Genomic DNA, 115,343 nt, shown 5'->3' with positions numbered 1-115,343 from the left:
CGAAGCAGGCCAGGCCCTCCACGGTGTGTCCGGCCCGGTCCGCCAGCTCGAGGGTCCGGCGCAACCGGGCGATGAGCCTGTCGTCGGCCAGGACTTTCTCGCTCAGGTGCCGCTCGCTGTCGTCGTCCAGTTCCACGAGGGCATGCCGGGCCCGGCGGTCGGCCGGGGAGGTCGCCCCTGCGGGGACCAGTCGCAGCAGGTAGTCCTCCACGTCCGGTCCCACCGCCGGGGCCTGCACCATGACCAGGGCGAGGCGGTGGTCGCCGGACAGCCCGAGGGTCTCCCACAGCCCTCGGGAGGAGGAGAGCCAGCGACCCACACCGAAGGACATCTCCTCGGCGCTGAACTCCTGGGACGGGCACACGATCCGCAGACGCAGGCCGCGGCGGTCCGCGAGCGTGGTGTCGAGCCGGTCGAGCGGCGCGAGGACGACCTCCTGCGAGGTCACGTGCGCAGCGCCCAATCCAGCGCCGACTGGGCGTGGATCAGCGTGGTGTCGAAGACCGGCAGGGGGCTGGTGTGTTCGTCGATCAGCAGGCCGATCTCGGTGCAGCCGAGGATGACCGCCTGGGCGCCCCGCTCGGCGAGCGACTCGATGATCCTGACGTAGGTGTCACGGGAGGAGTCCAGGACCTGGCCGAGGCACAGCTCATGGTAGATGATCTTGTGTACCCGGGCCCGTTCCTCCGGTTCGGGCACCAGCACCTCGAAACCGCGCTCGGTCAGCCGGTCGCGGTAGAAGGCCTGTTCCATCGTGTAGCGGGTGCCGAGCAGGGCGACCTTGTCGATGCCCGCCCGCTCCAGCGCGTCTCCGGTCCCGTCGGCGATGTGCAGCACGGGAATGTCGACGCTTTCCTGGACCGCCGAGTACACGCGGTGCATGGTGTTGGTGCAGATCAGGACACATTCGGCACCGGCCATTTCGAGCTGCCTGGCGCGTTGGCCGAGGTATTTTCCCGCCTCCTCCCAGGCACCGCTCGCCTGCAGTTCCTCGATCTCGGCGAAATCGACGGAACGCAGTACGCATTCCACCGAGTGGAGCCCTCCGAGACGCTCCCGGACTTCACGGTTGAGCTGCTGGTAGTAATAAAGCGTGGATTCCCAGCTCATACCACCCAGCAGACCGATGACCTTCATTCTTCCGGTCCTTTCCTGTTACATGTTTCGAGAGCATCGTAAAATCTTTCGAGTATGACCCTCAGGCGTCGTCCGGACGTCCCGAAGTTGAGGCGGACGAAGCCTTCCAGGGAGGGCCCGAAAACCGTACCAGGCTGCAATGAGATCTTTCCTTCGTTCAGGAGAAGCGTGTGCACATCGGGGAGGGCCCGGACGTCTCGTAGATCAATCCAGGCGAGATATGTGGCGGCCGGCGGAAGAAAACGCACGCGGCCGACATGCGATAGAAAATCACTCACTATCGTGCGATTGACACTCAACCGTGCACGGAGTTGATCGAGCCATTCGTCACAGGATTCCCAGGCGGTGATCGTCGCCGTCACCCCGAGCGCTCCGGCCCCGCTGCGCAGGTGCCAGGGCATTGCGCGGAACAGGTCGTGCAGCGCGGCACTGCCGAAGTGGCCCACGGCGCAGCGCAGCCCGGCGATGTTGAAGGTCTTGGCGGCGGAGGTGAACACGACGGACCGTTCGGCGGCGTCGGGCACCGAGGCGATCGACGGGCAGTCGGCCCCCTCGTAGACGATCTCCGCGTGGATCTCGTCCGAGAAGATCACCGCGTCCCGGCGCACCGCCAGCCGGGCGATCACCTCCAGGGTGGCGGTGTCGAACACGTGCCCCGTCGGATTGTGCGGCTGACAGAGCACGATCAGCCGGATGCGCCGCTCCCGCTCGACGGCCGCCCAGGACTCGGCCGCACGCGCGTCACCGTGGTTCGCCACGGGCAGCAGGACGGGTCGACGCCCCAGCGAGCGGATCGCCTCCAGGAAGGGCGGATAGGTGGGGGTGTGCACGAGCACCTGGTCACCGGCGCGGGTATAGGCGAGCACGGCGCAGCACAGCGCCTGGGTGATCTGCGCGCAGATCTCCACGGCGCCGGGGTCCGGCTGCCAGCCGTGTTTGGCGCGCATGCGCCGGGCGAAGAGTTCGGCGAGCCGCACCGGCGTCCCGGCGGTGTAGTCGGGATAGCCGAGGTGGGAGCGGGTCACCGCGTCGCGCAGGACGGCGCGGATCGGCGGTGCCACGGCGAAGTCGAGTTCCGCGATGTCCGCGGGGATCACGTCGGGGCGGGCCCGGCCCCACTTCAGTCCCGGTCCGGCCCGTAACTGCCGGTCAGTGAGGGCTACCAGGCGCATACCGCTCCGCCCCCCGCGCGTCTCGGACCACAGCCGCGGCCCCGAGGGTCCCGGGCGTTCGGCTCGGATCGTTCCTGCTGGTCGTCTGGTGCACCGACACGACCCGGACGCGCGACCCCGCCGGCACGTCCTCGGTGATCCTGGCGCCGGCCTCGATCCGGCAGTCGTCCCCGATGGTGACCGGCCCGTAGACCCCGACATTGCCGGCGATCTCCACCCGGTCGCCGACCACCGGGTGCCTGCGTCCGGTCCACTGGCTCGGCCCGCTCCGGATCGACCTGCTGCCGAGGACGACGTTGTGCAGCAGGTAGCAGTCGGTGCCGATGCGCACCTGTTCGCCGATGACGGTGCCGAAGCCGTGATCGATGACCGTACGGCTGCCGATCACCGCGGCCGGATGGATTTCGATGCCCGTGGTGACCTTCGCGGTCTCCGCGATGCGGCGAGCGGCGATCGCCACTGCGTGGTCCGGGCGCCCGCCGTCGGGCATCGCCACGCCGACGCGGTACAGCCGGTGCGCCACCCGGTGCGCCAGCAGCGCCCGGAACCCCAGGTAACTCTCGTACACATAGACGACACTCGACCGGGCGGCCGGGTCGCGGGCGGCCAAGGCGTACAGGTCGTCGAGGACGGCCAGCGGCACGTCCCGCATCAGCTCCTGGGTGTACGACGGGGCGAGTCCGGCCTGGGCCAATCGTTTCCGCACGGGGCGCAGAATGCGCCGGACATCCGAATGGATTCGCTGGATCGACACCGCGTCGTTCATTCGTAGTCCTCTCCACGGTCGTAGAGAAAAGAGACACAGAGGGTGCCGGGCGGCTGGTGTCCCGGGTCCGGGGGCGGCATTTTCCAAACCGCCGCCGCATTGGCGCAGCTGCTCGGTCCGACGAACATCCGGTGTTCCTCGAAAAGTCTCCGGCCCGCTTCGGCGACCTCCTGGTCGGTGACCGGGACCACGGCGTCCAGTTCGGCACCGGGAAAGAACGGGGCCGCTTGCCCGACGGAGAATCCCTGGAGCGCGTGCGCGCCATGCACATCGGCGCGCAGATCGCAGTGGGGCGGCTCCACCCCGACCACCTCGACGGTGCGGAACCACTGCCGCAGGGCCCTGGAGACACCCCGCGCGGTCGCTCCCGTGCCGAGTCCGGTGACCAGGACCACCTTCGTGCCCCTGCCGTGTCCGCGGCCGATCAGTTGGGCGAGGATCTCGGCGCCGGTGCCCTGCTCGTGCGCGGCCGGATTGGCCTGGTTGCCGAACTGGTTGAGGTAGACGTACCGGTCGGGCTGCTCCCGCAGCATGAGCCGCACCGCCTCTTCGTTGTCGGCGCACTGCGGGAAGGCGGCCCCGCGGTCCAGCACGGTGGCACCCAGGCGGGCCGCCAGTTCCTTCTTCGTCTTCGAGTAGCCGGGGTCGGTGACGAGGACCAGCTCATGCCCCCGAATGGTGGCCTCGATCGCGAGGCCGATTCCCAGATTTCCACCGGTCCGCTCCAGAAGGACTTTTCCCCCTCCGCGTACCAACTCCCCCCGCTGTTCCGCGTCATCCACCAGTGCACGCGCCACTCTGGCCTTGTGACTGCGCCCTGGATGCAGAAATTCACACTTGAAGAAGGCGCCCGGGAATATCTCGATCAACGGCGTCGGCGGCATGGGTTCCCACATGATGAGAGAGTAGTGGCTGCCCATGGGGGCAGCAACCACCTCCCTTCCTCTTTCGGACAGGCAGCAATCGGAACGCCCACTTCTCGATCATTCGGAAATTCCGTGATTCTTTTTGGGACGGAGAAGTTCTCCTGGGGCGGAACGGGAAAGAGCCGCATCCCCTCACCGGGGAGGCGGACGACCGCGTCGTACTCGACACCGGTGTCACTGGTGACCTTCACGGTGCGTGAGGCGGTGCCGTCGTCGAGGTCGGTGACGTCGGCGCCCAGAACGGTGAGGCGTCCACGGGCCGGGTGCCGCAGTGCTCGTCGGAAGGGGCGTCAGGGGCGGGTCCGGATCCGCCCTTTCCACGGTTTTCCCCTGGCCAACGGCTACCTCTCCCGTCCCCGGTGCACCAGAATGGGAGCGGTTCCCGGGCTCTCCGGGCGGCGCGTCCAAGGGCGGGGGGAGGAGCGCGGACGACGGACTCCGGGGCCTTCGACGCGGCCCGGCTGCCGTCCGCCGCGTTCCGGGCGGTCGGCAGCCGGCGTGTGCTGTTACGCGCCGGTGCGGGGCCGCTGGTGGACACGGTCCACCACGAACTGGCCGACGCCTGCGAGCGGTTCGGTGGCCGGGTGGTGCGGGACGGCGCCGGCGGGGACCCCGGGCTGGTCCTCGAACTGACCGGGGGCGCTCCCGACGACGAGGGGTTCACGCTCGCGCGCCGGGCCGGGACCACGACCGTCACCGCGTCCGGCGGACGCGGGCTGCTGTACGGCCTGTTCCACGTCGTACGGCTCGGGGAGGACGCCTTCCGCGGTGAGCGCGCCCGCGAGGTGCACCGTCCGGCGCTCGCCTCGCGCGTGCTGGACCACTGGGACAACGTGGCCGTGCAACCCGGTCATGGGCCAGGTGGAGCGCGGCTACGCGGGCGGATCGCTGTTCTGGGCGGACGGGCGGGCGCGCGGCGACCTGGAGCGGGTGCGGGCGTACGGCAGGCTGCTCGCGGCGTGCGGGATCAACGCCGTCGCCGTCAACAACGTCAACGTGCACGAGACCGAGGCGCGCCTGCTGACCGACCGGATCGGCGACGTGGCCGCGATCGCCGGCGCGCTGCGTCCGTACGGCGTCCGCACGCACCTCTCGGTCACCTTCGCCGCGCCGATGGTGCTGGGCGGGCTGCCCACCACCGACCCGCTGGACGAGGCGGTGCGCGCCTGGTGGGCTCGGGCGACGCGCCGGGTGTACGAGGAGATCGGCGACTTCGGCGGATACGTCGTGAAGGCCGACTCGGAGGGCCGGCCCGGCCCGTTCGCCTACGGCCGCTCGCACGCCGACGGCGCGAACCTGCTGGCCGCCGCGCTGGAGCCGTACGGCGGCACGGTGCACTGGCGGGCGTTCGTCTACGACCACCGGCAGGACTGGCGGGACCGGACGACCGACCGGGCGCGGGCGGCGTACGACCACTTCACCCCGCTGGACGGGGAGTTCGCCCGCAACGCCGTGCTCCAGGTCAAGCACGGGCCGATGGACTTCCAGGTGCGCGAGCCGGTCTCCCCGCTGATCGGCGCGATGCCGCGCACCCGGCTCGCGGTGGAGGTGCAGGCCACCCAGGAGTACACCGGGCAGCAGCGGCACGTGTGCTGGCTGGGCCCGATGTGGAGCGAGGTGCTGCGCTTCCGGCCGGAGGGCGGGAGGGGCGCCCGGGTGGGCGAGCTGGCGCGAGGCGGGCCGGTGGCGGTGTCCAACGCCGGCGACGACCCGTTCTGGACCGGCCACCCCCTCGCCCAGGCCCACCTCTACACCTTCGGCCGGCTGGCCTGGGACCCGGCGGCGGATCCGCGGGCGGTCCTCGACGAGTGGATCGCGCTGACCCACCCGGGGGCCCCGGCCCGGCTGGCCGCCGGGCTGCACGCCGTGCTCGACGGCTCCTGGCGGACGTACGAGAAGTACACCGCGCCGCTCGGGGTGGGCTTCATGGTGCAGCCGGGGCACCACTACGGCCCGAGCGTGGACGGCTACGAGTACAGCCCCTGGGGCACCCACCACTTCGCCGACCGGGACGGTGTCGGCGTCGACCGCAGCACGGCCACCGGGACCGGGTACGCGGGCCAGTACGCGAAGCCGTGGGCCAAGGTGTACGAGTCGCCGGAGACCTGCCCCGACGAGCTGCTGCTGTTCTTCCACCACGTGCCGTACGGGCACGTGCTGCACAGCGGGAAGACGGTGATCCAGCACGTCCACGACACGCACTTCGAGGGGGTGGAGGAGGCGGAGGAGGCCCGCCGGGTGTGGGCGGGTCTCGCGGACCTGGTGGAGCCGGCCCGGCACGCGCGCGTGGCCGAGCGGTTCGAGGAGCAGCTGCGCGGCGCCCGCGAGTGGCGCGACCAGGTCAACAGCTGCTTCCTGCGCAAGTCCGGGGTGCCGGACGCGCGGGGGCGCACCGTCCACTGAGGCTCGAAGGAGCCGGGCGCCGTCCCCGGCGTCTCCCCCGCGGGGATCCGCGCGCTCGGCGAACCGGCGACGGCCGTCCCCGGGACCCGGCGGCTCCCGTGCGGACCGCGGCGCGGCACCACCCGCGTCAGCGGCTCGTCCGGACGGCCCCCGGGCGTGGCCCGCCGTGCGGGGTCACTTCCGGTCCTCGCCCCGGTGGGGGGCGGTGGGATCGCCGGTGTTCCAGGTGCGGTCGAGGAAGTCGGCGATCAGCGGGGCGATCTCGGGCAGGTGTGTCTCCAGGGCGAAGTGGCCGGTGTCGAAGAGGTGGAGTTCGGCGTCGGGGAGGTCACGCAGGTAGGCCCGGGCGCCGGCCTCGGTGAAGAACGGGTCGCCGACGCCCCAGGTGATGAGGGTGGGCGGGACCCGCACACGCAGCCAGGACTGCCACCGGTCGTAGCGTTCGAGGTTGGACCGGTAGTCGAAGGCCAGCGCCACCTGAGCGTCCTTGCGGCCGGGAAGGTCCAGGAAGTGCTGGTCGAGGGTCCAGCCGTCGGGGGCCAGCAGTTCCGGGTCGAGGACACCGGTCTCGTACTGGCCGCGGGTGCCGGGCAGGGTGAGCAGGTCGCGGACGGTCTTCTCGGCGCCCGGGGTCTCGGGGCGCAGCGCGATGAAGGCGCGGGCCGCGTCCGACAGGCCCTCCTGGTACGCATTGCCGTTCTGCACGACCAGGCCGGCGATCCGTCCGGGGTGCCGCTCGGCGAGGCGGAAGCCGATCGGGGCGCCGAAATCGAACATGTACAGGGCAAAGCGGGTCAGGCCGAGCCGCCGCACGAAGCCCTCGGTGATGTCGGCGAGACGGTCGAAGGTGTGGACGAAACCGTGCGGGGTCCGGGTGTGGCCGAAACCGGGGTGGTCGGGGGCGACCAGCCGGTAGCGGGAGCCGAGGACGTCGATCAGACGGCGGAACTGATGCGAGGCCGAGGGGAAGCCGTGCAGCAGCAGGAGCACGGGGGCGTCCGGACGCTCGGGAACCGACTCGCGGTAAAAGACACGGACGCCCTCGACATCGAGATGGCGGTGAACGGTGCGGGCCACCGGTAAATCCCTCATGACTAATCCCTTCTCTTGCTCTTGACGCATTAGATGTATCGCACGGCCGACTAACACGTCAAGGGCCTGTTGTACCGTTAGAAGCATGAGTGGTCCCGTCCCTCTGACCGGGGAGCCGCTGGCTCTGGACCTGGTCAACACCCATCCGTCCGCCGGTGACCTGCTGACCGGCCCCGACGGCCTGCGCGCCTGGCTGCTCCTGCAGGCCGACCGGTTTCCCGAAGCACGGGAGTTCGCCGCCGCCGAACTCACCGACGCCGTCCTGGAGGCCGCGCGTGATGTCCGCGCGCACACGGCCCGCGCGCTCGACCGCGCCCGCCACGGCGAACGGCCCCCGTCGGGAGCGCTGGACGCGCTCACCCGGGCCCAGGGTGCCGCGCCCGCCGTTCGGGAGTTGGGCTGGAACGGCACAGCCGTCACCGCCACCCGCCGCCGCACCGGACCGATCGCCGCGCAGTTGGCGGCCTGGCTGGCCGAAGCCGCCGCCGACCTGCTCGCCGACCCGGCGGTCGCCGCGGTCCGCCAGTGCGAGGCAGAGGACTGCGTCCTGCTGTTCCTGCCCGCCCATCCACGCCGTCGCTGGTGCTCGGCCGCCCGCTGCGGCAACCGCGTCCGCGTCGCCCGCCACTACCAGCGCCACCGCGCCACCTGACCCCCTCGGTCAGGTGGGAAACGGCTCCGTGTGTCGCACGCCGCTCCCCGCGCCGGCGGGGAGGACTCCTGCGCTGCCGGCCGGCGACCGTCGGCCCCCACGGGACACCCCCGCGTCGGCGGGGGTGTCCCGGCCGCTTCCGTCCTCGCCCACGGAGACGGCGTCCGGATCCGCAGGACCGCCACGCCGAGCGGGTCGGGGGTGAAGGGGCCCGCCCTGTTCGGTGCGCTTGCCGGTGAGCAGGTCGGTGGCGGGGGCGTGCGCGGTGCGGCGGGCCGGTCCGGGGGCGTGGTCGAGGAGGAGGAGCAGGCGGGTGCCGTCGGGGGCGATCCGGGTGGCCGTCTCCAGGGCGGGGTGGCCGGCGCACCGTCCGGCGAGGCGGGCGGCCGGCGCGGTGGGGAGCCGGCGGTACGCCGGTGGGCCGGGGCAGAAGGTGTGGCGCCGGCCGTAGCGGTGCCGGCGGCCCTCGAAGTCGGTGTGGTTGACCTCGGGGTACCGCTTCGCCGGCCAGGGCGGGAGGGCGGCGGTGCCGGTGGCGAGGCAGACCCGGCGGCCCGCTGCGGCAGCGCGGTCGAGGACGCGGTCCAGGACGGTGAAGTCGTGGGTTTCCTCGGCGGGTTGGGTGAGGGACCAGGAGAAGACCCCGACGGTGAGGGTGTCGATGCCGGCCCGGGTGAACAGGCGGTGGTCCTCGTCCCACACCTCCCGCGGCCGCTGTTCGGGGTTGTAGTCGCCGCCGTACGGGATCTTCGGGGTGGGGGCGGGGTCATGCCGTGAACTCCTCCTCGGTCTCGGCGATCACCGGGCGGCTGCCGTGCAGCAGGGAGAGCGGCAGCGGGGCGGCGAGCAGGGCGGGCAGGGCCTCGGTGAGCAGGGCGGTCCCGGCGGCCGTCAGGAGCAGCAGCGAGCCGGCGCCGAGGGTGGCGCGGCCTGCCGCACGAACGGCTGACCCGGGTGAACGCCGGGTACGCGCATCTGCTGATGGACAACCGGGGCCAGGGCGACCAGTACGGCTGCGGCGGCGACACCCCCGACCCGCACGCCGCCGCACCGGGCGGCCCCGGCCCGGCGGTCCGCGGCCTGCTCGCCCCGCGGGACCACCACTACCGCCGGCTGATCACCGACGCGGTGCGCGCGGTCGCCGCCGTGCGCACCCTGCCGGGCGTGGACCCCTCACGCGTCGCGGCGGCCGGCAACAGCCAGGGCGGGGGACTCGCGCCGGCGGTGGCGGGCCTGGTGCCGGACCTGGCGGCCGTGCTGGTCACCACCCCGCTGCTGTGCGGCATCCCCCGCGCCCTGGACCTCACCGACACGGGCCCGTACGGCGAGATCGCCGCCTATCTCGCGGTCCACCGGGGCGCCGAGGAGGCCGCACGCCGCACGCCCTCCTACGTCGAGGGCGTCTCCTTCGCCCGCCGCGCCCATGCCCCGGACCACTTCGGGGTCGGCCTGCGGGACACGGTCTGCCCGCCGAGCGGGGCGTACGCGGCGTTCAACCGCTACGCGGAACTGACGGCCGGGGAGCCGGACAAGGTGCTCCACGCCTATCCGTTCAACGGGCACGAGGGCGGGGACGCGGTGCGCGTGCGGCGTCAACTGGATTGGTTCGCTTCACTGTTGGGCGACTGAGGGAGGCGGGCGGCCCCGACGACGACCGGACGCGCCGCCGGGGCCGCCCGCGGGGGCGGTCCGGCCGGCCCGGCAGGGCGGGGCCGGCCGGACCGCGCGCGGGGAGACCGGACCGGGGCAGGGGGTCCCGCGCGGGCGGGGAGGACCGGCCCGGGGGCGGCACCACCTCGGATTACTGTCGTGGCCATGACATATCTGTCGGCCGCCGCGGGCTTGACGGGTCGTGCGCATGGACGCCCGGAGCCGGATGAGGTGGGGCGTCCCGACGGCGGGTTCCGGTCCACCGGAGCATGGGAGCGCTCCCACCTCACCCGTGAGGGGAAGGTAGCGCCGGACGGCGCGGTTGTAAACGGTTGCCGCGCGGGAGGCTCGCCCCGCCGGCCGGCCGGGGACGCCGGCCGGCCGGCGGGGAGGACGGCGCGGGCCGCATCCCCGGAGCCGGGGATGCGGCCCTGAACCGCCCTGCCGTACCGCTTACTTGCGGATCAGGTTGCGCAGCACGTACTGCATGATGCCGCCGTTGCGGTAGTAGTCCGCCTCGCCGGGGGTGTCGATGCGGACGACCGCGTCGAACTCGACGCCGGTGTCGGTGGTGACCTTCACCGTGCGCGGGGTGGTGCCGTCGTTCAGCTCGGTGACGCCGGAGACGGAGAAGGTCTCCTCACCGGTCAGGCCGAGGGAGTCGGCGGACTGCCCCTCCGGGAACTGCAGCGGCAGGACGCCCATGCCGATGAGGTTCGAGCGGTGGATGCGCTCGTAGGACTCGGCGATGACGGCCCTGACGCCGAGGAGCGCGGTGCCCTTGGCCGCCCAGTCGCGGGACGAGCCGGAGCCGTACTCCTTGCCGGCCAGGACGACCAGCGGGACGCCGGCGGCCTGGTAGTTCTGCGAGGCGTCGTAGATGAAGGAGACCGGGCCGCCCTCCTGCGTGAAGTCGCGCGTGTAGCCGCCCTCGGTGCCCGGCGCGATCTGGTTGCGCAGGCGGATGTTGGCGAACGTACCGCGGATCATGACCTCGTGGTTGCCGCGGCGGGAGCCGTAGCTGTTGAAGTCGCGGCGCTCGACGCCGTGCTCCGTGAGGTACTTGCCGGCCGGGGTGTCGGCCTTGATGGCGCCGGCCGGGGAGATGTGGTCGGTGGTGACCGAGTCGCCGAGCTTGGCGAGCACGCGGGCGCCGGCGATGTCCTCGACCGGGGCCGGCTCCATCTGCATGCCCTCGAAGTACGGGGGCTTGCGGACGTAGGTGGACTCGGCGTCCCACTCGAAGGTGTTGCCGGTGGGGATCGGCAGCGCCTGCCACTGGGCGTCGCCGGCGAAGACGTCGGAGTAGGACTTGGAGAACATGTCCTCGCCGATGGCGTTGGCCACGACGTCGTTGACCTCGGCCTCGGACGGCCAGATGTCCTTCAGGTAGACCGGGTTGCCGTCGGTGTCGGTGCCCAGGGCGTCCTTGGTGATGTCCACCTTCATGGAGCCCGCGATCGCGTAGGCGACGACCAGCGGCGGGGACGCCAGGTAGTTCATCTTGACGTCGGGGTTGATCCGGCCCTCGAAGTTGCGGTTGCCGGAGAGGACCGAGGTGACGGCGAGGTCGTGGTCGTTGACGGCCTTGGAGACCTCCTCCGGCAGCGGGCCGGAGTTGCCGATGCAGGTGGTGCAGCCGTAGCCGACGAGGTTGAAGCCGACCTTGTCGAGGTACGGGGTCAGGCCCGACTTCTCGAAGTAGTCGGTGACGACCTTCGAACCCGGGGCGAGGGTGGTCTTGACCCACGGCTTGCGGGTCAGGCCCTTCTCGACCGCCTTCTTGGCCACCAGGGCGGCGGCGACCATGACGTACGGGTTGGAGGTGTTGGTGCAGGAGGTGATGGCCGCGACCGTCACCGCGCCGTGGTCCAGCTGGTAGGTCGAGCCGTCGGGGGCGGTGACGGTGACCGGGTTGGACGGGCCGGGGCCGGGCACGACGGCGGAGTGCTGCGGGGCGCCGGCGCCGTTGTCGTCGTGGCCGTAGGCGGGGGCGTCGGAGGCCGGGAAGGACTCGGCGGACGCCTCGTCGACCGGGGACTCGACGCCGTGCGGCTGCTCCTGCTGCGGGACGCCCGGCTTGCGGTCGTCGCCGCCGGTGACGCCGGCCTCCACGTAGTTGAGGACGTCGGCGTTGAACTGCTCGGCGGCGCGGGACAGCTCGATGCGGTCCTGCGGGCGCTTCGGGCCGGCGATGGACGGGACGACGGTGGACAGGTCCAGCTCGAGCTTCTCGGAGAAGTCCGGCTCGGCCTTCGGGTCCAGCCAGAGGCCCTGCTCCTTGGCGTACGCCTCGACCAGCGCGACCTGCTGCTCGGAGCGGCCGGTCAGGCGCAGGTAGCTCAGCGTCTCGTCGTCGATCGGGAAGATCGCGGCGGTGGAGCCGAACTCCGGCGACATGTTGCCGATGGTGGCGCGGTTGGCCAGCGAGGTGGCGGCGACGCCCTCGCCGTAGAACTCGACGAACTTGCCGACGACACCGTGCTTGCGCAGCATCTCGGTGATGGTGAGCACGAGGTCCGTGGCGGTCGTGCCGGGCTGGAGCTCACCGGTGAGCTTGAAGCCGACGACGCGCGGGATCAGCATGGAGACCGGCTGGCCGAGCATGGCGGCCTCGGCCTCGATGCCGCCGACGCCCCAGCCGAGGACGCCGAGGCCGTTGACCATCGTGGTGTGCGAGTCGGTGCCGACCAGGGTGTCGGGGTAGGCCTTGCCGTCGCGGACCATGACGACACGGGCCAGGTGCTCGATGTTCACCTGGTGGACGATGCCGGTGCCGGGCGGGACGACCTTGAACTCGTCGAACGCGGTCTGGCCCCAGCGCAGGAACTGGTAGCGCTCGCGGTTGCGGCCGTACTCCAGGTCGACGTTCTGCTTGAAGGCGTCGTTGGTGCCGAACTTGTCGGCGATGACGGAGTGGTCGATGACCAGCTCGGCCGGGGCCAGCGGGTTGATCTTCGCCGGGTCGCCGCCCAGCTCCTTCACGGCCTCGCGCATCGTGGCGAGGTCCACGACGCAGGGCACGCCGGTGAAGTCCTGCATGATCACGCGGGCCGGCGTGAACTGGATCTCCTGCGACGGCTGGGCCTGCGCGTCCCAGCCGCCGAGGGCGCGGATGTGGTCGGCGGTGATGTTCGCGCCGTCCTCGGTGCGGAGCAGGTTCTCCAGCAGCACCTTCAGGCTGTAGGGAAGGCGCGCGGAGCCCTCGACCTTGTCCAGCCGGAAGATCTCGTACGACTCGTCGCCCACCTGCAGCGTGCTGCGGGCGTCGAAGCTGTTCGCCGACACGACAGTCTCCTTCATTGATGTGCGCGTACCACCACGATCCTGCCGCCACGGCATCTCGACCGATCCGCTAAGGTAAGGCTAACTTAGGTAACCCTTAGCAGGGTGGCGGCTGCGGTGCTCCTCGGCAGATATCTCGATGTCGAGATAACTCTAGTACACCGGGGCCGAATGGTCATGCCCGGGCCCGGTTGTCCGCTGCCGTCCGATCGAGCCGTTCGCCGTCCGGTCGAGCCGTTCGACGGCGAACCCCGTCGTCCCGGCCTCCTCGCCGGTGAACCCGGTCGCACGAGGGGACGCACCGGGGACTGGCACCAGGGGCCGTACCGGGGGCCGGGTGGCCGTACCGGTCGGGGTGGGTCTCACGGATCCGTACGTCGAGCTGTCGCACGTGGTGCTGTGCGCGCGCCGGCGGCGACCCCTGCCGGACCGCGTGACGGCCCGGTTCGAGGACGTGCCCGCGGTACGGCCGTTCCGCCGGTCGCGCGGTGAGCGTCACCTCCCGGGCCGGCACACGGCCCGCGACCGGGGCGGCATCACCCCATCGACTCCAGGATGCGGCCGAGTGTCCGGCGCCCCATGGTGCTCATCGCCGGATTGCTCTCGGCGTAGTACCAGACGACCCCCATCGCCTGCTCGAACGCCCACGCCTTGCCGCGCTCCCACTCCAGATCGTCACAGCCCAGTGTCCGCCGGAGCACTTCCCGCGGACCCGCCTGCAACAGGTGCCAGGCGCCGACCAGGTCCAGCGCGGGGTCGGCCGGGCCGAAGCCGCCGGTGTCGAGCACACCGCCGAGCCGGTCCCCCGCGACCAGTACGTTGCCGGGAATCAAGTCACCGTGGCTCATCACGTCGGCACCCGTGCGCGGCAACTCCCGGAAGCGGCTCCACACCCGGCGCAGCCGGGGCACGTCGAGCAGCCCCTCGCTCTCCTCGAAGCACTTCGCCATCCAGTCGTCGTGGTGAGCGAGAACGCCGCCACGGCCTCCGCCGCTGAAGAGCCGCCCCCGCGTGTCGGCGTCCCGCAGGGCCGCGATGAAGGCCGCGAGGTCCTCGGCGAAGGCGTCCGACCCGCTCGGGTCGGCGTCAAGGGCGACCGTTCCCGGCACCCACGTCTGGACCGACCACGGCATGGGGTAGCCCGCTCCGGGCTTTCCCAGGGCGACGGGTTCCGGGGCGGGGAACCGGGACACCCGTGCCAGTTCCGCGCTCGCCCGGGCCTCCTGTTCCAGAACCGCCAGCACCTCGGCGGGATCGGCCGGACGCAGGGGGAAACGCGCGGAGAGGTCGTTCCCGATGCGGAAGATGGCGTGGTCCGTCCCGGTCGACGACACGAGTCGGACCGCCTTGCCGCTCCACCGGGGGAACTGCTCCTGGATCAAGGCCGCAACGGTTTCGGTGGTCACGTCCACCTGGTCGTCGTGCATGGTCAATCTCGCGGGCCCTCCACTGGTCCGGTCCGGAACGCCGGGAGCGGACCGGATCGACTGGGACGACAGCCAGTATCCAGACGCCGGGATCCAGATCAACCGGGTTGTGCGGCCGCGTCGAAGGACACCGGCCCCACCCGGCCCACGCCCCGGGTGTCCGCGCGCCCGCGGCCGGCTCACAGCCCCGTCGCGCCGTCGATCCGCTCCCTCAGCAGGTCGGCGTGACCGTTGTGGCGGGCGTACTCCTCGACCATGTGCAGGAGGACCCAGCGCAGGGAGACGGTGCCGCGCCAGGAGTCGTGGCCGGTGACGTCGAGACCGGGCGCCCCGGCGCAGAACCGCTCGGCGAAGGCCACCTCCGCCCGCCAGGCCCTCCAGGCCGCCCCGACGGTGGCCGGGTCGCCGGCGGCGCCGTCGAAGTCCCCGTCGGGCTCGGCGGGGGACGTGAAGAGGGCCGGCGCGTCCTGCCCGGCCAGCACCCGCCGGAACCACCGCCGCTCCACCTCGGCCAGGTGCCGCACCAGCCCGAGCAGCGACAGCCCGGACGGTTCGACCGAGCGCAGCGCCAGTTCCCCCTCCCCGAGACCGGAGCACTTCACCTCCAGCGTGGCGCGCTGGGCGCCCAGGACGTCCAGGAGCATCGACCGCTCGTCACCGGTCGCCGGGCCGCCGAAGCGGCGGTCGCCCTCCGGGGCGTCGAACAGTTCGACTCGTCTGCGGGGTTCGCTCACGCGTCCATCATGACCCCGCCCCGACGGGGTAACCGTGCTGAGACAGGGTCACTTCCCGTGACATGGAGGGAGGCAGGGATGCCGCTCACATTTCGCAAGAGCTTTCGAATCCTTCCGGGGGTGCGGCTGAACATCAACAAGCGGTCGTGGTCCATCACCACCGGCGGCAAGAACGGGCCCCGCCACACCCACAGCAGCACCGGACGTCACACGACATCGATGGATTTGCCCGGTCCTTTCGGCTGGCGCCGCACCCGCCGCGCCAGGGGACACTGACGACATGTCACCCGAATGGACCCCCCAGGAGGTGCCATCTCATATCTGAGATAGCCTCAACCCCATGGCAGACGACTACCTCGTACGCATCGGCAAGCTCATCCGTGACGCCCGGCAGCACCGTGGCTGGACACAGTCGCAGCTCGCCGAGGCTCTCGGTACCAGCCAGAGCGCCGTCAACCGCATCGAGCGCGGCAACCAGAACATCAGCCTTGAGATGATCGCTCGCATAGGAGAGGCCCTCGACAGCGAAATCGTCTCCCTGGGCTACGCCGGGCCGATGCATCTGCGCGTGGTGGGCGGCCGCCGGCTCTCCGGCGCCATCGACGTGAAGACGAGCAAGAACGCGTGCGTGGCACTGCTGTGCGCCTCGCTGCTCAACAAGGGGCGCACGGTGCTGCGCCGCGTGGCCCGCATCGAGGAGGTCTACCGCCTCCTGGAGGTGCTGCACTCCATCGGCGTGCGCACCCGGTGGATCAACGACGGCGTCGACCTGGAGATCGTGCCCCCGGCCGAGCTGGACCTCGCGTCCATCGACGCGGACGCCGCCCGCCGCACCCGCTCCATCATCATGTTCCTCGGTCCGCTGCTGCACCGCCTGGACCGCTTCATGCTGCCCTACGCCGGCGGCTGCGACCTCGGTACGCGCACCGTCGAGCCGCACATGATCGCGCTGCGCCGGTTCGGCCTGGACATCGCCGCGACCGAGGGCCAGTACCACGCGGTGGTGGACCGTACCGTCAGCCCCGACCGCCCGATCGTGCTGACCGAGCGCGGGGACACCGTCACCGAGAACGCGCTGCTCGCCGCCGCCCGGCACGACGGCACCACCGTCATCCGCAACGCCTCCTCCAACTACATGGTCCAGGACCTGTGCTTCTTCCTGGAGGCCCTGGGCGTCAAGGTCGACGGCATCGGCACCACCACGCTCACCGTGCACGGCGTGCCCACCATCGACGTCGACGTGGACTACTCCCCCTCCGAGGACCCGGTCGAGGCGATGAGCCTGGTGGCCGCCGCCGTCGTCACCGAGTCGGAGCTGACGGTGCGCCGGGTGCCGATCGAGTTCCTGGAGATCGAGCTCGCGGTCCTGGAGGAGATGGGCCTCGACCACGACCGCACGCCGGAGTACTTCGCCGACAACGGCCGCACGCGCCTGGTGGACCTGACCGTCCGCCCCTCCAAGCTGGAGGCGCCGATCGACAAGATCCACCCGATGCCGTTCCCCGGCCTGAACATCGACAACGTCCCGTTCTTCGCGGCGATCGCGGCGGTGGCCCAGGGCAAGACCCTCATCCACGACTGGGTCTACGACAACCGCGCGATCTACTTGACCGACCTCAACCGCCTCGGCGGCCGCCTGCAGTTGCTGGACCCGCACCGCGTCCTGGTCGAGGGCCCGACCCGCTGGCGCGCCGCCGAGATGATGTGCCCGCCGGCCCTGCGGCCCGCGGTGGTCGTCCTGCTGGCGATGATGGCGGCGGAGGGCACGTCCGTCCTGCGCAACGTGTACGTCATCAACCGCGGTTACGAGGACCTGGCGGAGCGGCTGAACTCGATCGGGGCGCAGATCGAGATCTTCCGGGACATCTGACCGCTTGTCGGGAGGAAGCCGCCACACCTGGCCTGTTGCGACAAAGAACAGAGGGATGTGGCGGCATCCGGGAAACACGCCCGGGGCGGCTGCATTTCTTCCTGCTGCTCCACGGGGGACGTCTGCCTCCCGTTTCCACGATGCCGTCGCGCCCGGTCACGGACCGAGGTGCACATACGCCGCCCACACCTCCACGGCTTCCGGGCGTTCGCGGCGGCGTTCCCGCACCGCTGCGTGCAGGGCGTGGGCCGCGTCGCGGGCCGTCGGGGCGGGGCGCGGGTGGCCGGCGGTGGTGAGGGCTTCCAGCAGGTTCTCGTAGAAGCGGGTGGTGACATGCCTGGCGCGGAGGCTGTTCAGCTGCCACTGGGCGGCGACGACGTGCCGGAAGCCGGCGAGCAGGAGTGCTCCGGCCAGGCTGACGGGCTCGTCGGAGTGGGCCCGAGGGGCCAGGTGGGTCTGGCAGGCCGAGAGAAATGCGAGCTCGGCCTTGTCGAGGCGGAGACCGGCGATGTCCCGGATGCGCAGGGAGTTGCTCGTCGTGTGGTCCCACAGGTAGAGGAGTCCGTCGGGTTCCTCCGGATGCTGCTCGCCGTGCCCCGCGAAGTGGAACCATCCCCCGGCCCTGAGCTGCCTCAGAACGGTCGCCCGCAGCGCGTCCTCGTCGCGCAGCGGCCTGGCCGTGGGGAACAGTCGCGCCACGGCGTCGATCTCAGCGGCGACGTGGTGCAGCTCGGCCAGGTCCGTTCCCGGCGGGGTCCCACCGACACCGACGAGCAGCATGGGGCGCTTGACCCCGGATGCGGCCCGGTCGGCCTCGCGGGCGGTCTTGAGGGCGCGGAGCGTCGGTGTGTGACTGGAGACGAACCGGTCGGTGAGACTGTCGCCGTCCGGGCCGGACGGGTCTTTGATCCGGGTGGCCGCATGGACCGGAAGGTGGTTGAACACACCGGTGGGACACCACCAGATCCCGGGTGGCGACGCGGCGCCGCTCCCCGCCGGAGAAAAGGGAAGAACCCTCAGTACGGGCTCCGCGACCGCCCTCCACAGCCAGTCCAGCAGGTCGATGAGGTATGAGCGGAGCTCGGCGAGCTGTCCCTCCTGATCGTCGCCCTCCTCCTCTCGCGGGTGCACGAGCCGTGACAGGGCCTGGGCACGGAGCACCGCCTTGCGGTGCCGGAATCCGGGCAGCGGAACGACCGTGAGAGCGTTGTCGTGCAACTGCCCCTGGGGTGGCCCCACCCGGTGGCCACCCCGGGGCCTGCCCACCGCTCAACCAAGGAACAACGCACGTGGTACGCGTAAACCAGACCAGCAACCCCCGGTCGGTCGTCGTCCTAAGCTCGGGTACCGATTGGCGTACCCGAGCCGCCGGGCAGAAGCGCAGCAGCGGGGCCGAGTCCGAGATACCTCGGAAGCAGCCCGCGAAGATCAGAGCCTTGCAGCAGGCCATCAGCTTGGCGAACATGGCCATCAACAAGAAGAACTGGAGTGCGGCGCGCTACGCGCTCAGCCGGGCCCGCGTCCTCACCGACGCTCTTCCCGCCAACGTGGCGGTTTCGGAACGCGAAAGACTCGCCGCGGCCCGCAAGAGGTTCGCCGCGCGCAACACGCCGGCCGCGAAGAAGGTCAGGCAGACGAAGGCGGCAGCGGCCAAGCGAGCGGGCGGCAAGAAGCCAGCCCCGAAGAAAGCCACAGCGAAGAAAACTGCCACGCAACCGAAGCCCGCGCCCGTGCGCGACCTCGGCGACCGTTTCATCAACCGCGCGGCCCTCGGCTACGGCCCCACGAACGAGAAGCGGTGAGGGCGTGCCGCCCGCTACTCCAGCGGACGGCACGCCCTCAAGTCGCTCATCGCTCCGACGCGAACCGTACGAACTGCCCCCAGCCTTCACGGCCGATGGCGAAGGCCGGCCGGGTGACGTCCTTGGAGTCCCGTACGTGGACGGCCTGTTCGGCGATCGCGACCTCCACGCAGCTGTCACCCTGGGTGCCGCTGTAGCTGGACTTGAACCAGGCGAGTTCCGACATACCACTGCTCATAGCTCTCCTCGCAGTCGCTCCAGCAGGTCCCGGGATTCCTTGGGGTTCAGGGCCTGCGAGCGCAGTGTGTCATAGCGTTGGCAGAGCAAGCTCACTTCTTTCGCGTCGGAGATCAGCCGTCCGTTCTGCTGCCCTTCCGAGTACCCGAGCCGCCGCCCCTCCGCGGTCTCCACCAACTGGACCGGCCCGTCCAGGCATCCGTGAAAGTCCAGCTTCAACGGCACCACCTGAAGCGTCACGTTGCGCGGCGCCGTCAGCTCAAGCACATGGTCCAGCATGTTCGCCTGAACCTCGTGCCCACCCAGCCCACGCCGGAACACCGACTCCTCCACGATGAAGCCGAACGGCACGGTCGGCCGCTCCCGCATCATCGCCTGCCGTTCCATTCGGGCCGCGACCTGCGCCTCCGTCTGCTCGTCGGTCAGCAACGGGATGCTGTTGTCGAACACCGCCCGCGCATACGCCTCCGACTGCAACAACCCCGGCACCAACCGGCACTCATACGTACACAGACTCACCGCCTCCCGCTCCAACCGCGCCCACCGCCGGAACCAAGCCGCCAGCCCCGCCTCCCCCCGCGCCAGATGCCGCGCGGCCTTCCGCAACGCCCCCGTGTTGCCCAGCGCCTCCTCCGCGCGCTCCACGAACGCCTCGTCCGGCATCCTGCGCCCCAACTCCACCGACTCGACCGTGTGTTTGGAGTACTGCACCCTCGCCGCGAGGTCCGCCCGGCTCAGCCCCGCGTGCTCCCGAAGCCCCTGCACGACCGCCCCGAACGTCCGCAGGCTGTCCGACGGATGCGGCTCCCGCTCCCACTCCCCCGCCGGAACCGCCCGCGCGCCGGCGCCCCCGGCCGCCGTCTCCCCCTCGACCCCGACCACGTCCATCCGCCGCCCCTTTCCTCTCCTCCGTACCGCGCGCCACGGCGGCTCCTCACACCGCCCGCGTCCACGCCCAGACTGACGGATCATCAGACGTACCGTCCACTCTTCGTGTCCGTACGCTGACTCAGCGTACGGGGTGCCACACTCGTCTCCGCCCCCGTCCGACCGCCACGCTGAGGTCACGGAGATTCCGGGCCGAGCCGTCCGTGTCCGCCGCTCACCTGCGGAAACACCCGGCGAACGCCCCTCTGTGCACTCCCGCCCACTCCGGGCGGCGGCGGCCGGACCCGGCCGCTTCGGACGAGCTGGAAGGTGCAGTCATTCAGAACGGAACCGACCTCTACGCACTGGACATCGGCGGGGCCTCGTTCACGAAGGCGTGCGGCGGCCCCTGCACGGAAGGGTGCGTGACCCTGGCCCGGATCGGTGCGGACGCCTGGGCGCTCGGCGACAGCAAGCGGCCGGACGTGGCGCCGCTGCGGTTCACCACGGAGGAGTTGGACGCCGCCGGTATCGACCCGGCCCGCTTCGGCCTGGGCACCTGACACCTCCCTCCCCTTCCCCCAGCCGCCGGCCGGACCGCGTTCCTCCCGCGCGTCCGGCCGGCACTCCTCGTCATGGAAACGGGAACAGCACGTGCACCACCACGCCTACCTCTGGACCGGCCCGAAGGCCCGCTTCGACGACGAGGCCCTGCGGCGGCCCCCGCACCCCGATCCGCCCCCGGCCGGCAGCAGGCGGGAACTGATCGAGCGTTACCGCCTGGTGGCCGCGGAGTTCCGCACGGCGGACCTCCCGCCGCTGGAGACCGCGTACTGGCTCGTCAAGCCCCGCTCACTCGTGCGGGGCACCTGGGAGGAGGCGAAGGAGGCCGCGGCCTGGTTCGGTGAGCGGCTGACCGAGTACGCCCCGAGGTTCGCCGTGGAGCACGGGCGCGACACCGTACGCCTCGCCCGGCTGGTGGACTCCGCCGCCGAGCGTCTGCACGCGGGCGGCGACGTGTCGTACGGCGTCTACCTCGAACGTCCCTCGTACCTCTCCCTCGCCGTGGTCACCTGCTCCCCGAACCGCGCGGCCCCCGACCTGCCCTGCCCGTGCACATAGACCGCTTTCACTGGATCAAGTCGGTGTGCGGGTGCTCGGGGGACTCCGGGCAGACGTAGAGCTGCATGTTGTCAGCGCTGCCCACTTCCACCCGCGTCGGCTGTGCGGGGGACAGGCCGGCGATGTGACCGCGGGCGTAGGCGGCGGCCCGCTCCTCCTGCGGCGCCCAGTTGTACGTTTCGCCGTCCCATTCGAAGGAGGCGATGGTCAGCAGCGGGACCATCCGGGCCTCGCACACGGCGCAGTACCGGGGGATCGGGTCGGTACGACCCCACGGTGGCCAGCCGCCGACCTTCCAGCCGGGAGCGTCGGCCAGGTGGGCGTCGTAGTACTCCGCCGGGTACTCCTCGTACGAGCCGTGCACCACCGCACGGGCCGCCTGCCATCGGCTCCAGTCCTGCACCACCTGCCTCACCTCGGGGCTCAGATCGAGGCTGCCGGGGTACTCGGTGATCGCTTCCGGGGCCAACAGACACGGCTCCGGCACATAGCCGTCGTAGTTGGCCTCGTACGGTTCCGGTGGCGTGGCCAGGACGTCGGTGACCGAGGCGGCCGAGCGCCAGAACACCCTGGTCGCGGGCTTCCAGTCCGGCTCGTGGTCGTAGGGGCACCAGAGGATCTGGAGCAGATCGGCCTCTCCGGGCGGCCGCAGCAGGGGCACGTCGCGCAGATACAGCTGGGCCACGGGCAGCAGCGGGACCGGGCAGTCCGCGGGCAGCGGGGGGCCCGCGTCGAGCCGCTCCGCGAGCCTCGCGGCCTTCTGCTCCAGGGCCGCCACCTCCTCGGGCGTGAACGAGGGGCCGTAGGGGTCGTCATGCTGCTGGGCCCGCCGGTACCTGCCGAGCCGTATCGCTGCCGGTGACTCGCGGAAGCCGCTGTCACCGTGCAGGTGCGCGTCCTCGCAGTGCGGCCAGGGTTCGTCGGCCGGCCACAGCAACGGTCCCCCGACGGAACTGTCCTTGACCGACGGCGATCCCGGGCGGGGGTGCAGCCGGATCGCGGGACGCGCCAGCGGGGCCAGTTCGGGAAACAGCTCGGTCACCTCGACCGGCCGCGGCGGAGTCGTACGTACGAAAACCATGCCGGTGATCCTGTCACCCGCCACCGACAGTCCCCCGCCTCCGCGGAGGCCCCGGGACGACATCGGGAACTCCGTTCCGGCTTCCCACGTTCCTCACACAGCGCTCAGTGTGGCGGGAGTCCGGCGTACCGCGCCCCTCCCTCCTCCGTACGCTTGCTCCCCGTACGGGGCGCGGCACTCGCCCCCGCCCGCACCCGGCCGCCACGCTGAGGGCATGAACCACGCAACACCCCACGTGGGCACCTCCGTCGGCACCTTCACCCAGCTGCTGTCGTCCACGCGGCGCGGCGCCCGTCTCGCCCGGCTCCTCGCGGTGACCGAGCTGCGGTCCAGGGGCGTCTCGCAGGACCTGACGGACCGTGCCGCACTCGTCGTCGCCGAGCTGGCCGCCAACGCCGTCCTGCACGGCCGCGTACCCGGCCGCTGCTTCCGGCTGACCCTCGTGCTCGGCCCGGCCGCCGGGCGCCTCCGGGTCGAGGTGAGCGATGCCCGTGGGGACCTGCACCCGCTCCCCTGCCCCACGGCCACCGCTCTGGACCCGCTCTCCACCGGCGGACGCGGCCTGACCCTCGTCACCGCGCTCGCCGACCACTGGGACTGCGTCCCCTACCCGCCCACCGGCAAGACCGTCCGGGCCGACCTGCTCGACACCACGGCGTGAGCGGACGCAGTGCGCCCACGTGGTGCTATGCCTCCGCGGGCAGCGCGGGGAACACGACGACCGAGCCGTCCTTCTCGCGGGCGATCTCGATCGCCACGTCCTGCGGGCGACCGCCGACCGTGACACCACGGCCCAGCTGGTGAATGCGGTGGGCCGCGTTCATGAGGCGATCGACCTCACTGGGCTTGAAGACGGGCAGCCGTCCGTTCGGGCGGGTCAGTTCCAGAGCTGACAGGCGCAGGAGGACATCGGCGAGGCCCGACTCCAGCTCGTCGAGGCGCTGCTGGTCGCTCTTGAGCTCCCGGACGAAGTTCTCGAAGGGGTTGCCGGGGTCGTTCTGGGCGTGTTCGACGGCCTGAAGGACGACGACTCGGCGCTTCAACGCCACGGCGAGTGAGGCGATTTCGAGGTGGGCGCGGAACGTGCCGCCCTGGTCGTCGATGCCGGGGAACGCCTCGGTCAGGGTGTTGAGTTCGACGGGCTTGTCCTCGGGCAGTGCGTCGAGCGCGCTCTGCCACCGGGCGAGACGGCGGTCGGCTTTGCTCAGGGCCGTGTCGATGGCGTAGACCGCCGAGTCGAGTCCCAGCGAGACTCCGAGCTTGCCCTGGTCGAGCAGGATGGCCGTGGCCTTGTCGATGGCGGCCCGGCAGCCGTCGAGGGCGCTGCGCTCGTCGTCGAGCTTGTCCTCATGGAGTTGCTCCAGCAGTTCCGTGATGTGCTCGATGGCCTGCTGGCGCTTCTGGTCGGCGTGCGCGCTCACCCCGACCGCGACGGCCATGAGCACGAGGGGGGCGGCCACGGTGAGGGCCGCACCGCCGGCGGCGACGGCCCCGGCGGTGGCACCGGCCCCACCGGCCGTACCGGCCGCGGCGGCACCTCCGACCGGCACGAACTTCGCACCGGCGGCGATCTTGCCCGCCGAGTCCACGAGCGGGCCGCGGATGGCACCGGCCGCCCCCTTCGCCACCATCGGGCGCACGAGCCCCTTCCCGACCTGGGCGGCGACCTTCGCCGGGACCACCATCCGGTACAGCACCTCGCCGGAGGCGGTCGCTCTCGCCGCCGTGAGGGAGGTGCGTGTGGACTGGTTGATGAACTGCGACAGGTGCTGTGCCAACGGGCTCGCCGCGTCGAGCGAGAGGCCACGGCTGCGGTCGATCCTGGCGGGAAGGGGATGCGCCTCCAGCGTGACGATCGGCTGGTCCGCCAGGGCGGCCAGCGCTCCGCGCAGTTCGGTCAGGCGCTCGGCCGTCATCGACTCGCCGGCGGTCAGCGCCGGCACCCGGACGTCGGCGGTCGCGAGCGTCCACACGGGCACGGTCGTCTTGTGGTCGTCGGTCATCGTCTCCCCTTGTTCTTCCTGCATGTTCGTGGCCTCGGTCATCCCGCCGTCACCTCATGTGCACCCACGCGTCCAGCCCCTCCAGATGCCGTGGCATCCGGCTCCCCTGCCAGCCCAGCACCAGCCGCTCCCGCGCCCGCGTGATCATCACGTAGTAGGCCATGCGCAGGGTCGCCGACGTCGGGTCGGTGGCGGAGTCGGTCTCCGCGTCGGCGATGACGACCGTGTCGAAGTCGAGGCCCTTGGCGCTGGCGCGGTGGACGACGACCACTCCGGGGCGGACCAGGTCGAGGTCACGGTACCGGCCGGAGGAGGCCGCCGAGCTGTAGAGCTGGGGCTCCTGGGCCAGACCGGCGCGCTCCAGGCGTCGCATCAGGTCGGCGGCCGTACGCAGGGAGTTGACGATGACGCCGATACGGTCGCGCGGGTGGCGGGCCGCCAGGCCGGCGATGTCGTCGGCGAGGTCGTGGGTGCCGGAGTAGTGGCGGACCACGGGCCGGCTTCCGCTGCGGAAGGGCAGGTCGGGGCGGGCGCCGCCCGTGCGGAAGTGCTCCGCGAGGGAGACGATCTCGCGGCTGTTCCGGTGGTTCCCGGTGATCGCCACGCGCTGGGTGGAGCGGCCGAGGGCGTCGGCGATCTCGGCGAGGGTGGAGTTGGTGTCCGTGAGACGCTGGCACTCGTCGGCGAACACGGTCACGGAGGCGGCTGCCAGGCGGGCCATGCGGTAGAAGCCCGGGGACAGGTCCTGGCCCTCGTCGATGACGAGGTGGGGGGTGTCCTCCTCGTTCTCACCGAGGGCGGCGGCAGCGTCCTGGGTGAGGGCCGCCCAGTCGAACCAGCCGTCCTGGGTGCGCGACGCGCCATGACCGAAGTGGCGCAGCACCCAGGCGTGGACGGTGGTGGCTTCGACGGGGGCGCCCGTGACCGTGAGGCCCTGGAGGGTGTCCCGCAGGAGCTGGCGGAGCAGGTTCGAGCGGGAGAGCAGCAGGGTGGGGCGGCCGGTGAGAGCGAGGTGGATCGCGCGGTGCGCGGCGAGCAGGCTCTTGCCGCTGCCGGGCGGGCCGCTGACGACGTGGCTGCCCGTGAGCGGCAGGGCGTCCAGACAGTCGCGCTGGGCCGGGGTGAGGTCGGGGTGCAGGACGGGGGTGTTCGTGGTGGCCATACGGGTCATCCCTGGACGGTGGCGGCGGCGGACTCGCGGCTCGCCGTGAGGACGTCGGTGAAGTAGCCGGGTACGCGGGCGGAGCCGACGACCAGGGCGCGGTCGAGCAGGGTGTTGCCGGTCTCGCAGCTGGTCTCCGGCAGCAGGGTGCAGGCGTGGCAGGCGGCCCGGTTGAGGTTGCCGAAGCCCTGACCGGTGTGTTCGGCGCACAGCGGGTCGGCGGAGCACCAGGCGGCGGCCTCGAGCATGCGGATGAGGGTTTCGGCGAAGTGCGGTGCCTCGCCCTGCCGGACCAGTCCGCCGAGCGTGCCCTCCGCGTCTCCGGCGGCCGTGTAGACGAGCAGTCCGTGCTGGCCGTACTCGGGACGGCCGTAGACGCGTTCGCGCAGGCTGGCCGTGGTGTAGCCGGAGTCGAAGGAGAGCTGGCGGATCAGGAGGTGGGCGAGGGTGTGCAGGAGGAGGAAGCGGGGTGAGAGTTCGCTGCCGGTCGTCTCGGCGAGCTGTTCGGCACGGAACGACGCGTCGAGGTCCGTCCGCACACCGTGGACGTGGGCCCGTACGCGGGGGTCGTTCTCCCAGGCGGTCAGGCGCTGTTCGTCGAGGGTGAGGACGATGCCCTCGCCGTACACCTCGGTGGCGGGGAGCCAGCGCAGCCGGCCGCTGGTGTCGGCGGGCACGAGGGTGCCGTTCGGGGAGTAGCGGCGGAAGCCGGTCAGTGCCCGTACCTCGCGCAGGCGGTCGGCCAGGACGATGCCGCCGACATGGGCGTCGAGACTGGCCCAGGGCTCCTCCTTCTCGTCGTCGAGACCGAGTCCGCCGCGCCGGACGGAGAACTCCGCGGACGGCTCGGGGAGTTGTGCGGCGTCGAAGGCGTACCACTCGTCACGGCTCAGATCGACCTTCCCCGACTTCCCGGACTCCTGCCGGTCGGCGGGCGCCGGTGTGGGGGCGCCCGTGGCCTCCGCCACGAGGTGGTCGATGAGGTCGTCCGGGGCGTCGGTGTCCTCCTTGATCATGCCGCGGAAGACGTCCGCCCTGGACGTGCCCAGCGCGTCGAGCAGGTTCGACCAGTAGCCGTGCTCCAGGACGGCGTCCGCCATGCTCCGCTCGGCACGGGGGGCTTCTTCGGTCTGCGGGATGTCGAGGGCCGAGTAGACGACGGGGTAGTAGACGTTGCCCGCGGTGCGCTGCACGTGGTGGACCTGCTGGCCGCAGGTCACTCTCGCGTCCCCGGGCTGCCAGGGGTTGCGGCCGGAGCAGCGTCCGCTCTGGGGGCCGAGGACGTCGAGCAGGTCGCGTTCGGCGCCGCAGGACCTGCCACCCGCCCCGATCGCTCCGCACCGGACCGACAGCGCTTCGAGCCCGGAGGCCCGGTCGGCGACACGGAAGGTGAGCCGGCGTGCCTTCCAGGCGTGCTGCGACTCCGAGCAGGCCTCCCGCAGTTCGGGCGGGAGCTTGGAGTGGGCCCAGTACCACCAGTCGATGTCGTCGAGGTGCCCGTCCGCGCAGATACGGACGAACCGCATCGGGGTGAGGCGGGGTGCGGCGGCACACGACGTGCACACCGGCGGCTCTCCCGGCTTCTCGTGCTCGCGCAGGAAGCGGACCATGGCCCGGCACGAGCCGCAGAACAGCCAGCCGGGGAACCGCACATAGGGGACGCCGGGGCGATCGGCGTCGTCGTAGCGGTCGTTGAGGGTGTGGGGAGCGGCGTAGAAGCCCTTGACCCCGAGGCGGGTGGCGAGCCGTTCCGAGGGGACGGCCGTCTTCAGCCGCGGCCACCGCTCGATACCGGCGGCGACGAAGGACTCGCCCTGGACGTCGAGTACCGCTCCCACGCCGAACGGCAGCACGGTCTGCGCCTGGCGGACCCGGAGTTTGCGCTTCACTTTCCTGCTCCCGTCACGGCGATCTGGCACTCCCGGTCGACGCTGCGCATCGAGTTGAGGGTCTCCCACAGTCCGTACCGCTGCTCGAACCCCTTGAGCAGATTGCGCTGCCCCTTGCCCTGACTGCGGTAGTACAGGTCCTTGCCCTCGGCGGCGGCCGCGTCGGCCTGGCCGTACCAGTCGTCGAGGAGGTAGCCGAGTTCCGCTCTTACGTCGGCGCGTACGGTGCCGGCGTCGGCTCCGGTGGCCCCGCCCTCGGCGGTCGCGGCGCGCTCGGCGAGGGCGTCGGCGATCCGTCTCGCCTCGTCCTTGCGGCCGGTGATCCGTCCGGCCTGGTTCTCGGCGGCCAGGCCCAGCCGGTGGCGGACCAGGATGACGAGCGCGGCGTGCAGGGCGCGGCGTCGCGCCGGCATGGACCAGGGGGTGACGCTCGCGGGTTCGACGTAGCGGTAGAGCGCCCGGTGGTAGTCCATGAAGGTCTCGTAATGCGACCGGTCACGCGGACGCGTGGCGTTGAAGTACGTCACGACGAGTCCGGGTACGTGGTGGCGGCCCACGCGGCTGGTGGCCTGGATGTACTCGGCGGTGGTCTTCGGCTGGCCCTGCATGAGCATGTAGGCGAGCCGCTTCACGTCGACGCCGACGGACAGCATGTTGGTGCAGGGCAGGAACGACACCGAGCGCGGGTCCGTCCAGGGCTTCTCGAGCCGGTCGAGGAGGATGGGCTGGTCGGCGCGCGGCACGCTGCTGTCGAGTTGCTGCACCTGGTCGCTGCCCAGCGCGCGGACCCCCGCGCCCTCGTCGAGCGAGCGGAGCTGGGCGGGGATGTCGTCGCCGGCGGCGGTGACCGTACGGCCCAGTTCGCGCAGGCTGTGGTGGTAGGCGACGAGGGTCCAGTAGTCGTCGCGGTGTTCCTCGGGGAGCTGGTGGACGCCCTGGAGCATGGCCGCCGTCGTCGCGACGGCGCCACGGCCCGCGGTGTGGCCCTGCGCCATGACCCCGAGGTAGAGACGGCCCGGGCGGCCGGTGTCGGGGACGGCGAAGAAGCTGTCGCGGGCGTCGAGTCCGGACGGTGGGAAGAGCTGGACGCCCTGGTGGTGCAGGGCGCGGACCTGTTCGGCGGAGCGCCGGATGGTGGCCGTCGCGGCGACGATCTTGGGCGGGCGGCCGTCCTGATCGGTGCACAGTTCCAGGATGGCGGCCTCGTAGAGGCCGACCGTGGTGCCGAGCGGGCCGGTGAGCAGGTGCAGCTCGTCCTGGATGATCAGGGACGGGGGCGGGTTGGCGGTGCCCGCGCCGAAGAGACGGCCGGAGTCGGCCTGCCAGGCGAGCTGGGCGAACTTGTCGACGGTGCCCAGGACGAACGTGGGCGGATTCTGGTAGAGGTGCTGGTCCACGACGGCGACGGGCAGCACGTCGTGGAAGGCGCACGCGTCACGGGTGCAGTGGAAGGCGAACTCGTCGGCCTCGGCCCGCACTCCGTAGTCGGCGCGGACGCTGGACCAGGTGGGCGGCAGGATGCGGGTGCCGCACCAGGGGCAACGGTCGAGGATGAAGACGTCCTCGGGGTGGCTGGCCGCGCGCTGCTCGTCGAAGACGGTCTGGGCCGTCGCGAACGTGTTGGGGGTGGTGGAGTCACCGACCCACAGGCCGATGGTGATCGGCTCGCCACCGAGACCGAGTCCGGGTTCGGTGCGGCGGAGCAGTTCCAGGGCGCAGACGGTGGTGGCGGCGCGCTGGAACTGCTGGGTGGTGAGCAGGCTGAGGGTGTAGCGGCTGAGCACGGTGGTCCCGCCGCCTTCGCCGCGGATCCGGCGCAGGGCGAGGGTGAAGGCGGCCAGGAGCAGATACGCCTCGGTCTTGCCACCGCCGGTGGGGAACCAGATCAGGTCGGTGGTCCCGCGGTCGGGGTGCCCGGGGTCGGCGACCCCGTCGAGGGCGAGGAGGAAGAAGGCGAGCTGGAACGGGCGCCAGGCGGCCCCGAGGTCGACGGGCGGGTCGAGGGCCACGGCGTCGGAGCGCTGCCATCTCTGCCCGGCCTGGTCGGGGGCGGAGTGCCGCATCTGGAGCAGCATGGCGCGCTGGGCGATACGGAAGGCGTCGAGGAGTTCCGGGCGGTCGGGGTCGCACAGCGTCCGCACGCCCGCCTCGATCCGGACGACCGCCTGCCGGACCCGGTCGAGGATCCGGTCCGCGGCCTCACGGCCCCAGGGCGGCACCTCGACGGATCTCTGACCCACGTACCAGGCGTGATAGGAGGCCGCGAACTCGGCCAGCTCCTCACGGAGTTGGTCCCTGCCGACGGCCGGGTCGGCCAGGTGGGCGAGGGTGAGGACGGGTGCGTCGAGCGGGCCACCCGCCCGTACGGCCGGCACCTCGGCGCGGGGCAGTGATTCGCAGGCCAGCAGGGCGACGCCGCCGTCCTCGCCGCGCTCCTCGCGGACGGCGCAACCGTGGCCGACGGCGTGGGTGACGACGTGCCGGTACTGGAGGCGCAGTTCGCGTTCCTCGGGGTCCCGGCTCGCGAGCCGGACGCTCGGGTACGGCAGCACGGCGCCGTCGACGGGCCGGACGCTGAGCCGGCACTGGAACAGCATGTCGTCCCAGTCGGGCGTCTTGTCGTCGGCGCCGCCGTGGCGCTTCTCGTTGACGAGCGCCACGGTGATGAGCGTGCCCGCCCCGTAGGAGCGGCGGGTCACCTGGATCTTCGCGCGGCCGCCGAAGACGGGCTCCTCGTGCCGCTCAGGACCGAAGGTGAGTCTTTCCGGCGTGAGGGGGACGCGCTGCCAGCGCCGGCCCCTGCCGGTCTCGTTCCGCTGCGTCTCGTAGCAGGCGGCGGCACAGCGCACCTCGACGTCCACGGCGTCCGTGTAGAAGCTGAGCCCGAGCGAGGCGGGGAGCCAGCTGTTGGCGTCCGGCACGGGGTCGGCGGCCGGGCTCACGTCGGGGGCGTCCTGCTCGGCGCCGGGTGCCTCCGGGTCGTCGGCGGCCTTGTCCAGCCGGCGTCGGAGGTCGGTCTGCTGCGGGTAGAGCGTGCCCATCAGGTACTGCCGGTCGGGTGGAGCGTCGAGGACCTCGTCGTCACCGCCGACGGGACCGACGAGCTGACGGGTGAGGTAGTCGACCAGCTCCTGGCGCGGGTCCATGTGCGGGTTCCTTCGGATCAGGCGGGATGCGGCAGGTTCACTGGTGGGACGCGACCATCCGGTGGCGGATCAGCTGGCCGAGCAACTTGGCCTTGGCCTTCCGTTCGAGCTGGCGGATGCGTTCGCGGGTGACGCCGAAGACGACTCCGATGTCCTCGAGCGTGTCCGGCTCCTCACCGTCGAGTCCGGTGCGCCGGATGACGATGTGCCGCTCGCGCTCGGGAAGGTGCTCCAGGACATGCCGCAGCCGTGCCTGATGCTCCTTGCGGATGACGACGACCGGGGGTTCGGGCAGTCGGCACGGCCCGATGACCAGATCGCCGAGCGCGGTGTCCTCCCCGATGATGCGGTCCAGGGAGTCGGTGGGCCGGCTGATCCGCCGCACCTCCTCGACCTGGGCGAAGGTGAGGCCGGTCGCGTAGGCCACGGCGTCGACGGTCCTCGGGCGGCCTTCGTTCATGAGCTTGCGCTCGGCCACGGCGACCTTGCTCACCCTTTCGTGTATGTACGCGGGCAGCCGGATGGTGGTGCCCTCGTCGGCGATGGCCCGGGTGATGGACTGCTTGATCCACCAGGTCGCGTAGGTCGACAGCTTGAAGCCCTTGGTGACGTCGAACTTGCGGACCGCGCGCATGAGTCCGAGCGTTCCGTGCTGCACGAGGTCCTCGATGTCCAGCCCGTGTCCCTGGAACCCCTGCGCGATCTTCCAGACGAGCCGCTGGTTGTGCAGGACGAGGCATTCGTAGGCACGCCACCGCTCGCCGGTGCGGGGCAGCGCTTTGATCTCCTCCTTCGGCACATCGCGGTCGAGATCGCCGACGCCGTCCCGCAGCAGCATGGCGAGACCGACTTCCTCGTCCGCCGTGAGAATCGCCTTGCCCGGGTTCCGGCGCCACCGATCGTCCTCCAGGACGGCCCGGGCCGCCCGGACGGCGTCCCGCACACCGTCGTCGGTGGCCGGTACGATCGAAAGGGCGCCGCGCTTCTTGCCGACCGGCGGCTTCGGAGAGGCCGGGAGTGTGGCCCCGGGACGCGCGGGTCGACCCATTCCGTCGGGGGCGAGCGTCCGGCTGGAGGCGCGGGGCGGGCGGGGACGCGTGATCGGGAAGTCCGTCGTCAGCTCACGCGCTTCGGCGGGGCTGAGACCGTGGAGCCGCACGACGCCGTCGTGGGCGAGCTTGCCGACCGTGCCGTCGGTGTCGGCGTAGCGGGCCAGCATGCGCCTGGCCTGGGCCAGCCGCACAGCCGCGGGCGACGGGGCGGCGGTCCTCACCGGGGACGTCTCACCCGCCGGGGCCACGGCCCGTCGCGGGAGCTTCACATGGATGCCGAACTCGGCGAGCCCCTTGCTGAGTCCTTGCCGTTGTTCTTCGGTCCACAGACCGAGCCGGTCCGCCTCGGCCGCGAAGGCCCGCTGACTGACCACCCCCGCACGGGAGGCGCAGCTTCTCAGTCTTGCGATGACGGACGGCAACTCCGCCTCGATCGTGCTTCGCTCAACCTCGGCCACCCGCTCCCCCTCACACCCCCGCTCCGGCCCCGCCGGAGTTGTCCACACTTTACGACCGGAGTAGTTACACTCTCAACAGATTCTGTGCATGTGTTTACTTGTATATCGGACCGCTTGACAGTGTCAACGGGTAAGCTGAGAGTCGCGATGCAGCCGCCCGTCCGGAAAGGTCACTGATGACTCGACCCGAACTCCTCCCCGGCACACCCGAGTTCCTCATCCGACTACCCAAGGGCGGCGAGGCGCGCGGGCATCTGCTCTCCCAGTTCGGCGGCAACGGGACGAACAAATTCCTGCTGCGGGAGGGGTCCCTCGTGACCGCCGAGGAGTGGCCGGGGCTCGGCCGCCACGCACGTCGGATCCGGGCGGAACTCCGCGCGGACGGTGCACTCGTGGACGCCCCGGCCGCCCCCGGCCGGCTCCAGGACGCGCCCGCGCGCTGGGTGGTGACCCGGGACATCGAGTGCAACTCCTCGTCGGCCGCCGCCGCGTTGGTGTGCGGCTACGACGCCTCCGGCCCGGAGTCCTGGCGCACCGACGAGGGCCATCCGCTCTCCGACTACCTGTCCACCGGCTGGCGCCCCCCGCACAAGGCGTGGCTGGTGCGCGGCTCGAACGTCTCGGGTCACAACCTGGTGCGGCAACTGTGGCTGAAGGAGGGGTTCGTATCGCTGTCGGGCGCGCACCTACCGCCGCTGGAGGAATCCGACCCGACCAAGAGCGCGCTGCGCCGCTTCGTCGAGGAGGGCTACGAGGGAGCGGCCTCGTACCACCAGAAGCAGGGGCTGGTGGACGAGTTGCACGCGTTCCTGACGCAGATGCGTGTCGGGGACACCGTGGCGACCTACGACGACGACCGGCTGTACCTCGGCCGGATCACCGGGGACGCCGCGCAGACCACGTCACCGGGCGGGCTGTCCAACCTGCGCCGGACGGTCACCTGGCGGGCGGACGGTCACGCGTACGACGAACTGCCGGGAGAACTGCGGCAGAAGTTGTCCGTGCAGCACGACGTGGTCGATCTGACCGGCGTCCTGGACGCCCTGGACGGGCTGGACGGTGAGGCGGCAGGCACCGACGAGACCGAGGTGGTGAAAACCCTTGAGCGGTCCGGGCCGAAGGAACTGACCCTGCCCGGGATCAGCGACGCGCTCGCCGGCGAGCTTCTGGTCCACGACCGGGCATGGCTGGAGGAGCTGCGCGAGCTCCTGCTCGACGAGAAGCAACTGGTGTTCTACGGTCCACCGGGCACGGGAAAGACGTACCTGGCGATGAAGCTGGCCGAACACTTCGGCGGCGGCCCCGAGCAGGTCAAGATCGTGCAGTTCCACCCGTCGTACGCCTACGAAGACTTCTTCGAGGGGTTCCGGCCGGTGGAGGATCCCGAGACGCGTGAGGTGGCGTTCCGGCTGACCGCGGGCCCGCTGCGGGAGCTCGCCGACCTCGCCTCCCGCGAGGGCAACCGGCACGTCCCGCACTTCCTGATCATCGACGAGATCAACCGCGCCAACCTCGCCAAGGTCTTCGGCGAGTTGTACTTCCTCCTGGAGTACCGGGACCGGTCCGTCCGGCTCACCTACTCCGGGGACGATTTCCCGCTGCCGCCCAACCTCTTCGTGATCGGCACGATGAACACCGCCGACCGGTCGATCGCACTGGTCGACGCGGCCATGCGGCGCCGGTTCGCCTTCGTGGAGCTGTCTCCGCGCACCGAGCCGACCGCCGGGCTGCTCGCTCGCTGGCTCGCACGCGAAGGGCGCGACCCGGAGCCGGCCCGCCTCCTCAACGCCCTCAACTCCCGCATCGACGACGCCGCCTTCGCCATCGGCCCCTCGTACCTGATGAAGCCGGGCGTGTATCGGGCCGGCGGTCTCGAACGGACCTGGCGCACGAAGATCCTGCCGCTGCTCGAGGAGCATCACTACGGCGAGGGCATCGACGTCGCCGCCCGGTACGGTCTCGACTCGCTGCGCGAGCGGCCGGCATGACCGCACCCGTGCCGGACGTGGTGCTGCGCGAGTACGGTCCCCCCGTCTCCGTGCCGCTCGGCGCCGCGGCCGGCCGGGCCCTCGCCGCCTCCGGAATATTCCTGAGCGCCACGCCGGACCCGGCCCGGGACGGCCACTGGCTGCTGCGGGCGGGGAGCCGGGTCGGGGCGCTCCGTACGCCCGGTGGTCCGGTCGTACGGATCATGCCCAAGACCCCGGTGAGCCGGATCTTCTTCCTGCTCGGATTCAGCCTCGACCCGGAACGGGCCTGGCGCGACGACCGTGAGGGCACCGTCGACACCGGCGCGTACGACGACGTGGTGCCCGCGCTCGCCCACGCCGTGGAGCGACGGGTCGACGCGGCACTGCGCCAAGGGGTACTCCAGGGCTACCGGGAGGTGGAGGAGTCCTCACTGGTGGTGCGTGGGCGGATACGCGAGGCCGAGCAGATCCGGCGGCACTTCGGCCGCACGCCTCCCGTGGAGATCGCGTACGACGCCTTTACCGCAGACACCGCCGAGAACCGCATCCTGCGCGCGGCCGTCGAGCGGCTGCTGCGGCTGCCGGGTGTTCCCGGGCCCGTGCGGCGGCGCCTGGCCCACCAGCGGGTCCGACTCGCCGACGTACTGCCCCTGGTCAGAGGGCAGGAACTGCCTCGCTGGCAGCCCTCCCGTCTCAACTCCCGCTATCAGCCCGCCCTGCGGCTTTGCGAGGCCGTCCTGCGAGGCTCCTCGCCGGAGCACCTGCTCCCAGGAGCCGATCCGCTCACCGTGGACGGCTTCCTCTTCGACATGAACCAGTTGTTCGAGGACTTCGTCACCGTCGCGCTGAGCACGGCACTGAAGGAGCAGGGGCTGGCCCCTCGCCCTCAGGACTCCCACCACCTGGACACCTCCGGCCCCGTACGGATCCGTCCCGACCTCGTGGTGCGCACCCGCGACGGCCGGACACCGGTGGCCGTCGTCGACGCCAAGTACAAGGTGGAGAAGACCGACGGCCGTCTCCACGCCGACCTGTACCAGGCCCTGGCGTACGCCACGGTGCTCGGCCTGCGCGAGGCGCACCTGGTGTACGCGGCCGGGCGGCAGCCCACACGCTTCCACGAGGTACGCGGGACGGCGGTGGGTACGGACGGACGCGGACTGCGGCTGTACCAGCACAGCGTCGACCTCGCCCGTGAACCGAGGCAGCTCCTGTCGGCCTTGCGCGACATCGCCGCCCTCCTGGCCCGCGCCTGCTCCCCCGCGTGATCACGACCATCGGCCCGACGGAAGGGAAGACACCGTATGCCCCAGCTCGCCTTCGCCCAGAGTTTCTGGGACGGCTACGAGTCCCTGGAGAAGCCGGTCAGAGCCGGAGTGCGCAAGGCCATGGCCAAGTTCCAGGCCATGAGCGCCGCCGAACTCAACGCCGACAAGGGACTGCATCTGGAGTCCGTAGAGAACGCCCGTGACAAGCGCATGCGCACCATTCGCATCACGGACTTCTGGCGCGGTGTCGTCCTGGCACCCGACGACGGCAGCGACGTCTTCCTCCTTGTCAACGTGCTGCCCCACGACGACGCCTACACCTGGGCGGCGAAACGCCTCTACAGCGCGAACTCCGCGACCCGGGCCCTGGAGGTGCGCAACGCCGTCGCCCTGGACGAGCTGACCCCGGTGTACGAGACCGCGGCCCGCTCCGCCTCCCGGCTGCTCTTCGAGCACGTCTCGGACGGCACGCTGCGTGAGCTCGGCATCGACGACCAGGTGCTGCGCGCCGCGCGCTCCTTGGCGAGCAAGGCCCAGCTGGAGGCGTTCTCCACGCTCCTTCCGGAGGACCAGCTGGAGGTGCTGCAGTACCTCGCCGAAGGCTTCAGCCCGGAAGAGGTGTACCGGGACGTCGTGGCCGTCCGCCGGCCCGCCGACGCGCCCGCCGAGCCGGTCGAGGACCTGGCCACGGTGATCGCCAACACCCCCGCGCGCATCCGCCTGGTCACCGGCCCGCGGGAGCTGGAGGAGGCGCTGGACAAGCCGTTCGCCGCCTGGCGGGTCTTCCTCCACCCCTCCCAGCGACGCGTCGCCTACCGCACCTCGTACGGGGGCCCCGTCCAGGTCACCGGCGGCCCCGGAACGGGCAAGACGGTGGCGGCCCTGCACCGCGTCAAGCACCTGCTGGGCCGCTCCGAGGACAGCCGCGTCCTGCTCACCACGTACACGAACGCGCTCGCCGCCGGCCTGCGCGACATGCTCGGCCTGCTGCTCGACGAGGACGAGAGCCTGCTGGCGCGGGTCGACGTGACCACCGTGGACGCCTTCGCCAACGGTGTGGTGCGGGCAGGGTCGGCGAACGCACCCAAGCCGGTCGGGGACCGGGAGCAGCGGCAGCTGTGGGAGAAGGTCGTCAAGCAGCTCGACCTGCCGTTCACCGCCCGGTTCCTGGCGCAGGAATATCGTCACGTCGTCCTCGGTCAGGACCTCCGCGACCTCGACGCCTACCTCGGCGCGAGCCGCCGGGGACGCGGCACCGGTCTCGGGCCGGCGCGCCGCCGGGAGGTGTGGAAGGGCGTGGAACGGTTCGAGCAGTTGCTGCGCGACCGCGGCGAGACCACGCACCTGCGGGTCTGCGCCCGCGCGGCGGAACTTCTCGCCGACGAGCCGACCCCGTACGCCCACGTCGTCATCGACGAGGCACAGGACCTGCACCCCGCGCAGTGGCGTGTGCTGCGCGCCGCGGTGTCCCCCGGCCCCGACGACCTGTTCGTCACCGGCGACCCGCACCAGCGGATCTACGACTCCCGGGTGTCCCTCGGTTCCCTGGGCATCGCCACGGCCGGCCGCAGTTTCCGGTTGCGCGTCAACTACCGCTCCACCGAGGAGATCCTCGCATGGTCGGCGCGGCTCCTCGCGCCCGTCACCGTCGACGCGCTCGAAGGCGAGGGGACGGACTCGCTGGCCGGGTACCGCTCCCTGCTGCACGGACGCCGCCCCCACGCGCAGGGGTACGCGACCCGGCAGGAGGAGACCGCGGCACTGGTGGACCGGGTCCGGGGACTGCTCGACGAGGGCCTGGCACCGCACGAGATCGGTGTGTGCGCACGTTTCAACCTCTCCCTGGACGCGGCCGAGGAGAAACTGAAGACCGCCGGAATACCGGTGCTCCGGGTCAAGGGGCAGACCGTGCAGGGCGCCGAGGGGGTGCGGCTGGCGACGATGCACGCGATGAAGGGGCTGGAGTTCCGGGCGGTGTCCGTCCTCGGTGCCGGTGAGGGCGCCGTCCCGTTCATCCGGGAGATCACCCCGCGCGAGGCGGACCCCTTGCAGCACGAAGCCGACCTGCTCCGGGAGCGCTGCCTCCTCTTCGTCGCCTGCACCCGCGCCCGCGAAGCCCTGAGCGTGACGTGGAGCGGAACTCCGAGCCCGTTCCTGCCGCCCGTCGTCTGACCGGCCGGCCTGTGAGGACCTGTTCGGTTCCCGTCTGCCGCCGGCGCGTCCCCGGATCGGGTCACTGGCCTCGTAGGAGATGAGCCGTCGTGCGGTCCCGTCCGGTGGCGAGCAGCGGTGTCCTCACGGCTCACCTCCTGGTGACGGCCGTCGGGGCGGGGAAAGGGCCCGAGGGCGACCTCGACACGGTGCGCGTGAAGTCATGGCTCACCGGGCCGCCCGGACGCGCCTCGGCCACATCTGGGCGCGGCCCCGCCCCGCCCTCGTCGGCCCGGTGGAACCGCACCGGGAACTCCGGGCCGGTCTGCTTCCCGGTGAACCGCCGGTCGCCCCGCGTTCCTTCGGCCCGGGTCCGCACCGCCGGCCTCCGCGGGACCGGCCGGTCCCCCGTCCCTCAGGGCAGCACACCGACGCCTTCCGTCGACCGACCGGTCAACCCTGCTCACGGGTCTAGGGACGCACCGTGCTTTGCACGTAGTGTGAGACGGCATGGGGGAACTGCGTGCGGACTGGAGGCTCAGGCTGCGGCGCGAGAACGCGCACGGCCCCATTTGCGGCGCCGGTGTGCTCGTCGACCAGTACACGGCGCTGACCTGTGCGCACGTGGTGCGCCACCCGGACGCCGTCATGTGGCTGGAGTTCGCCGAGAACAGCGCGCTCGCACCGGTCTCGGCACGCGTCATGCCCGGCGGCTGGCTGCCGGAGGGCGCCGACGGCGAGGACGTCGCCGTGCTGCGCCTGGACAGCCCCCGCCCGCAGGCGCGCCGCGCCCCGCTGGAACCCGGGCTGTGGGGCGGGATGGAGGTGTACGCGACCGGTTACGCGGAGGGCTTCGACGACGGCATGAGCCTGTGGGGGCGCATCGGCGGCGCCAGCGGTGAGCGGGTGCAGCTCGACGCCGTCACCAGGGCGGAGGTGGTGCGCTCCGGCTTCAGCGGCGCCGCGGTGTGCACCCGGCCCCGGGAGGGTTCTCCCGCCCGTGTGGTCGGTCTCGTCGTCAGCTGGCGCGGTGACCTGGGCGAACCGCTGCCCGAGGACAACCGGCTGTCCTTCTCGTATCTGATCCCCGTCGACCGCATCGCCGAACTCTCACCGGTCATCAAGGAGTTGGTCAGTCCGGGGGCCTGGGACCGCGGCTTCGAGGAGCGGTTGACCCGGTGGTTCGACGACCCCGACGAGGACCCGGTGAAGATCACCGTGGTGCCTCCGGGCAGCGGCAGGGACCGCTCGCTGCGCCATCTGACGCACCGCGCCCACGTCGTCCACCGCGGTGGCGCCAGCAGGCCGGACCTCATCGACCACGCGCTGGACCGGATCACCTTCACGCCCGGCGAGTACCTGGCCTACTGGGACTGGCTGCGCGGTGCCAAGCCCCGGCCCGCGCGGCCGGCCGGCCATGTGACCGGCCGGCCGGCCACGGTCCTCGTCGACGGTCTCGACGAGGAGCCCCATCCGGGTCCGCTGATCGACGTCCTGGCCCGGTTACGGGTGCTCGGCTTCCGGCTGCTGCTCGTCTTCCGCCACGAGGGCGGCTCCGGCTGGGCCGCGTCCCGCGACCGGCTCCTGCGGCCCGCGCTCCTCCACCACGCGGACACGCTGCTCGACCGCCTGCAGCGCGCCGAGTTCAGCCGGGCGATCCGCCGCGACGTCGTCGACAGCGCCTCCCTCGGCTCCGTGACCGAGACGGCCGACCGGCACCGGGCCGCGCGCCGCCTGCTCGACGACGTGCGGGACCCGCAGCAGCAACTCGCCCGGCTGCGCGCGCTGATCAAGGCCCTGCGCGCCGACCTGAGCCACCACGGAGACCGGTGATGCGGTGCTCCGCCCGGCCCGGGCGGGGAAGGAGGACCACGGGAGGATGACGACCTGTCCGCACCGGCGCTTCACCGGTGCCCCCTGCGGCGGCACCGTGCTGCCCACCGGCCACTGCGCCGCGTGCGGCCGCGCGCAGGACGGCCCCGGGCTGCCCGCCCTGCCCGATGACCCGCGGGAACTCGGCCCTCGCGAGCTCCTCGCGCTCCCCGAGCGAGAGCCACGTCCCGCCGGGGAACGCCTCGTCCGCCCCGAGGCGCCGCTGCGCATCAACATGGTCTGCTCGTCCGCCGACTGCGGCATCGCCTTCGTCCCGCCCTACACCGAGGGCCCGGTGCCGATCAAGGGATTCTGCCCGGTCTGCGGCGAGCGCTACTCGTACCAGCCCGAGCTCTCCGAGGGCGACATGCTGCGCGACCAGTACAGGATCATGGGGCCCATCGCGCACGGCGGCCAGGGCTGGGTCTACCTCGCCGAGGACACCCACCTCGGTGACGTCGTCGCCGTCAAGGGACTGCTCAACCGGTACGAGCACGACGGCGCCCGGCTCGCCGACGTCGAACGCCGCAACCTCGTCGCCATCCGCCATCCCCGCATCGTCCAGATCCGCGACTTCGTCGCGCGGAGGGACGGCACCGGGCAGGTCACCGGCGGCTACATCGTCATGGACGACGTCGGTGACGGCACCCTCGCGAAGGTCGTCGAGGAGGTCCGGCGCGGTGAGTCCGTCCTCGACATCGAGCACGTCGCGGCGTACGGCTGCCAGATCCTCGAAGCCTTCGTCCACCTGCACGCCGACGGCGACCGGGTGTTCGTGTACGGCGACATGAAGCCCTCGAACGTCGTGCACCACAGGGACGGCGTCAAGGTCATCGACCTCGGCGGCATGCGCGAGCAGGGCCAGACCCAGCCGCCCGCCCACGTCACGCCCGACTACATGGCGCCCGAGACCGGGACGTCGGCCGCGCCGACCGTCGCCCACGACCTGCACACCGTCGGCGTCACCCTGCGGGAACTCGCCCGCTGGGCCGTCACCGAGGTGCCCGGCCTCGGCACCGCCTCCTTCCAGCGGGTCGTCGACCGCGCCGTACGGACCGATCCGGGCCGCCGCTTCGCCGACGCCCGCGAGATGGTCGGCCAGCTGCGCGGCGCCCTGCGGGAGATCCGTGCGCTGCGCGGCAAGAGCGACCCGCCCGAGCCGTCCGACTACTTCCGGCCGTCCGCCCAGCTGCTCGGCGCCCGGCTCGGCACGGTGCCGGGCATCGAGCACTGGCTGGACCGCCCCCGCCGCGACCGGTACGCGCCGCCCGTGGCGCCGCCCCTCGACCTCGGCGCCCCCACGCCCGGCGAGATCGCCGGCTGTCTGCCGGTGCCGAGGCCCTATCCGGGCGATCCGCAGGCCGTGCGGTTCGCGGTGAGCAGCGGCTACGACCCGGGCCAGCTCCTCCGCCAGGAGGACGACAAGCCGCGCTCGGTGGAGATCTGCCTGCACAACGTGCGCGTCCTGCTGGGCCGGAACACCCACAGGGACCTGCGGCGGGCCCAGGAGGAGCTCGACACGGCCGACTCCATCCCCGGGCCGTCCGCCGTGCGCCGGTGGCGGCTGGAGTGGCACCGCGCGCTGCTCGCGCTGCGCAGCGCCGACCTCGACGACGACCCGCGGCAGGTCGCCGGGGCCAGGGCCCACTTCACGCAGGTCCACCTCGAACTGCCCGGTGAGTACGCGCCCAAGCTGGCCCTCGCCTACTGCGCGGAGCGGCTCGACGACGACCCGGCCGAGCCGTCGGCCAGGGAACTGTACGAGGCGGTGTTCGCCCGCAACCCCGCGCACGGCGGCGCCGCCCTCGGCCTGGCCAGGCTCGCGCTGCGCGCGCACGACCGCCGGGCGGCCATCGACGTGCTCGGCCGGGTCCGGCAGGGCACGCTGGACCACACCGTCGCCCGGATCGCCTCCCTGCGCATCCGTGCGGCCCGGCTGCCCGGAGACGGTGATCCGCTGCCCCTGCCCGCCGAGGTCGACGCGGCGCTGGCCGAACTGCACGGCCTCGTGGGCCGGAGGCCGGGCGCCGGGGAGCCGAGCCTGTCCGAGGACGAGGCGCTGCGCCTGAGCACCGAGTTCCACGAATGGAAACTGGACGCGGTGTACAGCCTCAGCGACCGTCCCGGCTCCCCGGGAAGGGGGGCCGGGCGGCTCGACGCCCGCGCCCTGAGGCGCCTGAGCGCGCCGGAGCGCGCGTTGCGCCGGCAGGTGGAGTCGCACTACCGGCGGCTGGCGGAACGCCATCGGGAGTCGGCCGCCGCCCACGAGCACCTCGTGGACCTCATGCACGCGGTACGGCCCCAGACCGTGTTCTGACCGCACGGCACGACGGACCGGACCGGCACCCGGCACCCGGTGTGCCCGGCGACGAAGGAGAGGAGCGGTGACCCACGACATGAGCAGCCACACCCGGCCGCCGCAGCCGGGCATCCGACTGCACGTCGACCCCGTCGGCGATCTGCGCCCGCACCGCAGCGCGAAGATCGAGGCCCATCTGCGGGTCGACGTGGCCGCCGACGGCGCTCCCACCGAGCTGCCGGCGGTCCAGCTCGCCGTGATCATCGCGGTGGACGTCGCGGAACCCAACCGGGCGGCCGTCCGGCACGCCCTGCCGACGGCGCTGCGCGCGCTGCCCGACCGCATCTCCTTCGCCGTGCTCGGCAGCGGCCCCGAGCCGGTCCGGTGCTATCCGCGGGGCGCCGACGAGTGGGCCGTCGCCGACCGGGACGAGAGGCGCCGGGCCGCCTTCGTCGCGGGTTCGCTCCCGCTGCACCGGGAGGGGCCGCGTCCCGCCGGGTACGCCGCCTGGGTGGCCGGATCGCGCGCCCTGCTCGCCGGCCGTCCGGTGTCCGTGCGCCATCTGGTGCTGATCACCGACGGCAGCAGCTCCGGCGGCGAGACCCGCCTCGAGGAGGAACTGGACGCCTGCGCGGGGCAGTTCACCTGCGACGTGTTCGCCGTGGGCACGAACTGGGCTCCCGACCCCCTGCTGGCCCTCGCCGAACGGCTGCACGGCACGGCCGAGTTCGTGGACGAGGGACTCGGCCACGCGATCACCGCCGCCATCCAGCGGCTGCGCCGGGTGCACACCCCCCAGCTGCCGATCGAAGTGACCGTGCGGCCCTCCGTGCGCCAGGTCTCGCTCAGCGAGAAGGCGCCCCGGCCGCGCCGCCTCGGCGGGCTGCCCCGGCCCGGCCGGCCGCACTGCTGGAGCTTCCCGACCTACCAGTGGGAGCAGGGCAGACGCGACTACCTGCTCACCCTGGTCGCCGACTCCGACGCCGACCCGCTGGAGACCGAGCTGCAGTTCGCCACGGTCTCCGTCGGCGATGTCCACGCGCCCGTCCTCGCCCGCTGGCACCTGCCCGGGCAGTCCCCGCCCCGGGCCCGGACGGGCGGCGACAGCGTGCGTGACCTCACCGCCACCGGCACGATGCGCAGCGCTCTTCGCCGGGGACTCGTCGCTCTGCGGGAACACCGGCGGGACGTCGCCGAGTACCACCTGGGGCTGGCCGCCCGGCTGGCGGTGCAGTTCGGCACGGACTGGGTGCTGGAGGAGATCCGCGCGGTCGCCCACATCGAGGACGCGGCCGCCGGGCGGGTCCGGCTGCGCAGCGTCGACGCCCACACCCTCGGCCCGATGATCCTGCGCGCCGGGTCCCGTCCCGGCGGCCCCCCGGCCGAGGCCGTCGGCGCGCGGCCGGGTCCGCGCTGCGGCGGCTGCGGCGCGCCGGCCGGGAGCGAGGCCCGTTACTGCATCGCGTGCGGGGAGAAGCTGCTGTGACGACCCGACGCGCCGCCTACCGGCGCCGCTGGTCCCCGGCCGCCTTCTGGCGCGGGTGCCTGAGCCCCTGGCGGACCCGCCGGCTGCTGGAGGCGCACCTGCTGGTCCTGCTCGTGCTCACGGCCGTGGCGTCCACCGCCCTGTTCCTCTCCTGCCGGCAGGCCCAGCGCGGCGCCGAAGCCCTCGCGTCCCGGGAGGCTCCGGCCGTGCAGGGGCTCGCCGCCACCCGGCTCGCGGCCCTGCGGGCCGGCCAGGAGGCCCACGCCCTGGTGAACATGAACCTCATCGGCGTCACGGGCTCGGGCGAGACCTACCGCTCCCAGCTCTCGGCCGCCGACCAGGGCCTGTCCCGGATCGCCGACCGCACGGACCAGGACCTCGGCACGGTCAAGGGCCTGCTCGCCACCTACAGCAACTCGCTCGGCCTCGCCACGTCCCTCTACCGGGACCAGCCCCTCATGCGGGAGCAGAAGCTCCAGGAGGCGAAGTCGCTGCTCACCCGCGAGACGGTGGGCCTCGCGCCCCGCCTGGACGCGCTGCAGCGGGTGCAGATGGAGCACGCCGAGGCGACAGCCACCATGGGGCGGTGGCAGCGCGGCGGGTGGTGGGTCGCCGAGCTCGCCCTGGCCGCGGTGGCGCTGACCCTGCTCTCGGCGCTGTTCGTGCTGCGCGACCGCTGCGGCCGCGACTGGAATCCGTGGTTGCTCGCGGCCTTCGTCCTCACCGTGCTGCTCGCGGTGGTCCCGCTGACGACGGCGTACTCCACCGAGGACGATCTCGGCGGGGCGCTCAAGGACCTGCGGCTGATCACCGAGGTGTCCCGGCAGGGCGGCGGCCCGGGGCTGGCCGAGGCGCAGCAGCGCGTCACGGAGGAGTCGGAGGACGTCCGGCACAAGACGGCCGAGGGCGCCTGGACCGACACGGTGTACCGGGGCGCTCTCGTCGGCAGCCTGCTGGCCATCGTCCTGCCCGCGCTGGGGCTCGGTCTCCGGCTCGACAACGACTACTGGAGGCGACGGTGACCCGGCGGTTCAACGTGCTGGTCTTCGTCGTGGTCATGCTGCTGATCACCGCCGGGGGCATGGTGGTGGTCTGGGCGCAGCACGACGACGAGGAGCCGGTGACCATCCTCGGGACGTGGACGGCCGGGCAGGCGGAGCGGTTCGAGACCGTGCTGCGGGGCTTCGGCATCCCCTTCCGCTACCAGGGCACCGCCGCCCAGCGGGAGGTGCTGCTCTCCAAGGTGCAGTCGGGGGAGCCCCCGGACATCGTGATCATGCCGGGCATCGGCGAGCTCGCCGAGTACGCCGACCAGAACCTCCTCGAGCCGCTGAACGGTCTCTACGACCCGCGGGAGTACGGCGCGCCCTGGAAACCGACCGGCTCGCCCTCCGAGCACGTCTACTGGGTGCCGGTCAAGGCGGACCTGAAGAGCATCGTCTGGTACCGCCGGGGCCACCCGCCGGCCGGCGCACCGGCCCCGATGAGGAGCTGGTGCGTCGGCATGGGGGACGACGGCGCCTCCGGCTGGCCCGGGACCGACTGGATCGAGGACCTCGTGCTGCAGCGGGAGGGCCCGGACGTCTACGAGAAGTGGGCCCTGGGCACGGGCGGGACGAAGTGGTGGCGCAGCGATCCGGTGCGCACCGCCTGGGAGGCGTGGGCCGGTCTGCTCCGCCAGGACAGGGACGCGGCCGAGCACGCCCTGCTCACCGACCACCGCGGCGCCCCGGACGGCAACGGGCTGCTGTTCGAGGGCTGGGGCGGGTGCACCCTGGAGCACCAGGGGTCCTTCGCGCCCTCCTTCTACAAGGACGACGCGGGGCACGCGCGCCTGGTGGACTCCGCTCCGCTCCTGCCCGGAGGCGGCCGGGTGCGGGCCCACGAGGTGACCGGCGACTTCGCGGCGCTGTTCAGCGACCGTCCCCAGGCCCGTGCGCTGATCCGCCGGCTGGCCTCCGAGGAGGGGCAGCGGAAGTGGGCCGATCTGGCGGACGTCTTCTCGGCGAACCGCCGGGTGAAGCCGCAGGGCGGTGCGGTCGAACGCGGGATCGCACGACGGCTCGGTGAGGGGCCCCGCTGCCTGGACGCCTCGGACGTCATGGCGCCCGCCGTGCGGGACGCCTTCTACGAGGCCGTCCTGCTGACCATCGCGAGGGCCGCCGCCGGTCAGGACCCCGACATCCCGGGCCTCCTCGGGGACGTGCAGAGGGTGCAGGACGCCCGGTCCGCGCAGGGCGCCGACAGCAGGGCGGCCCCGAAGAGGGTGTGCAGTACGCGGTGAGCGGGGTGGCGGTGCCCGCCGCGCTCCGGCGGCGGCCTCGCTCATCTGGTGCGCGCCGGGCGCGGCAGGTGTAGAGAGAAGGTGTGCCGCAGCGTTCCTCGGATCCTGACCGGTCGGCGCGAGTGAGCCGCGTGATGGTCTGCGTCCCGATCGCGCTGATCGTGGTGGTGGTCCTGATCGACGTGCTCGCGCCGCCCCACATCCACCTGGGTCCCCTGCTGGTGGCGGCCCCGGCGATCACCGCGTCGTTCGCCGGTCCCCGGCTGACGGGACTGGTCGCCGCCCTCGCGGTGGCGGCTCAGGCGCTCATCGCGGTACTGCGCGACCGGGACGAGTTGTTCTCGGCGAACCACCAGGCGCAGATCGCCGCCCTGGTCCTGGTCGGTGCGAGCCTCGTGGTCTTCTGCGTCGTCCGGGAGCGCCACGCCAGGGAACTGTCGCAGGTGAGATACGTCTCCGAGACGGCGCAGCGCGTGGTTCTCCGACCACTGCCCCACCGGATCGGGCCGCTGCGAGTCGCCTCCCTCTACCTCGCCGCCGAGGCCGAGGCCCAGATCGGCGGTGACCTGTACGCGATCGCGCGCACGGGGCACGGCACCCGGCTGATCGTGGGTGACGTGCGGGGCAAGGGCATGACCGCCGTCGGTGACGCCGCCCTGCTGCTCGGCGCGTTCCGGGGCGCCGCCCACCGCCAGGCGGACCTGGTGGAACTCGTGACCTACCTCGACGGGAGCGTGTGCTGGGACCTGGCCGAACCCGGTGAGACGGACCGGTCCGGGGAGACCTTCATCACCGCCACCGTCCTGGACATCCCCGACGACGACGACCGGGTCGACATGATCGACTGCGGGCACCCGCCCCCGATCCTCGTGCGCGGCGGCCGTGCCAGGGTGATCAACGCCTACCAGGCCGCGCCTCCGCTGGGCCTGGGCGATCTGGCTCGCCCCCGCTACCACGTGGACAGCTTCGGGTTCGAGGCGGGAGACCTCCTGCTGCTCTACACGGACGGGATCACCGAGGCCCGCGACTCCGCCGGCGCCTTCTATCCGCTCGCCGAGCGCATCGACGGCTGGACCGAGGACGACCCCGCCGCCTTCCTGCACCGCCTCCGGCGTGATCTGCTGGACCACGTCGGCGGGCACATGGGCGACGACGCCGCCATGATCGCGATCGGGCGCGCGCCCGCGTCCCGGCCGTGACCGGCTCGGCCGGTCCGCACCCCGCGGCGGGGCCGGCCCCTCCGAAGCACGACGCCGCAGCCGGCCGCCCGTCCCGGAACCTCTTCGGACGCCGGAGCCGCTCTCCGGCCCCACGTCCGCCGCCGGAGGCCGGTGCTCGTGCGCCGGGCTTCAGCCGGCGAACGCGTCGCTGACCACCAGGTACGCGTACCAGAGGGTGCCGCCGAGGGTGGCGAGCCCCACGAGCCCCAGGACGGCTGTCGTGCCGCGTGCCGCGGGGGACTCGCGGACCACGGCCCGTGAGGGGTCCCCCGGGTCGTACATGACCTCGATCCGCCGTCCGTGGCCGGTGGTGGTGCACACGTGGCTCTCCCCGCTGGTGTCCGTGTAGCGGTACGCCCTCATCCGGTCGACGTCGTGCGAGAACTGCGCGACCACCGTGACGCCGTGCTTCCGCAGCCGCCACGACCGGTACAGGCTCCTGCCCGGCAGGTAGGAGGTCAGCCAGCCGATGAGGATGCCGACGAACGCGGGCACCAGCATCGCCGAGTAGCGCGCTCCCCCGGCCACGCCCACGGCCACCGTCAGGGCCCCGGCCGCCAGGAGCGGGACGATCAGGGCCGCGTCCCCCGCGGTCATCCGCCGTTCACGGACCGCCAGGGGGCGCACGCCGACGAGCGTGGAGCCGTCGGCGCGCGGCTCGTCCCGCGCCCGCCGCGGCAGCAGACGGTTGACGGCGTCGGCGAACGCGGCGACCGCGGCCGCGCTCCCGTCCTCGACGCAGTGGACGTGCGGCGCGGTGCCGTCCGGCGCGGTCAGTTCGATCGCGGCACGCCGCCCGTCCACCGTGACCCGTTCGACCGCCGCGAACGGTATGGCCACCTCCTCGCCCGCCCGCTCCAGCAGCAGCCCGTCGTGCACCAGCCGTGCCACCACGCCGCCGCCTCGCAGGACGAGGTGCGGCGTCGTCATCTCGCCCCCCGGCCGGTGCTCTCCGTGCCGTGCTCGCCCATCGCCCCGCCCCCGTCCGATCGATCCCGGCGGATTCTAGGGGCGCCGGCCCTCCGCTGTCATCGGCCGGCCTTCCCCACCGGTGCGTACGGGGCCGTCCCGTCCGCCCGGCCGGCGTGCGGGCCCACCGGCCCGGCAGCCGTCGCCCGGTCGGCCGGCTTCCTCGCGGACCGGGCCGTCCTCAGTCCCGTGCTGCTCCTGCTGCCCGCCTGCCAGGACGACCGGCGGCGTGCGCGGTGGGCGCTGCTCGCCGCGGCGACGGCCGCCGTGGGCCTGGGCGCGGTGGTGGTGCAGGGCAACTGGTTCGCGTACCACGCCGCCGCGGTGTGGGGGCCGGCGGTGGTACGGGGTGCGGGGGCGGGCGCCCCTGTGGTTCCTGGCGGTCAGCGCCGCGGCCGCCGTCCTCGCGCCGCTGTACTCCACCACCCCCCAGACGCTGCGGCGCCCGTGACGCGGCTCGCGGCGGGCCGGCTGCGGTGACCGCGGACCGGTGGGCCGGCGCGACGACGGCCACCGCCCGGGACGGGACGGTGGCCGTCGTCGCGCCGGGACTCATCGCGCGCCGATCAGCTCCGTGACCCGGTGCGCCATCGCCACCGCGTAGTTCTGCCCCCGGTCCTGCGGGTAGACCTGCGCCATGGTGGCCAGCGTGACCCGGCTCATCGCCGTCTCGTGCGGCGGGATCAGCGCCCGGTACTCCGGGGTGACGACGGGCTGCGCGAAGGGGGCGCGGGAGAAGTGCGACCCGGTGATCCAGGAGCGGTCGAAGTCCGGGTTCAGCCGCCGCAGCCAGGGGACGTACGCCTCCAGCAGGTCCTCCGGGTCGGAGGTGAAGCGCCAGTCGTCGCGCGGCACGTAGTTCCCGACGTACACGACGTGCTTGCCGCCGTACTCCGCCGGGTCCACCATCCGGGTGTGCTCGACGACGGCGAGGAACGGGAAGTCGGTGTCGTTGACGTTGAGCCAGTAGTACGGGATGAGGCTGCGGTCCAGCTCCAGCACGAAGCAGGTGGCGCCGAGGTACTGGTTGCGCCACACCAGGTCGTCGGCGGGCAGCCCCGCGGCCCGGGCGAAGACGGGCTGCGGGGTGGTGACGACCAGGTGGTCGAAGCCGTACGAGGCCCCGTCCCCGGTCTCCACCGTGACCGTGTCGCCCTCCTGGCGGATCCGCTCCAGCCGCTTGCCGAACTCGATCTTCCCGCCGCGCCCGGCGACCGCGTCCGCGAGCGCCGCGTACACCTTCTCGAACCCGCCGTGCACATAGCCCAGTTCGAAGGTGCGGCAGTGCACCCGGGCCCACAGCCAGGCCATGGACACCTCCTCGGCACGCTCCCCGAACTTGCCGCGCAGCAGCGGCTCCCAGATCTCCTGCGTGGCCCGCCGCCCGGCCCAGCGGCGCAGCCAGCCCAGCGCCGTGCGGTCGTTGAAGCGCTCGCCCCTGCGCACGGCCTTCAGCGCGGCGGAGGAGACCGCGAAGCGCAGCGCCGGCAGCGGGGGCAGGAAGCGCAGCATCTGCGCCGGGGTGCTGAACGGGCGCAGCCGGCCGGCGCGGTAGATGCCGGTGGTGGGCCGGTGGAAGCGCAGGGACGCGCCCAGGCCCAGCTCCTCGATCAGCTCGATCATGGCGTGGTCGGAGCGGAAGATGTGGTGGTAGTAGCGTTCCAGCGGTGTGCCCCGCACGGTCAGCGAGGCGGCCAGGCCGCCCAGCTCGTCGGCCGCCTCCAGCACCGTGACCGTGTGCCCGGCCTTGACCGCGTCGTAGGCGGCGGTCAGTCCGGTGGCGCCGGCGCCGATGATGCCCAGGTTCACGCGAAGCTCCACTTCCGGTTGAGCACGAACTGCACCGCCAGGACCAGCGGCAGGGAGGCGGCCTTGACCAGGTTCGGGTCGATCCCGAGGCGGCCGGCGAAGAGCCACAGCAGCCCGAAGGTGAGCGCGATGCCGCACGTCCCCACGGCGTAGAAGCGCACCAGGCGAAGCAGCAGCCGGTCGCGCCTGCCGAAGACGAACACCGCGTTGAGGACGAAGTTGTTGGTGATGCCCAGGGTGGTGGAGGCGCCGTTGGCGAGCTGCTCGTGCCACCCGAGCACGTTGTGGAGGAGCGCGAACGCGGCCAGGTCCAGGGCGACTCCGCTGCCGCCGACGAGCGTGTAGCCGGCCAGCTGCCGAAGGCCCCGGGGGCGCCGCCCGGTCCGGGCGGGCGCGTCAGTCACCGCCATGGCGGACCACCTGCCGGACGATGTACAGCGGCCGCCCCTGCGCCTCGCTGTACGTCCGCCCGATGTAGGAACCGAGCACCCCGAGCGACAGCATCTGCACGCCGCCCAGGAACAGCACGACGACCATGAGCATGGTCCAGCCGGAGACCGTGATGTCGGGCCGGAACGCCTTCATCGCCAGCGCGTACCCGATGCCCGCGAGGGACAGTGCCAGCACCACGAACCCCAGGCGCGTGATCAGCTTCAGCGGCACCGTGGAGAAGCCCGTCACCCCGTCGACCGCCAGCCGCGCCATCTTCCGCAGCGGGTACTTGGTCTCCCCGGCGAACCGCTCGTCGCGGTCGAAGTGCACCTCGGTCTGGACGAAGCCCATCGAGGCGACGATGCCCCGCACGAACCGGCTGCGCTCCCGGTAGCGCCGCAGCTCGTCGGCGACCCGCCGGTCCAGCAGCCGGAAGTCCCCCGTGTCCAGGGGGATGTCGACCTCCGTGCACGCCCGGAGCACCCGGTAGTAGGCGGCCGCCGTCACCCGCTTGAACAGCGTGTCCCGCCGGGACCGGCGCCGCGCGTGCACGACCTCCGCGCCGTCCCGCCACGCGTCGACGAGCTCGAGGCTCACCCGCGGCGGGTCCTGCAGATCGGTGTCCATCACGATCACCGCGTCACCGCGCGCCTCGTCCAGTCCGGCCGTGATCGCCATCTGGTGCCCGAAGTTGCGCGCGAGGTCGACCACGCGCACCCGCGGATCGTTCTTCGCCAGGTCGCGGAGGATCTCCAGTGACGCGTCGGACGAGCCGTCGTTGACGTACACCAGCTCGCACGAGAGCTCGGGGCGGGTACGGAGCGCGGCCACCAGCTCGTCGTGGAAGCGCCGGATGCCGTCCTGCTCGTTGAACACCGGCAGCACGTAACTGATGAGCGCCGCGGGACCGGGTGTGTCTGACATGCGGCGACGCTAGGGAAACTCACTGAACGCGAGGCGAACACCCGACGGCATCCATCATTCGAACATCTGGCGGGGCGGTACATCCGGTGTGCGGGAGCGCCGAGTACCGCAAGCGCGGCCTGTTCACTGACGCAATCCACGCCGCCCCGTCGCCGAAACAGCCGCGAAGATCCGGCCTCAGTCCCGCCCCACCGACTCGAACCGCCACCGGTGCACCGCCCGCGTCACCAACTCTCTCCGCAGTTCCGAAAGTTGTGGGAGACCGGCGTCGTACGGCACGTCCCGCCAGGTGATGACCAGGACGCGGTCCCCGTCGCCCGGAAGGTCTCCTGGCGCGGTGGCCCGGCGCCGGGGAGTTTCTCTGCTCCCGGGCCCAGGCCAGGAGTTCCCCGCACCGCTCCTGGGCCGGCGCCCGCAGCCGGGAGGTCGTTCCGTGAGGTGGTCGACACCGACGGCGACGTCCTGGACGTCCTCGTGCGGAACCGGCGGGACGAGGCCGCCGCCCGGCGTTCCTTCCACCGTCCGCTGACGAAGACGCGTGCGTCGCCGCGGGTGGTCGTCACCGACAAGCCGCGTTCCCACGGCGCCGCCCACCGCGAGGCGACCGTTCGGAAACCCCCGGAGGAGCCGGCTCCTCCGGGGGTTCCTCGTCCGTCAGGAAGCGGCCGTCACTCCCACGCCGCCACGAGATCCGCGGCGACGACGAAGATCGAGCCGGACGTGAACGCGATCTCATGGGTCATGCCCGACGGGTGCGGAAGCACTTCGTCCAGCTGCAGGTCACCCAGTCTCGGCAGGGTGCCGTCCGATTCCGCCGCGTCCACGCGGAAGGACTGGACCTGCGCATACCGGATGCGCAGACCGCTCTCGTGCTTCCACTCGTTCGGAGTCAGCAGCAGTTCGAGGGAGATCTCCCCCTGGTCGTCGGCGAGGGTCGCCCTGCCCAGTTCCAGATCCTTGACGCACCGGGAGTCCCGGAAGTCGTAATGACCGGAGTCCGTGGCGAACGCGGGCCGCCCCGGCGGGAAGCTCCCCGGCGAGCCGCGGCAGGACCTCGAGGTACGCCTGCGGATCCAGGTGGTACCCGTACCGGTCCGCGAGCGGCTCCACCCGAACGTACTGCATCAGCAACCCCCGGTGATGCGCGGACGCTTCCAGTTGTCGCCCTTGATGTTCTCCGTGCCCTTGGGACCGATGCGGCCGTCCCTTCGCAGTTCGCCCACGGCCAGACCCTTCAGGTTGTTGTAGACATCGTTCGGGACGACGACGTCGGCGCTCTTTCCGTGCTTCGAGAACCATCCGTCACTGCCGAAGATTCCGATTTCCTTTCCGCGGTGGTACACGTGGATCTCGAAGTCCGACGTACCGCCGATGTCGAACCGGTCGACCCGCCCGGTGTAGTTGCTTCCGAAGCTCAGCGGATCCTTCGACCCACGCGCGAGGAATCCACCCGCGTTGTGCACCAGAACCGGGGTCTCGCCCGCCATCACATAGTAGGTGTGGATGCCGTCGACGGTGAGGTCGTGCGTGCGCTGGAGCCTGCGGTACTCGTGGGTCTTCGTCACCTCGGCCGTGCCGCCGTCGGCCGTGCGCAGCGTCATGCCCGGCTCGAGTTCACCGGCGTACAGCCAGGCGCCCTCGGAAGGGGACCAGAACGGGTGCGTCGTCGTGGAGGTCAGCGGCTCCGCGGCGGGGGCGCCCTTGCGGGAGACCGTGAGGTCGACGAAGTGCTTGTCGTCCTCGGTCACGATGGTGGCGACGACCTTCCGGATGGTCGTGCGGCCGGTCTCCGGGTCGGTGACCACGATCTCGTCACCGATCCGGACGTCCTCGATCGGCTTGGTGGAGCCGTCGGCCATGAGGACGAGCGTGCCGGGGGTGAAGCTGTGCCGGCCGCCTCCCACCAGACACTCGATGGGAACGGAGTCGCCCTTCTTGAAGGCCGCCTTGAAGCCCTTGAAGACGATCTTGGCACCCTTGCCGAGCAGACCGGTGCCGAGCGCCACCGCCGCGTCGGCCGCCGCCGCCTTGCAGGCGCCGCCGGTGCCCTTGGCGCAGCCGACGTAGTCGTCGATGCCCAGGACCTCCAGGATGCCGGGGCCGTTCTGGTCACCGAACCAGCCGAGCTTGCCCACGGCGGTGCAGAACTCCGAGCCGGCGTTCTGGAAGCCGGTGCACCTCGCCCGCACCCAGTTGTTGAGGTTGTGCTGGTAGTCCAGGTTCTCGTGGTAGTACGGGAACTTCTCCGCCAGCTCGGCCTGGGTCGGGACGTAGACGCCCTGGATCGTGATCGAGTCGCCCTTGGGCTGGACCACGACCGGCTTCACGCCGTAGGTGCCGTTCTTCTTGGACTGCCGGATCATCCGGACGGCCGTGTCGTAACAGGCGTCCGTGCGCTGGCAGTTGTTGGACGTGCCGTTGATGACGCCGTCGGTGTCGCCGGGCACGCCCGCGCAGATGCCGTCCGCGCCGCCGCCGGGCGCGCCGTGGATGCAGCGCATTCCGTCGGGGTCGCTGAAGGTGACCGGGCTGTTGTTGCTGTAGGCGTAGCCGTTGAGCGCCTGCGGGTCCTCCGGGGCGAGCAGCGGGTCGACGGAGAGGAACCGGCCGGTCGCCGGGTCGTACTCGCGTGCGCCCAGGTGCTGCAGCCCGGTGGTGTCGCTGTCGTCCAGACCGCCGACGAAGCCCCGGACGCCGGGCCAGGTGCTCGGCTCGGTGCCGCGGACGCCGCCGAAGGGCAGCGTGCGGCGCTGGGTCAGCTGCTGGTCGGACGCCTTCACCGCCAGCTGGCCCGAGCCCTGGTGGTCGGCGAGGGTGAAGGAGACCGCACCGGTGTTGTCGATCACCGCCTGGTGCCCGCTCCCGAGGTCCAGGGTGCGGGTGGCCTTGGCGGTGGTGCCGCCCTTGGCCACGGTGACCTCGGTGGAGCCGAGGTAGAGGGTGGTCTCCTTGGACGTGCGGGCGATGAGCCGGTTGCCGGAGGCGTCGTAGACGTACTCGGTGACGTCGTCGGGCTTGCCCTCGACCGGCTTGGTCACCTTCACCAGACGGCCCTCGGCGTCCCAGTCGAGGTCCTGGGTGGTGCCGGCGAGCGTGCGTGTGTCGGTGTTGCCGACCGCGTCGTAGCCGTAGGAGTCGCGTGCGGTGCCGCCGGGCCCGGTCTGGGTCACGGAGGACAGGGCGTGCGGACGCGGCGCGCCCGGGTCGGGGTAGTCGTAGGTGCGGACGGTGTTCTTCGCCGGGTCGCCGGAGAGGTCGTGCAGGGTCTCCGTCTCCCGGTTGCCCACCTTGTCATAGGTGTAGGAGTGCCAGTACGGGGCGGGACCGCCGACCGTCTGGGCGCTCGGGGCCACGGCGCAGGTGGTCGTGGCCTGGGTCCAGGCCGTCTTCATGCGGCGCAGGTGGTCGTAGGCGAAGCACTGCGTGTCGGTGCCGGAACGGGAGACGTCCGACACGGACAGGACGTTGCCGGCCTGGTCGTAGCCGTAGGTGTTGTGCCGGTCGACGCCCGGCACGTCCTGCCGGTCCACCTTCGAGGTGGCCAGGCGCTGCGTGCCCCACTCGTAGGTGTTGGTCAGCCAGGTCTTCTTGCCGCCGTTGTGGGAGAACTCCTGCCGCAGCGGCTTGCCGGTGAGGCTGTAGCTGATGGTGGTGTCGATGCCCTGGCTGACGCCGAGGGCGGCCAGGCGCTGCGTGCCCTCCTCGTAGGTGTGCGTGACCGTGTGGGCGGGCAGGGCGCCGGCGGCGGGGAAGCCGGTCGTGCGCACGGAGCCGTCCACGTTGTACGCGGTGGAGGTGAGGTAGGTGCCGGCGAGCGCTCCCTCGCTCGTGGGGATCGTCACCGTCGAGCGCTGGATCCTGTAGAGCCGGTCGTAGGCGACGACCTTGCTGGTGTAAGCGTTGCCGCCGACGTATCGGGTGGACTCGGCCAGGTGGCCCTTGGCTCCGCTGACCGTGTCGTAGACCCACTTGGCGCGCAGTGGGCCGGTGGCGCTGTTCTCCCGCAGCTCGGTCCGGCGGCCGAGACCGTCGTAGAGGTGGTACAGGTCGGTGTCGGAGTCGTCGGAGACGGACACGACCTGGCCCCGGTCGTCGTAGGCGGTCGAGCTGTTGCCCTTGTCCGGGTCGACGGCCGACGTCACGTTGCCGAGCAGGTCGTAGGTGTAGCTCCAGACGTTGCCCGCCGGGTCGGTCAGCTTGTTCAGTTCACCGCGAGGCGTATAGCCGTAGCGGGTGGTGTCGTACGAGGCCTCGGCGGCCCGTGCGTGGTGCTGGCGCAGCTCCGTGGTCTGACCGCGGGCATCGGTGACCGTGGTGGTCGCGGTGCCGCCCACCGGGGGGATGACCGTGGTGCGGTCGCCGCCGTGGATCGTGCGGGTGGTGCTCACCACCGTGCCGCCGTCGCCGTTGCCGGCGATCGTCTCGGTGAGCGTGGGGCGGCCCAGGCCGTCGTGCGTGGTGCGGATCTGGGTCTCGACCGCCAGCGCGTTGTCGGGCTCGAACACCGTGCGGGAGGGCGCGCCGGTGGCGTAGTAGGTCTCGAACGTCTTCGCCGGAAGACCGCGTTCGTCGTAGAAGACGTCGGACAGCAGGCGTCCGCCGTCCGGTCCCGGCTTCTGTGTCTGCCGCTGGCGCAGGAACCCGTCGTAGATGCTGTACGCCGTGACCTGGCTGCCGTTGGTGCCGAGCGCCGTGGTGGCCACGGCCACCGGCCGGCCCTCGTCGACCAGGTAGTCGAAGGCGTAGGTGGGGGTCAGGGTGGTCGGCCGGTCGGCGAGCCACACCTTGGAGGAACGGCCGAGGGCGTCGTAGGCGAAGGTGGTGACCTTGCCGTTGGCGTCCGTCTGGGTCAACGGCAGGTCGCGCGCGCCGTGGGTGGTGGTGTTCACCAGGGACGTGGTGGCGTCACCGGGCTTGGCCGGCGGGCCGGTCACGACAGTCCTGGTGACGAACCCGGTGGCCGGGGTGCGGACCGTGGTGGTGGTGCGGCCGTCCGTCCGAGCGGTGCGCACCGGGGCGGCCGAGCCCGTCACGGTGACGGTGGCCGTCAGGTCGGTGCTGGTGAGCACGCGCCCGTAGGGGTCGAAGGTGGCGCCGGACTCCAGGTAGGTGGCCGTGGTGCCGTCGTGCTTCTTCAGCAGCGCCGTGGCCGTGACGTCGCCCTTCGTGGGGGCCGCGCCGTAGGCCCCGCCGTCGTAGGCGTTGCGGACGTCGGAGATGACGTCCTTGGAGCGGTCCACGGTGGCGTCGCAGGCCTTGGCGACCGTCTCGACGCGCGCGGGCAGAGTGAGGATGTTGGCGGTGGTGTTGGTGGCGTAGACCGTGCGGGTACAGCGGTCGTCCGCCGCGGTGGAGGTGTCGCCGAGGTCCTCCAGCGTGGTGACGCGTCCGGCCACGGTGTCGTACGACGACGAGCCGGCCGTGGTGCGCCAGGACGCACCCTCGCCGTCGTCCAGGGACGTCCACGACTTGGTGTGCCCGATGCCGGTGAAGTTGGCGGTGACGGTTCCCCAGTCGCGGGCCTTGCGGGCGGTCTCGTGGCGCCAGGGCCGGTTGACCGTCTTGGACAGGACCTTGCCGCCGTTGCCGGAGAAGGTGACCGTCTTGTAGGCGGTGCCGGCGAATGCCTCATGGTCGGTGATCGGGTCGCCCTCGCCCGCGCCGAGGGTGACGCTGACGTCCTTCGTGCCGCCGCTGGGCGCCAGCCGGTCGCCGTCCATGCCGCGCAGGAAGTAGGTGTCGGCCTGCGTCTTCATGGCCGTGTCGCCGCCCTGGCCGCCGGTCCTGACGCGGACGTGCCCGTAGCCGCGCCACTGGGACCAGGTCTTGGACTTCTCCTTGGTCAGGCCGTCGTCATCGTCGTAGTGCCAGGCGGCCGGGCCGAGGTACTCGTACCGGGTGACCTGGTCGGGGGCGCCGCCGGTGCGGTCGGTGGCGGTGACGGACTCGACGACGTACTTGTTGAACCAGTGCCGTTCGGGGTCGTCCGTGGAGCTGCCGCCGATGTGCTGCGGGAAGCAGCGCGTGGTGTTCGTCTCCGGAGTGGGCAGCGCGGCCCAGTCGCAGGCGGGCGCCGAGTAGCCGACGTCGAGCTGGCCGCCGTACTCGTCGGCGATCGTGGACAGCCGGGACTTGATGAACGGGGCGAACCCGTCGCCCGTCTTGTCCAGGCGGTTCGCCAGCTGCGTGTAGCCGAAGGTGGTCTTCGGCAGGGTGATCGCGGGCGTGGCGGTGTGGCCGGTGTGCTGGACGGAGTCGAGCAGCAGCTGGTAGTCGATGTCCGCCGTGCCCCAGCGGTGGGTCAGCTTCCAGGAGTCGACCTCCTGGTAGGCACCGGCCGCGTCGAGGACCTGCGTGGTCACCTCGGTGAGGCGCTTGCGGGTCCAGAAGGACGGGGAGAGGCGGCCCTCGTCGCAGTCGGCGCCCTCGTCGCAGTTGAGGTCCCAGGGCGTGTCGTACCAGTACGCGGAGTCCGTGCCGATGGACGAGCAGGTGGTCTGCGCGTCGGGCAGGCAGCGCTCGGCGTTGGCGAAGGTCACCTTCGCGAGTGCCGCGGTGCTGTACATCGCCGACGACTTCAGTCCGTACTGGATTTCGCTCAGGTAGCCGCCGCGGGTGTAGCGGGTGTCGTCGGCCGCCTTGAGGTTGCGTCCGTAGGAGTTCTTCTCCTGCGTGTAGTAGTACGCGATCGCGTTGTCCCGCGGGTCGACGACGTAGTCGAGGTTCCAGCGCCAGGCCTGCTGGCACCAGGAGTCGGCGAAGGCGCTCGCGTGACACGGCTCGCCCGAGTCGTCGCCGAACACGGGGGCGGTCCAGGTCGACCCGGTGGTCCTCTTGCCGTCGGCCCAGCCGGGGAGCCGGTGGTAGCCGAAGTAGTAGCGGACGCCGTCGGGGTCGGTCAGCCGCCAGTACTCGCCGTTGTCGTCGCCGTTGCCCCGGTCGGTGGAGGTGAGCCGGGTGACGCGGGTGCCGTCGTCCTGGCGGAGCTTGAACTCGCCGTTGCCGACGGGGACGAGTTCGCCGCCCTTGCCGTTGAAGCTGAGGAAGGCGTTGTCGTAGCCCCAGCACAGGTCGCCGGGCTTGAAGCCGTCGCTGTTCTCGACCCCGTCGTCGGCGCACGGCTTGTAGCGGCGCTCGATGTAGCCCGGCCACAGGTCGAAGCCGCTGCCGACCCAGGAGGACTGGTTGTTGGTCTCGCCGGTGCGACCGTCGACCGAGCCGGAGGAGTAGCCGATGCCGACGCTCGGCTTCAGCCCGCCGGGCACCTCGGGGACGCCCATGCCGTAGGACCAGGTGAAGTCACCGGTGTTGAGGTTGGTCTGCCAGGTCGCGGAGGGGCTGAGCGAGGTCGCCTTGTAGTCGCCGGTGGCGGCCGTGTCGTCGGCCACTGCGGCGAGCACGGTCCGCTGTCCGGCGGCGAGGCTCAGGGACGGTGCGGTGAGCGTGCCCGTCTCCGTGTCGTTCACGGTCTCGACCGGTGTCCGGGTGCGGCACTTGTCCCGCTCCGGCGTCTTCAGGACGCAGGCGGGCAGCTGCGTCAGGGTGAGCCGGGCGCCGTAGCCGCCGCCGTACGCCTGGGCGATGTCGCGGTAGTCGACGCGCACCTGGGCTGCGCCGCCGGTGAAGTTTCCGCCCCGTGGGGAGAGGGTGACGAGCAGTCCGTCGACGCCGGCCCGCCGGGCCTCGCGCCGGCCGGCCAGCTCCACGCCCACGGAGCCCGTCGCGGCCCGGTCCTTCGCGGACGTCCGGGCGGCGGAGCCGGCGGGCCGGCCCAGCGAGACGGGCAGGCTGCCGGCCCGGACCGGTGCCGCCGCCTTCCGGCCGGCCGGTGCGGCGGCGAGCGTCACCTTGCCCGAACCGGTTTCGGGCCAGCGGTTCTTCGGTACGGAGCGCGGGGTGCGCGGACCCTTGTCCACCGTGCGGGCCTTGGCCTTGGCGGCGTCGGAGCCGGCCACGGGCCGCTCCGCCCTGGGCAGCGCCGGCCTGCCCCGGCCGTCGTCCGGCGCGGCCACCGAACTGCCGGGGGCGACGGTCCCCTGGATCAGTGTGGCGATCATGACGACGCCGGTGGCCTGTGCCGTCCGGCGTCTCCACCGGGCGGCTCGGCCCCCGGCTGGCGTGAATCTCATCGTGTTCCGTTCCCCTTGGTTTCCTGATCGCGGTGGCCGCGCGGAATCGACCGCGCGACCGCGACGAGTGACGTGCACGGGCGGGACGGGCGCACGGCCCGTCCCGCACCGCCGCACCGGGCGCCCTCGCTGAGCGGCGGTCCGGTGCCTGTTCGGTCAGTCCGAGCCCGGGACCTCGGTGGCGAACCCCGGCATGCCCAGCGACAGGTGGCCGATCTGCGCCTCGCTCAGCGCGCCCTGGAAGGTCCACACGTCGTCGATCGCGCCCGCCCAGTGGTCACCGGCGGTGGTGCCGACCTTGCTGCGGCCCAGCTGCAGGGACTTGGTCGCGGTGTACGTGGCGACGTTGGCGGACCAGGAGACCCGTTCGGCGCAGCCGGTGTCGTCCGGGGTGCCGTCCGAGTCGGTGTCCAGGCAGGCGACCTGCTCCAGCTGTCCGTTGACGTAGAGCCGCGCCTGGTCGGCGAAACCGTCGTAGACGAGCGCCAGGTGGTTCCAGTCGGTGGCGCTGTAGAACTGGTGGTTGTCCACCGTCACGGTGCTCGCCGTCGCGGAGTCGGAGCCGGGCAGCACGATCCGCCAGCGGCCGGAGTCCGTCGCCGGATCGGCGCCCGGCACGAACCGGACGTCGAAGGCGCTCTTCGCGGCGCCCTCTGCGCTGATCACCGTCGCCTGCCGGTCGGGCACGGCCGCGGCCTGGGCCCAGGCGGTGACGGTGTAGCTGGCGCCGGTGTCCACCGGGACTCCGGTGGTGGCCGCGTAGTCGTCGACGCCGTCCAGGACGAGCGCGTTGTCGTCCACCCAGCCGGGGGTGAAGGACGCCTGGCCGCCCAGGGTGAGGGCGGGGCCGCCGGCGACCGCGTTCGGCGACGCGGCCGGCGCGCCCGTGGCCGACTCCAGCAGCCAGCGGGACTTCACCAGCGGCCTCTGCTTGACGAGCTGGCGCACCTCGTCGTCGGAGACCGCCCGGTCGTAGAGCCGTACGTCGTCGATGTCGCCCTTGACCGGCATGGTCATCGTGCCGTCCGGGTTGAGCCCGGCGCCGATGCTGAGCGGCCCCTCGGACGACCAGCGGTGCGTGTAGGCGGTCTCGGCCCGCAGCACGCCGTTGACGTAGAGCAGCAGCTTGGCCGCGTCGGCGTCGTACACGCCCACCACGTGGTTCCACTCGCCGAACCGCCCCGCCGCGCAGTTGGTGTCCGCGGGGCAGGCTGCGTGGGTGGCGCGGACCAGGGGCGCTCCCGCGGTGTCGCTCTCGGGCCGGACGAAGACCCAGCCGCCCAGCGCCGAGGAGTGGTACAGCTCGAAGCTGCGCCGGGTGGTGCCGAGCTGGGAGAGGGCGATGGTCGCCCTGGCCTCCTTGTCGCGGGGCAGGCGCACCCAGGCCGCGACCGCGAAGCTCTGGTACGTGTCCAGCACCGGCCGGCCCGTGCTGGCATGGTCGTCGACGCCGTCGAGCGCCACCGCGCGGCCGTCGACCCCCGCGACGCCGGTCGTGGGCCCGCCCTTGTACGTGGCGTCGGTGCGCTGGCCGCGGCCGACCACGGCGGTGGCCGTGGCGTCCTCGTCCAGCGGCCACACCAGCTTGGCGGGGCGGCCGGTGCCGACCGGCTGCCGGCCCGCCAGTTCGCCCACCTGGGCGGTCGTCAGCTGGTAGTCGAACAGCTGCACCTCGTCCAGGTCGCCGGAGAAGAAGTTGCCCACCGTGCCGTAGTGGGAAGCCGCGCCCAGAATCGTTTTTCCGCGGGCGTCCCACGGGCCGCTGAAGGCCGCCGAGCCGACCTGCCTGCCGTCGACGTAGAGCCGCATCTGCTGGTTGGGGTTGTCGAACACGCCGACCAGGTGCGTCCAGACACCGAGCCGGCCGCTCGCGCACGTCGTGTCCCCGCTCGGGCAGGCGGGCTGCACCGCGCGCACGGTCGTGGTGCCCGCCGCGTCGGCGGTGTGCCGCAGGAACACCCAGCCGCCCAGCGCGGAGGAGTGGTAGATCTCGAACCCGCTGGTGTTGTGACCGGCCTGCGATACGGCCACGGCCGCCGTGTCGGGCTTGTCGACGGGCAGTCTCGCCCACAGCGACACCGAGAAGCTTTTGCCGGTGTTCAGCACCGGGGACGTGGTGGCCGCGTGGTCATCCACGCCGTCCAGGTGCAGGCCGGCGCCGGAGACGCCGTCCGCTCCGGGCCGGGCGCCGCCGTTGAGCTCGGCGGGCCATTCGCCGCCCTGCCCCATGGCGCCGGCCGCGCCCGCGCCCTCGTCGAAGTCCCAGGTCAGCCGGTCGGGCTGCCCGGCGCGCACGCGGAACTGGTAGGTGCGGATCTCACTGGCGTTGCCGGCCGTGTCGAAGGCCTGGGCGGTGATGAAGTTGACGCCGGGCTTGGTCGGCATGAACTTCATCGTCTTCGCGCCGCCGCCGGAGGTGGTCAGCGTGTGCCGGCTGGTCGGGTCGCCGTTGACGCCGAACCAGTACTTGGACACGTCCGTGGAGGTCGAGTCGATGGTGAAGGAGCCGTAGCGGCCCACGCCGTCCAGCCAGGGGTCCTGCGGATCCTCCGGGTCGGAGGCCGGGTACTGGGCCGAGGTGATGGACGGGCCCGCCGGCACGGAGGTGTCGTAGACCGTGTTGCAAGCGGTGGCGTCGCCGACCCAGGACCAGGGCGACCACTGGGCGCCGTCGTTCGAGCGGGCGGACCAGCCGATGGTCTTGTTCTTCGGGATGGTGCTGGGCAGCGAGAGGGAGAAGTCCGATCCCGAGGCCTTGTAGGTGGAGGCGGCGGAGGTCCAGCGGGTCGTGAAGCCCTTGCCGTCCCCGGTGTCCCACGACGCCTCGAACTGCACCCGCACGCGGTCGCCGTCCGGGTCCGTCACGTCGTTGGCCCGCATCTTCGGCAGGCTGCGCACCCGCTTGGCCGACCCCGGCCGGGCACAGGCGCCGCCCGGGTCCTGGGTGAGCTGTGACATCCTGATCTGGGCGGGCGGACGGTTGTACTGCACCCGCAGATACGCGTCGTCCGAGAACCGCTTCCAGGTGTACGGATCGCTCTCGCTGGTGGCCTGCATGCCGAAGGTGACCGACGGCCACTTCCCGGCGGCGGCCTGGGCGACTACGCCCTTGACGTTGAACTCCGCGTCCGCCGCCGCACAGCCGTCGTAGCCGTGGGCGAAGCTGCGGTTCTCGATGTGGTCGATCCAGAAGCCGGACGCGTTCTGGGAATTCCAGGTCGTCGAGGAGCTGATCCCCTTCGTCCGCCACAGCTGCACCTCGCGCGCCTGGCAGGACGCCGCGTGCGTCTCGCGCACCACGAACTCCGCCGACAGCACCGACTTGCCGGCGAACCGGGAGGTGGGGATCTGGTAGAAGAGCCGCTTGGTGTCGTACGGCTTGCAGTACGCCCAGCCGCAGTAGCCGAGGCCCGCGTCGGACTCGCCGTTGAACTTCCACTGCGGCGAGGACGCCCAGTACTTGGAGGCCATCGTCCACGCGGAGGCCCTCGGCGAGTACCACTGCGGGTCGATGAACACCGGGTAGACCGTGTCCGGCCCCGTCAGCACGTCCTGGTCGGGGGTCAGGACCAGTTCCCGGCCACCGGTGGTCACCTCGACGCCCACGTGGGCCAGGCGGCCCGACTCGGCGGCGCCCGGTTCGCCGGGCTCGCCTGCGGCGGGCCGGTCGCCGGCCGTGGGCCGGTCCGTGGCTGCGGGCTGTTCCCCGGCGGCGGCGCTCAGCTGCCCGGACCGGGCCGCCGTGCCCGCGCCCGTGCCGCTGTCGGCGCCCTTGCTGGAGTCCCACATCATCGGCGTCCCGGCCTCGAACACCGGGTTCCCGGCGCCCTTGTCGACCGCGGCCAGGCCGCCCCCGGCGGTCTCCCGCACGGTCACGCCGTCACCGGCCAGCCGCATCCGCAGCTCGGTCAGCTCCCTGCTCTTCGCGGCCTCGGCCGACTTGACGACCAGCAGCTGCGTGAAGCCGTCCTCCTGGGCGCCGAGCCGCAGGTCCACGCCCGGCAGGATGTCGGGGTACGTCGCCGTGTCCCCGTCCAGTGTCGGCTTCGGCACGTCACCGGGCCAGCCGAACTCCAGACTGCGCCCGGTGCGTTCGAGCCGGACCAGCGGGCCGTCCCCGCCGCCGGAGAAGACGAGACCCGTGGAGACCGCCTTCGGTACGACCGAACCATCGCCGGTCGTGGCGAGAGTGGTGTCGATGTCCACCCACTTGCCGTCGATCCGGGTCCGGACCGGACGCAGGTACTCGCGCGCTTCCAGCTTTCCGTCGGGCGTGGCGAACAGATCGCTGCTCTCACCGCGCGCCGGGACGACTTCGACCTTCTTGCCGGTGCGCGCGGCCTGCGTGAGCGCCCTGTCCTCGGCGGACGCCTCCCCCGAACCGTCACCGACGGCCTCGCCGGTCGCCTCGCCGGACCCGGCGGTGGCCGGCGCGGCCACGGCGGGCGCGACTCCGGCGACCGACACCGTCCCGGCCACGAGTGCGATCGCCACCGTCAGCGCCGCCCGTCTACCGGGTCCTCTGCATGCGCGGGCATGCCAAAACATCCCCCAGCCTCCCCTGCTCCCCTGAAAACGCGTCAACTGATCGTGTGGGAACCGTAAGAACGGCGTGTGATCGCGTCCACAGGAATAACTGGGGGCATTCGCGCGTTACCGCCGCGCATACCGCAAACCGTGGAGCGACCTTGATCACAAGGGAGTACACACAGGAATTCCTCAGCGAATTCGCTTTAAACCAAAGGTGACTCGGGGGTGAACACCCCTGTAAACCGAATTCACCGGCAAGCGTTTGCGGGAATGCTGTTAATGTCCGGCGTCGTGAACAACTTGCTGACACCGCAGCCTCGGAGGCAACCGCCGGACGGACGGCGAGCGCGCGTGACGCGTCTGGCCGCCGGGCTCGCGGTGGGGGCGCTGCTGGTCCACTCCGTGGCGACGGCCCGGCTGCACGGGGACATCCGGTACGTGCTGGCGTGCCTGCGGAGCGGCGAGGCGGTCGGCATCTCACCGTCGGAGACCTTCACCCACCGGCCCTACTTCTACCGGTGGTTCATCCACGGCCTCGACCAGCTGACCGCCGGGCCGACCGCGGTCCGCGAGGCGGCCCTGCGGGCCGCGGGCGTGCTGCTGTGTCTCGCCGCCGGACTCGCCCTGCGCGCGGCGCTGCGCCGGCGGCTGCCGCACCGGGAGGCGGACCTGGCCGGCGCCGCGGTGGCCCTGGCCCTCGCGCTGGCGCCGCGCACCGACTTCCTGCAGCCGGAGTGGACGGCCGCGCTGCTGTCGGTGCTCGCGGTGGCCGCCGTGCTCGCCGTCGCACGGCCCCTGCCCGCCGCGGCGCTCGCGGCCGTGCCGCTGGGACTCGCGGTGATGATGAAGTACTCCACCGCCGCCACCGCGCTCATCGCGCTGCTGGTCGTCCTCGCCGCCGACCGGGTGCGCGCGCTGCTCCTCGCCGCCGCGACGGCCGTGTCCGGCGCGCTGCTGCTCGGCTTCAGCCTCTGGTCGGGCTCGCGGGAGTGGCAGTGGATCCGGGACATGCCGCGGATCAACCAGGGCTCGCTGTCCCGTCGGGGCCTGCGGCCGGGCGAGCTCTTCTCCCGGTCGGCCGACTTCCTCGCGGACCGGGCCGTCCTCAGTCCCGTGCTGCTCCTGCTGCCCGCCGCGCTGCTCCTGCTGCTCGCCTGCCAGGACGACCGGCGGCGGCGTGCGCGGTGGGCGCTGCTCGCCGCGGCGACGGCCGCCGTGGGCCTGGGCGCGGTGGTGGTGCAGGGCAACTGGTTCGCGTACCACGCCGCCGCGCTGCCGGTGGGCGCCGCCGCGGTGTGGGGGCTGGCGGTGGCCCGGTGGTACGGGGTGCGGGGGCGGGCGCCGGTGTGGTTCCTGGTGGCGAGCACGACCGCCGCCGTCCTTGCGCCGCTCTATTCCAGCGCCCCCGGGTCGCTGCAACGCCCAGCGGTCGTGTGGTCGGCGGGACTCGTGGCGCTGGGCGCCGCGCTGGCCGACCTGCGCACGACCCGCGACGCCGCCTCCGCTCTCCGGCTGCCTCCCGCCGCGGCGGGGCTGGCCGGCATCGCCCTCGCCGCCGTCACGGTCTGGCCGGCCTCCCCGCACCTCATGGACCACGGCAAGGTGGGCGACACCAACGCCGCGTACCTGCGGGCCTCGCAGGCGAAGGCCGACGCGGCGGCGGACCTGCGGCGGCGGCTGCCGGACGGGGCGCTCGTGCAGTACCTGGCCTTCGGTGACGAGGCGTACTTCATCGGGCACGCCTCGCCCTGCCCCTACCCGGTCCCGACGTTCCTGCAGCGCACCCGCTACCTGCCGGACGTCGCCGCCCTCGACTCGTACGCCGAGAACGCCCGCTGCCTGGAGGAGGACCCGCCGCGGTACGCGGTGCTGAACCGCGGCTGGTTCCCGCCGACGAAGATCGACCGGGCGCTGGCGCGGCGGATCGAGGCGCGCTACGACTGCCCACCGGCGCCCGTGACGCGGCTCGTGGTGTGCCGGCTGCGGTGACCGCGGACCGGTGGGCCGGCAGGACGACGGCCACCGCCCGGGACGGGACGGTGGCCGTCGTCGCGCCGGGACTCATCGCGCGCCGATCAGCTCCGTGACCCGGTGCGCCATCGCCACCGCGTAGTTCTGCCCCCGGTCCTGCGGGTAGACCTGCGCCATGGTGGCCGGCGTGACCCGGCTGCACTCCCGGTAGCGCCGCAGCTCGTCGGTGACCCGCAGGTCCAGGGGGAGGTCGACCTCCGTGCACGCCCGGAGCACGCGGCCTCGTCCCGGCCGGACCTCCCGGGCCCCGCCGGCGACCGGTTCACAGGTGGCGTACAACCGTTCGGGGTGTTGATCGGTCTCTTCAGCGACCGTCCTGGTCGTATGTCACGAGGAGACCGTCATTTCCGCCATGCGCAAGACCCTGACCGCCACCGCCGTCGCCACCGCCGTCCTGGCCGGCTCCGCCGCCTGCGGCACGGTGGAGAACCTGTCGGCCGGCCAGAAGCTCGACCGGGCCTTCGAGGAGCTCGGGAAGGAGCACTCGCTCTCCTTCGAGCTGGACCTGGACACCGACGCGGCGACGCTGAAGGCGATGGACGCCGAGGCGGCGCCCGACGAGAAGATGTCCGACGAGATCGCCGAAATGCTCAGCGACGCGCGGATATCCGTCTCCGTGCAGTCCAGGAAGCCGCTCGAGAAGTCCGGTGAGAAGGACTTCAGCGCCATGGCGCTGAAGTTCAGCGGCCCGGACGGCGACCTGTTCGAGTACCGGCTGGTCGGCGACTACACCTACGTCCGCGTCGACGCGGAGGCGTTCGCGCGGATGACGGGCGCCCCCCTGCCTCCCGCCGACGAACTGCCGGACAGCGCGGGGGCGTTCAAGAAGCTCCTCGACGGCGAGTGGATCAAGGTCGCGACCGAGGACCTGGAGGAGGCCGGAGGGGGAATGGCGGGTGGCCCGGCCCCCGGCGGCGAGGAGCCGTCGGCGGAGCCCACGCTCGACGCCAGGACGCAGAAGAAGCTCACGAAGGCGCTGCGGCAGGTCATCGCCCAGGAGGTCGACTTCAAGACCTCCGGCGGGTCGGACGGCACCGAGCACATCAAGGCCACGGCCCCCTTCCGCACGCTGATGACCGAGCTGTTCGACGAGCTGCGCCCGCTGGCGCAGGAGCTGCCGACGGGGGCCGAGCTGCCGACGGCCAAGGACTTCAAGGACGCGCCGGACGAGAAGGTCACGGCCGACTTCACGCTGAAGAACGGCGAGCTGACCGAAGTGTCGGTGGACCTGGCCAAGCTGGCGGAGAACGCGAAGGTCAAGAAGTTCGCGCTGGTGCTGCGCGTGCGCGGCGGTGAGAAGACCGCGGCTCCCTCGGGGGCCACCGAGGTGCGGATGGACGAGCTCATGGAGGGCTTCCTCGGCGGCGCTCCGGAAGAGGCGTTCGGGGACGAGGAGTTCCTGGAGGAGCCGCAGGCGTGACACCCGGCGCACGAGCGTGCCGGTACCCCCGCCGGCACCACCGCCGGCACCTCCGCCGGCGGTGCGCGCCGCCGTGACCGGCGAGTGCGACCGGCCGTACTCGCCGGCGGGTCCGCGGACGGGCCGGGCGGGTCGTCCGCCCACCGCGGCGGCAGGAGTCGGCTCCGCTCCTGCCGCACCGGGACGGTCCGGCCGGTCCCGGTGCGGTGACGGTGACGGTGAAGGCCGGGGACCGCTCCGCCCTCGTCCAGGGGCGCGGCATCACCCTCCGGTGACCGTGTCCCAGTGGACCGTCCGGTCGCACCAGCGGTCCAGCAGGGTCTGGTCGTGGCCGACGGCCAGCAGGCCCGCGCCCGTCGCCGCGCGGTAGTCCTCGACGACCGCGACCAGTGCGGCCGTGGTCGAGGCGTCGAGCATCGCGGTCATCTCGTCGCAGACGAGCCAGCGGGGGCGGAGCACCAACGCGCGGGCCAGGCAGGCGCGTTGGAGCTGGCCGTCGCTGACCTCGTGGGGGCGGCGGGTCAGCAGGTCGGGGGTCAGGCCGACGGTGCCGGCGAGTTCGGGGACCCGGGCGGGGACCTCCTCGCGCCGGCCGGTGGCGCGCAGGGGTTCGGCGATCAGGTCGGTGAGGCGCAGCCGGGGGTCCGCGGAGAGGCGGGGCTGCTGGAAGACGACACCGAAGGCGGTGCGCCGTGCGCGTGGGGCGCGGTGGCGCCAGTGGCGTACGGGCGTGCCGTCGAGGAGGAGGGTGCCGGCGTCGGGGCGGTGGAGGAGGGCGGCGACCCTCGCGAGGGTGGACTTGCCGCAGCCGCTGGGGCCGAGCAGGCCGACGGCCTCGCCGGGGGAAACGGCGAGGGTCGCGTTCCGTACGACGGGGGCGCGGCGGTCGTATCCGGCGGTGATGGCGCGCAGTTCAAGCACGGACGTCCTCCGTCGCGGGGGCCTGGGCGGCCGTGACCGGGTGGTGGCAGGCGACCGCTCCGGTCAGGGGCGGGAGGGTCGCGCAGGCGCCGGTGGCCCGGTCGCAGCGGGCGGCGAAGGCGCACCCGTCGGGGAGGGCGCCGAGTTCGGGGGGCATCCCGGGGATGGGGGTGAAGGCCCTGTCGGGGAGTGCGTCCAGCAGGCCCCGGCTGTAGGGGTGCCGGGGGCCCGGGGTGCCGAAGAACGCGCTCGCGTCGGCGAGTTCGACGATGCGTCCCGCGTACATGACGGCGATCCGGTCGGCGATGCGCTCGGCGGCGGCCAGGTCGTGGGTGATCATCAGCAGCGCCCGGTCGCCGTCGGCGTCGACGTGGCGGCGCAGTTCGTCGACGGTGCGGTCCACCAGGTCGCGGTCCAGGCCGGTGGTGGGTTCGTCGGCGAGCAGCAGGGGCGCCCCGCCGACCAGGGCGAGGGCGGTGGCGGCGCGCTGGGCGAGGCCGCCGGAGAGTTCGTGGGGGTGGCGGTCGAGGTGGTCCGGCGGGAACGCGGCGCGTTCGGCGGCCCGCTCGGCGGCGGTGCGCAGGGCCGCGCGGCCCCGGACGCCGGTGAGCTGGGCGACCGTCTCCTCCAGCTGGGAGCGGATGGTGCGGACGGGGGTGAGGTGGGCGGCCGGGCTCTGCGGGACGAGGCCGATCCGGCGGCCCCGCACGGTGCGGGCGAGGGTGCGTTCGTCGGCGGTGAGCAGGTCGAGGTCGCCGAGGAGCGCGCTCCCCGCGGTCTGCGCGTTGGCGGGGAGCAGGCCGAGGAGGGCGGAGGCGAGGACGGACTTGCCGCAGCCGCTCTCGCCGATCAGGGCGAGGCACTCGCCGGGCGCCACGTCGAAGTGCGCGTCGGTGACGGCGGCGATCCGGCGGCCGCCCGGCAGCAGGAAGCGCACCGACAGCCCGCGGACCGACAGCACGGGAGGCCTCCCGGTTCGCTCGGTCCGCTCGGTTCGCTCGGTCACAGCATCAGCTCCGATCGGCGGCGCGGGTTGATCCGCTCGCGCCAGACTCCGGCGAGCCCGGCGATGGCGAGGGTGGGGATGATCAGGAACAGGCCGGGGAAGAGGGTGGGCCACCACTGTCCGGCGAGCAGGGAGCCGCGGGCGCCCTGGATGAGGGTGCCGAGGCTGGCCGTGTGGGCGGGCAGGCCGAGGCCGAGGAAGGACAGCGCCGACTCGTGCCACATGGCGTGCGGGATCATCAGGACGGCGGCGAGCCCGGCCTGCGGCAGCACGCCGGGCAGCAGGTGCCGGACCGCCACCCGCCACCGGGAGGCGCCGCCGGAGACGGCCGCGTCGATGTACGGGCGGGAGCGCAGCGAGAGGACCTCGGCGCGCACGATGCGGGCCGTGGACAGCCAGTGCGTGAGGGCGACGGAGACCACCACCGGCCAGACGCCCGGGCGGAACATGGCGACGATGAAGATGCCGAGCAGCAGGTGCGGGACGGACGAGACGGTGTCGACCAGCCGCATGACGGCGCGGTCCACCCGGCCGCCGAGGGCTCCGGCGGCGGCTCCCACGGCGGTGCCGATCACGGTGGCGGTGAGCGCGGCCACCACGCCGACGAGCAGGGAGACGCGCAGCCCGTGGACGCAGCGCAGCAGCAGGTCGCGGCCGACGTCGTCGGTGCCGAAGGGGTGGGCCCAGCCGGGCGGCTGGAGCTCGGCGGCCAGGTCGACGGCCTGCTGGTCGAACCGGACCAGCAGCGGCACGAGCAGCACCGCGAGGACGGTCACGGCGACCAGGGCGGCGGAGGTGCGCAGCCTCAGGGTGTGGGTGGAACGGCGGGCGGTGCCGTGCGGGCGCCACCCGGCCGCGGACTCGGGGGCGTTCGCCTTCTCGGCGGTGGTGTCAGCCATGGGGATCACATCTCACTCAGCTTCACCCTCGGGTCGGTCAGTCCGTACAGCAGGTCGGCGAGCAGGTTCCCGGCGAGGACGGCGGCGGTGGCGAGGGTGGTGAGCGCGGCCAGCAGCGGGAAGTCCACGGCGGTGGCCGCCTCCACGGTGGCCGCCGCGATGCCGGGCCAGCTGAAGACGCTCTCCACCAGCAGGGCCCCGGTGATGAGTTCGGGGACGCGGGAGCCGATCAGGGTGAGCACCGGCAGCAGTCCGGAGCGCAGGGCGTGGCCGAGCAGCACGGTGCGTTCGCTCAGGCCGCGGGCCCGGGCGCCGCGCACCGGGTCCTCGGCGAGCGCGTCGCCGACGCCCTGGCGGACGTAGAGCGTGAACCAGGGCAGCTGGGAGACGGCGAGGACGCCGGCGGGCAGCGCGAGGTGGCTCAGGAGCTGTCCGGCGGTGACGTGCTCGCTGCCGGTGTCGGTGAGGCCGCCGGCCGGGAGGACGTCCAGTTTCAGCGCGAACAGCCAGACGGCGAGCAGGGCGATCCAGAAGACCGGCGCGGCCTCCAGCGCGTAGGCGAGGGAGGTGACGGCGCGGTCGGCCGGTGAGCCGGGGCGGCGGGCCGCGAGGACGCCGAGCACGGTGCCGAGCAGGACGGCGAGGACGAACGCGACGGCGCACAGCAGCGCCGACCACACCAGCCGTTCCCCGATCACCTCGGCCACGGGCTGGCGCATGACGCTGGACTGGCCGAGGTCGCCGCCGGCCGCGGAGGTCAGCCACTCCCACCAGCGTTCGGCGAAGGGCCGGTCCACGCCGAGGTTCTCCCGCAGCCGGTCCAGGGTCTCCCGGTCGGCGCCGAGCGCGGCGGTGCCCGCGTAGGCCTTGACGGGGTCGAAGGGGGAGACCGCGGCGATCGCGAACACGCCGAAGGTGACGACGAGGAGCACGGGCACGGCGGACAGGGCCCGCCGTGCCACGAGCCGGGTCATCTCTCCCCAGGGCAGGGAGGTCATTTCTTCGGCTGCCAGTCCTCGACGTTCCACCAGGGGCCGCTGGCGAAGCCGTGCTCGTGCGGTTCGGTCTGCGTGGTCAGCCCGTCCCAGCGGTCGGCGAGGACGTACATGTGGTCGATGTGGGTGAGGAAGGTGTAGCCCGGGTTCTTCACCAGTTCGCGCTGGAGGTCGTCGTAGGCGGCCTTGCGGTCCTCGGGGTCCTGGCTGCGGCGGCCGGTGTCGAGGGCCTCGTCCACGGCCGGGTCGTCGTACCGGGCCATGTTGTTGAAGCCGTCCCCGGCGAGGGAGGAGTGCAGCAGGGTGTAGAGGCCGAAGTCGGGGTCGCCGGTGCTGCCGAAGCCCGCGAGGACGGCGTCGTGCTTCATCCGGGGCTCGATGACCTCCCAGGTGGCGCTCTCGACCTTCACCTCGATGCCGGCCTTCTTGGCGTCGGAGGCGTAGGCGAGGGCGTGGTCCTGGCGGACCTTGTCGCCGGAGGGGTGGAAGAGCGTGAACGAGGCGCGGCGGCCGTCCTTGGCGCGGATGCCGTCCTGGCCCGGCTTCCAGCCGGCGTCGTCGAGGACGCGCTCCGCCTCGCCGAGGTCCCGGTCGCGTTCGGTGCCCCGCGCGAACCAGGGGTCGTCCAGGGGCAGCGGGCCGTAGGCGGGGCGGCCGGCTCCGTCGAGGATCTTGTCGACCATGGCCTCGCGGTCCACGGCGAGGTCCAGGGCGCGGCGGATCGCGGTGTCGCCGGTGACCGGGTTGCCGGTGGGGAGGGTGACGGCGCGGAAGTCGTAGGAGGTCGCCCGGTACGTCTTCCTGCCGTCCTCGTTCTCGAAGGTGGCGGCGAGGTTGGGCGGGAGGACCGCGCCGTCGAGGTCGCCGGAGCGCAGCCGGGTGGCGCGGACGTCGTCGTCGGCGACGATCGCCATGGTGAGCTTTTTCACCTTCGGCGCGCCGCCCCAGTAGTCCGGATTGGCCTTGAAGGTGAGCTTCTCGCCCTTGCGCCAGTCGGTGAGGACGTACGGTCCGGTGCCGACCGGCTTCGTGTTGAAGGAGCCGGTGTTGGGGTCCTGCTCGCCGGCGACGTGCTCGGGGACGATGGGCAGGACCGTGCGGGCGGCGAAGGCCGCGTAGGGGTACTTGAGGGTGAAGACGACCTTGTCGTCGCCGTCCGCCCGCACCTCCTCGATGGCGTCCAGTTCGCTCTTGGCGGTGTTGTTGGTCCTGTCGTCCAGCACCGTGCGGTACGTGAAGACCACGTCGTCGGCGGTGAGCGGCTCGCCGTCGCTGAAGCGCACGCCGTCGCGCAGGGTGTAGGTGTAGGTACGGCCGCCGTCGCCGACCTCGGGCAGCGCCTTCGCCAGCGCGGGCTTCAGCTTCTGGCCGGCGTCCCGGACGAGCAGTCCGTCGAAGATCTTGGAGTTGCCGTCCTTGCCGTAGCCGAGCAGCGGGCTCAGGGTGTCCGGCTCGGAGGCGACGCCGATCACCACGGAATCGGCGGACGCGCCGCCGTCCGTGCCTCCGCCCGGCGCCGAGCAGGCGGCGGCCGCGCCGGTCACCGCGGCCGCGACGGCGGCGGTGGCGGCACTCCGTATTCGTCGGGTCGTCATCGAACCTCACATCCCTGATGCCTTGAAATCGCTGTTGCATATTAATTGCAGCAAGACACTGCCCGGCGCCGCCCTCTTCCAGTCCCCCCGCTTCGACGGGTCCGCGGCCGGTGTCAAGTCCGCAGGTGTGCGCCGGGGCGCTCGCCGCCGGGCGCTGCCCGCGCGCCCCCGCGTCCGCTTGTCACCGGGCCGGAACGGGCACTACTGTCGCCACGCCTTGGTGACGGGAAATCGGTGCGATACCGGTGCGGCCCTCGCCACTGTGATCGGGAAGTCCGGCTCCAGTCCTCGCGGACGGCCACTGGGTCCCCTCGGGACCCGGGAAGGCGGAGCACGGGCGGTGGTACCCGTCAGCCAGGAGACCGGCCAAGGCGCGTCAACCATCCACGAGGTGCTGGAGAGGGTCTGCTGAGCCATGCACATAGCCGAGGGTTTTCTGCCACCGGCGCACGCGGTCGCCTGGAGCGTCGCATCGGCGCCGTTCGTCGTCCACGGAGCCCGGTCGCTCGTCCGCGAGGTCAAGGAACATCCCGAGAGCACGCTGCTGCTCGGCGCCTCGGGAGCGTTCATGTTCGTCCTGTCCGCGCTCAAGCTCCCCTCGGTGACGGGGAGTTGTTCCCACCCCACCGGCACGGGCCTGGGCGCGATCCTGTTCCGGCCGCCGGTCGTGGCGGTGCTGGGCACCATCACCCTGCTGTTCCAGGCGCTGCTGCTCGCGCACGGCGGGCTGACCACGCTCGGCGCCAACGTCTTCTCGATGGCGGTCGTCGGCCCCTGGGCCGGGTACGGCGTCTACAAGCTGCTGCGCCGCTGCGGCGTCCCGCTGATGGCGGCGGTGTTCTGCGGCGCCTTCGTCGCCGACCTGTCGACGTACTGCGTGACGAGCGTCCAGCTCGCGCTCGCGTTCCCCGACCCGGACAGCGGGTTCCTCGGCGCGCTCGGCAAGTTCGGCTCCGTCTTCGCCGTCACGCAGATCCCGCTCGCGGTGAGCGAGGGGCTGCTGACCGTGCTGGTGATGCGCATGCTGGTGCAGTCCAGCAAGGGTGAGCTGACCCGGCTCGGGGTGCTGGTGACGACGGCCGGCCGCAAGACGCGGGACGAGGCCGGGGCGGTGACCCGATGAGCCGGAACGCGAAGATCAACACCCTGCTGCTGCTCCTCGTCGCCGCACTCGCGGTGCTGCCGCCGGCGCTCGGCCTCGGCGACCACAAGGAGGAGCCGTTCACGGGCGCCGACGCCGAGGCGGAGACCGCGATCACCGAGATCGACCCGGACTACGAGCCGTGGTTCTCGCCGCTGTACGAACCGCCGTCCGGCGAGATCGAGTCGGCGCTGTTCGCCCTCCAGGCGGCGATCGGCGCGGGCGGCCTCGCGTACTACTTCGGGCTGCGGCGGGGGCGGCGGCAGGGCGAGGCGCGTGCGGCGGCCCGGCCGGGGGCCGGGGCGGACCCCGGCGGCGAGGCGGCGGATCCCGCGCGGCCGGACGCCGGCGCGGACGCCGGTGACGGGACCTCCTCCGAACGGCGGGGCTGAGTCCTCTTGCTGCCGATCGACGCGGCGGCGCACGGCAGCCGCTGGCGCCACCGCCACCCCGTGGACAAGGCCGTGCTCGGACTGGGCCTCACCGTGCTCGCGATCTCGCTGCCGCCCTGGCCGGGCGCGGCCCTGGTGCTGCTGACCGCGCTCGCGGTGCTGCTGGGCCCGGCGGGCGTGCCCGGCCGGCGGCTGTGGCGCGCCTACCGGGTGCCGCTGGGCTTCTGCGTCACCGGCGCGCTGCCGCTGCTCGTCCGGGTGGGCGGACCGGACGGGTGGGTGTCGCTGGCCGGGGACGGGCCGCTGCGCGCCGGGGAGTTGCTGCTGCGCACGTCGGCGGCCTCCCTCGGGGTGCTGCTGTTCGCCTTCACCACCCCGATGTCCGACCTGCTGCCGCGCCTGGCCGGCGCCGGGGTGCCCGCACCGGTCGTCGACGTGGCCCTGGTGACGTACCGGATGAGCTTCCTGCTGCTGGACTCGGTGCGCCGGGTGCGCCAGGCGCAGGCGGCCCGGCTCGGGCACACCACCCGCTCCGCCACCTGGCGTTCGCTCGGCGGGCTCGGCGCCACCGCGTTCGTCCGGGCCTTCGACCGGGCGGCCCGGTTGCAGACCGGGCTCGCCGGGCGCGGCTACGACGGCACCCTGCGCGTCCTGGTGCCCGAGGCCCGGGTCTCCGTCCGCTTCACGGCCGGGAGCGTGGCGCTGCTCGTGGGCCTGGCCGTCCTCGCCCTCGCTCTGGAAAGGCCTCTGTCATGACCGGGTCCGCGCTGCTCTCCCTGCGGGACGCGTCCTTCGCGTACGAGGACGGGCCGCCCGTGCTCACCGGCCTCGACTTCGAGGTGCGCGAGGGGCGCGCGCTCGCGCTGCTGGGCCGCAACGGCAGCGGCAAGACGACGCTGATGCGGCTGCTCAGCGGTGGACTGCGCCCGCACAGCGGCGCGTTGGCGGTCGACGGCGTGCCCGTCCGCTACGACCGCAAGGGGCTGACCCGGCTGCGGACGACCGTGCAGCTGGTGGTGCAGGACCCCGACGACCAGTTGTTCGCCGCGTCCGTCGGCCAGGACGTGTCGTTCGGACCGCTCAACCTCGGCCTGCCCGACGCCGAGGTGCGCGCCCGGGTGGCCCAGGCGCTGGCCGCGCTGGACATCACCGCCCTCGCCGACCGGCCCACGCACCTGCTGTCCTACGGGCAGCGCAAGCGCACGGCGATCGCGGGCGCGGTCGCCATGCGGCCCCGCGTGCTGATCCTGGACGAGCCGACGGCGGGGCTCGACCCCGACGGCCAGGAGAGGCTGCTCGCCACCCTCGACGGACTGCGCGAGAACGGCACCACGGTCGTCATGGCCACCCACGACGTGGACCTCGCCCTGCGCTGGGCCGACGACGCGGCGCTGCTCACGCCGTCCGGGGTGCACACCGGGCCGGCCGCCGGGACGCTGGCCCGCACCGACCTGCTCCGGGCGGCGGGCCTGCGGCTGCCCTGGGGCGTCGCGGTCGGTCGGCTCCTGCGCGCGCAGGGGCTGCTGGCCGACACGGCCGTCGGACCCCGCACCCCGGAGGAACTGGCGGAAGCGGTCCGGACGGACCGTTAGCGCGCCGGGAGCGGACCGCGTTCCCGCGGCGCCGGGCGCGCGAGTCGCGCCCGGCGCCGCGGGAGGTGCGGGGGCGCCCCCCGCACGGGACGGTGCTAGGCCACGGAGCGGAAGGCGGGCAGGTACCCGCTCGACTGGCCGACGGCCTTCGGGTGGTAGGAGTTGCCGACCGGGATCGTCACGCTGTGGAGCCAGGCGTCGCCCGAGCAGAGCTCGTGTCCGGTGAACTCGTCCACCACGCCGGAGAAGGTGAACCCGGCGTCGGCCGCCCGCTTGGCGAGCACCCCGTTCAGCACGTCCGAGGCGTTGTTGATCGCGCCGCGCTCGGTCTCGGTGAGTCCGGCGATGCAGCTGCCCGAGAGCTTGTAGAAGCGCGGGTAGCCCAGCACCACCACGTGTGCCTGCGGGGAGCGGGAGCGGATGCCGCTGTAGAGCGAGTCGAGCTTCCCCGGAAGGGAGTTCTGCATCGCCGAGACGGCGGTGTTGACGCGGCTGACGCAGGTGGCCTCGCTCTGCAGCACGCAGGTCTGCATGACGTCCGCGAAACCGATGTCGTTCCCGCCCGCCGTGACGCTGACGAGCGTGGTCGACGAGGTCAGCGCGCTCAGCTGACTGCCGGCCACGGTCGTCGTGGTCGCTCCCGAGCAGGCGACGAACCTGAACGAGGACGGGGAGTTGGCGGCCGCCCAGAGGGACGGGTACGCGTGGGTGCTGCGCTTGCAGTCGCCGCTCTCGGAGGTGTAGTCGCCCGCGCCCACTCCGGAGGAGTAGGAGTCGCCGAGCGCCACGTAGTTGTCGCCGGCGGCCGAAGCCGGCTGTGCCAGGCCGAGGACGGCCGCGGTACTCAGGACGAGGGTTGCCAGGGTTGCCCGAACAGAACGCACTGACACGACGGTCCGCCCTTCGGAGGTGGGGATCGCAGGAGTGGTTAATCGTGCAACCATGCTTGTAGCAGGCCGGGATACCGCTCAGTAACACCCCGGCGAGAAGTCGCCCGGAATGCCTGAATGATCATTCGGCGGAACGCGCTCCATGCGTGGACAAACCTTCGATCAGGCGTCCGGCAGCCGAAATCCGGAACTCCCCCGCGGTCCCGTCCCCTTCCTCCGGCGGCAACCGCGGTGCCTGTCGGGGCGCGTGGCGGACCGTCGGACCGTCCGCCGGGCGGCGGGGGACGGGCCGGGCCCGTCCGGGAAGAGGGGGCGCAGCGGCCGCACGGTCAGGCGGGTGAGCCGCCAGGAGGCGAGCAGCGCGCCGCACGCGGCGAGGGGGCGCAGCAGTCCGGCGGCGGGCCCCTCCGGGAGGACCGCGGCCAGCAGTACGCCCGCGCCGGTGGCGAGGAGCCAGGCGAAGACCGTCAGCAGCGAGAACGCGACCGCGACCGGCACCCCGCCCATTTCGAGGGCGTCGAGGTCCGCGTCGGAGTCGAAACCGCGGCTGTCGGCGACACCGGCCGCCACCAGCAGCCAGAAGCAGAACACCACGACGAGGGCGGCGGTGAACAGGAGGGTGGGCAGGCCCGTGGCGGCTTCCACGAACGTACGCATCCCGCCCCCTCCCGCTCGCCGCTCGCGTCGGCGGTGGCACCGCTCCCCTCCGGTTCCGGTGCCGGGCACCTGCCGGTGCCCGGCACCGGAACCCTGCGCAGTGCTCCCCGCGAGCCATCATGTACGGCACGGGACCGTCCGCGCATTGCCGGATTCCGGCAACGTTCAATAAAGTCTGCGTGCCGGTGACGTGCTGAGGGCGCGTCAGGAACGCGTCGGGGACGAGGGGGCGGCGTGACGCAGGGGGAGGTCCCGGAGCGGTACCTGGACGGCTATGCCCGCATCCTGGCCGAGGTCGCGGCCACGGGCAGACGCCTCACCCGGGACGAGATCGCCTCCCGGCGGGCGCTGGGCGAACGGGCCGCGGAGGCGGGCTTCGGCCTGCGCGCCCTCGTCAACGTGCACCTGTCCGCCGCCCGCGAGGCGTGGCCGCGCGGTTCCCGCTCGGCCGACGACGCGCTCGCGGCCGTCCAGCAGATGGTGGACGCCTTCGCCGAGGGCTACGAGCGGGCGCAGCGGATGGCGGTGCGCCAGGAGGAGGCGGCCCGGCGCGAGTTCATCGACGACCTGCTCTACGGCCGCAGTGATCTGGGGCGGCTCGCCGAGCGCGCCGAACGCTTCGGCCTGCGGCTGTCCCACGCGCACGCGGTGGCCGTCGCCCAGGGGCCCGTCCCCTACGACGAGGGCGACCCGGTCCCCCGGCAGGTGGAGCGCGCCCTCATCTCCCGGTTCGGCGACCGCAGCATCCTGCTCACCACCAAGGACGGGCGGTTGCTGTGCATCGCGCCCGGGAACCAGGGCGAGGTCCTCACCCACTTCGCCAAGCAGGCGCACGCCGCCACCGACGGCGGCCAGGTCGTCATCGGCCGCCCGCAGTCCGGGCCCGGCGGTGTCGTCCAGTCCTACGAGGAGGCGCTGAGCTCCCTGGAGATCGCCGAACGGCTGGGGCTGGACGACCCGGTGCTGCGCGCCGCCGACCTGCTCGTCTACCCCGTTCTGGCCCGTGACCGCCAGGCCATGGCCGACCTGGTCCACAACACCCTGGGCCCGCTCACCCGGGCCCGCGGCGGCGCCGGACCCCTCCTGGACACGCTCACCGCGTACTTCGACGCCGGCTGCGTCTCCGCGGAGGCGGCCCGCCGCCTCTCGCTGAGCGTGCGCGCCCTGACCTACCGCCTGGAGCGCATCCACAGGCTCACCGGCGCCAACCCCTCGGACCCGTCGCACCGCTACATGCTCCAGACGGCGGTGATCGGCGCGCGCCTGCTGGACTGGCCGGCCGGCGAACCGGCACCGGCCTGACCGGACCGGACCGGCCGCGTCGCGGTCCGGTCGCCGCGCCGGCGGTGTCCACCGGGGCCCGGCGGCGCGCGGTGCCGCCGGGCCCCGGGGCCGGTCAGCCCTGGACCAGGGTGATGGCCTGTCGCTGCACCGCGTGGAAGTGGGGCAGCACCAGGATGCCCTCGGAGCGCATCTCCATGATCGTGGCCTCGACGTGGGCCGGGCCGGCCTTCAGCGCGCCGTCGGGCACGCTGCCGGTGTTCTCCCAGCGGTGTGCCCGGCCGTCGCACACCGCCCGGGTGCCGCCGACGGAGTAGCTGTACGCGGACGGGTCCTGCTGCACCGCGGAGCTGACGTAGACCGGTCCGGTGGCGTCGGTGCAGCGGTAGGTGCCGGAGAGGGTGACGGAGCCGTCGGCCATCCGGCCCACGGAGTCCACCGTCACGGTCTCGGCGGGAGCGGCCGACACCGCCGAGGGTGCCGCCGCCACGGAGCCGAGCAGCAGCAGCGCGGCGCCGGTCACCGCACCGAGGACGGGACGCACAGACATGGGGAAACCTCCGGATTGAGCGGAATGAGAGACTCCACCAGTACCGGGTGAACGGCTCCGGGGCCGTCATCCTCACCCCTTCGGTGGCGAGTCCGCACCGGTCGTCGGGGAACCGTCCCGGGACCGTCCGGAAGCCGTCACGGTTCACGGCGGGCCGTTCCGATGAGTTCGCGGCGGGAGCAGGGTCTCACCGTACGACCCTTCGGATCGTCCCACCGATGTGGAGGTGCGCCATGTGTGCCCACCAGCCTTCCTGCCGGCGGACCGGTTCCCCCGCCCCGCACGTGGTGGCCGCCCACCCCGAGCAGGGCTGGAACCTGCTCTGCGACGGCTCGATCGTCTTCGACGACACCGGCGAGCTGCTCCCCGACGGCCGGGTGGTCGCCCCGCACCGGGCGCCCGCCGGGCGCCTCGCGGTCGCCGCCTGACCCGGCCGCACGCCGGTCACTCCTGCGCGACGAACCACCGCAGCAGGGAGGCGAGACGCTGCGGCCGGTCCTCGGCGATCAGCGTCCGCGTGTCCCGGATCTCCACCAGCCGCCCCCGGGGCAGCAGTTCGGCCAGGCGGCGGCCGTGCTCGCGGGGCATCATCCGGTCCTCGGTCGCCCAGACGACCAGCGCGGGCCGGTCGAAGTACCGCAGCCCCCAGGCGGCCTCGAGCAGTTCGGTCCGCCGGATGTGGGTCCCGTAGTGCCGGAAGTCCCGACGGATCGCCGGGTCGGTGCGCAGGGGGCGCAGCCAACGGTCGACGATCTCGTCCGGCACGGGGCGCTTGGTGAGCGCGCCGAGTCCGACCGGCAGCCTGCGCAGCGGTTTCAGACCCAGCGTGCGGACCAGGAGCGGGATGCCGCCGGGCACCCTGCAGGCCACGGCGAGCATCTTGCCGGGGAGGCCCGGCGGGTAGTTGTCGAAGGCCTCGCAGGAGATCAGCGCCAGCCGCGCCAGCCGCTCGGGGTGCCGGGCCGCGACCGTCTGGGCGCGGCCGCAGTCGCTCTCGACCAGGGTGACGTCCCGCAGGTCCAGCCGTTCCAGGAACTCCACGACCAGCTCGTTGACCAGGTCGGGCGTGGGCGGCCGGGTCATCGGCCTGCGGTGGGAGCCGTACGGCAGGGTCGGCGCGAGGAGCCGGTGATCGGTCCGCAGTTCGGCGATGACCTTCCGCCAGACCGAGGCGTCGTGCACGAGTCCGTGCAGCAGGACGACGACCGGCCCCTCACCTCCCGTGTCCTCGTACTCGACGGTGCCCGCACTCAGTTCGATCTCCGGCATCCCTCCACGCTAGGGCCTGTTCGTCCGCTCAGGGCAGCAGCGCGAACCCGTCGAGCTCCACCAGCGCCCGTTCGTCCCACAGCCGGACCACCTCGACCACCGCCATCGCCGGGTAGTCGCGGCCCGCCAGCTCCCGCCAGCGCCGGCCCAGTTCGCGGGCGTGCGCGCGGTACGCGGCGACGTCGGTGGCGTAGACGGTGACGCGGGCCAGGTCGGCGGGGGTGCCGCCGGCCGCGCGCAGGGCGGTGAGGAGGTTGGCCAGGGCCCGCGAGAACTGCTCGGGCAGCGTGTCGCCGACCACCTCGCCGTCGCCGTCGAGGGCGGTCTGGCCGGCCAGGAACACCATCCGGGTGCCGGTGGCGACCACGGCGTGCGAGAAGCCGGCCGGCGGGGAGAGGGCGGGCGGGTTGACGCGCTCGGCGGTCACCGGTCCCCCGGGCTCACGCGTCACCGGCCCCCCGGGTTCTCTCGCCACCGGTCCTCCGGGTTCTCCTGTCACCGGTCCTCCAGGCTCCTGTACAGCTCCTTGGCGACGATGCCCCGCTGGACCTCGCTCGCCCCCTCGTAGATCCGGGGTGCGCGGACCTCGCGGTAGAGGTGTTCCAGCAGGTGCCCGCGTTGCAGCGCCCGGGCGCCGTGGAGCTGGACGGCCCGGTCGACGACGTACTGCGCGGTCTCGGTGGCCAGCAGCTTCGCCATGGCGGCGCGCCGCGGGACGTCCGGCGCGCCCGCGTCGTACGCCGTCGCCGCCGCGTACACCATCAGCCGGGCCGACTCCGTGCGCAGGGCCATCTCCGCGACCTGGTGGGCGACGGACTGGAGGTCCTTCAGCCTGCCGCCGAACGCGTCCCGCCGGGCGGTGTGGCCGAGGGTCGCGTCCAGGGCCGCCTGCGCCATGCCGACCGCGAAGGCGCCGACGCTGGGGCGGAACAGGTTGAGGGTGCCCATGGCGACGCGGAAGCCGCCGTCCACCTCGCCGAGGAGGTCGTCGGCGGTCACCGGCACGGCGTCGAAGTCGAGGGCGCCCACGGGATGCGGGGAGAGCATGTCGAGGCCGGTCCCGGTGAGGCCGGGGCGGTCGGCGGGGACCAGGAAGGCGGTGACGCCGCGGGCGCCGGCGCCGGGGGCGGTGCGGGCGAAGACGGTGTAGAAGTCGGCCTCGGGGGCGTTGGAGATCCAGCGCTTCTCGCCGGTGAGCCGCCAGCGGCCGGGGCCGTCCGGGTGAGCGGTGAGCGACAGCGCCGCCGCGTCCGAGCCGGCCCCCGGCTCGCTGAGCGCGAACGCCGCGACCGCGCTGCCGTCACTCACCCGGGGGAGCCAGCGGGCGCGCTGGGCGGCGGTGCCGTGGGCGTGCACCGGGTGGGCGCCCAGGCCCTGGAGGGCGAGGGCGGTCTCCGCCTCGGTGCACGCCTGGGCCAGGGACTCCCGCATCAGGCACAGGTCGAGGGCGCCGGAGGTGAACAGGCGCGGCAGCAGGCCGAGGGCGCCGAGTTCGGTGACGAGGGGCCGGTTGACGCGGCCGGGTTCCCCCTTCCCGGCGAGCGGGCGCAGGCGTTCGGCCGCCAGCGCGCGCAGCTCGGCGCACCAGGCGAGCCGTTCCGGTTCGAGCGAGAATGCGGTCATCGCCGGTCCCTTCCCTCGCCGCTGGGCCGTTCCGAGGTTATCGCGGACCGTTGACTGTCGTCACCAACGCGATACGCTCCTGCTGCGAGCCCACCACGCCAAGGGGGCGAACCGCCATGAACCCACGGGCCACCGCGCACGTCGACACCTTCGCCCGCGACCACCTCCCGCCGCCCGACGAGTGGCCCGAGCTCCGCTTCGACCTGCCGGAGCTGAACTACCCCGAACGGCTGAACTGCGCCGCGCAGCTGCTGCACGGCCCGCCCGGCGACCGCCCCGTCTTCCGCACGCCCGACGGCGGGAGCTGGACGTACGGCGAGCTGCGCGCCCGCGTGGACCGGCTGGCGCACGTCCTCACCGGCGACCTCGGGGTGGTCCCCGGCAACCGGGTGCTGCTGCGCGGTCCCACCACGCCGTGGCTGGCGGCCTGCTGGCTGGCGGTGCTGAAGGCGGGCGGGATCGCGGTCACCGTGCTGGCCCAGCAGCGCCCGCACGAGCTGGGCACCGTCTGCCGGATCGCCCGGGTGCGCCACGCCCTGTGCGACGTCCGGACCGTGGACGACCTCGTCAAGGCCGAGGTGCCGGGCCTGACGATCACCCCGTACGGCGGCGACTCCCCCGACGACCTGCTGAACCGCCCGGCGCCCGGCACGCCCTACGAGGCCGTGGACACCGCGTCCGACGACGTCGCCCTCATCGCCTTCACCTCCGGCACCACCGGGCGGCCCAAGGGGTGCGTGCACTACCACCGGGACGTGCTGGCGATCGCGGACACCTTCTCCCGGCACGTCCTGCGGCCGACCGCGGACGACGTGTTCGCCGGCAGTCCCCCGCTGGGCTTCACCTTCGGCCTCGGCGGTCTGCTGGTGTTCCCGATGCGCGCCGGAGCGAGCGCGCTGCTGCTCGAACAGGCGCACCCCCGGCAGCTGCTGGCCGCGATCGCCGAGCACCGGGTGTCGGTGCTGTTCACCGCGCCCACGGCCTACCGCGCCATGCTCGGCGAGCTGGACGGGCACGCCGTCGCCTCGCTGCGCCGCTGCGTCTCGGCGGGCGAGAACCTGCCGACCGCCACCTGGCACGCCTGGCACGAGCGCACCGGACTGCGCATCATCAACGGCATCGGCGCCACCGAACTGCTGCACATCTTCATCTCCGCCGCCGACGAGCTGATCCGCCCCGGGACGACGGGGATCCCGGTGCCCGGGTGGCAGGCGCGCGTACAGGACGCCGACGGCCGTCCCGTACCGGACGGGGAGCCGGGGCTGCTGGCGGTGCGCGGGCCGGTCGGCTGCCGCTATCTCGCCGACCCCCGGCAGCGGGAGTACGTGCGCGACGGCTGGAACGTCACCGGCGACACCTACGTCCGCGATCCCGACGGCTACTTCCGGTACGTCGCCCGCGCCGACGACATGATCATCTCGGCGGGGTACAACATCGCCGGCCCGGAGGTCGAGGAGGCCCTGCTGCGCCACCCGGACGTCGTGGAGGCGGCGGTGGTCGGACGGCCGGACGAGGCACGCGGCCAGGTGGTGGTGGCGTACGCGGTCCTCGCGGAGGGCGCGCGGCGGGACGCCGAGCACCTGCGCGCCTTCGTGAAGTCCGAACTCGCGCCGTACAAGTGCCCCCGCGAGATCGTCTTCCTGGACGCGCTGCCGCGCACCGCCACCGGCAAGCTCCAGCGGTTCCGGCTGCGCGCCGGCACCGGAGATGACCAGGTGTGATGCCGGGAAACGGAACCTGTCGGCACCACCTAAGATGATCAACGTGTCCGACCAGCAAGCCCAGCACGCTCCGAGGTCCCTCATCGTCACGCTCTACGGCGCGTACGGCCGCTTCGTGCCGGGCCCGGTGCCCGTCGCCGAGCTGATCCGGCTGCTGGCCGCGGTGGGCGTGGACGCCCCCTCCGTCCGCTCCTCGGTGTCCCGGCTCAAGCGGCGCGGGCTGCTCGTCCCGGCCCGTACCGCACAGGGCGCGGCGGGGTACGGACTCTCCCCGGAGGCACGCCAGTTGCTGGACGACGGCGACCGGCGCATCTACGCCGCCGCGCCGCCCGAGGACGAGGGCTGGGTGCTCGCGGTGTTCTCGGTGCCGGAGTCCGAGCGCCAGAAGCGGCACGTCCTGCGCTCCCGGCTGTCCGGCCTCGGCTTCGGAACGGCGGCGCCCGGCGTGTGGATCGCCCCCGCGCGGCTGTACGAGGAGACGCGGCACACCCTGGGGCGCCTGCGCCTCGACGGTTACGTCGACCTCTTCCGCGGCGAGCACCTCGGCTTCGCGCCCACCGCCGAGGCGGTCGCGCGCTGGTGGGACCTGGCCGGGATCGCGGAGCAGCACGAGGCGTTCCTGGACCGCCACGCGCGCGTGCTGCACGCCTGGGAGCAACGCCCGGACACCCCGCCCGAGGAGGCCTACCGGGACTACCTCCTCGCCCTGGACTCCTGGCGCCACCTGCCCTACGCCGACCCCGGCCTCCCCGCCGCCCTGCTCCCCGAGGACTGGCCCGGCACCCGCTCGGCGGCCGTGTTCCGGGGCCTGCACGACCGGCTCCGGGACGCGGGGGCCGCGTTCGCGGGGCTGTGACCGACGGCGGCGGCGCGGTGCGTCAACTCCCGAGCGCGAGACGGGGCTTGGGTGCGTCCGTACGGCCGGTCCGCGGGGGCCTGCTCCCGGCCCGGTACGGTGCCGGCCAGTCGGCGCCGGGTCCGGCGTAGCCCTGCTCGGCCGCCGCGTGGAGCGTCCAGTGCGGGTCGTACAGGTGGGGGCGGGCCAGCGCGCACAGGTCCGCGCGCCCGGCCAGGATCAGGGAGTTGACGTCGTCCCAGGAGGAGATGGCGCCGACCGCAATCACCGGGACGCTCGCCCGGTGACGGATGCGGTCGGCGAACGGGACCTGGTAGGAGCGCCCGAACTCCGGCCTCTCGTCGGCCACGACCTGCCCGGTCGACACGTCGATCGCGTCGGCGCCGTGCGCGGCGAAGGCGCGGGCGATCTCGACCGCGTCCTCGGCCGTGGTGCCGCCGTCGGCCCAGTCGGTGGCGGAGACGCGGACGGTCATGGGCCGCTCCTCGGGCCACACCGCGCGCACCGCGTCGAAGACCTCCAGCGGGAAGCGGAGCCGTTTCTCCGGTGAGCCCCCGTAGGCGTCCGTGCGGCGGTTGGTCAGCGGGGAGAGGAAGCCGGAGAGCAGATAGCCGTGGGCGCAGTGCAGTTCGAGCAGGTCGAAGCCGGCCCGCGCGGCCCGCGCGGCGGCCGCGGCGAACTGCTCCCTCAGATCGGTGAGCTGGGCGCGGGACAGCTCGCGGGGGACCTGGCCGCCCGGCTTGTACGGGAGGGGGGAGGCGGCGACGAGGGGCCAGTTGCCGTCGTCGAGCGGCTCGTCCATGCCCTCCCACATCAGCCTGGTCGAGCCCTTGCGCCCGCTGTGGCCGAGCTGCACGCCGATCGCGGTGCCGGGCGCCTGCCGGTGCACGAAGTCGGTGATCCGCCGCCACGCCTCGGCCTGGCGGCCGGTCCAGAGGCCGGCGCAGCCGGGGGTGATGCGTCCCTCCGGGCTGACGCAGACCATCTCGGTCATCACCAGCCCCGCCCCGCCCAGCGCCCGGGCGCCCAGGTGGACGAGGTGGAAGTCGCCGGGGACGCCGTCCACCGCGGAGTACATGTCCATGGGCGAGACGACGACCCGGTTGCGCAGCGTCAGGCCGCGCAGCCGGAAGGGGGTGAACATCGGGGGCGTGCCGGGCGGGCAGCCGAACTCGCGCTCCACGGCCTCGGTGAAGCGCGCGTCGCGCAGCCGCAGGTTGCCGTGGGTGACGCGGCGGCTGCGGGTGAGCAGGTTGAAGGCGAACCGGCGGGGCGGCTGGCCGAGGTACAGGTCCAGGTCCTCGAACCACTCCAGGCTGGCCCGGGCCGCGCGCTGGGTGGACGCCACGACGGGGCGCCGTTCCGCCTCGTACGCGGTCAGCGCGTCGCGCAGGGTGGGCTGTTCGCGCAGGCACGCGGCCAGCGCCAGGGCGTCCTCGACGGCGAGCTTGGTGCCGGAGCCGATGGAGAAGTGGGCGGTGTGGGCGGCGTCGCCGAGGAGCACGACGTTGCCGTGCGACCAGCGCTCGTTGACGACCGTGCGGAAGGTGGTCCACGTCGACTTGTTGGACCGCAGCGGCCGTCCGCCGAGCGCGTCGGCGAAGACCTTGGCGCAGCGCTCGATCGACTCCGTCTCGTCCATCCCGTCGAAGCCGGCGGCGCGCCACACCTCCTCGCGCATCTCGACGATCACCGTGGAGGCGCCCCGGTCCTGCGGCCCGGCGGGCCCGGCCGGGGGGCGGGGGCCGGGCGACGGGCGGGCGTAGGGGTAGCCGTGCAGCTGCATCACGCCGTGCTCGGTCTCGGCGATCTCGAAGCGGAAGGCGTCGAAGGCGAAGTCGGCGGCCAGCCAGACGTAGCGGCAGCGGTGCCCGGTGATCCGGGGCCGGAACACGTCCCGGAAGGCCTCGCGGGTGGTGCTGTGCACCCCGTCGGCGGCGACCACCAGGTCGTGCGTCCGCGCCAGCCGCTCCGCGTCCGGCGCCTCGGTGCGAAAGCGCAGCTCCACGCCGAGCGAGCGGCAGCGCTCGTGCAGGATCCGCAGCAGCCGGCGCCGCCCGAGGGCGGCGAAGCCGTGGCCGCCGGAGGTGTGGCGCACGCCCCGGTGCACGATGTCGATGTCGTCCCAGCGCACGAACTCGCGCTGGAGGGCCGCGTGGACCACCGGGTCGGCGTGCTCGATGCCGCCGAGGGTCTCGTCGGACAGGACGACACCGAAACCGAAGGTGTCGTCGGGGGCGTTGCGCTCCCAGACGGTGATCTCGCGGGCGGGGTCGAGGCGCTTGAGCAGCGCGGCGGCGTACAGGCCGCCGGGCCCGCCGCCGATGACCGCGACCCTCACGGCTACCGCCCCCGCCACTTCGGCGGCCGCTTCTCGGTGAAGGCGGCGTGGAACTCGGCGTAGTCCTCGCCGTTCATGAGCAGGGCCTGCGTGGCGGCGTCCAGCTCGACGGCGGCGGCCAGCGGCATGTCCAGCTCGGCCGTGAGCAGCGCCTTGGTCTGGGCGTACGCCAGCGCCGGGCCGTCGGCCAGGCGGCGGGCCAGGGCCCGGGCGGCCTCGTCCGCGCCGCCCTCGTCGGCGAGCGCGCTGATCAGGCCGATCCGCTCGGCCTCGGGCGCCCGCACCGGCTCGCCCAGCATGAGCAGCCGGGTCGCGTGGCCGAGGCCGACCACCCGGGGCAGCAGGTAGGCGGCGCCCATGTCGCCGCCGGACAGGCCGACCCGGGTGAAGAGGAAGGCGAAGCGGGCACTGGAGTCGGCCACCCGGAAGTCCGCGGCCAGGGCGAGGACCGCGCCGGCGCCGGCCGCCACCCCGTGCACCGCGGCGATCACCGGGAACGGGCACTCCCGCACCGCCCGGACGACCTGCCCGGTCATCCGGTTGAAGTCGAGCAGCTGGGCGGTGTCCAGGGAGAGGGTCGCGCCGATGATCTCGTCGACGTCGCCGCCGGAGCAGAAGCCGCGGCCCTCACCGGCGAGCACCAGGGCCCGTACGGCCCGTTCCCGGGACAGCTCGGCGAGCAGGTCGCGCAGGTCGGCGTAGGCGCCGAAGGTGAGCGCGTTGAGCCTGTCGGGGCGGGCGAGGGTGACGGTGGCGACGCCGTCGGTGAGGTCGACGCGCAGATGCTCCCAGCGGGCGGTGCGGGCGGCGGAGCCGGTGAAGGGACTCATGCGGGCGGCCTCCTCGGGCGGGCACGGCACTGCTCACTGAGCTCTACCCCACGAAGCTATCACTCATCGGTGACCGTCGTCACGAGCACGCGATAGGCGGTACGGGCTCACCGGTTCGGCACCGCCCCCTCGACGGGCCCCGCCGGGCCCGCCGTACCATTGCAGGCTGAAAGCAGGACAGCCTGCTCCATGAACGGACCCGCTGTGCACGAACTCCCCTCCGTCCACCCGTCGCCCGACCACCACCCCTCGTGGAGGCACTCCGCGCCTCCCGGGTCGTCGACCTCCTGGCGCGTCGCGCTGCCGCACACCACCGCGGCGGTGCCGGTGGCCCGTGCGCTGGTCCGCACGGCCCTGGCCGAGCGGGAGCACGCCGCCGACAGCGACACGGCGGAGCTGCTGACCGCCGAGCTGGTGGCCAACGCCGTGGAGCACACCTCGGGGGGCACCCCGATCGAGCTGGTGGTGGAGCTGCTGCCGACCGGCTGCCAGGTGGAGGTGCACGACACCGACCCGGCGCCGCCCGGCGACCTCACCCGCCCGGGCCTCAGCGCACCGGACCCCTGGCAGGAGCACGGGCGCGGGCTGCTGCTGATCCGCACCCTGAGCTCCTCGTGCGGTCACCGCCCCACCGCGTCCGGCAAGGCGGTGTGGTTCCGGCTGTCGGCCGTCCCGCGCCAGCGGCGCCGCTCCTGAGCGGGCCCGGTCCGCACGGGACCCCCCGGGGCCTGTCGTCCGGACCGTGCCGCGGACGCGGGGCCCGGCGCGCGCGTCCGCGGCGTCGTCGTCCCTCGCCGACGCTCCGCGGCCCGATCCGGACGACAGCCCTTAGGCCAGGGTCGCCACCAGGACCGCCTTGATCGTGTGCATGCGGTTCTCCGCCTCGTCGAAGACCACCGAGTGCGCCGACTCGAACACCTCGTCCGTCACCTCCAGCGAGTCCAGGCCGTGGGTCTCGTGGATCTCGCGGCCGACCCGGGTGCCCAGGTCGTGGAAGGCGGGCAGGCAGTGCAGGAACTTGACGTCCGGGTTGCCGGTGGCGCGCAGGACGTCCATGGTCACCGCGTACGGCGCGAGGGCGGCGATCCGTTCGTCCCAGACCTCCTTGGGCTCGCCCATGGAGACCCAGACGTCCGTGGCGACGAAGTCGGCGCCCGCGACGCCCTCGCCGATCTCCTCGGTGAGCGTGATGCGGGCCCCGCTGGACGCGGCGAGCCCGCGGGCCCGGTCGACGACCTCCTGGGCGGGCCAGTAGGCCTTCGGGGCGACGATGCGGACGTCCATGCCCAGCAGGGCCGCGGTGACGAGGTAGGAGTTGCCCATGTTGAAGCGGGCGTCGCCGAGGTAGGCGAAGGCGATCTCCTTCACCGGCCTGGGGCAGTGCTCGGTCATGGTGAGCACGTCGGCGAGCATCTGGGTGGGGTGCCAGTCGTCGGTCAGACCGTTGTAGACGGGCACTCCGGCGTGTTCGGCGAGGGCCTCGACGGTGGACTGGGCGTCGCCCCGGAACTCGATCGCGTCGAACATCCGGCCGAGCACCCGCGCGGTGTCCTTGGCGGACTCCTTCTTCCCGATGTGCGAGCCGCTGGAGTCGATGTACGTCGTCGAGGCGCCCTGGTCGGCGGCGGCGACCTCGAAGGAGCAGCGGGTGCGCGTCGAGGGCTTCTCGAAGATCAGCGCGATGTTCCTGCCCCGCAGGTACCGCGTCTCGGTCCCGGCCTTCTTGGCGGCCTTCAGCTCCGCGGCCAGCTCGAGCAGACCGAGGAACTCCTGCTCGGTGAAGTCCAGCTCCTTGAGGAAGTGGCGGCCGGCGAGGGCGGTCGGGACTGTCGCCATGGGGGCGCTCCAGAGGTACGGGGACAGGGGCGGATGGAATTCTATACGAGTAGCAGAATTTCTATGCGACCCGGTGCCGTGGCCGGACCGGCCTAGACGGGATCCCGCTGCACCGGGCAGCTCATGCAGCGCGGCCCGCCCCTGCCCCGCCCCAGCTCGCTGCCCGGGATCTCTATCACCTCGATGCCCTGCTTGCGCAGGTGCGTGTTGGTGGTGGAGTTCCGCTCGTAGGCGACGACGACGCCCGGTTCGACGGCCAGGACGTTGCAGCCGTCGTCCCACTGCTCGCGCTCGGCCGCGTGGACGTCCTGGGTGGCGGTCAGCACCCGGATCTCGCTGAGCCCCAGCGCGGCGGCGATGGCGCGGTGCATGTGCTCCGGCGGATGGTCGGTGACCTTCAGCTCCTTCTCCCCCACGCCCGGTTCGATGGTGTACGAGCGGAGCATGCCGAGGCCGGCGTACTGGGTGAAGGTGTCGCCGTCGATCATCGTCATCACGGTGTCGAGGTGCATGAAGGCGCGTCTCTTCGGCATGTCGAGCGCGACGATGGTCTCGGCGGAGCCGGCCGCGAAGAGCTTGTGCGCGAGCATCTCCACGGCCTGCGGCGTGGTCCGCTCGCTCATGCCGATCAGCACCGCGCCGTTGCCGATGACCAGCAGGTCGCCGCCCTCGATGGTGGAGGGGTAGTCGGCCTGTCCCTCGGACCAGACGTGGAAGGACTCCTCCCGGAACAGCGGGTGGTGGCGGTAGATCGCCTCGAAGTGCACCGTCTCGCGCTGCCGGGCCGGCCACCGCATCGCGTTGATGGCGACGCCGTCGTAGATCCAGGCGGAGGTGTCGCGGGTGAAGAGGTGGTTGGGCAGCGGACCGAGCAGGAAGTCGTCGAGCTCCATGACGTGGAAGCGCACCGAGACCGGCTCCGGGTGGGCGTCCAGGAACTCCCGCTTGGTCATCCCGCCGACCAGCGCCTCGGCCAGCTCGGCCGCGGGCAGCGTCTCGAACGCGGCCCGCAGGTGGTCGGTGGCCAGCGGACCGTACTCCTTCTCGTCGAAGACGCGGTCCAGGACGAGCGCACGCGCCGCCGGGATGTCCAGCGTCTCGGTGAGGAGGTCGCCGAAGAGGTGGACGGTCACCCCCCGGTCGCGCAGGACGTCGGCGAACCCGTCGTGCTCGGCGCGCGCCCGGCGCACCCAGAGCACGTCGTCGAAGAGCAGGGCGTCCTTGTTGCTGGGGGTGAGCCTTTTGAGCTCGAGATCGGGCCGGTGCAGGATGACGCGGCGCAGCCGCCCGGCCTCGGAGTCGACGTGGTAGGTCATGCCTCCATCCTCACCAGCAGGACACGGGTTCACCCCTCTGTACACGGGAGGGAAATCCGCCCGCTTCCGTCACCCGGTGCGCTCACCCGGCCCACTGCGGCCGGAGCGGTTCCGGGCGGGCCGGGAACCGCCGCGCCGCGTGCCCCGGCTCCGGTCCGGGCGCGGGGTGTCCCGCCCGGGCCGGACCGGGTCGCGGTGCGCGTCCGCTACAGGCGCGGGTCCACCGGCTCCGACTCCAGCGCCAGGACGCCGAAGACCGCCTCGTGCACCCGCCACAGCGGCTCGCCCCCGGCCAGCCGGTCCAGGGCCTCCAGGCCGAGCGCGTACTCGCGGATCGCCAGCGACCGCTTGTGGTTCAGGGACCGGGTGCGCAGCCGGGCCAGGTTCTCCGGGCGGGTGTACTCGGGACCGTAGATGATCCGCAGGTACTCGCGGCCCCGGCACTTGACGCCGGGCTGCACCAGACGTCCGCCCTCTCCCCCGCCGCCGGCCGCGCCCGGGCCGGAGGAGCCCTGCCGGACCAGGGCGCCGACCGGCTTGACGACCATGCCCTCGCCGCCGCGTCCGGTCATCTCCAGCCACCAGTCGACGCCGGAGCGCACCGACTCGGGGTCGGTCGTGTCGACGTAGAGGCGGCGGGTGGTCTGCAGCAGTCCCGAGGCGTCGTGCTCGACCATGCGGTCGATCAGGGCGAGCTGCTCGTCGTGGGGCAGCGCGGCGAGGCTGCGGCCCTGGGCGGCGAGGATCTGGAACGGTGCCAGGCGGACGCCGTCCAGGCCGTCGGTGGTCCAGCAGTAGCGGCGGTACGCCCGGGTGAACGCGGCGGCGGCGCCGGCGCGTTCACGCTGGCGGTCCAGCAGGTCCCGCACCTCGACGCCGCGGGCCGCCGCGCCCTCCAGGGCGGCCAGGACGCCGGGGAAGACCGCGCCGGAGGCGGCGCCGACCGCGGCGTACTGCGAGCGCAGCAGCCCGGACGCCTTCAGCGACCACGGCATCAGCTCGGCGTCCAGCAGCAGCCAGTCGGTGTCCAGTTCGTCCCACAGGCCGGCCTCGGTGACCGCCGTGCGCAGCCGGCCGAGGATCTCCTCCGTGACGGACGCGTCGTCGAAGAACGGGCGGCCGGTGCGGGTGTAGAGCGAGCCGGTCGGGCCCTCGACGCCGAAGCGCCCGGCGGCCGCGGCGGCGTCCCGGCAGACCAGGGCGACCGCGCGGGAACCCATGTGCTTCTCCTCGCACACGACCCGCGCGACGCCGTCCTGCGCGTACTGGGCGAAGGCCTCGACCGGGTGCTCCAGGTAGCCGTCGAGGTGCGAGGCGGCGGTGGGCGCCATGGTCGGCGGGAGGTAGGGCAGCAGGCGTGGGTCGATCGCGAAGCGGCTCATGACCTCCAGCGCCGCCGCCGCGTTCTCCTCGCGGACGGAGACCCGTCCGGCGTGCCGGGTCTCGACGACCCGGCGGCCGTGCACGTCGGCGAGGTCCAGCGGGCGCCCGTCGTGGCCGCCGGGGGCCTCGGTGCGCAGCGGGCGGGCCGGCTCGTACCAGACCCGCTCGGCCGGTACGTCGACCAGTTCCCGCTCCGGCCAGCGCAGCGCGGTGAGCTTGCCGCCGAAGACGGCGCCGGTGTCCAGGCAGATGGTGTTGTTCAGCCAGGTCGCCTCCGGGACCGGGGTGTGGCCGTAGACGACGGCCGCCCGGCCGCGGTAGTCCTCGGCCCAGGGGTAGCGCACCGGCAGGCCGAACTCGTCGGTCTCGCCGGTGGTGTCGCCGTACAGGGCGTGGCTGCGGACCCGGCCGGAGGTGCGGCCGTGGTACTTCTCCGGCAGGCCCGCGTGGCAGACCACCAGCTTGCCGCCGTCGAGGACGTAGTGGCTGACCAGGCCGTCGACGAACTCCCGCACCTCGGCGCGGAACTCCTCGCTCTCGCCCTCCATCTGGGCGACGGTCTCGGCGAGTCCGTGGGTGTGCTGGACCTTGCGGCCCTTGAGGTGGCGGCCGAACTTGTTCTCGTGGTTGCCGGGCACGCACAGCGCGTTGCCGGACTTCACCATGGCCATCACGCGGCGCAGCACGCCGGGGCTGTCCGGGCCGCGGTCCACGAGGTCGCCGACGAAGACGGCGGTGCGGCCCTCCGGGTGCGCACCGTCGACGTACCCCAGCTTGCCCAGCAGCGACTCCAGTTCGGCGGAGCAGCCGTGGACGTCGCCGATGATGTCGAAGGGGCCGGTGAGGTGGGTGAGGTCGTTGAACCGCTTCTCGGTGACGACGGTGGCGTGCTCGATCTCCTCGACGCCGCGCAGCACGTGCACCTTGCGGAAGCCCTCGCGCTCCAGGTGGCGCAGCGAGCGGCGCAGTTCGCGGACGTGGCGCTGGACGACCCGGCGGGGCAGGTCGGCGCGGTCGGCGCGGGCCGCGTTGCGCTCGGCGCACACCTCCTCGGGCACGTCGAGCACGATGGCTATGGGCAGCACGTCGTACTGCCTGGCCAGGTCGATCAGCTGGCGCCGGGCGTCCTGCTGGACGCTGGTGGCGTCGACGACGGTGCGGCGGCCGGCGGCCAGGCGCTTGCCGGCGATGTAGTGCAGGACGTCGAAGGCGTCGCGGGTCGCGCTCTGGTCGTTCTCGTCGTCGGAGACCAGCCCGCGGCAGAAGTCGGAGGAGATGACCTCGGTGGGCTTGAAGTGGCGGCGCGCGAAGGTGGACTTGCCCGAGCCGGAGGCGCCGACGAGCACCACGAGGGACAGGTCGGTGACGGGCAGGGTGCGGCCCCGCGGCTTCGGGGTCTCGGTCCCGGTGGTCATGCGGCCTTCGCCTCCTTCACGGTCCCGGCCCGGAACACGGCCATCTGGGTGGGCGGTCCGACCTCGGGGTCGTCCGGTCCGACGGGCACGAACTCCACGTCGTAGCGGTGGCGTTCGGCCACCTTCCGCGCCCAGGAGCGGAACTCCTCCCGGGTCCACTCGAAGCGGTGGTCGCCGTGCCGGACGTGGCCGGCCGGGAGGCTCTCCCAGCGCACGTTGTACTCGACGTTGGGGGTGGTCACGAGGACGGTGCGGGGGTGGGCCGCGCCGAACACCGCGTACTCCAGGGCGGGCAGCCGGGGCAGGTCGAGGTGTTCGATCACCTCGCTGAGCACGGCGGCGTCGTACCCCTGGAGCCTCTTGTCGGTGTACGCGAGCGAACCCTGGAAGAGCTTCACGCGCGCCGCCTGCCGCTCCCCCATGCGCTCCGGCCTCAGCCGCCGGGAGGCGATGGTGAGCGCCCGCACCGACACGTCGACGCCGACGATCTCGGTGAAGGACGGGTCCCGCAGCAGCTCCTGCACCAGCTGGCCCTGGCCGCAGCCGAGGTCGAGCACCCGGGCGGCGCCGGACGCCCGGAGCGCGGCGACGATCGCCTCCCGCCGCTGCACGGCGAGGGGGGCCGGCTTCTCCTCGGCGCCGTCCTCGGTCTCCGCCGCGACGGCGTTGTCGATCTCCTCGACGTCGGTGTCGTCCGCCTCGGCCAGCCGGACCAGCTCCAGCCGCTCCATCGCCTGCCGGGTCAGCGACCAGCGGCGGGACAGGTAGCGGCTGGTGATCAGCTTCTGCTCCGGGTGCGCGGGCAGCCAGCCCTCACCGGCGCGCAGCAGCTTGTCCACCTCGTCGGAGGAGACCCAGTAGTGCTTGGCGTCGTCGAGGACGGGGAGCAGCACGTAGAGGTGGCGCAGGGCCTCGGCGACGGTGAGCGTGTCCGCCTCCAGGACCAGGCGCACGTACCGCGAGTCGCCCCACTGGGGGAACTCGGTGTCCAGTGCCACCGGTTCGGCGGTGACCGTCCAGCCGAGCGGCTCGAAGAGCCGGCGGACGAGTCCGGGGCCGCCGCGGGCGGGCAGCGCGGGCACCTCGACGCGCAACGGGCGCGGCTGTCCCGGGAGTTCCGGGCGGGCGTGGCACACGCCGCGCATCGCGCTGGAGAAGACGCCGCTCAGCGCGACGGCGAGGAGGGAGGAGGCCGCGTACGGGCGGTCGTTGACGTACTGCGCGAGTGCCGCGTCGGGCGCGCCGCCGCGGCCCTTGCCCTTGCCGCGCCGGACCAGTGCCACCGCGTCCACCTCCAGCAGCAGCGCCGCCGTGCAGCGCCCGGCGTCCGCCTCGGGGTAGAGGACGTGCGCCGTGCCGTAGGAGGTGGAGAACGCCTGCGCCTTCCCGGGATGCTTGTGGAGCAGGAAACCGAGGTCGGTCGCGGGGCGTTCGGGGACGCCGGTGGCACTGATCGTGAGGAACACGGTGGTTACACCTCGAAACACCTTCTGAGCTGCGGGTACGCGCGGAATTCCGGCGCGCGGTGCCAACGTACAGGCAACGGTGCGCAAGGCCCTCACGAATTATTCGGGCAGCCGGGCACGGCGAACGGGACCGCCCCGGGAGGGGGCGGTCCCGTTCGGGCCGGGCGCGCGTTACGACAGCTGGGACATGACCTGGGAGGAGATCAGCTCCAGGTGGTCGAGGTCGTCCAGGTCGAGGAGCTGGAGGTAGATCCGGCCGGCGCCGACCTCGGCGTAGCGGCCGATCTTGTCCACGATCTCGGCCGGGGAGCCCGCCAGGCCGTTCGCCTTGAGTTCGTCGACCTCGCGGCCGATCGCGGCGGCGCGGCGGGCGACCTCCTGGTCGTCCTTGCCGGCGCAGACGACGAGGGCGTTGGAGTAGACGAGGTCGCCCGGGTCGCGGCCGGCCTCCTGGGCGGCGGCGCGGACCCGGCCGAACTGGCGCTCGCTGTCCTCGACGGACGCGAAGGGCATGTTGAACTCGTCGGCGTAGCGGGCGGCCAGCCGCGGGGTGCGGGTCGCGCCGTGGCCGCCGATGAGCACCGGCACCTTGTGCTGGGCCGGCTTGGGCAGCGCCGGGGACCGCGTGAGGTCGTAGTACGTGCCGTGGAAGTCGAAGGTCTCGCCGACCTCGGTGGCCCACAGCCCGGTGACGATGGCCAGCTGCTCCTCGAGGCGGCCGAACTTCTCCTTCGGGAAGGGGATGCCGTACGCCTTGTGCTCCTCCTCGAACCAGCCCGCGCCCAGGCCCAGCTCGACACGGCCGCCGGACATCTGATCGACCTGCGCGACCTGGATGGCGAGCACCCCGGGGAGGCGGAAGGTGCCGGCGGTCATCAGCGTGCCGAGCCGGATGCGCTTGGTCTCGCGGGCGAGGCCGGCGAGGGTGATCCAGGCGTCGGTGGGTCCGGGCAGGCCGTCCACGGAGCCCATCTTGAGGTAGTGGTCGGAGCGGAAGAAGGCGTCGAAACCGAGTTCCTCGGTGGCCTTGGCGACGGTGAGCAAGGTGTCGTAGGTGGCGCCCTGCTGGGGCTCGGTGAAGATGCGGAGATCCATGCATCCATCCTGCACGCCCGGGGCGGGACGGCTCCGCCGGGTCCCCCGGCGCGCCCGGCGGGCCGCGGCCGGTGACCCGTTCCGGTGAAGATCGTTGGCCTGGGCGGAGCCGGAACACCCGGCGCCCGTGCCGGCCCGTGCGCCGGGACGTCATCCGTTGCCGGCCTCCCCGGGGGCCACGGGCCGAGGAGGCCGTCGATGTCCGAAGAGTCCGAAGAGAGCGTGCCGCGGCAGGGCGCGGCCGGGCGGCCGCAGGGGCTGGTGCAGCGGATGGAGGAGCTGATGGCGGCGCTGAACGCGGAGCTGTCGGCCCTGGACGCGGAGCTGCAGGCGGCGGGAACGGGGCGGGCGGACGCCGGGGAGGGCGGCGGGGCCCGCTGAACCGGCGGTGCGGCCGGCGCCGCGCGGAGACGGGAGACGGCGCGGTCGGCCGGTGCGGGGGCCCGTGCGGTCAGCCGGCGCGGTCAGCCGGCCTCCCGCTCCGGCAGGGCCTGGTCGCGGTCGGCCAGTTTGCGGAGCATCTCCAGGACGCGGTCCCGGGACTCGTCGGCCGCGTCGATGGCCTCCATGCACTGCCAGTACGTGGCCTCGTCGTCCGCGGAGCAGGCGATGCCGACCAGGGCGATGCCGACCTCGCCGAGCAGACCGCCGAGGTACATGAGGGACTGGCGGGCCTCGCCCAGCTCGGTGAGCTGGGCCGCGCGCAGTTCCCCCGGGCCGAGCTCGGGGGTGTCCAGCACACCGCAGCCGCGGCCCGCCAGCTCCGTCAGTCCGAGGGCCTCGCCGCGCAGTTCCGGCGGGCCGGCGACCGCGAGGCGGCTGCCTATCGCCTGCGCGAGGGCCTGCGCCTGCCACACCTCGGTCAGCAGCTCCGGCACGTCGCCGCCCGCGGCCAGGGCCCGCCTGCTCGTCACGATGAGCCGCACAGCGTCCATGCGCTGCCCCCGTCCGTCCGACGCGCTGCCCACGCGTCTGCCTGAACTCCCTTACTCATTACCCAGCGTGAGGGTCCGTGAGACAAAAAGCCAGAGGAAGACCGAAATCTGTGGACAACAATTCGCCCACACCTCATCAGTTGACTACGGAGAGTAAAAGTGGAGTTCACCGCTCCGGCGCTCTCCCCGTCCCCCCGCCCCCGGGGGCCGGTGCGGGACAGGCCTCTCGGGCAGGGCGGGAGGCGCCCGGCCCGGGGCGGCGCGCTCAGAGCGGGAACCGGTGCTCGTTGCGGTCGATCTTGGCCGCCAGCGCGGCCAGCGGGTCGACGCCGAGGACCTCGCACAGCTGGAGGAGATAGGCGAGGACGTCGGCGACCTCGTCGGTGACGCGGTGCGCGGTGCCGGGGTCGTCCATGACGCGGGCGGACTCCTCGGGCGTCAGCCACTGGAAGATCTCGACCAGTTCGGACGCCTCCACGCTGAGCGCGGCGACGAGGTTCTTGGGGGTGTGGTACGGCTGCCAGTTCCGCGCGGCGGCGAACTCGGCGAGGCGGCGCTGGAGTCCCGCCAGGTCGAGGGGACCGCGCGGCTCCCCGCCGGCGGGCGGGTCCGGGGAGGTGTCGTCAACCGGATCAGTCACGGTTCAGGTGTACCACCGTCGCCCCGTCCGTCCCCACGACCCGGGAGGCGTCGCTCACCGCACCGACCAGCCGGATGTGCCCGCGCTCGCACATCCGCGCCGCCAGCCGCAGCAGTTCCGCGCGCTGCCGCGGGTCCAGTCCCCGGTCGAGGCCGTCCGCGAGCACCGTGAGGGTCTGCAGCGCGGCGGGGACCTCACCGGGTGCGTCGACCTCCAGCACCCCGGGGCCGGTGAGCAGCACCAGCGCGAGGGCGATGTAACGCAGTTCGCCGTCGCCCAGCAGCCGCAGATCGGTGCGGGTGCCGTCGCCCCGGGCGAGCAGGGCGCGGACCCGTCCCGTGCCGTACGGCTCGGCGAGCAGGTCGGCGACCGGCCCGGCGCATCCGGCGCGCACCGCCGCCACGAGGAGCGCGTGCCGGCGTCCGCACTCCACGCGGGTGCGCCACAGCACGTCGGCGAGGTTGTCGCAGCCGCCGAGCAGCCGGCCGGTGCCGGCCGGTACGGGCGCGCGCATCCGCTCGGGGCGGGGGTCGCAGGGGAAGACGGAGCGCAGGGCGACCACCATCTGCTCGGCGGCGGCGAGCACCCTGCGCTGTCCGGGCGTCTTGCCGGCGACGCGCAGCGGCAGCAGTGCGGTGCCGAGCCGGTCGTCCGGCAGGGGGGCGCGGGTCACCGGGGCCGTCCCGGCCGTGTGCCAGGCGGCCTGCACGGTGCGGCGCCGGGGATCGCGCAGCGCGGTCTCCAGCAGGACCTGTCCGTCCGCCGTGAGCCTCTCCCCCACGATCCGCAGCTCGGGTTCGGCCTGTACGGCGATCTCGAGCCGGACGGGGCCCTCGGGGCCGTCGGCGGTGCAGCCGATGCGGAAGCCGCGGCGGTGCTGGGCGTCGGCCCGGGCCCGCTCCGGCACGCAGGCGTCCGGGTCGGGGAACGCCTCGTCGAGCCCGGCCCCGCCGCCGAGCCGGGCGAGGGCCTCGTAGGCGCGCAGGGCGCTGGTCTTGCCGCTGCCGCTGGGGCCGGCGAGCAGGGTGAGCGCCCCGAGGGGGAGCTCGACGCCGCGATGCCCGGCGAAGGCGGACAGCAGCAGCTCGGTGACGCGCGGCCGGTCGGGGTGTCCCGCGGTGCCGTCGGGACGGACGCCCGGCAGGGACCGCGGACGGCCGGGGGGCCCGGTGGGCGGTGCGGCCGGTGCGGGCGCCGTGCCCTGGCCGGGGAGGGACGGCGCCGGGCTCGTGCGCGAGGCCACGGGCGCGGACGACGGGTCCGTGTCCGGGGCGGCCGGTGAGGACGAAGAAGCCGGGGAGGACGGGGACGGCGAAGGCGAGGAGGAGGAGGGGGAAGGCGGGGTCATGTGCGGGACGCTAAGGGGCCGATGCGGGGCGAACCGTTCCGCTCGGGTGGCCTTCCTACGATCGGGCGACGCGTCCTCCCCGGCCGCTCACGCCCCCGAACACCCCACGCGCCTCCCCGCGCGGCCCTCCGGTCCCCCACGCGCCGCGCGCCGCCCCGGGCGGCCCCCGGCACCCGCGGCCCCGCACGGCACCCGGCGGCTCGTCCTCGGGGAGCTCCGGGGACCCGTCCTCCGGGAGCCCCGGCCGCTCACGCCCCGGGAACCCCGACGCCCTCCATCAGGCCGGTCACCTCCGTGTCGGCCGGGGTCAGCAGGAACACGTTGCGGTCCACGCGGTGCATCCCGCTCGCCAGGCCGAAGACGACTCCGGTGCTGAAGTCCAGGACCCGCTTGGCGACCTCCGTCTCCGCCCCGGTCAGGTCGAGCAGCACCGGTATCCCGGCCATCAGCGTCTCGGCGACGTCGCGGGCGTCCGCGAACACGTTCACCCGCAGGACGACGAAGCGGCGGCGCGCCTCGGTCTCGGCCTCGGGTAGGGACCGGTGGCCCACTGCGGACGGCCAGGCGTCACGACCCCGCAGCGGCACGACCTGGGCGAGCCCCTCCCACTGTTCGTCGGTGACATCGTGGCTGTTCACCGGCATGCTCCGTCCTGGGTCGCACTGGCTGTCTGCATCGGGCAATTCTTACGCATGACCACCCGTTCGGCCCAACACCGACACGGTCCGCCGTCCCGGGGCGCCTCCCGCCGGGCCCGCACGACGCGACGCGTGCCCGCGCGGCCCTCCGGTGGGCGCGCGGGCCGCTCGCCGGCACTCGGGAACACGGGCCGGGCCCCGGCCGTTGCATTCGGTACAGACCACACGTGAGGAGTCATCCGCTTGTCCGCCAGACCGACGGACCCCCCGGGACACAGTCCCGGACCATCCCGCCACAGCACTGTTGACCGCGGCACCCGGCGGGGTGGTGTTCGATGAGTGCCGCCGAAGCCCTGCCGGGCCTGCTGGCCGTGTTCGTGCTCACCGCCGGCACCGGCTACTTCGTCGCGCAGGAGTTCGCCTACGTCTCCGCCGACCGGCTCGCGCTCGCCCGTGAGGCCGAGGCCGGGGACCGGAGGGCCGCCCGCGCCCTGAAGGTGCTGCAGCGGCTGTCGTTCATGCTGTCGGGCGCCCAGCTCGGCATCACCGTCACCGGTCTGGTCGTCGGCTTCGTCGCCGAGCCGTCGGTGTCCGCGCTGCTCCGCCCCGCGCTGTCCGGCCTCGGCCTGCCGGACGCGGCCGTGAGCGGCGTCTCCGTGGTGCTGGCCTTCGTCCTCGCCACCGTCGTGCAGATGGTGCTGGGCGAGCTGGCCCCGAAGAACCTCGCGATCGCCGTGCCGGAACGGCTGGCGAAGGCGCTGGCCGGCTCCACCCTGGCGTACCTGAAGGTCGTCGGGCCGGCCGTGCGGGTCTTCGACGGCGCGGCCGACCGGCTGCTGCGCCGCGTCGGCATCGAGCCCGTCGAGGAGCTGCACCACGGCGCCACGCTGGAGGAGCTGGGCCATCTGATCGGCGAGTCCCACGAGCGGGGCGCGCTGCCGGAGAGCACCGCCACCCTGCTGGACCACGCGCTGGACTTCTCCGAGCGCACCCTGCGCGAGGTGATGGTGCCGCGCGCGGACGCCGTGTTCGTGCGCAGGGACGCGAGCGCCGACGAGGCGGTCGGCCTGATCGCCGTCCACGGCCACTCGAACTACCCCGTGCTCGGCGACCACCCCGACGACGTCGCGGGCGTGCTGGGCGTGCGCGAGCTGACGGCGCTGCCCGCCGGCCGGCTGTCCGCCGCCACCGCGGGCGCGGTGGCCCGCCGGCCGCTGCTGCTGCCGGACACGCTCCCGCTGCCCGACGCGGTGGCGCGGATGCGCGAGCGGGACGACGAGTTCGCCGTCGTCCTGGACGAGCACGGCGGCGTGGCCGGCGTCGTCACCTACGAGGACATCGCCGAGGAACTGGTCGGTGACATCGCCGACGAGTCCGACGAGGTCGTCGAGCCGGCGGTCGCGGACGGCGACGGCTGGCTCGTGGACGCCGGGCGCCGCCTGGACGAGGTGGCCGAGGCGACCGGCGTGCACCTGCCCGAGGAGGACGACTACGACACGGTGGCCGGACTGGTCGTGGACCGGCTGGGCCGCTTCCCCGCGGTCGGTGACCGGGTCACCGTCGGGCTGCCCACGGGCGGCGGCGCGGTGATCGACGTGCGCACGCTCGACCGGCACGTGGCCGAGCGCGTGCGGATCACCCCCCTGGTGGAGGAGCGGACGACGGCCGAGGAGCGCTCATGAGTTTCCCGACGGCCCTCTTCGTGACCGTGCTGCTGCTGGCCGGCAGCGGGTTCTTCGTGGCGGCCGAGTTCGCGCTGGTCGCCGCCAGGCGGCACCGCATGGAGAAGGCGGCGGCCGAGGGACGGCGCGGGGCCGGCGCGGCTCTGGCCGGCATGCGCGAGCTGTCGCTGATGCTGGCCGGCGCCCAGCTGGGCATCACCGTGTGCACCCTGGGCCTGGGCTCGGTGTCCAAGCCCGCGATCTCCCACGAGCTCGACCCGCTGCTGCACCGGCTGGGCCTGCCCGCCGCGCTCAGCTACGGCGTGGCGTTCGCCGTCGCGATGATCGTGGTGGTGTTCCTGCACATGGTGATCGGCGAGATGGCGCCCAAGTCGTGGGCGATCGCCCGTCCCGAGCGCTCCGCGATGCTGCTGTCGCCGCCCTTCCGGGCGCTGGTGAGGGCCGTACGGCCGCTGATCCGGCTGCTCGACGCGGTGAGCAACGGCCTGGTGCGGCTGTGCCGGGTCACCCCTCGCGACGCGTCGGCCTCCGTCCACGACCGCGAACAGCTCACCCACCTGGTGACCGAGTCCGAGCGGCTCGGCCTGATCAGCCGGACGGACTCGCAGCTGCTCACGCGCTCACTGACCGAGCCCGAGACCCCGGTCGGCGCGCTGTGCGTCCCGGCCGCGCGGATCACCTCGGTCGACGGCGACGCCGGCGTCGACGAGCTGCTGCGGGTGGCCGCCGCCCACGACCGCACCCGGCTGCTCGTCCGCGAGGGCACCGCGGTCCTCGGCGCGGTGCACGCCCGTGACGCCCTGGTCGCCCGGGCCCGCGGCCGGGCCACGCGCGCCCGCGAGCTGGCCCGCCCGGTGCCGGAGCTGACGGACACCGCGACGGTCGCCGACGCGATCGACGCGCTGCGCCGCCGCCGGACCACCCTGGCGGTGGTCCGCGACGACGCGGGACGGCTGACGGGCATGGTCACGCTGGACGACCTGCTGGCCCGGCTGATGCAGCCGGCGCCCGCGGGCTGAGCCGGTGGGCGGCCGCCGCCCGTGCCTCCTGTGGCGCCCCCGGCGGCCGCGGAGCCGGGCGGCCCGCGTCGCGAGGCCGGCCGCCCCGCCCGCCGGGGGAGGAAGCCGCACCCCTGACGGCATGCCGCACTTCTGCCTGACGGCATGAGGTCGTGACGGACACGGCGCGGCGGTCCGGGCCGTACCGCCCGGACCGCCGCGCCGGCGCGTCAGCCCGCGACGACCGCTTCCGCGGCCGCCACCCCGCACACCCGGGCCGCGCCGTGGGTGGCGATGTGCAGGGCGCCGCGCGGGGCGGACTGCGGTACGCCCATCTCCACGACCACGGTGTCCGGGTCGGCGGCGAGCAGGGTGTCCAGGGCCGCGCGCATCCACGGATGCCGGTGCTCGTCGCGGACCACGGCGACCACGCGCCGGCCCTCGGCCGCCTTCAGCGCCTGTTCACCGGCGTCGGGGCCGGAGAAGAAGCCGGTGCTGGTGCCCGGCAGCAGCCGTTCCAGCTCCGCGCCGACGCCCCAGGGCGTCTCGTCGCCCACGGCGATGTTCGCGACCGGGGTGAACGTGGCCACGTGGACCGGTCCGGTGGGCGGGGCGGTGGGCAGGGTGCGGGTGACGGTCACCGCGCGGCGGGCCGCCGTGAGGCCGATCTCCGGATCGGACCCGGCCGGCGGGGCCGGGGACCGCCGTGCCCGCGTGGTCCAGTCGGCCAGGGCGCGGACCCGGGCGGCGGCGTCCGCCAGCCGTTCCTCGGGCAGTTCGCCGGAGCGGACGGCGGCGACGATCGCGTCCTGGAGGCGTTGCACGATGCCCTCGTCGCACAGGCCGCCGCCCACGCAGATCGCGTCCGCGCCGGCCGCGAGGGCGAGGACGCTGCCGCGTTCGATGCCGTAGGTGCCGGCGATGGCGTTCATCTCCATGCCGTCGGTGACGATCAGGCCGTCGTAGCCCAGTTCGCCGCGGAGCAGCTCGGTCAGGATGGGCCGGGACAGCGTCGCCGGGCCGTCCGGGTCCAGGGCCGGGACCAGCAGGTGGGCGCTCATCACCGCGCGGGTGCCGGCGGCGATCGCCGCGCGGAACGGGGCCAGGTCCCGCTCGGCCAGCAGGGCCGGGCCCGCGTCGATGCGCGGCAGCGCGAGGTGGGAGTCGACGGCCGTGTCCCCGTGCCCGGGGAAGTGCTTGGTGCAGGCCGCCACGCCCGCCGACTGCAGGCCGGTGACGTAGGCGGCGGTGTGCCGGGCGACCAGGGCGGGGTCGGCGCCGAAGGACCGCACGCCGATCACCGGGTTGTCGGGGTTGGCGTTGACGTCGGCCGAGGGCGCCCAGTTGAAGTCGACCCCGCAGGCGGCGAGACGGCGGCCCAGTTCGGCGGCCACCTCCCGGGTGAGGGACACGTCGTCCACCGCGCCGAGCGCGTGGTTGCCGGGGAAGGAGGAGCCGGTGCGCACCTCCAGGCGGGTGACGTCACCGCCCTCCTCGTCGATGGCGACCAGGACGTCGTCGCGTTCGGCGCGCAGCCGGGCGGTCAGGGCGGCGAGCTGCCCGGGCGTGGCGATGTTGCGGCCGAACAGGCCGACCGAGGCGAGGCCCTCACCGAGGCGGCGGAGCAGCCAGTCGGGGGCGGTGGTGCCGGGGAATCCGGGCTGGAGGACGGTGAGGACGTCCCGGGTCAGGGTGTCGGTCGAACCACTGGTGAGTGTGGTCATCGGGTGGCGTTATCCCTTCACGGCGCCCGCGGTGAGGCCGCTGACGGCCCTGCGCTGCAGGAAGACGAAGAGGATCAGGATCGGGACGGCGAAGAGGGACGAGGCGGCCATGGTGGCGCCCCAGTCGTTGCCGAAGACGGTCTGGAAGCTGGACAGCCACAGGGGCAGGGTCTGCGCCCCGGCCTCCTTGTTGAGCACCAGCACGAGCGGGAACTCGTTCCAGGCGGTGATGAAGCCGAACATCGAGGTGGACATCAGGCCGGGCGCGAGCAGCGGCAGGATGACGCGGCGGAACGCGGTGAGGCGGGTGCAGCCGTCGACCATCGCCGCCTCCTCCAGCTCCCTGGGCACGGCGGCGACGAAGCCGCGCAGCGTCAGGATGGTGAAGGGCAGGATCATCATCGTGTAGAAGGCCGTGAGCGGCACCAGGCTGTTCAGCATCGAGGCGTCCCGCACGATCATGTAGATCGCGATGACCATGACCTCCCAGGGCGCCATCTGGGCGAGCATGAAGCCGATGACGAAGCCGCGCCGCCCCCTGAACCGCATCCGCGCCAGGGCGAAGGACGCGACCAGGGCGATGATCAGCGAGAAGACGACCGCGAGGACGGTGACGACCAGCGAGTTGCGGACGAACGTCCAGAAGTTGTCGACGCCGGTGGCGGTCCTGAAGTGCTCGAAGGTGAAGTCGGTCGGGAACCAGACCGGGTCCTCCGAGATGATGTCGCCGGTCGGCTTGAAGGCCGTGGCGAACATCCAGTACACGGGGAAGACGAGGCCGGCGAACAGGACGACGGCCGTGACGTTGGGCCACAGGCGGCCGAAGAGCGAGCGCTTCACAGCTCGTCCTCCTCTTGCTTGAGCACGATCCTGAGGTAGTAGGCGGTCAGGCCGAGCAGGATCAGGATGGTCAGGACGGCGATCGCCGCGCCCATGCCGTAGTGCTGGTTGCCGACGCCCTCGACGTAGGCGTAGACCGGCAGGATCTCGGTGAGCCGGTCGGGGCCGCCGCCGTTGAAGGTGAAGACCTGGACGAACGCCTTGAAGACCCAGATGATCTCCAGGAAGGTCGTCGCGTAGAGGAACGGCCGCAGGAACGGCAGGGTGACCGTGGTGAAGCTCCGCCAGGCGCCGGCGCCGTCGAGCGACGCGGCCTCGTAGAGCTCCTTCGGGATGGTGGTGGTCGCCGCGTAGAGGTTGATCGCGACGAACGGGACGGACATCCACACGATCAGCAGGGTGACGACGAAGAACGTCGACATCTGGCTGCTGGTCCAGCTGTAGTCGGCCATGGAGTGCCAGCCGAGCTTGTCCAGGACCCAGTTGACGACGCCGAAGCGCTGGGCGAACAGCCACTGGTAGACGGTGGTGGCGGCCACGACGGGCATGGCCCAGGCCAGCACCAGGCCGATCATCAGGGTGAACCGCATCCACGTGCCGAGGCGGGCGAGCAGCAGGCCGATCAGCGTGCCCAGGAGCATGATCAGGGCGACGTTGGCCGCCGTGAACAGGATGGAGCGGAGGGTGACCCTCCAGAAGTCCTCGCCGGTGAGGACGTCCTTGTAGTTGTCGACGCCGTTCCACTCGGTGACGTGCTGGATCAGCTGCGCCATGTTGAGGTTCTGGAACGACAGCAGCACGTCCTTCAGCAGCGGCCAGCCGAGCAGCAGCACGGTGGCCGCGCAGGCGGGCAGCAGCAACAGGTACGGGACGAGCGCGCCGGCGCGCGACGCGGCTCGCGGTGTCGGCCTGCCGGGTCCCCCGTCGTCCGCCTTGCGGACGTCCGCCGGGCCGGAGGGCGGCCGTTCGGTCTGCACGGTCATGCTCGCGATCTCTCTTCTCGGCGTGCTCAACGCGGGGCGGGGGCCGTCGCGTCGGCCGGCCCCCGCCCCGGTCGGAGCGCGTGCGCTTCTACTGCTGCTGCGCCAGGCGCTTGTTGAACTCGCCCTCGACCTGCTCGGCGGCCTCGGCCGGGGACTTGCCGTTCAGCACGGCGGTCATGTACGTCTTGATCGGGTTGGGGGCGTTCTCCACCGCGGCCCACTCGGGGATCAGCGGCGTGGTGCCGCCGACGGCGGCGGCCGGCGCGGCTGCCTCGGCGGGGGCGTTGCCCTTGAGGTTGCTCTGCAGCGACTCCTTGTTGGGGATGACGCCGTTGAGCTTGGCCAGCTGGCCCTCGAACTTGTCGGAGAGGGCGAGCTTCAGGAACTCCTTGGCGAGGTCCTGCTTCTGGCTGCCCGCGGCGACGGCGAGGTTGGAGCCGCCGAGGAAGACGCCCTCGGGCTTGTCGGCCGTGGCACCGGGGATGGTGAAGTAGCCGATCTCCTTCTCGATCTTCGGGTTGGCCTTGATGGCGATGCCGGCTTCCCAGCCCATGCCGATGAAGGCGCCGACATTGCCCTTGGCGAAGACCTCGCCCTGCTGCGGGGTGGCCTCGTCCTTGTCCTTGGGGGCCTCGGAGAGGGACTGGAACTTCTTGTAGGTCTCCATGGCGGCGGCGACCTTGGGGTCGTCGAGGTTGGAGACGTACTTGTCGCCGTCCTTCTTGACCAGTTCGGCGCCCTCGCCGATCACCAGGCCGACGAAGTGGTACCAGTTCTGGCCCGGCAGGTAGATCGGCTCGGCGTCGGTCTTGTCACCGATCGTCCTGAGCGCGTCGTAGAACTCGTCGCGGGTCTTGGGGGTGTCCTTCAGCCCCGCGTCCGCCCAGACCTTCTTGTTGTAGAGGACGACGCGGTTGGCGAAGTACCACGGCGCCGCGTACTGCTTGCCCTCGTAGACGGACGACTCGTTGAGGGACGCGGTCCAGTCGGCGCCGATCTCGGACTTGAGGTCGGCGAGGTCGGCGAGGCCGCCGGTCTTGGCGTAGGCCGGGGTCTGGGTGTTGCCGATCTCGAAGACGTCGGGCGGGTTCTCCTCGGACAGCGCGGTGGTCAGCTTCTGCTGGATGCCGTTCCACTGCTGGACCTCGAACTTGACCTTGGCCTTGGTCTTCGCCTCGAACTCGGCGGCGAGGTCCTTCTGCCACTGGTCCGGCGAGGAGCCGTCCATCACCCACACGGTGAGCGTCTGGCCGGCGTACCCGTCCGCGCCGGTCTTCCCGCCCTCGTCACCGCCGTCGCCGCCGCACGCAGCGACGGAGAACAACATGCCCGCGACCCCGATCGCGGCTATCAGCTTGCGCTTCACGCGCCACCCCTCCTCAGGAATTGCCTTGCACACCCACGCCCTCGGCGGTGACCCTCACAAACGGCGCAACAGCTCGGCGGGCTGGGACCCGGCTTCCCCTAAATGGTTTAGACCAGCAAGGGGAGCTTGGCCTAGACCTATGGCCCTGTCAAGGGTCGTGTCCGCCCTCGCCGGTAACGACTCCGACACCCCCGCCGGACGCCCGAACTCCCCCCAAACCCCTACGCGTCGACAGTTGGACTAGACCAAAAAGAGGACGCACGGTTATAACGGGTTCGCCGAGCGTGCGGCGCCGAACCCGGCGGTCCGCCGACGTGCACCGCGGCCGGCCCCTGCCGTCCGCGCGCCGGACACCGCAGCCGGAAGGCAGGTCATGAGCACGGACGTCAGCAGCGCCCAGGCCGAGTCGGGGGCACCCGGCCGCACCGGCCGCGTCCCGAAGTACTACGCCATCAAGCAGCGGCTCCTGCGGATGACCGAGGCGCGCCCGCCGGGCTCGCCGATGCCGGCCGAGCGCTTCCTCGCCGTCGAGTTCCGCACCTCGCGCACCACCGTCCGCAAGGCCATGCAGGAACTCGTCAGCGAGGGCCGCCTGGACCGCATCCAGGGCAAGGGCACCTTCGTCGCGCGCCCGAAGGTGTACCGGACGCTCCAACTGACCTCGTACACCGAGGACATGCGGGCCCAGGGGCTCGAACCCGCCTCACGGGTCCTGGACATCGGGTACGTCGCCGCGGACGAGGAGCTGGCGGCCCTGCTCGAAGTGGGGCGCGGCGACCGGGTGCTGCGCATCGAGCGGCTGCGGCTGGCGGGCGGCGAGCCCATGGCCATCGAGACGACCCACCTGTCCGCACGGCGCTTCCCCGGCCTGCGCCGCAACCTGGCCCGCCGCACCTCGCTCTACACGACGCTCGCCGAGGTGTACGGCGTGCGCCCGGCGGAGGCCGACGAGACCATCGAGACGTCCCCGGCCACCCCGCGGGAGGCCGGGCTGCTGGCCACCGACGTGGGCCTGCCGATGCTGCTGCTGTCCCGCCACTCCCGGGACGAGACGGGGACGCCGGTGGAGTGGGTCCGCTCGGTGTACCGCGGCTCGCGCTACCGGTTCACGGCGGTCCTGACCCGGCCGGCGCCCTGACCCGGCCGGCGCTCCCTGACGAGGGGACAGGACAGCGGTGTCCCCCGGGGGATCTCCCCCCGGGGGACACCGCTCGTGCGCCGGCGGCGGCTCAGGCGCCGGCGGCGGTCTCCTGGCCGAAGACGGCGTGCAGGTGCCGCGTGTGGTCCACGTGGCGTTCCGGGCCGGTCAGGGTGACCGTCGCCGTCAGGCGCGGGTCGGTGCTGGACGCGGCGAGCCTCAGCTCCAGTTCACCCGGCTCCACGACGCGGCGGCCGTCGCGGCCGGTGAAGGAGGCGAGGTCGGCCGGGACCGTGACGCTCACCCTGCGCGCCTCACCGGGGGCCAACGGCACCCGCGTGTAGCCGATGAGCCGCTGCACCGGCTGGACGACGGAGGCGACCGGGTCGTGCAGGTAGAGCTGGACGACCTCGGTGCCGTGCCGGTCACCGGTGTTGCGGACGGTCAGCGCCAGCGAGAACGCGCCGTCGGTGGGCGCCTCCCCGGCGTCCACCACGAGGTCGCTCCAGTCGAACGTGGTGTACGTGAGGCCGTGGCCGAAGCCGAAGGCGGGCGTCGGGTCGATGTTGGACACCTCGCTGGCGTGCGCGAGCCGCGCGCCGAGGTAGGTGCTCGGCTGGCTGCCCGCTCCGCGCGGCACGCTCACCGGCAGCCGGCCCGACGGGGCGGTCCGCCCGCTGAGCACCCCGGCGAGGGCGGCGGTGCCCTCGACGCCGGGGAAGAAGGACTGCACGATCGCGGCGGCCTCCGTCACGGCGCGGCCGAGGGCGTAGGGCCGGCCCGCGAGCAGCACCGTCACCACCGGTGTCCCCGAGTCGAGCAGCGCGTCGAGCAGGTCCTGCTGGGCGCCGGGCAGGGCCAGCGACTCGGCGTCGCAGCCCTCGCCGCTGGTGCCGCGGCCGAACAGCCCGGCGCGGTCGCCCAGGACGGCGACGACGACGTCGGCGTCGCGGGCGGCCCGGACGGCCTCGGGGAGGCCGGAGACGTCGCCGTCGTCGACGCCCGTGCCGCGCACGACCGTGAACTCGGCGTCGGGGAACTCGGCGGCCAGGGTGGCGCGCAGGGTGGGCAGGTCGACGCCGAGCGGGGTGCCGGGGTGGTGGACGCCGACGTGCTGCGGGAAGGAGTAGCAGCCCAGGACGGCCGTGGGCTCGTCGGCGTTGGGGCCGACCAGGGCGACGCGGCGCGGCCGGTGGAGCGGCAGGGTGCCGTCGTTGCTCAGCAGCACGACCGCCTCCTCGGCCACCGCGCGGGCCAGCTCGCGGTTCGCGGGGCCGTCCAGGTCGATCCTGCCGCGCAGGGCGTCCGGGTCGTCCAGGTCGACGCCGTCGAGGGCGGGCGGCACGGGGCTCCACTCCGGGTCGAGCAGCCCGAGCTCCGCCTTCTGGGTGAGCACCCGGCGCAGGGCGCGGTCGATCACCGCCTCCGGCACGCGGCCGGCGGTGACGGCCTCCACGAGGGGCTCCCCGAACGTCTTGACGGTGGGCAGCTCGACGTCGACGCCCGCCCGCAGCGCGGCCCCGGCGGCGTCCGCCCAGTCGGCGGCGATGCCGTGCAGCGTCCTGAGGAAGGCGATGCCGAAGTAGTCGGCGACGACGGTGCCGCCGAAGCCCCAGGTGTCGCGCAGCAGCCCGGTCAGCAGGTCCTCGTCGGCCGCGGCGGGCACGCCGTCGGTGTCGGTGTAGGAGTGCATCACCGACCGGGCGCCGCCCTCGCGGACCGCCATCTCGAAGGGCGGCAGCAGGATGTCGGCGCGCTCGCGCGGGCCCAGCGGGGCGGGCGCGAGGTTGCGCCCGGCGCGGGAGGCCGAGTAGCCGACGAAGTGCTTGAGGGTGGCGACGATCCCGGCTTCCTCCAGGCCGCGCACATAGGCCGTGCCGATGGTGCCGACGAGGTACGGGTCCTCGCCGATGGTCTCCTCGACGCGGCCCCAGCGGGCGTCGCGCACCACGTCCAGGACGGGCGCGAGGCCCTGGTGGACGCCGACGGACCGCATGTCGCGGCCGATGGCGCCGGCCATGCGGTGGATCAGGTCCGGGTCGAAGGTGGCGCCCCAGGACAACGGGACGGGATAGGCGGTGGCGCCCCAGGTGGCGAAGCCGGCCAGGCACTCCTCGTGGGCGACGGCGGGGATGCCGAAGCGGTTGGCCGAGGCGATGCGGGCCTGGGTGCGCAGCAGGGAGAGCGCGCCGAGCGCCGGGTCGACGGGGGCGGTGCCGAAGGGGCGGGTGAGCTGGCCCAGTCCGGTGGGCAGGAGGGCGTCGAGGTCGACGGCCTCCTCCATGTCGTGCTGGTGGGGGGCCACTTCGCCGCCCTCGTCGGACGCGCCGACCCACACGCCGTACAGCTGGGCGATCTTCTCCTGGAGGGTCATCGCGTCGATCAGCGCGGACACCCGGGCGGTGACGGAGTGGGCGGGGTCGTTCCAGAGGGGGACTTCGGGGGTGGTCTCAACGGCCACGTTGGCGGTCACTTTCCTCCGACGCCCATCAGGCCCTGGACCAGGGCGCGACGGGCGAACAGGTAGACGAGCAGGATGGGCACCATGGACAGCACCACGGCTCCCAGCAGACCGGGGATGTCGATGCCGTGTTCGGTCTGGAAGTTGTACAGACCCAGGGTGACCACCTTGGTGGAGTCGGACTGGGTCAGGACGAGCGGGAACAGGAAGCCGTTCCAGGCCTGGAGCGCGGAGAAGACCACGATCGTGGACAGTCCGCCGCGCGACAGCGGCAGCACGAGCTGGAAGAACATGCGCCGTGGGGTGGCTCCGTCCATGGCCATGGCCTCGTACAGCTCCGGGGAGATGTCGCGCATCGCGCCGCTGAGGATCAGCGCCGACATCGGCAGGCAGAACGCGGCCGTGGGCAGGATGACGCCGAGCAGGTTGTCGTACAGCCCGGCCTCGCTGATCAGGTAGAACATCGGCACGATGACGGCCTGGGCCGGGATGGCGAGGCCGAGCAGGAACAGCCGGAAGATCGCCGACGTGGTCCGGCCGCGGCTGCGGACGATCGCGTAGGCGAGCGGCGGGACCAGCAGCAGCACGATGCCGATCACGCAGGCGGTGACGACGAGCGTGTTGAAGAAGTACTGGCCGAAGCCGGAGTCGAAGGCGCCGGTGTAGTTGTCCAGGGTGAAGCTGTCCGGGATCGAGACCGGGCCGTTCTCGGCGTAGTCCTGGCGGGTGCGCAGGGTCGCGGCGAGCATCACGTACAGCGGCAGGCCGACCAGGAAGAGCCAGAAGAGCGAGCCGACGCCGGCCACGTAGTTCGGTCGGCGCCTCATGACACACCCTCCATGGAGCTGCGCATCTTGTCGTAGCCGGAGACCCGGACGACGATCAGCGAGATGATCGTGGACGCGACGACCAGGGCCAGGGCGATGGCGGAGCCGGTGCCGTAGTCGAAGCTCTTGAACGCCTTGTCGTACATGTAGTAGGCGCTGATGGTGGTGTCGGTGCCGGGGCCGCCCTGGGTCAGGATGAGGACGGTCTCGAAGGTGGTCAGACCGCCGACGATCATCAGGATCATCGAGGTGATCATGGAGTTGCGCAGCTGCGGCAGTGTGATGTGGAAGAACTGCCGGTAGCGGCCCGCCCCGTCGATCTCCGCCGCCTGGTACAGCACCTGCGGGATCGCGCGGGCGGCGCCCTGGTAGATCAGGGTGTGGAAGGGGGTGAACTGCCAGGTGCTGACGAACGCCAGCACCCCGATGGCGGTGGCCTGCTCACCGAACAGGTTGCCGTCGCCGAACAGCCAGGTGGCCTCGGCCGGAATGCCGAAGTTCGGGTCGAGCAGGGCCCGCCACAGCACGGAGACGGCCGTCGCGGACAGCAGCAGCGGGATGAAGTAGATGACGGACAGCACGGCCCGGTTGCGCTGGTGACCGGCGGCCCAGACGCCGAGCACGATGCTCAGCGGCGTCTGGATGACCACGCCGAGCACGGTCAGGAGCAGGGTCAGCCAGATGCTCTTGAGCATCACCGGGTCGTCCATCAGGCGCGACCAGTTGTCCGTCCCGACGAACTCGGGCGGGCTGATCCCGTCCCAGCTCATGAAGGACAGCACCGCCACCATGACCAGCGGGACGATCGCGAAGAGGGCGAAGAACACTGCGGCGGGCAGCGCCCAGGCGAAGCCGGGGCGTCCCACCTTCGTTGCGGACGAGGCGGGCGGCCGCCGCCGGGGCCCCTTGCGGGGTCCGGCGGCGGGCGGAGCGCTCGTGGTCTTTGTGGTCATGAGCCGTTCGTCACTCGGTCGGGAGGGCCTGCATGGCCTTGATGAAGCCGTCCGTGTCGAGCTGTCCGTTGAAGAACTGCTGGATGGCCTTGTGCAAGTCCGAGCTCGCCTTCTGCGGGTACGCCTGGTCCCAGGACAGCTGGAACGACGGGGCGTCGGCGACGAGGTCGTACTGGAAGCGCGAGTACTCGGCGTTGCCCGCGGTCTCGATGAACTTGTCGGTGTTGGTCGTGGTCGGCAGGTTGCCGATGTCCAGCTGCGCCTTGACGAAGTCGTCGGAGTACATGAGCTTCAGGAACTCGGCGACGGCCTCGGGGTGCTTGGTCTTCTTCATCACCGAGTAGTAGTTGTTGGTGTTGCCGGCGACGTTCTTCGGGTCGCCCTTGCCGCCCTCGACGGCCGGGAAGGCGGTGTAGCCGAGGTCCTTCTCCGCGAACTCCTCGTGGTCCGTCAGCTGCTGGGAGTAGTACCAGGACCCCATCAGCTCGAAGCCGGCCTTGCCCGAGGCCACCAGCTGGACCGAGCTGCCGTTGGTGTACTTGACGGAGTCGTAGTTCTCGCCGAAGGCGCCGGCGTCGACGAGCTCCCTGATCATGTCCAGGGCCTTCTTGCTGTCCGCGCTCTCCCAGGCGCTCTTGTCGCCCCCGACGGCCTTCGCGAACAGCTCCGGTCCGGCGATGCGGTCGTAGAGGTACTGGAACCACATCTGCGTCGGCCAGACGTCGCCGCCGCCGAGCGCGATCGGGGTGACGCCCGTGTCCTTGAGCTTCCCGACGGCGTCGAGCAGCTCGTTCCAGGTCTTCGGCGGCTTGACGCCCGCCTTGTCGAGGACCGCCTTGTTGTGGAAGAGCAGGACCGGCTGGGTGCCGCGCATCGGGATGCCGTACGGCTTGCCGTCGACCACGGCGTTGTTGAAGACGGACGGCAGGAACTTGTTCTCCAGGTCCGGGTTCTTCTTGATGAGGTCGTCGAGCGGCATCAGCAGGTCGGCCTTGACGAACGGCTTGATGCTGCCGCCACCCCAGTTGAAGAAGATGTCCGGGGCCTGCGGGGTGTTGATGATCGTCTGCAGCTTCTTCTGGTAGTCCGCACCGGGGATGGTGTCGAGGACCACCTTGACGTCGGACGTCTTGTTGAACGTGTCGACGATCTGCTTCTCGACCTTGTTGGTGGCGTCCCCGTAGACCAGGACATGGATCTTGCCGTCGTCCGACGCCCCGCCGTTCCCGTCACCGCAGGCCGAGAGGCTCAGTGCGAGGGCGAGCGTCGCACCGCAGGCGACCAGTCTGGGCAAGCGCGCACGTGTCTTCATCGTTCGCCTTTCGAAAGTTTCGACACCTTTGCCGAAAGTCCATGCTGTCGGACAGTAAAGTCCGACCGGATTTTTGGTCAATGGTCATGCAGCGCACTGACCCAAACCGTTATCGAGCGCATGGCCTATCCTGCTGACATGCACGATGACGACGGGGTGGGCGCACGAGTGACGCTGGCCGAAGTGGCGAAAGAAGCGGGCGTCTCCCTACCGACAGTTTCGAAGGTCCTCAACGGCCGTTCGGATGTCTCCCGTGCCACCCGCGCCAGGATCGAGCAGCTCCTGGAGGCCCACGGCTACCGCCGCCGCAACCCGCGCGCGCCGCGCTCCCCCCTCGTCGAACTCGTCTTCCACGAACTGGACAGCGTCTGGGCGATGGAGATCGTCCGGGGCGCGGAGGACGTGGCCCAGGAGAACCGGGCGACCGTGGTGCTCACCAGGAGCGGCACCCGGCACGCCCCCGCGCCCGACTGGATCGAGGGCGTGCTGCGGCGCAGGCCGCTGGGCGTCGTGCTGGTCTTCTCGTCGCTCCCGGAGGACGTGAAGCGGCAGCTCGGATCGCAGGGCATCCCCTTCGTCATCATCGACCCGGCCGGGGACCCCGACCCCGGCGTGCCGTCCGTGGGCTCCGCCAACTGGGCCGGCGGCCTCGCGGCCACGCGCCACCTCACCGACCACGGACACCGGCGCATCGCGATCATCACCGGGCCCGAGGACATGCTGTGCTCGCTGGCCCGCCTCGACGGGTACCGCTCGGCCATGGCGATGGCGGGCCTGCCGATCGACCCGCGCCTCGTCCGCTTCGGCGACTTCCACGTGCAGGGCGGCTTCGAGCACGCCATGGACCTGCTGGACGGTCCCGACCGGCCGACGGCGGTCTTCGCGGGCAGCGACCTCCAGGCGCTCGGCGTGCTGGAGGCGGCCCGGCTGAGGAACCTGAGGGTGCCGGAGGACCTCTCGGTGGTCGGCTACGACGACGTGCCGCTGGCCCAGTGGGCGAGCCCGCCGCTGACCACGGTCCACCAGCCGCTGCGCCGGATGGCCGAGGAGGCGATCCGCATGCTCCTGAGCCCGGACGACCCCGGCAAGGCGGCCCAGCGCATCGAACTGGCGACACACCTCGTCGCACGGCAGAGCACCGCGCCGTACGGAGGAGGGCCGGGGCGGCGGCCGAGGGAAGAAGTCACGGCGGCCGTCCCGGCGGCGGGCGCCCCCGGGGCGCGGCGGGACCGCCGCGGGGGCGAAGGCGGCTGACTCCCCCAGGGCCCGCCGGCCGGCGTCCCCCGGACCAGGGACCGCCCGGCACCACGCCCCGCCCGGACCGCGGGACGTCGTGCGGGATCACCGCGCATCCGGCCACTCGCTCCCGAACGACCGCGCGGTGCGCCGGGAGGAGTCCGGTGCTCCCGGAAGGCGCCGGCCCGTGCGCTCGCCGTACGGGCCGCCGCCGTCGTGGATCCCGCGCACGGTGCCGCCCGCGGCGCACCGGACGGCGCCCCGCCGGGACCGTGCCGAGGGCGCCCGGGCGGGCCGCCGGAGTGCGCGGCGGCGTCACGGTGGCCGCGGGCTGTTACCGGCCGATTGGCCAACCCCCGGAGCTTGAACACAAATTACACACAACCCCTCTCCAATTCCGGTCCCCATGGTCTAGATTGACCTTGCTTCAGCCGTTGAGCACGAGGCGACCAATAATGATCAATA

The 115,343-nt window shown here is 72.7% G+C and carries 89 protein-coding genes, 5 pseudogenes and 1 riboswitch (1 of these 95 cut by a window edge); of the genes and pseudogenes, 36 read left to right on the top strand and 58 right to left on the bottom strand.

What is annotated here, in order from left to right; genetic code table 11:
* The 5 genes in view from GL259_RS29390 to GL259_RS29370 are tightly spaced (at most 56 nt apart) and all read right to left on the bottom strand, a layout consistent with a single transcriptional unit that may run on beyond the window.
* Positions 1 to 448, bottom strand: partial view of a hypothetical protein gene (locus tag GL259_RS29390; protein ID WP_159536305.1) — the beginning only. Its footprint begins 1,085 nt before the window's first position; the window shows 448 of its 1,533 coding nt (coding positions 1-448); it begins with the start codon at positions 446 to 448; the stop codon falls past the left edge of the window.
* The gene (locus GL259_RS29385) at positions 445 to 1,110 is read right to left on the bottom strand and encodes an aspartate/glutamate racemase family protein (protein WP_347814628.1); all 666 of its coding nucleotides are present in this window, start codon (positions 1,108 to 1,110) and stop codon (positions 445 to 447) included. The genes GL259_RS29390 and GL259_RS29385 overlap by 4 nt, the downstream gene beginning before the upstream one ends.
* A gap of 23 nt (positions 1,111 to 1,133) precedes the next feature.
* Positions 1,134 to 2,309, bottom strand: coding sequence for an aminotransferase class I/II-fold pyridoxal phosphate-dependent enzyme (locus tag GL259_RS29380; protein WP_159536303.1), 1,176 nt, complete (start codon positions 2,307 to 2,309; stop codon positions 1,134 to 1,136).
* The gene (locus GL259_RS29375) at positions 2,287 to 3,015 is read right to left on the bottom strand and encodes a serine acetyltransferase (RefSeq protein WP_159536302.1); all 729 of its coding nucleotides are present in this window, start codon (positions 3,013 to 3,015) and stop codon (positions 2,287 to 2,289) included. Before GL259_RS29375 ends, GL259_RS29380 begins: the two co-directional genes overlap by 23 nt.
* A 56-nt stretch (positions 3,016 to 3,071) precedes the next feature.
* Positions 3,072 to 3,995: a pyridoxal-phosphate dependent enzyme gene (locus GL259_RS29370; RefSeq protein ID WP_159536301.1), complete on the bottom strand. Its 924-nt coding sequence runs from the start codon at positions 3,993 to 3,995 to the stop codon at positions 3,072 to 3,074.
* A gap of 467 nt (positions 3,996 to 4,462) precedes the next feature.
* Between GL259_RS29370 and GL259_RS29365 the strand changes: the two are divergent.
* Positions 4,463 to 6,404 (top strand): annotated as a pseudogene (locus GL259_RS29365) (alpha-glucuronidase).
* Positions 6,405 to 6,578: 174 nt separating this feature from the next.
* Here GL259_RS29365 and GL259_RS29360 read toward each other — a convergent pair.
* Complete coding sequence (locus tag GL259_RS29360) at positions 6,579 to 7,496, bottom strand: alpha/beta hydrolase (RefSeq protein ID WP_159536300.1); 918 nt, start codon at positions 7,494 to 7,496, stop codon at positions 6,579 to 6,581.
* 85 nt (positions 7,497 to 7,581) lie between these two features.
* On the opposite strand from GL259_RS29360, the gene GL259_RS29355 reads away from it, so the two are divergent.
* Entirely contained in the window at positions 7,582 to 8,148 is a 567-nt protein-coding gene (locus GL259_RS29355) for a CGNR zinc finger domain-containing protein (protein WP_159536299.1), read from the top strand.
* A gap of 345 nt (positions 8,149 to 8,493) precedes the next feature.
* Here the strand turns inward: GL259_RS29355 and GL259_RS29350 are convergent.
* Positions 8,494 to 8,895 (bottom strand): annotated as a pseudogene (locus tag GL259_RS29350) (beta-galactosidase); the annotation flags it as partial.
* A 67-nt stretch (positions 8,896 to 8,962) separates the two neighbouring features.
* On the opposite strand from GL259_RS29350, the gene GL259_RS39370 reads away from it, so the two are divergent.
* Both GL259_RS39370 and GL259_RS29345 read left to right on the top strand, forming a co-directional pair.
* Positions 8,963 to 9,097, top strand: a complete 135-nt coding sequence (locus GL259_RS39370; protein WP_279578659.1) for a hypothetical protein — start codon at positions 8,963 to 8,965, stop codon at positions 9,095 to 9,097.
* Positions 9,064 to 9,777, top strand: a pseudogene (locus GL259_RS29345) (acetylxylan esterase); the annotation flags it as partial. The gene GL259_RS39370 and the pseudogene GL259_RS29345, both read left to right, overlap by 34 nt.
* A gap of 474 nt (positions 9,778 to 10,251) precedes the next feature.
* On the opposite strand, the gene GL259_RS29340 reads toward GL259_RS29345, so the two are convergent.
* The 3 genes from GL259_RS29340 to GL259_RS29330 form a co-directional block, all read right to left on the bottom strand.
* Complete coding sequence (locus GL259_RS29340) at positions 10,252 to 13,086, bottom strand: aconitate hydratase (protein WP_159536298.1); 2,835 nt, start codon at positions 13,084 to 13,086, stop codon at positions 10,252 to 10,254.
* 533 nt (positions 13,087 to 13,619) lie between these two features.
* The gene (locus GL259_RS29335; RefSeq protein WP_208026637.1) at positions 13,620 to 14,510 is read right to left on the bottom strand and encodes an aminoglycoside phosphotransferase family protein; all 891 of its coding nucleotides are present in this window, start codon (positions 14,508 to 14,510) and stop codon (positions 13,620 to 13,622) included.
* 179 nt (positions 14,511 to 14,689) lie between these two features.
* Positions 14,690 to 15,244: a DinB family protein gene (locus GL259_RS29330; protein WP_243762409.1), complete on the bottom strand. Its 555-nt coding sequence runs from the start codon at positions 15,242 to 15,244 to the stop codon at positions 14,690 to 14,692.
* Positions 15,245 to 15,322: 78 nt separating this feature from the next.
* Between GL259_RS29330 and GL259_RS29325 the strand changes: the two genes are divergently transcribed.
* Both GL259_RS29325 and GL259_RS29320 read left to right on the top strand, forming a co-directional pair.
* A complete protein-coding gene (locus GL259_RS29325) occupies positions 15,323 to 15,520 on the top strand; it encodes a DUF4236 domain-containing protein (protein ID WP_159536296.1) in 198 nt (65 codons plus the stop codon).
* Between the two features lie 64 nt (positions 15,521 to 15,584).
* A complete protein-coding gene (locus tag GL259_RS29320) occupies positions 15,585 to 17,114 on the top strand; it encodes a UDP-N-acetylglucosamine 1-carboxyvinyltransferase (protein ID WP_159536295.1) in 1,530 nt (509 codons plus the stop codon).
* 156 nt (positions 17,115 to 17,270) lie between these two features.
* On the opposite strand, the gene GL259_RS29315 is transcribed toward GL259_RS29320, so the two are convergent.
* Positions 17,271 to 18,353, bottom strand: coding sequence for a CHAT domain-containing protein (locus tag GL259_RS29315; protein ID WP_243762408.1), 1,083 nt, complete (start codon positions 18,351 to 18,353; stop codon positions 17,271 to 17,273).
* A gap of 197 nt (positions 18,354 to 18,550) precedes the next feature.
* On the opposite strand from GL259_RS29315, the gene GL259_RS29310 reads away from it, so the two are divergent.
* Positions 18,551 to 18,916: a hypothetical protein gene (locus GL259_RS29310; protein WP_243762407.1), complete on the top strand. Its 366-nt coding sequence runs from the start codon at positions 18,551 to 18,553 to the stop codon at positions 18,914 to 18,916.
* A gap of 46 nt (positions 18,917 to 18,962) precedes the next feature.
* Here the strand turns inward: GL259_RS29310 and GL259_RS29305 are convergent, their stop codons facing one another.
* The gene (locus GL259_RS29305; RefSeq protein WP_159536292.1) at positions 18,963 to 19,154 is read right to left on the bottom strand and encodes a DUF397 domain-containing protein; all 192 of its coding nucleotides are present in this window, start codon (positions 19,152 to 19,154) and stop codon (positions 18,963 to 18,965) included.
* Entirely contained in the window at positions 19,151 to 20,041 is an 891-nt protein-coding gene (locus GL259_RS29300; protein WP_159536291.1) for a helix-turn-helix transcriptional regulator, read from the bottom strand. The genes GL259_RS29305 and GL259_RS29300 overlap by 4 nt, the downstream gene beginning before the upstream one ends.
* A gap of 317 nt (positions 20,042 to 20,358) precedes the next feature.
* Between GL259_RS29300 and GL259_RS29295 the strand changes: the two genes are divergently transcribed.
* Positions 20,359 to 20,583, top strand: coding sequence for a DUF397 domain-containing protein (locus GL259_RS29295; protein WP_159539075.1), 225 nt, complete (start codon positions 20,359 to 20,361; stop codon positions 20,581 to 20,583).
* A 91-nt stretch (positions 20,584 to 20,674) separates the two neighbouring features.
* Positions 20,675 to 21,142: a hypothetical protein gene (locus GL259_RS29290; protein WP_159536290.1), complete on the top strand. Its 468-nt coding sequence runs from the start codon at positions 20,675 to 20,677 to the stop codon at positions 21,140 to 21,142.
* A gap of 7 nt (positions 21,143 to 21,149) precedes the next feature.
* Here GL259_RS29290 and GL259_RS29285 read toward each other — a convergent pair whose 3' ends face one another.
* Positions 21,150 to 22,223, bottom strand: a complete 1,074-nt coding sequence (locus GL259_RS29285; RefSeq protein WP_159536289.1) for a hypothetical protein — start codon at positions 22,221 to 22,223, stop codon at positions 21,150 to 21,152.
* Positions 22,224 to 22,437: 214 nt separating this feature from the next.
* Here GL259_RS29285 and GL259_RS29280 point away from each other — a divergent pair, with 214 nt between their 5' ends.
* A complete protein-coding gene (locus GL259_RS29280) occupies positions 22,438 to 22,884 on the top strand; it encodes an ATP-binding protein (protein ID WP_159536288.1) in 447 nt (148 codons plus the stop codon).
* A gap of 25 nt (positions 22,885 to 22,909) precedes the next feature.
* Here GL259_RS29280 and GL259_RS29275 read toward each other — a convergent pair whose 3' ends face one another.
* From GL259_RS29275 to GL259_RS29255, 5 genes are read right to left on the bottom strand one after another with little or no spacing between them, the layout of a single operon-like run.
* Complete coding sequence (locus GL259_RS29275) at positions 22,910 to 24,226, bottom strand: hypothetical protein (protein WP_159539073.1); 1,317 nt, start codon at positions 24,224 to 24,226, stop codon at positions 22,910 to 22,912.
* Between the two features lie 49 nt (positions 24,227 to 24,275).
* Positions 24,276 to 25,388, bottom strand: a complete 1,113-nt coding sequence (locus GL259_RS29270; protein WP_159536287.1) for an AAA family ATPase — start codon at positions 25,386 to 25,388, stop codon at positions 24,276 to 24,278.
* Positions 25,389 to 25,393: 5 nt separating this feature from the next.
* Positions 25,394 to 27,277 carry a DUF1998 domain-containing protein gene (locus tag GL259_RS29265; protein ID WP_159536286.1) on the bottom strand — a complete coding sequence of 628 codons (1,884 nt, stop codon included), beginning with the start codon at positions 27,275 to 27,277 and terminating at the stop codon, positions 25,394 to 25,396.
* Positions 27,274 to 30,423 carry a helicase-related protein gene (locus tag GL259_RS29260; RefSeq protein ID WP_159536285.1) on the bottom strand — a complete coding sequence of 1,050 codons (3,150 nt, stop codon included), beginning with the start codon at positions 30,421 to 30,423 and terminating at the stop codon, positions 27,274 to 27,276. Before GL259_RS29260 ends, GL259_RS29265 begins: the two co-directional genes overlap by 4 nt.
* Before the next feature lie 37 nt (positions 30,424 to 30,460).
* Positions 30,461 to 31,849, bottom strand: coding sequence for a sigma-70 family RNA polymerase sigma factor (locus GL259_RS29255; protein ID WP_243762406.1), 1,389 nt, complete (start codon positions 31,847 to 31,849; stop codon positions 30,461 to 30,463).
* Between the two features lie 260 nt (positions 31,850 to 32,109).
* On the opposite strand from GL259_RS29255, the gene GL259_RS29250 reads away from it, so the two are divergent.
* The 9 genes from GL259_RS29250 (at position 32,110) to GL259_RS29210 (ending at position 46,462) form a co-directional block, all read left to right on the top strand.
* The gene (locus GL259_RS29250) at positions 32,110 to 33,921 is read left to right on the top strand and encodes a DUF4357 domain-containing protein (protein ID WP_159536283.1); all 1,812 of its coding nucleotides are present in this window, start codon (positions 32,110 to 32,112) and stop codon (positions 33,919 to 33,921) included.
* On the top strand, positions 33,918 to 35,171 hold the full coding sequence (locus tag GL259_RS29245) for a restriction endonuclease (RefSeq protein WP_159536282.1): 1,254 nt from the start codon (positions 33,918 to 33,920) through the stop codon (positions 35,169 to 35,171). The genes GL259_RS29250 and GL259_RS29245 overlap by 4 nt, the downstream gene beginning before the upstream one ends.
* Before the next feature lie 36 nt (positions 35,172 to 35,207).
* Complete coding sequence (locus GL259_RS29240) at positions 35,208 to 37,343, top strand: UvrD-helicase domain-containing protein (RefSeq protein WP_159536281.1); 2,136 nt, start codon at positions 35,208 to 35,210, stop codon at positions 37,341 to 37,343.
* A gap of 489 nt (positions 37,344 to 37,832) precedes the next feature.
* Positions 37,833 to 39,155, top strand: a complete 1,323-nt coding sequence (locus GL259_RS29235) for a serine protease (RefSeq protein WP_159536280.1) — start codon at positions 37,833 to 37,835, stop codon at positions 39,153 to 39,155.
* Positions 39,156 to 39,201: 46 nt separating this feature from the next.
* Complete coding sequence (locus tag GL259_RS29230; protein ID WP_159536279.1) at positions 39,202 to 41,511, top strand: tetratricopeptide repeat protein; 2,310 nt, start codon at positions 39,202 to 39,204, stop codon at positions 41,509 to 41,511.
* A gap of 67 nt (positions 41,512 to 41,578) precedes the next feature.
* The gene (locus GL259_RS29225; RefSeq protein ID WP_243762405.1) at positions 41,579 to 42,979 is read left to right on the top strand and encodes a VWA domain-containing protein; all 1,401 of its coding nucleotides are present in this window, start codon (positions 41,579 to 41,581) and stop codon (positions 42,977 to 42,979) included.
* The gene (locus GL259_RS29220; RefSeq protein WP_159536278.1) at positions 42,976 to 44,001 is read left to right on the top strand and encodes a hypothetical protein; all 1,026 of its coding nucleotides are present in this window, start codon (positions 42,976 to 42,978) and stop codon (positions 43,999 to 44,001) included. The genes GL259_RS29225 and GL259_RS29220 overlap by 4 nt, the downstream gene beginning before the upstream one ends.
* Entirely contained in the window at positions 43,998 to 45,263 is a 1,266-nt protein-coding gene (locus GL259_RS29215) for an extracellular solute-binding protein (RefSeq protein WP_159536277.1), read from the top strand. The genes GL259_RS29220 and GL259_RS29215 overlap by 4 nt, the downstream gene beginning before the upstream one ends.
* Positions 45,264 to 45,397: 134 nt before the next feature.
* Positions 45,398 to 46,462 (top strand): PP2C family protein-serine/threonine phosphatase, encoded by a 1,065-nt coding sequence (locus GL259_RS29210; RefSeq protein ID WP_159539069.1) that lies wholly within the window; start codon positions 45,398 to 45,400, stop codon positions 46,460 to 46,462.
* Between the two features lie 150 nt (positions 46,463 to 46,612).
* On the opposite strand, the gene GL259_RS29205 is transcribed toward GL259_RS29210, so the two are convergent.
* From GL259_RS29205 to GL259_RS38975, 5 genes and pseudogenes are all read right to left on the bottom strand, one after another.
* Positions 46,613 to 47,413 (bottom strand): DUF3592 domain-containing protein, encoded by an 801-nt coding sequence (locus GL259_RS29205; RefSeq protein ID WP_159536276.1) that lies wholly within the window; start codon positions 47,411 to 47,413, stop codon positions 46,613 to 46,615.
* Positions 47,414 to 48,004: 591 nt separating this feature from the next.
* Positions 48,005 to 49,261: an NAD(P)/FAD-dependent oxidoreductase gene (locus tag GL259_RS29200; protein ID WP_159536275.1), complete on the bottom strand. Its 1,257-nt coding sequence runs from the start codon at positions 49,259 to 49,261 to the stop codon at positions 48,005 to 48,007.
* On the bottom strand, positions 49,258 to 49,671 hold the full coding sequence (locus tag GL259_RS29195) for a GtrA family protein (RefSeq protein WP_159536274.1): 414 nt from the start codon (positions 49,669 to 49,671) through the stop codon (positions 49,258 to 49,260). The genes GL259_RS29200 and GL259_RS29195 overlap by 4 nt, the downstream gene beginning before the upstream one ends.
* On the bottom strand, positions 49,658 to 50,617 hold the full coding sequence (locus GL259_RS29190; RefSeq protein WP_159536273.1) for a glycosyltransferase family 2 protein: 960 nt from the start codon (positions 50,615 to 50,617) through the stop codon (positions 49,658 to 49,660). The genes GL259_RS29195 and GL259_RS29190 overlap by 14 nt, the downstream gene beginning before the upstream one ends.
* Positions 50,618 to 50,794: 177 nt before the next feature.
* Positions 50,795 to 50,999 (bottom strand): annotated as a pseudogene (locus GL259_RS38975) (hypothetical protein).
* A 59-nt stretch (positions 51,000 to 51,058) separates the two neighbouring features.
* Between GL259_RS38975 and GL259_RS29185 the strand changes: the two are divergent.
* Positions 51,059 to 51,217 (top strand): annotated as a pseudogene (locus GL259_RS29185) (DDE-type integrase/transposase/recombinase); the annotation flags it as partial.
* Positions 51,218 to 51,285: 68 nt separating this feature from the next.
* Here GL259_RS29185 and GL259_RS37780 read toward each other — a convergent pair.
* The 3 genes from GL259_RS37780 to GL259_RS29175 all read right to left on the bottom strand — a co-directional run bounded on the left by GL259_RS37780 (position 51,286) and on the right by GL259_RS29175 (position 63,240).
* Entirely contained in the window at positions 51,286 to 51,441 is a 156-nt protein-coding gene (locus GL259_RS37780) for a hypothetical protein (RefSeq protein ID WP_166461412.1), read from the bottom strand.
* Positions 51,442 to 51,741: 300 nt separating this feature from the next.
* A complete protein-coding gene (locus GL259_RS29180) occupies positions 51,742 to 58,674 on the bottom strand; it encodes a polymorphic toxin-type HINT domain-containing protein (protein WP_159536272.1) in 6,933 nt (2,310 codons plus the stop codon).
* 228 nt (positions 58,675 to 58,902) lie between these two features.
* The gene (locus tag GL259_RS29175) at positions 58,903 to 63,240 is read right to left on the bottom strand and encodes a LamG-like jellyroll fold domain-containing protein (protein WP_243762404.1); all 4,338 of its coding nucleotides are present in this window, start codon (positions 63,238 to 63,240) and stop codon (positions 58,903 to 58,905) included.
* A 387-nt stretch (positions 63,241 to 63,627) separates the two neighbouring features.
* Between GL259_RS29175 and GL259_RS29170 the strand changes: the two genes are divergently transcribed.
* Positions 63,628 to 65,265, top strand: a complete 1,638-nt coding sequence (locus tag GL259_RS29170; protein ID WP_159536270.1) for a hypothetical protein — start codon at positions 63,628 to 63,630, stop codon at positions 65,263 to 65,265.
* A 72-nt stretch (positions 65,266 to 65,337) separates the two neighbouring features.
* Here GL259_RS29170 and GL259_RS29165 read toward each other — a convergent pair whose 3' ends face one another.
* A complete protein-coding gene (locus tag GL259_RS29165; protein WP_159536269.1) occupies positions 65,338 to 65,523 on the bottom strand; it encodes a hypothetical protein in 186 nt (61 codons plus the stop codon).
* 136 nt (positions 65,524 to 65,659) lie between these two features.
* Between GL259_RS29165 and GL259_RS29160 the strand changes: the two genes are divergently transcribed.
* On the top strand, positions 65,660 to 66,727 hold the full coding sequence (locus tag GL259_RS29160) for a hypothetical protein (protein WP_159536268.1): 1,068 nt from the start codon (positions 65,660 to 65,662) through the stop codon (positions 66,725 to 66,727).
* A gap of 261 nt (positions 66,728 to 66,988) precedes the next feature.
* Here GL259_RS29160 and GL259_RS29155 read toward each other — a convergent pair whose 3' ends face one another.
* The 5 genes from GL259_RS29155 to GL259_RS29135 are packed head-to-tail and all read right to left on the bottom strand — an operon-like array spanning position 66,989 to position 72,143.
* Positions 66,989 to 67,648, bottom strand: a complete 660-nt coding sequence (locus GL259_RS29155) for an ATP-binding cassette domain-containing protein (RefSeq protein WP_159536267.1) — start codon at positions 67,646 to 67,648, stop codon at positions 66,989 to 66,991.
* Positions 67,641 to 68,654, bottom strand: a complete 1,014-nt coding sequence (locus GL259_RS29150; RefSeq protein WP_159536266.1) for an ABC transporter ATP-binding protein — start codon at positions 68,652 to 68,654, stop codon at positions 67,641 to 67,643. Before GL259_RS29150 ends, GL259_RS29155 begins: the two co-directional genes overlap by 8 nt.
* A complete protein-coding gene (locus GL259_RS29145; RefSeq protein ID WP_159536265.1) occupies positions 68,651 to 69,553 on the bottom strand; it encodes an ABC transporter permease in 903 nt (300 codons plus the stop codon). The genes GL259_RS29150 and GL259_RS29145 overlap by 4 nt, the downstream gene beginning before the upstream one ends.
* A 5-nt stretch (positions 69,554 to 69,558) precedes the next feature.
* A complete protein-coding gene (locus GL259_RS29140) occupies positions 69,559 to 70,527 on the bottom strand; it encodes an ABC transporter permease (protein WP_159539067.1) in 969 nt (322 codons plus the stop codon).
* Positions 70,528 to 70,547: 20 nt separating this feature from the next.
* Positions 70,548 to 72,143, bottom strand: a complete 1,596-nt coding sequence (locus GL259_RS29135) for an ABC transporter substrate-binding protein (RefSeq protein ID WP_159536264.1) — start codon at positions 72,141 to 72,143, stop codon at positions 70,548 to 70,550.
* 201 nt (positions 72,144 to 72,344) lie between these two features.
* A riboswitch (cobalamin riboswitch) is annotated at positions 72,345 to 72,529 on the top strand.
* 29 nt (positions 72,530 to 72,558) lie between these two features.
* On the opposite strand from GL259_RS29135, the gene GL259_RS29130 reads away from it, so the two are divergent.
* Genes GL259_RS29130 through GL259_RS29115 form a run of 4 tightly spaced genes read left to right on the top strand, consistent with a single transcriptional unit; the run spans position 72,559 to position 75,268 of the window.
* Entirely contained in the window at positions 72,559 to 73,266 is a 708-nt protein-coding gene (locus tag GL259_RS29130; RefSeq protein WP_159536263.1) for an energy-coupling factor ABC transporter permease, read from the top strand.
* Positions 73,263 to 73,676, top strand: coding sequence for an energy-coupling factor ABC transporter substrate-binding protein (locus tag GL259_RS29125; protein ID WP_159536262.1), 414 nt, complete (start codon positions 73,263 to 73,265; stop codon positions 73,674 to 73,676). Before GL259_RS29130 ends, GL259_RS29125 begins: the two co-directional genes overlap by 4 nt.
* A gap of 6 nt (positions 73,677 to 73,682) precedes the next feature.
* A complete protein-coding gene (gene cbiQ / locus GL259_RS29120; RefSeq protein ID WP_159536261.1) occupies positions 73,683 to 74,432 on the top strand; it encodes a cobalt ECF transporter T component CbiQ in 750 nt (249 codons plus the stop codon).
* The gene (locus tag GL259_RS29115; protein WP_159536260.1) at positions 74,429 to 75,268 is read left to right on the top strand and encodes an ATP-binding cassette domain-containing protein; all 840 of its coding nucleotides are present in this window, start codon (positions 74,429 to 74,431) and stop codon (positions 75,266 to 75,268) included. Before cbiQ ends, GL259_RS29115 begins: the two co-directional genes overlap by 4 nt.
* A 95-nt stretch (positions 75,269 to 75,363) precedes the next feature.
* On the opposite strand, the gene GL259_RS29110 is transcribed toward GL259_RS29115, so the two are convergent.
* The gene (locus GL259_RS29110) at positions 75,364 to 76,158 is read right to left on the bottom strand and encodes an SGNH/GDSL hydrolase family protein (protein WP_159536259.1); all 795 of its coding nucleotides are present in this window, start codon (positions 76,156 to 76,158) and stop codon (positions 75,364 to 75,366) included.
* 162 nt (positions 76,159 to 76,320) lie between these two features.
* Complete coding sequence (locus tag GL259_RS29105) at positions 76,321 to 76,815, bottom strand: hypothetical protein (protein ID WP_243762403.1); 495 nt, start codon at positions 76,813 to 76,815, stop codon at positions 76,321 to 76,323.
* 234 nt (positions 76,816 to 77,049) lie between these two features.
* Here GL259_RS29105 and GL259_RS29100 point away from each other — a divergent pair, with 234 nt between their 5' ends.
* Entirely contained in the window at positions 77,050 to 78,117 is a 1,068-nt protein-coding gene (locus GL259_RS29100; protein ID WP_159536258.1) for a helix-turn-helix domain-containing protein, read from the top strand.
* Positions 78,118 to 78,211: 94 nt separating this feature from the next.
* Here the strand turns inward: GL259_RS29100 and GL259_RS29095 are convergent, their stop codons facing one another.
* Positions 78,212 to 78,646 (bottom strand): DUF6299 family protein, encoded by a 435-nt coding sequence (locus GL259_RS29095; protein WP_159536257.1) that lies wholly within the window; start codon positions 78,644 to 78,646, stop codon positions 78,212 to 78,214.
* A gap of 233 nt (positions 78,647 to 78,879) precedes the next feature.
* On the opposite strand from GL259_RS29095, the gene GL259_RS29090 reads away from it, so the two are divergent.
* Positions 78,880 to 79,074, top strand: a complete 195-nt coding sequence (locus GL259_RS29090) for a DUF5999 family protein (protein ID WP_159536256.1) — start codon at positions 78,880 to 78,882, stop codon at positions 79,072 to 79,074.
* A 16-nt stretch (positions 79,075 to 79,090) separates the two neighbouring features.
* Here GL259_RS29090 and GL259_RS29085 read toward each other — a convergent pair whose 3' ends face one another.
* From GL259_RS29085 to GL259_RS29075, 3 genes are all read right to left on the bottom strand, one after another.
* Entirely contained in the window at positions 79,091 to 79,915 is an 825-nt protein-coding gene (locus GL259_RS29085; protein ID WP_159536255.1) for an alpha/beta fold hydrolase, read from the bottom strand.
* 28 nt (positions 79,916 to 79,943) lie between these two features.
* The gene (locus tag GL259_RS29080) at positions 79,944 to 80,342 is read right to left on the bottom strand and encodes a RidA family protein (RefSeq protein WP_159539065.1); all 399 of its coding nucleotides are present in this window, start codon (positions 80,340 to 80,342) and stop codon (positions 79,944 to 79,946) included.
* A gap of 68 nt (positions 80,343 to 80,410) precedes the next feature.
* Positions 80,411 to 81,538, bottom strand: a complete 1,128-nt coding sequence (locus GL259_RS29075) for an acyl-CoA dehydrogenase family protein (RefSeq protein WP_159536254.1) — start codon at positions 81,536 to 81,538, stop codon at positions 80,411 to 80,413.
* A gap of 116 nt (positions 81,539 to 81,654) precedes the next feature.
* On the opposite strand from GL259_RS29075, the gene GL259_RS29070 reads away from it, so the two are divergent.
* Positions 81,655 to 83,259: an AMP-binding protein gene (locus GL259_RS29070; protein ID WP_159536253.1), complete on the top strand. Its 1,605-nt coding sequence runs from the start codon at positions 81,655 to 81,657 to the stop codon at positions 83,257 to 83,259.
* 34 nt (positions 83,260 to 83,293) lie between these two features.
* Positions 83,294 to 84,115, top strand: coding sequence for a PaaX family transcriptional regulator C-terminal domain-containing protein (locus GL259_RS29065; protein ID WP_159536252.1), 822 nt, complete (start codon positions 83,294 to 83,296; stop codon positions 84,113 to 84,115).
* A gap of 22 nt (positions 84,116 to 84,137) precedes the next feature.
* Here GL259_RS29065 and GL259_RS29060 read toward each other — a convergent pair whose 3' ends face one another.
* Entirely contained in the window at positions 84,138 to 86,456 is a 2,319-nt protein-coding gene (locus GL259_RS29060) for a bifunctional salicylyl-CoA 5-hydroxylase/oxidoreductase (protein ID WP_166461574.1), read from the bottom strand.
* 2 nt (positions 86,457 to 86,458) lie between these two features.
* Positions 86,459 to 87,286, bottom strand: a complete 828-nt coding sequence (locus tag GL259_RS29055; protein ID WP_159536250.1) for an enoyl-CoA hydratase family protein — start codon at positions 87,284 to 87,286, stop codon at positions 86,459 to 86,461.
* 189 nt (positions 87,287 to 87,475) lie between these two features.
* Here GL259_RS29055 and GL259_RS29050 point away from each other — a divergent pair, with 189 nt between their 5' ends.
* Entirely contained in the window at positions 87,476 to 87,982 is a 507-nt protein-coding gene (locus GL259_RS29050; RefSeq protein WP_208026531.1) for an ATP-binding protein, read from the top strand.
* Between the two features lie 132 nt (positions 87,983 to 88,114).
* Here the strand turns inward: GL259_RS29050 and argF are convergent, their stop codons facing one another.
* The 5 genes from argF to GL259_RS29025 form a co-directional block, all read right to left on the bottom strand.
* On the bottom strand, positions 88,115 to 89,122 hold the full coding sequence (gene argF / locus GL259_RS29045) for an ornithine carbamoyltransferase (RefSeq protein ID WP_159536249.1): 1,008 nt from the start codon (positions 89,120 to 89,122) through the stop codon (positions 88,115 to 88,117).
* A 92-nt stretch (positions 89,123 to 89,214) separates the two neighbouring features.
* A complete protein-coding gene (locus tag GL259_RS29040) occupies positions 89,215 to 90,438 on the bottom strand; it encodes an arginine deiminase (protein ID WP_166461573.1) in 1,224 nt (407 codons plus the stop codon).
* A 206-nt stretch (positions 90,439 to 90,644) separates the two neighbouring features.
* Entirely contained in the window at positions 90,645 to 93,236 is a 2,592-nt protein-coding gene (locus GL259_RS29035; protein ID WP_159536248.1) for a polynucleotide kinase-phosphatase, read from the bottom strand.
* Complete coding sequence (locus GL259_RS29030; RefSeq protein ID WP_159536247.1) at positions 93,233 to 94,702, bottom strand: 3' terminal RNA ribose 2'-O-methyltransferase Hen1; 1,470 nt, start codon at positions 94,700 to 94,702, stop codon at positions 93,233 to 93,235. The genes GL259_RS29035 and GL259_RS29030 overlap by 4 nt, the downstream gene beginning before the upstream one ends.
* Positions 94,703 to 94,873: 171 nt before the next feature.
* Complete coding sequence (locus GL259_RS29025; protein ID WP_159536246.1) at positions 94,874 to 95,797, bottom strand: LLM class F420-dependent oxidoreductase; 924 nt, start codon at positions 95,795 to 95,797, stop codon at positions 94,874 to 94,876.
* A gap of 198 nt (positions 95,798 to 95,995) precedes the next feature.
* On the opposite strand from GL259_RS29025, the gene GL259_RS29020 reads away from it, so the two are divergent.
* Positions 95,996 to 96,178: a hypothetical protein gene (locus GL259_RS29020; protein WP_159536245.1), complete on the top strand. Its 183-nt coding sequence runs from the start codon at positions 95,996 to 95,998 to the stop codon at positions 96,176 to 96,178.
* An 83-nt stretch (positions 96,179 to 96,261) separates the two neighbouring features.
* On the opposite strand, the gene GL259_RS29015 is transcribed toward GL259_RS29020, so the two are convergent.
* The 4 genes from GL259_RS29015 to GL259_RS29000 form a co-directional block, all read right to left on the bottom strand.
* Positions 96,262 to 96,732, bottom strand: coding sequence for a DUF6099 family protein (locus GL259_RS29015; protein WP_159536244.1), 471 nt, complete (start codon positions 96,730 to 96,732; stop codon positions 96,262 to 96,264).
* Positions 96,733 to 96,997: 265 nt separating this feature from the next.
* Entirely contained in the window at positions 96,998 to 97,372 is a 375-nt protein-coding gene (locus tag GL259_RS29010; protein WP_159536243.1) for a nucleotide pyrophosphohydrolase, read from the bottom strand.
* Positions 97,365 to 98,720, bottom strand: coding sequence for an ATP-binding protein (locus GL259_RS29005; protein ID WP_159536242.1), 1,356 nt, complete (start codon positions 98,718 to 98,720; stop codon positions 97,365 to 97,367). The genes GL259_RS29010 and GL259_RS29005 overlap by 8 nt, the downstream gene beginning before the upstream one ends.
* 248 nt (positions 98,721 to 98,968) lie before the next feature.
* Entirely contained in the window at positions 98,969 to 99,364 is a 396-nt protein-coding gene (locus GL259_RS29000) for a cell division protein SepF (RefSeq protein ID WP_159536241.1), read from the bottom strand.
* 329 nt (positions 99,365 to 99,693) lie between these two features.
* On the opposite strand from GL259_RS29000, the gene GL259_RS28995 reads away from it, so the two are divergent.
* Entirely contained in the window at positions 99,694 to 101,040 is a 1,347-nt protein-coding gene (locus GL259_RS28995; protein WP_159536240.1) for a hemolysin family protein, read from the top strand.
* Positions 101,037 to 102,059, top strand: a complete 1,023-nt coding sequence (locus GL259_RS28990) for a hemolysin family protein (RefSeq protein WP_159536239.1) — start codon at positions 101,037 to 101,039, stop codon at positions 102,057 to 102,059. Before GL259_RS28995 ends, GL259_RS28990 begins: the two co-directional genes overlap by 4 nt.
* Before the next feature lie 209 nt (positions 102,060 to 102,268).
* Here the strand turns inward: GL259_RS28990 and GL259_RS28985 are convergent, their stop codons facing one another.
* From GL259_RS28985 to GL259_RS28970, 4 genes are all read right to left on the bottom strand, one after another.
* Positions 102,269 to 103,762, bottom strand: a complete 1,494-nt coding sequence (locus tag GL259_RS28985) for a glycoside hydrolase family 3 protein (protein ID WP_159536238.1) — start codon at positions 103,760 to 103,762, stop codon at positions 102,269 to 102,271.
* Between the two features lie 9 nt (positions 103,763 to 103,771).
* Complete coding sequence (locus GL259_RS28980) at positions 103,772 to 104,602, bottom strand: carbohydrate ABC transporter permease (RefSeq protein ID WP_159536237.1); 831 nt, start codon at positions 104,600 to 104,602, stop codon at positions 103,772 to 103,774.
* The gene (locus GL259_RS28975) at positions 104,599 to 105,585 is read right to left on the bottom strand and encodes a sugar ABC transporter permease (protein WP_159536236.1); all 987 of its coding nucleotides are present in this window, start codon (positions 105,583 to 105,585) and stop codon (positions 104,599 to 104,601) included. Before GL259_RS28975 ends, GL259_RS28980 begins: the two co-directional genes overlap by 4 nt.
* Positions 105,586 to 105,673: 88 nt before the next feature.
* Positions 105,674 to 106,951, bottom strand: coding sequence for an extracellular solute-binding protein (locus tag GL259_RS28970; RefSeq protein WP_159536235.1), 1,278 nt, complete (start codon positions 106,949 to 106,951; stop codon positions 105,674 to 105,676).
* A 373-nt stretch (positions 106,952 to 107,324) separates the two neighbouring features.
* On the opposite strand from GL259_RS28970, the gene GL259_RS28965 reads away from it, so the two are divergent.
* Positions 107,325 to 108,089, top strand: coding sequence for a GntR family transcriptional regulator (locus GL259_RS28965; protein WP_159536234.1), 765 nt, complete (start codon positions 107,325 to 107,327; stop codon positions 108,087 to 108,089).
* A 91-nt stretch (positions 108,090 to 108,180) separates the two neighbouring features.
* Here GL259_RS28965 and GL259_RS28960 read toward each other — a convergent pair whose 3' ends face one another.
* Genes GL259_RS28960 through GL259_RS28945 form a run of 4 tightly spaced genes read right to left on the bottom strand, consistent with a single transcriptional unit; the run spans position 108,181 to position 113,642 of the window.
* Positions 108,181 to 110,562, bottom strand: a complete 2,382-nt coding sequence (locus GL259_RS28960; RefSeq protein ID WP_159536233.1) for a glycoside hydrolase family 3 N-terminal domain-containing protein — start codon at positions 110,560 to 110,562, stop codon at positions 108,181 to 108,183.
* Positions 110,559 to 111,377 (bottom strand): carbohydrate ABC transporter permease, encoded by an 819-nt coding sequence (locus GL259_RS28955; protein WP_159536232.1) that lies wholly within the window; start codon positions 111,375 to 111,377, stop codon positions 110,559 to 110,561. The genes GL259_RS28960 and GL259_RS28955 overlap by 4 nt, the downstream gene beginning before the upstream one ends.
* Positions 111,374 to 112,330, bottom strand: coding sequence for a sugar ABC transporter permease (locus GL259_RS28950; RefSeq protein WP_159536231.1), 957 nt, complete (start codon positions 112,328 to 112,330; stop codon positions 111,374 to 111,376). Before GL259_RS28950 ends, GL259_RS28955 begins: the two co-directional genes overlap by 4 nt.
* Positions 112,331 to 112,340: 10 nt before the next feature.
* On the bottom strand, positions 112,341 to 113,642 hold the full coding sequence (locus GL259_RS28945; protein WP_159536230.1) for an extracellular solute-binding protein: 1,302 nt from the start codon (positions 113,640 to 113,642) through the stop codon (positions 112,341 to 112,343).
* 138 nt (positions 113,643 to 113,780) lie between these two features.
* Here GL259_RS28945 and GL259_RS28940 point away from each other — a divergent pair, with 138 nt between their 5' ends.
* Positions 113,781 to 114,896, top strand: a complete 1,116-nt coding sequence (locus GL259_RS28940) for a LacI family DNA-binding transcriptional regulator (protein ID WP_166461571.1) — start codon at positions 113,781 to 113,783, stop codon at positions 114,894 to 114,896.
* The last annotated feature ends 447 nt before the right edge of the window (positions 114,897 to 115,343 follow it).

This window comes from Streptomyces sp. Tu 3180, from assembly GCF_009852415.1.
Classification (GTDB): domain Bacteria; phylum Actinomycetota; class Actinomycetes; order Streptomycetales; family Streptomycetaceae; genus Streptomyces.
The sequence above is the reverse complement of the archived record's forward strand: the minus strand, read 5'-3'. Positions and strand labels throughout refer to the sequence as shown.

Bases quoted from the DNA above. Each gene is read 5' to 3' on its own strand.
- GL259_RS29385 (WP_347814628.1), bottom strand. From the start codon at position 1,110: ATGAGCTGGGAATCCACGCTTTATTACTACCAGCAGCTCAACCGTGAA.
- GL259_RS29380 (WP_159536303.1), bottom strand. From the start codon at position 2,309: ATGCGCCTGGTAGCCCTCACTGACCGGCAGTTACGGGCCGGACCGGGA.
- GL259_RS29370 (WP_159536301.1), bottom strand. From the start codon at position 3,995: ATGGGCAGCCACTACTCTCTCATCATGTGGGAACCCATGCCGCCGACG.
- GL259_RS29360 (WP_159536300.1), bottom strand. From the start codon at position 7,496: ATGAGGGATTTACCGGTGGCCCGCACCGTTCACCGCCATCTCGATGTC.
- GL259_RS29355 (WP_159536299.1), top strand. From the start codon at position 7,582: ATGAGTGGTCCCGTCCCTCTGACCGGGGAGCCGCTGGCTCTGGACCTG.
- GL259_RS29335 (WP_208026637.1), bottom strand. From the start codon at position 14,510: ATGCACGACGACCAGGTGGACGTGACCACCGAAACCGTTGCGGCCTTG.
- GL259_RS29325 (WP_159536296.1), top strand. From the start codon at position 15,323: ATGCCGCTCACATTTCGCAAGAGCTTTCGAATCCTTCCGGGGGTGCGG.
- GL259_RS29320 (WP_159536295.1), top strand. From the start codon at position 15,585: ATGGCAGACGACTACCTCGTACGCATCGGCAAGCTCATCCGTGACGCC.
- GL259_RS29305 (WP_159536292.1), bottom strand. From the start codon at position 19,154: ATGAGCAGTGGTATGTCGGAACTCGCCTGGTTCAAGTCCAGCTACAGC.
- GL259_RS29300 (WP_159536291.1), bottom strand. From the start codon at position 20,041: ATGGACGTGGTCGGGGTCGAGGGGGAGACGGCGGCCGGGGGCGCCGGC.
- GL259_RS29285 (WP_159536289.1), bottom strand. From the start codon at position 22,223: ATGGTTTTCGTACGTACGACTCCGCCGCGGCCGGTCGAGGTGACCGAG.
- GL259_RS29280 (WP_159536288.1), top strand. From the start codon at position 22,438: ATGAACCACGCAACACCCCACGTGGGCACCTCCGTCGGCACCTTCACC.
- GL259_RS29275 (WP_159539073.1), bottom strand. From the start codon at position 24,226: ATGACCGACGACCACAAGACGACCGTGCCCGTGTGGACGCTCGCGACC.
- GL259_RS29270 (WP_159536287.1), bottom strand. From the start codon at position 25,388: ATGGCCACCACGAACACCCCCGTCCTGCACCCCGACCTCACCCCGGCC.
- GL259_RS29260 (WP_159536285.1), bottom strand. From the start codon at position 30,423: ATGGACCCGCGCCAGGAGCTGGTCGACTACCTCACCCGTCAGCTCGTC.
- GL259_RS29250 (WP_159536283.1), top strand. From the start codon at position 32,110: ATGACTCGACCCGAACTCCTCCCCGGCACACCCGAGTTCCTCATCCGA.
- GL259_RS29245 (WP_159536282.1), top strand. From the start codon at position 33,918: ATGACCGCACCCGTGCCGGACGTGGTGCTGCGCGAGTACGGTCCCCCC.
- GL259_RS29240 (WP_159536281.1), top strand. From the start codon at position 35,208: ATGCCCCAGCTCGCCTTCGCCCAGAGTTTCTGGGACGGCTACGAGTCC.
- GL259_RS29235 (WP_159536280.1), top strand. From the start codon at position 37,833: ATGGGGGAACTGCGTGCGGACTGGAGGCTCAGGCTGCGGCGCGAGAAC.
- GL259_RS29230 (WP_159536279.1), top strand. From the start codon at position 39,202: ATGACGACCTGTCCGCACCGGCGCTTCACCGGTGCCCCCTGCGGCGGC.
- GL259_RS29210 (WP_159539069.1), top strand. From the start codon at position 45,398: ATGGTCTGCGTCCCGATCGCGCTGATCGTGGTGGTGGTCCTGATCGAC.
- GL259_RS29205 (WP_159536276.1), bottom strand. From the start codon at position 47,413: ATGACGACGCCGCACCTCGTCCTGCGAGGCGGCGGCGTGGTGGCACGG.
- GL259_RS29195 (WP_159536274.1), bottom strand. From the start codon at position 49,671: ATGGCGGTGACTGACGCGCCCGCCCGGACCGGGCGGCGCCCCCGGGGC.
- GL259_RS29190 (WP_159536273.1), bottom strand. From the start codon at position 50,617: ATGTCAGACACACCCGGTCCCGCGGCGCTCATCAGTTACGTGCTGCCG.
- GL259_RS29180 (WP_159536272.1), bottom strand. From the start codon at position 58,674: ATGATCGCCACACTGATCCAGGGGACCGTCGCCCCCGGCAGTTCGGTG.
- GL259_RS29160 (WP_159536268.1), top strand. From the start codon at position 65,660: ATGCGCAAGACCCTGACCGCCACCGCCGTCGCCACCGCCGTCCTGGCC.
- GL259_RS29145 (WP_159536265.1), bottom strand. From the start codon at position 69,553: ATGGCTGACACCACCGCCGAGAAGGCGAACGCCCCCGAGTCCGCGGCC.
- GL259_RS29140 (WP_159539067.1), bottom strand. From the start codon at position 70,527: ATGACCCGGCTCGTGGCACGGCGGGCCCTGTCCGCCGTGCCCGTGCTC.
- GL259_RS29135 (WP_159536264.1), bottom strand. From the start codon at position 72,143: ATGACGACCCGACGAATACGGAGTGCCGCCACCGCCGCCGTCGCGGCC.
- GL259_RS29130 (WP_159536263.1), top strand. From the start codon at position 72,559: ATGCACATAGCCGAGGGTTTTCTGCCACCGGCGCACGCGGTCGCCTGG.
- GL259_RS29125 (WP_159536262.1), top strand. From the start codon at position 73,263: ATGAGCCGGAACGCGAAGATCAACACCCTGCTGCTGCTCCTCGTCGCC.
- GL259_RS29115 (WP_159536260.1), top strand. From the start codon at position 74,429: ATGACCGGGTCCGCGCTGCTCTCCCTGCGGGACGCGTCCTTCGCGTAC.
- GL259_RS29105 (WP_243762403.1), bottom strand. From the start codon at position 76,815: ATGCGTACGTTCGTGGAAGCCGCCACGGGCCTGCCCACCCTCCTGTTC.
- GL259_RS29095 (WP_159536257.1), bottom strand. From the start codon at position 78,646: ATGTCTGTGCGTCCCGTCCTCGGTGCGGTGACCGGCGCCGCGCTGCTG.
- GL259_RS29090 (WP_159536256.1), top strand. From the start codon at position 78,880: ATGTGTGCCCACCAGCCTTCCTGCCGGCGGACCGGTTCCCCCGCCCCG.
- GL259_RS29085 (WP_159536255.1), bottom strand. From the start codon at position 79,915: ATGCCGGAGATCGAACTGAGTGCGGGCACCGTCGAGTACGAGGACACG.
- GL259_RS29075 (WP_159536254.1), bottom strand. From the start codon at position 81,538: ATGACCGCATTCTCGCTCGAACCGGAACGGCTCGCCTGGTGCGCCGAG.
- GL259_RS29070 (WP_159536253.1), top strand. From the start codon at position 81,655: ATGAACCCACGGGCCACCGCGCACGTCGACACCTTCGCCCGCGACCAC.
- GL259_RS29065 (WP_159536252.1), top strand. From the start codon at position 83,294: ATGATCAACGTGTCCGACCAGCAAGCCCAGCACGCTCCGAGGTCCCTC.
- GL259_RS29055 (WP_159536250.1), bottom strand. From the start codon at position 87,286: ATGAGTCCCTTCACCGGCTCCGCCGCCCGCACCGCCCGCTGGGAGCAT.
- GL259_RS29050 (WP_208026531.1), top strand. From the start codon at position 87,476: ATGAACGGACCCGCTGTGCACGAACTCCCCTCCGTCCACCCGTCGCCC.
- argF (WP_159536249.1), bottom strand. From the start codon at position 89,122: ATGGCGACAGTCCCGACCGCCCTCGCCGGCCGCCACTTCCTCAAGGAG.
- GL259_RS29040 (WP_166461573.1), bottom strand. From the start codon at position 90,438: ATGACCTACCACGTCGACTCCGAGGCCGGGCGGCTGCGCCGCGTCATC.
- GL259_RS29035 (WP_159536248.1), bottom strand. From the start codon at position 93,236: ATGACCACCGGGACCGAGACCCCGAAGCCGCGGGGCCGCACCCTGCCC.
- GL259_RS29025 (WP_159536246.1), bottom strand. From the start codon at position 95,797: ATGGATCTCCGCATCTTCACCGAGCCCCAGCAGGGCGCCACCTACGAC.
- GL259_RS29020 (WP_159536245.1), top strand. From the start codon at position 95,996: ATGTCCGAAGAGTCCGAAGAGAGCGTGCCGCGGCAGGGCGCGGCCGGG.
- GL259_RS29015 (WP_159536244.1), bottom strand. From the start codon at position 96,732: ATGGACGCTGTGCGGCTCATCGTGACGAGCAGGCGGGCCCTGGCCGCG.
- GL259_RS29005 (WP_159536242.1), bottom strand. From the start codon at position 98,720: ATGACCCCGCCTTCCCCCTCCTCCTCCTCGCCTTCGCCGTCCCCGTCC.
- GL259_RS29000 (WP_159536241.1), bottom strand. From the start codon at position 99,364: ATGCCGGTGAACAGCCACGATGTCACCGACGAACAGTGGGAGGGGCTC.
- GL259_RS28995 (WP_159536240.1), top strand. From the start codon at position 99,694: ATGAGTGCCGCCGAAGCCCTGCCGGGCCTGCTGGCCGTGTTCGTGCTC.
- GL259_RS28990 (WP_159536239.1), top strand. From the start codon at position 101,037: ATGAGTTTCCCGACGGCCCTCTTCGTGACCGTGCTGCTGCTGGCCGGC.
- GL259_RS28985 (WP_159536238.1), bottom strand. From the start codon at position 103,762: ATGACCACACTCACCAGTGGTTCGACCGACACCCTGACCCGGGACGTC.
- GL259_RS28975 (WP_159536236.1), bottom strand. From the start codon at position 105,585: ATGACCGTGCAGACCGAACGGCCGCCCTCCGGCCCGGCGGACGTCCGC.
- GL259_RS28965 (WP_159536234.1), top strand. From the start codon at position 107,325: ATGAGCACGGACGTCAGCAGCGCCCAGGCCGAGTCGGGGGCACCCGGC.
- GL259_RS28955 (WP_159536232.1), bottom strand. From the start codon at position 111,377: ATGAGGCGCCGACCGAACTACGTGGCCGGCGTCGGCTCGCTCTTCTGG.
- GL259_RS28950 (WP_159536231.1), bottom strand. From the start codon at position 112,330: ATGACCACAAAGACCACGAGCGCTCCGCCCGCCGCCGGACCCCGCAAG.
- GL259_RS28945 (WP_159536230.1), bottom strand. From the start codon at position 113,642: ATGAAGACACGTGCGCGCTTGCCCAGACTGGTCGCCTGCGGTGCGACG.
- GL259_RS28940 (WP_166461571.1), top strand. From the start codon at position 113,781: ATGCACGATGACGACGGGGTGGGCGCACGAGTGACGCTGGCCGAAGTG.